Raw genomic sequence first — 112885 nt, 5'->3', positions numbered from 1 at the left:
AGGCGCTGCGCCGCCCGGCATTGTCATCCTCCTCCGGGAAGAAGCGCGAGGTGCGCAGGACGATGACCGGCAGCTTACCCCGGCGCCCGACCATCTCGCACAGATGCTCGGCGGCGAGCTTGGTCGATCCATAGATGTTGCGCGGGATCGGCATCACGTCTTCCGTCACCCAGGCGGCCGGCTCGCCGAACGCGGGCGTCATCGCGCTGCCGAAGGTGCTGGTCGTGCTGGTCTGGACGAAGGCGCGGACGCCGGCCGCGATCGCCGCTTCCAGCAGCGCCAGCGTGCCGGAGATGTTGGTGTCCACGAACATCTGGTGGCTGTGCGTAACGACATGCGGCTTGTGCAGCGTCGCGCTGTTGATCACGTCGCCGACGCCGATCATCGCCTCGGCCAACGCCGCGCGATCGGTGATCGAGGCGACGATGTCCGTATAAGGCGACGGCTTGATGTCCATACCCCGCGCCGGCACGCCCTCCGCGCGGAAGCTGCGCATCAGCGCTTCGCCGAGATGTCCGGCGCTGCCGGTGACCAGAATCATGGGTTGCTCCGAAAGCCAGCGAATCACGAACCCAGATAAACCGTTCGCTCTTCGGCAAGCTCAGGGCGAACGGAATTCTTGAGGGAGATCCCGGACTATTCCGCCGCTTTCGCCACGCCCACCAGTGCCGGCCGCAGCAGCCGGTCCTTGATCATGTAGCCGGCCTGCATCTCGTGGACGATCGTGCCCGGCGCCGTGTCGGCGACCGGCATCTCGACCATCGCCTGATGCTTGTTGGGATCGAGTGCCTCGCCGACGGAGACGAATTTCTCCACCCCGTTCTTGCGCAGCACGCTCTCCAGCTCCTTGCCGGTCGCTTCGAGGCCGATGATCAGGCTCTTCATCTTGTCGTCCTCGCGTAGTTCGGCGGGGATCGCATCCAGCGCGCGCGACAGATTGTCGGCGACCGACAGCACGTCCCTCGCGAAGTTGGTCGCCGCGTAAGCGCGCGCGTCGCCCAGCTCCTTCTCCATGCGGCGACGCACATTCTGCGTGTCAGCCATGGCATAGAGCGTTTCCTGCTTGGCGGCCGCCAGCTCTTGCTCGAGCGCGACGATGCGCTGCGCCAGCGTCTCGCCGTCGGCCGGAGCCGATTCCGCACCCTCCGCGATGTCGGCGGCCAGGGTCTCGTTCTCGTTCTTCGTCTCGTCAGTCATGATTACCTGTCATTGCATCAATTTGGTGAGCGTCTGCGCCGTGAAATCCACCATGGGGACGACGCGGGCATAGTTCAACCTCGTCGGGCCGATCACGCCAACCACGCCGACCACATGGCCGCCGGGCCCCCGGTAAGGCGCGGCTATGACCGAAGAGCCGCTCAGGGAAAAGAGCTTGTTCTCAGATCCGATGAAGATCTTGGTCGCCGCGCCCGCCCGCGCGCTGTCGAGCAGGCGGGCAATCTCGCTCTTGCCTTCCAGTTCCTCGAGCAACTGGCGCACGCGCTCCAGGTCGGCGGCGGCATGATCGTCGATGAGATTGGCCTGTCCGCGCACGATCAGCACCGGCCGGTCCGCCGGGTCTCGGCTCCAGGCCGCAAGACCGCGCGCGACGAGATCGCGCGAGGCCTCGTCCAGTTCATGCTCTCCCTCGGAGATCTGCCGCGCCAGCCATTGCTGCGCCTCGCTCAGCGTACGCCCCGTCGCGTGGGCGGACAGGAAATTGGCCGCCTCGATCAGCATCGAGGGCGTCGTGCCCGGCGGCAGATCGACGACGCGGTTCTCGACGCTGCCGTCGGCACCGACCAGCACGGCGAGCGCCTGCGAGGAGGAGAGCCAGGCAAAGCCGAACTGCCTGAGCACCGCCTCGCGGCGCGGGACCATAACCAGCCCGGCGCAGGCCGAGAGGCCCGAGAGCAAGGCCGAGGCGGCATTGAGCGCATCCTCGATCGGCCCCTCGCCGGTCAGTTGACGCTCGATCGCGCGCTTGTCCTCATCATGCGGCTCGGCCGCCTGCATCATCGCGTCGACGAAGAGGCGCAGCCCGCTGTCGGTCGGCATGCGGCCGGCCGAGGTGTGCGGCGCGGCGAGCAGCCCCGCTTCCTCCAGATCCTGCATCACGTTGCGGATCGAGGCCGGCGAGAGCGAGAGGCCGGGCAGCCGGCTGATCGTGCGCGAGCCGACCGGCGCGCCGTCGCCCAGATAGGATTCAACGACGAGACGGAAAATCTCGCGCGCGCGATCGCTGAGTAGATCTATGGCCGGGCCCTTCATTCCGCTAAGCTAGGTGCTCGCTGGACTTTCCTCAACCGCCAAGTAAAGCTTGCGCCGTGAGCGGCCGCGTGGGGGCATGATGACGAACGGGATCGGCACGGGGACGCAGCGCAGGATCAACCCGGCTCTCGTCCTGCTGTTCTGGCTCGCCAATCTCGCCTTTCTCCTACGCTTTGCCGATCGCGACGGCTATGAGGGCGACGATCTCAACAGCATCCTGCCCATGGCGCATCTCGACGCGGCCAAGCAGGGCCTGCTGCTCATCTATCGCTATGGCTGGCAGCCACTGTCCTACGAAACCGCAGCCGCGCTCTGGCGGACGTTCGGCACGCCGGACGCGGTATTCCTGAGCGCCCCATGCGCATCCAGGCGATGAGCACGGCCGAGATCCGCGACAAGGCGCACATGCCCGGCTGGGATCTGCGCATGAAGATCAGCGTCCTGTCGATCGCGCTGAGCCCGGCCGGCTGGCTGCTGCTCGCCGGCGGCGGCCTGGTCTTTATCGATGGGCTGCGCCGCCGCGACTGGCGCGCCTTTGCCTGGGTGATAGCCGCCCTGCCCGCCATCTATCCGGTGCTGAACATTCTCAGCCCCAAATATCTGCTGCCTGCCGTGCCCTTCCTCCTGCTCCTGTTCGTGCGCGCGCAGGAGCTCGCAATGGCGTGGTTCGCCGCGCGGTGGCAAGCGCTGTCGCGGGCCGGGCTGATCGCGGTCACGATCCTCCCCTGGCTGGCCTCGCTGTCGCTGGTCGGCCATGCGCCTTTCCTGTTGCCCGGCCTGTCACCGGTCCGCCCGGTCGGCACCCATGACGGCGCGCGCGGCTATGGCGGCTATGTCTGGCAGATGATCAGGACGGACGCCGCCCCGCTGGAAGCCGGCAATCGTCCGGGCGCGCAGGCGCTCGCCCGCGATCTGGCTTCCGGCGCGACGCCGCGCCTGCTGCTCCTCGGCGGCGAGAATCTCTTCGAGCCCGGCGGCATGGGCTGGCGCCATCTTCAGCTCATCCTCGAGCGGCAAGGCATTCACGGCGTCCTCGTCGCCCCGCATGTCCTGAACTTCGATCTCGGGAGAGGTCGCCGCCTCATTCTCGCACGCGACATGCCTGCGATGGCGACCAGCGGCTATCGGATCATCGACCTGCGCCGGCCCACGGACGAGCGCTGACCCGCTTCAGGCGCTGTTCGCGACAAAATAGACGCCCGCGCAAATCAGGACCAGCCCCACGACCCGCGCCAGCGTCACCGTCTCGCCGAGGAACAGGATCGCGACGCCCATCGCCACGACATAGCCGAGCGAGGCCATGGGATAAGCGATCGACACGGGGACGCGGGACAGCACCCCCAGCCACAGCAGGATGCTGCCGCCGAAACAGATGAACCCGGCCCAGAGCCAGGCATTGCCGAGGAGATGCAGACCGAGCGCGAACGGCTCGCTGAGCGGCGGCAAGGGCGCGGCGACCAGCATCGCCTTGCGCAGGATGATCTGCGCGAAGGCATTGAGCGTCACGCTCGCGACAATGAGAGCGAACAGGGCGAGCGTCATACGTCGGCGATCAGCTTGAGGGGCAGGTGAATGTAGGCGGCGGCGACCAGCACCAAAGCGGAGATGCCGACGAGCTTCAGCGTGATTTTGTCCTTGACGCAGAAGACGATGGGATCGTCGTCCATATGGCCGCGCCGGGCGAGGATGAGGATGCGGCTGAGCAGGTAGATCAGGATCGGGCAGAGCAGCCACAGGATTTCCGGGCTGGCATAGCGCGTCGCGACATAAGGCTGGGTCGTGTAGATGCAGAGCACCAGCGAGGCGCAGAAGGTGCTGGCGCTGCCCATGCCGGCCAGCACCTCGATATCCGCGCCATAATAGCCGCGCCCGGCGATCTTGTTGTCGAGGCTGACCTGCGTGCCGGTGAGCTCGGCACAGCGCTTGGCGATGGCGAGGGTGATGAAGCAGAACATCGCGAACGCCAGCAGCCAGCTCGAAATGGGAATGGCCGCGGCGATGGTCCCCGCGACGATGCGCAGCGTGTAGAGCCCGGCCAGCGTGATCACGTCGACCAGCGCCGCGCGCTTCAGGCGGAAGGAATAAGCGAGCGTCGTCGCGACATAGACGCCCAGCGAGACGACGAACGGTGCGCCGAGAACGACCGCAATGCCGATCGCGATGCCCGACAGGAGCGCGATCGCCACGATCCCGTCGGCAATGCCCACCGCGCCGCTCGCAAAGGGCCGCCGGCTCTTGCGCGGATGGGCGCGATCCGTGTCGAGATCGAGCATGTCGTTGATCATGTAGGTCGCCGAGGCCATCAGCGAGAAGCTGACGAAGGCCAGCACCACCCGGCCGAGTGCCGCGAAATCGAAGAGCTGGTGGGCCGCCGTGATCGAGACGAACAGCAGCAGGTTCTTGGACCATTGATGCGGCCGCGCCGCCTTGACGAGGCCGCGCAGCCTGGAGCGCTCGCCCACGTCGAAATGCTGGCCTACCGTCGCACCCTTCACCCGCGCCGAATGGATGCGCCCGCGCCGACCCGCGAAGTGGGCCGTGCGCGCCGTCAGCCAGATCGGGAAGTCGGCGGCATGATCGCCAATATAGTCATAGCCGCCCTCGCCATGGCGCTCGACCAGCAGGCTGGCCTTGCGCCTGCCCTTGTAATTCTCCGTGCCGCTGCCGGTCGCGCCGTCGAACAGGCCGAGATGGGCCGCGACCATGTCCGCCCAAGCCTGCGGCGAGGCGGTGACCAGATGAATCTCCCGCCCACGCGCGCGCTCGTCCCGCAGAAATTCGACGAGGTCGGCGCGGTATGGCAGCAGGTCGCCGCGCAACACGACGCGCTCGGCAAGGCGCTGCTTGAGATAGGCCTTGCCGTGCAGCAGCCAGATCAGCAGGTGGAAGAGCGCGAAGGGCGACTGCTTGATGTAGCGCACCGCCGCCTCGTGCAGCAGATCGGTGCGGGCGAGCGTGCCGTCAAGATCCACGCACAGCGGCACCTCGCCGGCCACCGTGCTCGCCTGGGGACGGATTGCCGGCGCGCCCTGCTCCGTATCGCCGGTCATGCTGCCTTGCTGCATTCAGGGGCCCTCAAATGCTCGCCAATCGCCGGCGTCGGAATCTCTGCCAGTGGGGCCGCTCTATGGCAAGTGCGAGTTAATCTGGCGTTTCCCGCGTCTTGAACGGCTCGTCGCATGGCGCAAGGCCATCCTCCTTGCGCCCTCGGTGCCGAGTGACCTAAAGGCCGCCCGACATCTTCTTCCCTCTTCCCCCGAAAGGCCGACTCATGCGCCCCTCTGGCCGTGCCCCCGACGAAATGCGTCTTATCACGATGGAGCCGGGCTTCACCGTCCATGCCGAGGGAAGCTGCCTCGTCTCCTTCGGCGACACCCGCGTGCTCTGCACCGCCAGCGTCGAGGAGCGCATCCCCCCCTTCCTGCGCGGCAAGGGCGAAGGCTGGGTGACGGCGGAATATGGCATGCTGCCCCGCGCCACCCACACGCGCGGCAGCCGCGAGGCAGCGAAGGGCAAGCAATCCGGCCGCACGCAGGAGATCCAGCGCCTGATCGGCCGCTCGCTGCGCTCGGTCGTCGACATGAAGCTGCTCGGCGAACGCCAGATCACACTCGATTGCGACGTCATCCAGGCGGACGGCGGCACCCGCACGGCCAGCATCTCCGGCGCCTGGGTTGCGCTGCGCATCGCGGTCGACAAGCTGATCGCCGCCGGCACGCTCACCACCGATCCGATCAAGGCCAAGGTCGCCGCCGTCTCCTGCGGCATCTATGAAGGCACGCCGGTGCTCGACCTCGACTATATCGAGGACAGCAATGCCCATGCCGACGCCAATTTCGTCCTGCTCTCCGACGGCAACATCGCCGAGGCGCAGGCGACCGCGGAAGGCGCCACCTATGACGAGGAAGCGCTGCTGCGCCTGCTCCGCCTCGCCCGCATCGGCTGCACGAACATCTTCGCGGCGCAGGACAAGGCCACGGGGCGGTAAGCTTTTCAATTCTCCGTTCGTGTCGAGCGGTTAGGGAGTGACCCAATCATGACCCGCAAGCTCACCCCCGGCCGCCTCGTCATCGCCAGCCACAATGCCGGCAAGGTGCGCGAGATCACGGCGCTGCTCGGTCCCTATGGCATGGCGCCGGTCTCCGCCGGCGACCTCGGCCTGCCCGAGCCGGACGAGACCGGCACCACCTTCGCGCAGAATGCCACGCTCAAGGCGCTGGCCTCGGCCACCGCCTCCGGCCTCCCTGCCCTCGCCGATGACAGCGGCCTCGACGTCGCCGCGCTCGGCGGACGCCCCGGCGTCTACACCGCCGACTGGGCGGAGCGGCAATGGTTCGAAGGCGAGAAGGGCCGCGACTGGTACATGGCGATGGGCAAGGTCGAGGGTCTGCTCGCGGAACAGGGCAGCGATGTCGACCGCAGCGCCGCCTTCGTCTGCACGCTCTGCCTGGCCTGGCCCGACGGCGGGACGGCGCTGTTCGAAGGCCGTGTCGGCGGCACCCTGGTCTGGCCGCCGCGCGGGTCGCGCGGTTTCGGCTATGATCCGGTCTTCCTGCCCCAAGGCCACAGCGAAACCTTCGGCGAGATGGAGCCAGCCGCCAAGCAGGCGATCAGTCACCGCGCCCGCGCCTTCGCGAAGCTGGTGGCGGACGCGTTCGGGTAAGCACCCGCCGCTTCAGGAGTGAGGCGCGATAGCGGCGATGCGTATGCTCGCGATGCAATCATCGCGGAACGTCCAGCAGCGGTCATCGGCCGGTCATCGCTCGGCGCCGCGTTAACCAGATTATGGTGATTGCGGGCGCTAATGGCTTGCGTCATTTTCAAAAAGGGGGGCCGGTCGCGAATGGCCGCAGACCTGTTCGAGGAACATCGCCAGCTCGTTGCAGCGGCGGAAGCATTGCTGATGATCGCCCGCCGGGAGCCGCCCGCACGTGCCGATCAGATCACGCAGCTTCGCATGCATCTTTCCAACCTCGCCAAGACGCATCTTCGCTCGGAGGACGAGCTGATCATTGCGCCGCTCATCACCAGCGGACGCGCGGGCGAGTTGCCGGAAGCGCAAAGGATCATGGAGGAAATCCGCAACGGCCAACGGATCTACTCCGACCATGTCCGCCGCTGGACATTGCCGGCGGTCGAGGCGGATCGCGCCGGCTATGCCACAGCGCTGGTCGACATGATCGACTATCTGCGCAAGATGATCGAGCGGGAGGAGGCCTATCTCTACTGGCCTGCGCTCAGGCTGCTCAGCGCAGACCGATGCACTGGCTGACATTTCGTCCCGTTTCGCTATAGCGGGGCGATGACCGCCCCGGCGCCGCTCGCCCTCTATATCCACTGGCCGTTCTGCGTCGCCAAGTGCCCCTATTGCGACTTCAACAGTCACGTGCGCGACAGCGTCGACCAGGCCGCGTGGCGGGCGGCGCTGCTCGCCGATCTCGCGCATGAAGCCGCCATGCTGCCCGGCCGCGCGCTCGGTTCGATCTTCTTCGGCGGCGGCACCCCGTCGCTGATGCCGCCCCAGACGATCGCCGCCCTGATCGCCGCGGCGGCAGGACACTGGTCGTTCGCGCCCGACATCGAGATCAGCATGGAGGCCAATCCCAACAGTGCCGAGGCGGCGCGCTTCGCGCAGGTCGCCGATGCCGGGGTCAACCGCCTGTCGCTCGGCCTGCAGGCGCTCGACGAGGCCGCGCTTCGCTTCCTCGGCCGGGCACACGATGTGACGGAGGGACTGGCCGCGCTCGATGCCGCGCAGCGCAGCGTCGAGCGGGTCAGCATCGACCTCATCTATGCCCGCCCCGGCCAGAGCCTTGCGGAATGGGAATCCGAGCTTCGCCGCGCCCTAGCCTTCGGCACCGATCATCTCTCGCTCTATCAGCTCACCATCGAGCCGGGCACGCGCTTCGAGACGGATGTGCGCAAGGGCGATTTCATCCCCGCCGATCCCGATCATGCCGCCGAGCTGTTCGAGATGACGCAGGCGATGACCGCCGCCGCGAACCGCCCGGCCTATGAAGTCTCGAACCATGCCGCGCCCGGTCAGGAGAGCCGGCACAATCTCGCTTATTGGCGCTATGGCGATTATGCCGGCATCGGCCCCGGCGCCCATGGCCGGCGCGGCGGCCTCGCCACGGTGCGCCACAGGAAACCGGAAAACTGGATGACGGCCTTGGCCCGCAACGGCCATGGCCTCTGCGAGGAACGCGCGCTCGAACCGGCCGAGCGCGCCGCCGAGGCGCTGATGATGGGCCTGCGACTAGGCGAGGGCGTGGATCTGCGAGTTCTCGCCGCACGGACCGGGCTCTCGCCGAATGCACTGGTCGACGACGCCGCCGTGACGCGCCTCACCGGTCACGGACTGCTCAGCCGCGCCGGCGATCGCCTGACGGTGACGCCACAAGGCATGCTCCTCCTCGACGGCATCCTCGCCGAGATCGTGGCGGCCTGAGCCATGTGCGTCCTTGCCTTCGCCTGGCAGGCCCATCCGCGCTGGCGGCTCGTCATGGCGGGCAATCGCGACGAACTGCATGATCGCCCGGCCGCACCGCTCGCCCGCTGGGACGATCCGGACCATGTCATTGCCGGCCGCGATCTGCAGGCGGGCGGGACATGGGCTGGCATCTCGACGGAGGGGCGCTTCGCCGTCATCACCAATCTGCGCGGCTATGGCCCGCCCCGGCCGGGCATGGCCTCGCGCGGGGAACTGGTCGCCAATCTGCTGTCGCGCCGGGGGCCATACGATAATCCGATGGCGCTGGACCCCGACGCGTTCAATCCGTTCAACCTGATCGTCGCCGATACAGTCCAGGCCCACTTCCTGACCGGCCATCCGCGCCATGGTCTGAGCCGCTTCTTCCGCCCGCGGCGGATCCTGCCTGCGCTGCTGACGCCCGGCATCTATGGCCTTTCCAACGGCGCCCTGGAGGCGCCCTGGCCCAAGACGCTCCAGCTCAAGGCGGCTCTGCAGGCCTGGCTGGCGGCGGACTCGGCGGATCCGACCGCGCTGTTCGCGCCGCTGCGCGACGAAGAGCTGGCCCCCATGGGCACGCCGCCCGACGAGCCGTCCGACATGCCGCAAGAGGCTCTGCAATCGCCGGTCTTCATCCGCAATCCCGTCTATGGCACGCGCTGCAGCACCATCGTCGCGGTCGAGAATGGCGGCGCCGGCCAGATCATCGAGCGACGCTTTGATGCTTCGGGAGACGTGGCGGGTGAGAAGACGGAAACGTTCCGCTGGCCCTCGCTGATCATGCTCGGATCGGCGCCGCGCCTGTGAGCGCCACCGTCAGCGGATCGCCATCTCGAACAGGTTGAGCAACAATTCGAAGGCGATCAGCGCGATGATCGCCGCCTCGGTGCGAAACGCGCGTTTGTCCTGCACGATGTTGAGCAGCACGTCCGCAAAGTCGCCGAGCGCGCCGAATTTCAACTCGAGGATTTCGGCACGATCCTTGAGCTCATATTCCGCTTCGAGGCGCGTGTAGAGCCGGTCGAGCCCGGGATGGTCCCACAGCAGGTCGGGCCGCTCGATGACCTGCACCATGCCCATCACGCGGTGACGCGCGGCAAGCACATTGCCCACCAGCTTCATGACCTGGCGGATCGGCAGCGGCGCGCGGCCGTTCTGACGCAGCTCGGAGACGACGGGCGCGGTCCGTTCGAACGCCTCCGAGACCAGGGTTTCGTCGCGCGCCAAAATCACGCTGCGCGACAGGACGGTCGCGACGAGCAACAGCCGTTCGGGGCTGTCATCGGCCAGCACGATCTGGCCGTCGGGGCCGACGCGATCCTCGCTGCCGGTCCGGATGACCAGATTGGCCGTCTCCGCCTCCCGGAAATCGGCGACGTCCGCGATATAGGGCGCCAGCGCGGCGTCGAAACGCTGGGTGGATTGCGCGCTGGCCTGCACCGAGACGACAACGCCATAACGAAAGACGAAGACCATGCCGCCGACCCCGGCGACGCGGATGAAGTCGGCATCCTCGACCAAGGGCCCGGTACGAACGCTTCCGCCCACCAGCCATGCCGTCGCGACCAGCGCGCCCTCGGTCTCCAATGTGCCGGCAATGACCACTTCGGGCGTGCCCGCCAGCCGGGACATCGGTGAAAGGATCGTGCTGATCGGCGGACTCATACCGCCGTCCATGCGCTCATCGGCCGGGAATGCCAACCGCTCCCGTTGCGGCAATGGCCGAGAAACCGGCGGGGACGGCAGCGCCGGCCGTCATCCCCGCCAGCGGGAGTCAGGCGAAGGCGACGGTCGCGGCGCGGCGGCGCATCAGCCCGCCCGTCAGCGCCAGACCCATGATCATCAGCGCCCAGCTCGCCGGCTCGGGCACACCCGGCGGGGGTGGCGGAGGCGGAGGGGTCGCCGTGAAGTCGACCGAAGCCCTGATCCCGCTCAGCGATCCGAACGACTGGCCGGCCGTCTTGGCGAAGCTGAACGAGAGCACGTCACCGGCATGGACCGCGAGGTCGATCGCGCTGATCGTCTGCGCGGTCGAGCGCACGTCGCCATTGTCGACGGTGAGGCTGTTCAGCAGACTGCCGTTGAGCGCCACCGCGATGTCCTGCGAGCGTGTCACGACCGAATGCGCGTACCAGAAGGCGCTGGTGAAGGAGATGGTGCCGTCGCCCGGCGCCGTCCAATCGATCGCTACCGGCGAGCCGTCATTCGGGCCATGGACGAGCACGTCACCGGTCAGGAAGTCGCCATCGGTATAGCCGATCGTGCTGCCGTCCGCCGTCGACTTGAGGATGAACGGCGCCGAAAAGAAATCGCTGCCGCTGCCCCAGTAACCGTTCGCCGCTGCCGCGTTGAGCGAATTGAACGGACTGGTCGGCTGTGCATAATGAGCGAGGCCCGAACCATAGGACCAGGTTCCGTTCGGATTGAGGCTGTCGCTGAAATCGCCGTTCAGGTCATAGACCGTGGCATGCACCGGCGCCGCCGAAACCAGGAGCGCGGCCAGCGCGACTTTGAATTGGACTGTCATAGAAAACTCCCACATGCGCCACCGCCACAGCGGCGTGACAAGGGTGAATGCGTGAGAGGGTGGAAATGCGGGCCACCAGGGCAGTCTCTCATTTCCCGAAATGGGGCGACTGCCGTTAGCGCGGCTAGAGCAGCAGCCCGTCCACCGTGTGAAGCGCCACGCCGACCAGCCCGCCGACCAGCGTACCGTTGATCCGGATATATTGCAGATCGCGCCCCACCGCATTTTCCAGCCGGTCGGTGATCGTCTGCGCGTCCCAGCCGCGCACCGTCTCGGAAACCAGGGTGACGATGCCATGGCCGTAACGCGCTGCCGTGCCTGCGGCGATCCGGCGCGCGAACCGGTTGACGACATGCTTGAGGGCCGGATCATCCCGCAGCGTCTCGCCGATCTGGCGCGTGATGTCGCCAAGCTTCCCGGCAAGCACGGCCTGCGGATCCCGCGCCGCCTTGAGCAGCCCTTCCCGCGCCGCCTGCCACAGGCCGTCCAGCCAGCGCTGCATCGCCGGATTGGCGATCATCTCGTCGCGGATCCGGTCGACCCGCGCCTGCATGTCGGGATCGTGCTGGAGATCGAAGGCGAGGGTCATCAACCCCTCCTCGACCTTCACGCGCAGGCTGTGCGCCGGATCGTCCGCCGCTTCCTGCAGCAGATTGTCCAGCCCCTCGATGATCTTGGTGGCCAGCGTCTCGTCGAGTCCGGTCCAGCGCATCAGCGAGCCGGATTTCTCGTGGACCATCTGGTGGATCAGCGCGCTGTTCGCTTCCAGCGTCCGCGCCGCCCAGCGGATGAACGCATCCATGACCGGTTGATGGCGACCGTCCTTCATCGCCGCCGACAGCGACTGCCCGAGCAAGGGTGCGAGCTTGAGCTGGCCGATGCGCTGGGTAAGCGCGGTCTTGATCATGCCGCCGAGCCGCTCGTCGCCCAGCGCGTCGATGCTGTCCGCGAGCAGCCGCGAGGCGCCGCGTCGCAGCCGGTCGTCGCCCGCCGCCGGCGCGGCCAGCAGCCGCCCCGCCGCGCCCGCGACATCGAGCCGCGCCATGCGCCGCGCGATCACGGCCGGCGTCAGGAAATTGTCGCGCAGGAAGGCCGCAAGCGTGTCGCCGATCCGGTCCTTGTTGCGCGGGATGATCGCCGTGTGCGGGATAGGCAGGCCGAGCGGGTGGCGGAACAAAGCCGTCACCGCGAACCAGTCCGCGAGCCCGCCGACCATGGCCGCTTCGGCAAAGGCGCGCACGAAGCCGATCGCGGGATGGACCGGCTCGAAGCTGCGTGCCGCAATATAGAGCGCGGCCATGACGACGAGCAGGCCGGTGGCGACGATGCGCATCCGCCTCGCGCCGTTGGCCGCTATCCGGATCATCACCCTCTCTCGCCTGGCATCGTCACCCGTTCATGCAGCGTCCGCCGCATGGAGACAAGCCTGTCGGCACGCTTTGGTTCCCGGTTTTACTCGGCGGGCTGCGGAACGGGCTGATCGTGCTTGCCATCGTAAGTGAGGATGCGGCGGCGCAACCAGGGGCCGATGCGCTTCTCGGCGCCGTCGGCCAGGCTGAAGCCGGCCGGCACGATGACCAGCGTCAGCATGGTCGAGAGGATCAGGCCGCCAATCACGGTGACGCCCATCGGCGAGCGCCAGGCGCCGTCACCCGAGAGCGAGAGCGCGGTCGGGATCATGCCCGCGACCATCGCGACGGTGGTCATGACGATCGGCTGCGCGCGCTTGTGGCCCGCTTCCATGATCGCCTCGAACTTGGGCACGCCGCGATGCATCTCCTCCAGGGCGAAGTCGATCAGCAGGATCGAGTTCTTGGAGACTATGCCGAGCAGCATCAGGATGCCGATATAGACCGAGATGCTGATCGGCTGGCCAAGCAGGACCAGGAACAGGAGGCCTCCCAACGGCGCCAGGGTGAGCGAGGACATGTTCACCATCGGCGAGAGGAAGCGCTTGTAGAGCAGCACCAGCACCGCGAACACCAGCGCCACGCCGGAGAAGACGGCGATGATGAAGTTGGTGATCAGCTCCTGCTGCCATTTGTCGTTGCCCACCGCCTCGTTGGAGACGCCCGAGGGGAGGTTCTTCATGATCGGCAGGGCCTTGATCTTGTTCATGACCGGACCCTTGACCGCGTCACGCGCAAGATCGGCGCCGACGAAGATGCGGCGCTGCTGGTTGTAGCGCTGGATCTGGGTGGGGCCGGAGCCGAAGCTGATGTCCGCCACGCGGCTGAGCGGCACCGACCCGCCCGAGACGGTCTGCACCGGGAGGTTCTCGATCGTCGAGAGATCGCGCCGCGAATTTTCGGGCAGCATCACGCGGATCGGGATCTGCCGGTCGGACAGCGAGAATTTGGCGCTGTTCTGGTCGATTTCGCCAAGCGTCGCGATGCGGATCGTCTGGCTGAGCGCCGATGTCGTGACGCCGAGTTGCGCGGCCAGATCGAAATGCGGCTTGATGACGAGCTCGGGCCGCTTGAGGTCCGCCTCGATGCGCGGCGCGACCGCCTCGGGCACGGCCTTGATCTGCTCGAGCAGGATGGACGCCGTCTTCTCCAGCTTGTCCGCATCGCTGCCTGTCAGCATGACGGAAATATCGCGGCCCGTGCCGCCGCCGCCATTTTGCGACGAGAAGCTGACGCGCGCGTCCGGCACCTGTGACAGGATCGGCGTGAGGTCCCGCTCGAACTCGATCGAGGTGCGCTTGCGATCCGGCTTCAGCGTGATGAACACGCGCGCGAAGCCCTCCGTGACGATCTCGACCGCCGAATTGACCTCGGGCTGCTTGTTGACGATCGCCGCGACGCGATCGGCAACAGCCTCGGTCTGCTTGATCGTGGTGCCCGGCACCAGGTTGATGCGCACCTGGCTGAAGTCGCGATCGGAGGTCGGCTGGAACTGCTGCGGCATCTTCATGAGCAGGATGACCGTGATGCTCAGGGCCAAGGCCGCGACGCCCATCATCCACACGCGATGATCGAGGAAGCGCGCCATGATGTAGCGCGTCCGGCGGGTGAAGTGATTGGTGTCATAGCCGACGACCCGGCCATAGATCATCCCGACAATGAAGTTGATGATGCCGCCCAGGATGTAGGCGCCCAGCAGCATGCCGAGCAGGGACATCACCATCATGGCCGGCGAGGTCGGATCCGCCTCCGCCGCCTGGGTCGCGGCTGCGCCCGCCTGCGCACCGCCCGTCAGCATTTTCAGGAGCGCCACGATGCCGAACATGACGAGGCCCGTCGCCAGTGCGGCGCCGTGGAACCAGACGCTCGTCGGCACGCGGCCGATGCGCTCGCGCATGGCCCGGAACCGGCTGGTGTCGATCGACCAGTGGAGCAGGCCCATGTAGCGATCCATCAGCCAGCCTTCGCCATGCTTCGCCTCGCCATGCGGCTCGAGGAAATAGGCCGCGATCATCGGCGTGATCATGCGCGCAACGGCAAGGCTGATGAGGACCGCGATGACCACGGTGATGCCGAAATTCTTGAAGAACTGACCCGAAATGCCGGGCATCAGGCCGACCGGCAAGAACACCGCGACGATCGACATGGTCGTGGCGACGACCGCAAGGCCGATCTCGTCGGCTGCGTCGATCGATGCCTGATAGGCGCTCTTGCCCATGCGCATGTGCCGGACGATATTCTCGATCTCCACGATCGCGTCGTCGACCAGCACGCCCGCGACCAGGCTGAGCGCGAGCAGCGAGAGCTGATTGAGGTTGAAGCCGATCAGATCGAGGAACCAGAAGGTCGGGATCGCCGAGAGCGGGATCGCGACGGCGCTGATCGCCGTGGCGCGCCAGTCCCGCAGGAAGATGAACACGACGATGACGGCGAGCACCGCGCCCTCGACCATCGCGTCGATCGAGCTGCTATACTGCCCCTTGGTATAGTCGACGCTGGTGAAGAGCTGCGTGAACTTGACCCCAGGATTTTCCTTTTCGAGCTGGGCGATGACTTTCATCGAGTCATCATAGACAGACACGTCCGACGCGCCCTTGGCGCGGAAGATGGAGAAGGTGACGACCTGCGTGCCCTTCACCTTGGAGATGCGCGTCAGCTCGCCATAGCCATCCGTGACCGAGGCGATGTCGGCGAGATGGATGGTGCGCCCGTTGCCAAGCGAAATTTCCGTCTGGCCGAGCGCGAAGGCATCCTGCGCGTTGCCGACGACGCGGACCGACTGGCGTGATCCGGCGATCTCCGTCTTGCCGCCGGCGGCATTGAGATTGATCTGGCGCAGCGCGGTGTTGACCTGCGCCGCCGTCACGCCGAGCGACTGCATCTTGTAGGGATCGAGAATGACGCGGATTTCGCGATCCACGCCGCCGTTGCGGCTGACCTGCGACATGCCGGGAACACTGAGCAGACGCTTGGCGATCGTATCGTCCACGAACCAGCTCAACTGCTCGATCGTCATGTCGGTGGCGCCGACCGCGAAGAAGGCCAGCTCGTTGTCGTTCACCTCGATCTTGGTGACCTGGGGCTCGAGAATGCCGTCCGGCAGATCGCTGCGGATCTGGTCGATGGCATTCTTGACTTCATTCACCGCGACGTCGGGATTCTTGCCGATCTGGAACTGGACCGTGGTCTGGCTGCTGCCTTCGCGCGCCTGGGAGTCGATTTCGTCGACACCGTTGAGCGCGCGCACCGCCGCTTCGACGCGCTGGGTGATCTGCTTCTCGATCTCGGTCGGTGCCGCGCCCGGCTGGCTGACCAGCACATTGACGGCCGGGAAATCGATGTCCGGATCGTTGACGACGGCCATCCGGCTGAACGAGATGAGACCGGCCAGGGTCAGGCCGATGAACAGGACGATGGGCACCACCGGATTGCGGATGCACCATGCGGAGATATTGCGAAAACTCATTGCCCTGCGTCCTGATCGACCGGCGGCGGAGGCGGCGGGGCCGCCTTCGCCTTACCGGCGTGGCTCGTTGCTGTTGACGACCTTGGTCTTGACGGTCTCGCCGACGTTCAAGAAGCCGCCGGCATACAGGACGACCTTCTCGTCGCCCGACAGGCCGCTGGAGATCGCAAGCCCCTTCGGCGTCACCGAGCCTGTCGTCACCCGGCGACGCTGCACCTTGTTGTTCTTGTCGACGATGTAGACATAACTGCCCTTCTCGTCGTTCTGCACCGCCGATTCCGGCAGCACCGCCGCGCTGACCTTCGCCATCGCGATCTGGGCATTGGCAAAGCCGCCCGGACGAAGCGCCGGATTGGGGGACAGCGCGATGCGCGCGAAACCCTGACGATTGGTCGCGTCGATGACGGGGGAGATCTGCCAGACACGGCCCTCGAAGCTCTGCGGAACGCCGACCGGCGTGACCTGAGCGACCGTGCCGACCTTCAGCGCGGCCAGCTCATTCTCCGAGAGCAGCGCCCGCATCTCCATCTCGCCGCCTTGCGCGATGCGGAACAGCGCCGTGGCGCCACCGCTGACGACCTGGCCCGGCTCGACAGAGCGGGTCAGCACGAGGCCGCGATCGGGCGCGCGAATGTCGAGCCGGCCGACCTGCGCGCGCATCTGATTGAGCTGCGCGATGGCGACGTTGACGCGCGCGACGGCGGCATCCCGCGTCGCGATCTTCTGGTCGATATCCGCCTTCGACACGAAGCCGTCGGCGACCAGCGCCTTGGCGCGATCGAGATTGTTCTGGGCAAGCTTGGCATCGGCGCGATTGACCTCGACCTGCGCGGCGAGCTGGGCGATCTGCTGCGACTGCACAGAGCGCTCGATCGTGGCGAGCACCTGGCCGGCGCCGACCCAGTCACCGGGCTGGACATGCACGGCGATGACGCGGCCGCCCTCGCCCACCACGCCGACCGGCATGTCGACCCGCGCCGCCAGCGATCCGGTCGCGTTGGCGATGCGCGTGACGGCCTCCTGACCGGGAACCGCCACGGTCACCAGCGGCACCTGGTTCGTGTCCTGATCCGTCGCGGACCCACCCTTCATGAAGCGAATGACCCCGAAGGCAATGATCGCGAGCAAGACGATGCCGCCGACGATCAGGAGCAGACGCCGCCGCTTCCGCCGGGTTTCCTCGTCGATCTGATCGGCCATCACGCTGTCGTATTTCATGTTCGTTTCGTAGTTCATGAGTTTCGCCGCCCCGGCGCCCGAGCGCCCTTCGTCGTTGGCGCTGTATTATCCGAATAAATCACCACCGGCAAGCCGGATTCGATCGAATTTCGCAGCCGCAACATTTCTCTCAAGCCCCCCGCTCGACCGCCGCGCCACGCAGGCTGCCAGTCATGTCACGTCATTCGCGATGAACGGAGCATGAAGCTCGCCGTCCGAACTTCCGCATTTGCGGCCGGTTACAGCCATTTTACGCGGAACTGACGGTGCGCGCTTGTAGACTTGGTCTACTTGCTGTCAACCGATTTCAGGCGCCGTTTCGGTGCGATCGATCAGCCGTTCAGGGGCTGTTGCGCACGCGCATCAAAGGCGTGACCGCGGCTCTGCGAACTTCCGAACGGGATTGTGAAACGCGCCGTCTGGCCGAGATCATGGCAAGATCATGCGCCATCATGCCGGCTGCCACCGCCAGCCACACACGCTCAGGCGGAGCGATCGACCAGTCCGCGGCTGAGATTATGCGATGCTGCGAGCAGGTGGACATTGGCCTGCGAGCTGATCTTGGCGATCAGTGCGCTGACCATCTCGTTGGTGAGATCGACCTGAGGCGCGCCCGACGCCTCGATACGCGTGCTCACGCCGCCGCTTGGCGTCTCACTTTGCACCGCGCGCACCGGCTGATAGCCAGGCGACGCCGCATTGGCGACATTGGAGGCGCTGGCGGCCATCTGCGCCATGCTTGCATGGATGCCGGAAAGGGAGGTGCCGATTGTGCTCATTGGGCCCTTCTAGCCGCCCATCCTTAAGCGAGGGCGCAAGGAGATGGTTGAGGCGCAATTAGGCGAAACGCGTCAGTTCCGTTCGGCCGGTTTGCGCAGCGCCGCGCAGCGCGGGCCGAATTTCTGGAGGATGTCGAGCGGGGGCGCCACGATCGCGCCATTGCCCGTCACCATGCCCGCATCCGCTGTTCCCGTCCGGAGGGCCGTATCGAGTGCCCCGTCGAAAGCGACGGTCGCCGAGCGCGATTTCATCTCCGGCGACAGCTCCAGCGAGGCTGGCGTCAGCGCAAAATTCTGCCCGCCGATCCGCAGCGCGCTCGCCTCACCCTCCTCGGGCGGCCAATAGACCTCCAGTGCCGTGCCGCCCTTCCGGCACCGCAGGATCGCGCCCTTCAGGCTCGCGCTGCCGATGAAGGCCGCCGTCTCGTCCGGCAGGTCGAGATATTTCCAATGGGTCTGCGCCGCCATCCGGTCTTTGCCGCTGCCGGTCATGTCGAGATAATAAGCCAGGTCCGCCGCCATCGCCTGCGCCGCGATATCCTCGCGCTGTACAGCCAGCGCCGCACGTTTGCGCTCGACCGCGGCGCGCAGCCCGGCCTTGCCGCTGCCGGCCTGCAGCGCGACATAGACCTCCACCGCCCGCACCCAGATCCCGTCCTCGCTCTCCACATCCTCGACGACACGCGCGAACGGATCGAAAATCTGCATCATGCTGCCCGGATAATCACGCTTCATCCTGGCCGGCGTCGGCACGAACATCGCCACCACCAGCCCGCCTTTGGGATAGAACATCCGCACGCAGGCGCCGATGCCGGTCGAAACGTGCGAGAGCGACAGCGGCGTCGGCATCGCGGCGATCGGGTCGCCATTCCATGCGAGCGCGCCCTCGACCCGCAGCGGATCGCCGGGCAGCACGCCCTTCAACACCCGCACCGGCTCCAGCTCGACGGCCGGCGCCATGTCCGTCACATCATCGGGCCCCGACCTGACCCGCGCCAGCACGATCAGCGAGGCCTTGCCCACCAGCTCGAAATTGGTGGGGACGCGATAGCCCTTGACCGGCGAGCAGGCGTAGGTGGGGTTGGGGATGAGACAGAGGAAGAGGACGAGCCAGCGCGTCATGTGGCCGCCACCTGGTTACGAGGTAAGAACGAGCGAACGATTATTTGCGCAGCCAGCGGGCATCGGCCTTGCCGAACCAGTGCTTGCCGTCCTTGGGGCCATCATAGGGATTGACGCCGTCCCAACGCTTGCCCGCGAACCGATCGCCGTCGAGCGTTGTTGCCAGCACCTGCCTGACGTTGTGACGCAGTTTGCGCGCCGCCTTCGCCTTCCAAGCGGCCTCGCTCGGCGCGCTGGCATTGCCAAAAATCGGTGTCTTGCGGCGGCTGCGGGACATGGGCGCGGCCTCAGGCAGCGGCGTAGATAGCCGGGCGATAGCGTGGCTCGGGCACAGCTATACCGTTCGCCTGCGCCGTCTCGATCCACAGTTCGATCGCGATCTCCGCCTCGGCAATGGCTTCCGAGGGTGTGTCGCCATGCGCCGAACAAGGGCGCAAATCAGGAACGTCGGCGATCCAGCAATCGTCGTCGGGATACCAGAAGACATTGATATGATAGCGGTGCTGCATCATTCTTCCAAAGTCAGGCCATACTCCTCGATCATATCAAGAAATTCGCGAACCTGATAGCGCTTTGCATCCCTGCCCTTGGGCTGAAGCACGAGCAACTTGGGGCACTTGGTATGGACATAGGAACGATGACTGCCCCTTGTGCGGGCATTGATGAAGCCAAAGGCCTCGACCATCGCGATGAAATCCCGGAAGTCGATTGAACGATTGGTCGTTTCGAGAAGTTGGGCATAGAGCTTGGAGGGCTTAACCATGGCTGACCTCCGACGCGGGAGTTGCTGTGGCGGCGACGGTTTCGAGGTCGGCGAAGGAGCGGATCATTCATATTACCTTTCCGTCTCCTTATCCAAGGCGTGCCGGAAGAAGCACAGCAACCACAACATTATATTTTTTGAACTTGTGGTTCCGATTTCGCTGGCCTCGGCCAGCCTTGAACTCGCGGTTCAAATTTATCCGAGAACTTTTGCCAAACTCGACGTGCGGTATCTCCCGTCAATGGCGCATCAGCATCAAGAGCGCAGTTCACAAATTCTGCGATAATGTCCCAGCAGGGCCTTCCGTCTGTCGGCACTGCATAGCCCGTCCCATGCGCACCGATGCCACGACCAGCGGTGAAGTCACGCATTCGAATCAAGAGGCGCGCAATCAAACCCAACTGAACCACGTTCATTTTTGCGGCCGCTCGCGGTTCAATGGCTTGCTGAAATCGCAGGGCACCAAATTCCATCCAGTTAGACGGCCAAGCTCGAAAAAGTTGATCGACCTCTCGCTCCCAAGCTTCGAGCAGGTCATCAAAATGGAAGAGTGAGAGCTTGGAAAGAAACTGAAACTCATGCTCTCGAACAGTCGGCCCGCTTATAGTGCACCATGTGAACCCATTTGCCGTATTTGGATCTCCTCGTTTGACCTTTTTAACACCCTCTTCCGACAAAAAATCTTGCATTGCGTACTCAAGTGATTGGCGAAGCAAATAAGCATGCCGGCCATCAATGCGTCGCAAAACATCGAGCGCTGCCTTGAACCTCCTCACGTCCGACTGCGATGTTCGTTGATAGGCGCGCATTTGCGCACGATAATCTTGAGGCCCTTCAGACCAAATTCGTGCCGATTCTGCCTCCCACACGAGCACGTAGCATAGGTCGCTCCTCAGCCGCATGATCGCTTCCGACTTAGTCGCTGCCGGAAGTGTTCGGCCGGACGCCTGGCAACGATCCCAATACAGATCAAAAACGGATTGCGTCGCTCGCCTCGAGAGCAATTCATTGAGCAACGTCAAAGCGTCTCGATATTTTCCGTCGATACTGAAAGCGTCGTTCGTTATGCGCGGCCACTGATATTCCCCATCTTCTGAAAGGCCGAGCGTGAGCCGAAAACTCATGCCTACCGCCCAAACTTCCGCGTCGTCTTCCCATACCGCCCCTTGCGCGTCCCCGGCTTGCCCTCGGTCGCGCGGCCCTGATAGCGGCCGGCCTGCCCGGTCACCTGCTGCTCGGCGGGCAGGCCCAGCTCCTCCGCCTCCAGCTTGCGGATCTCGTCCCGCAACCGCCCGGCCTCCTCGAACTCCAGGTCCGCCGCCGCCGCGCGCATCTTCTTCTCCAGTTCCTCGATGTACGCGCGCAGATTGTGGCCGACCATGTGCGGCCGGTTCTCGTCGCCGGTCTCGATCAACACGCTGTCCTTGTTGGAGACATGGGCGATGATGTCGCCGATGTTGCGCTTGATCGTCGTCGGCGTGATGCCGTGCTCGAGATTATAGGCTTCCTGCTTCTCGCGCCGCCGTCCGGTCTCGTTGAGCGCGCGCTCCATCGATCCGGTGATGCGGTCGGCATAGAGGATCACCCGCCCGTCGACATTGCGCGCGGCGCGGCCGATCGTCTGGATGAGCGAGGTTTCGGAGCGCAGGAAGCCCTCCTTGTCCGCATCGAGAATGCCGACCAGCCCGCATTCCGGAATGTCCAGCCCCTCGCGCAGCAGGTTGATGCCGACCAGCACGTCATAGACGCCCAGCCGAAGATCCCGGATCAATTCGATCCGTTCGAGAGTCTCCACGTCGCTGTGCATGTAGCGCACCTTGAGGCCCGCCTCGTGCATGAACTCGGTCAGATCCTCGGCCATGCGCTTGGTCAGCGTCGTCACCAGCGTGCGATAGCCCCTGGCCGCCGTGATCCGCGCCTCGTTGATGAGATCGTCGACCTGATCCTCGACCGGCTTGATCTCCACCGGCGGATCGATCAGCCCGGTCGGGCGGATCACCTGCTCGCTGAATACGCCGCCAGTCCGCTCCATCTCCCAGTGGCCGGGCGTGGCCGAGACACTCACCGTCTGTGGCCGCATCGCGTCCCACTCGTTGAAGCGCAGCGGGCGATTGTCGATGCAGCTCGGCAGGCGGAAGCCATACTCCGCCAGCGTCACCTTGCGGCGATGATCGCCGCGCGCCATCGCGCCGATCTGCGGCACGGTCTGGTGGCTCTCGTCGACGAAGAGGATGGCATTCTCGGGCAGATATTCGAACAGCGTCGGCGGCGGCTCGCCCGGCAGCCGCCCTGTCAAAAAGCGCGAATAATTCTCGATGCCCGCGCACGATCCCGTCGCCGCGATCATCTCCAGGTCGAAATTGGTGCGCTGCTCCAGCCGCTGCGCTTCCAGCAGCCGCCCTTCCTCCTGCAACTCCTTCAGCCGCTCGGTCAGTTCATGACGGATCGCCTCCATCGCCTGCTTGAGCGTCGGCCCCGGCGTGACGTGGTGGCTGTTGGGGAAGACCTTCACATAGTCGAGCGAAGCCGCCTTCTTGCCGGTCAGCGGATCGAACTCGACAATCTCCTCGATCTCGTCGCCGAAGAAGCTCACCCGCCAGGCATTATCCTCATAGTGGCTCGGGAAAATCTCCAGATTGTCCCCCCGCACCCTGAACGCCCCACGTGCGAACGCCGCATCGTTGCGCTTGTACTGCAGCGCGACCAGCTTGCGGATGATCTCGCGCTGGTCGACCGTCTGCCCCTTCTTCATCGAGAAGGTCATCGCCGAATAGGTCTCGACCGAGCCGATGCCATAGAGGCAGGAAACCGAGGCGACGATGATCACATCGTCCCGCTCCAGCAGCGATCGCGTCGCCGAGTGGCGCATCCGGTCAATCGCCTCGTTCACCGAGCTTTCCTTCTCGATGTAGGTGTCGGACCGGGCGACATAGGCCTCGGGCTGGTAATAGTCGTAATAGCTGACGAAATATTCGACCGCATTCTCCGGGAAGAAGCTCTTGAACTCGCCATAGAGCTGTGCGGCCAGGATCTTGTTGGGCGCCAGGATCAGCGCCGGCCGCTGCACCGCCTCGATCACCTTGGCCATGGTGAAGGTCTTGCCCGATCCCGTGACGCCGAGCAGCACCTGATCCCGCTCGCCCGCCATCGCGCTCTCGACCAGCTCCGCGATCGCGGTCGGTTGGTCTCCCGCCGGCTCATAGTCCGAGACGAGCTTGAACGCCCGGCCTCCCTCCGCCTTCTCCGGCCGCGCCGGCCGATGGGGGACGAAATTACCGTCGGTTTCGGGCTCTGCGAGAGTCGTTCGGATCTGGATCGCCATAAGCGGGAATATGGCGATGAAGGGTCAAGGGGGCAAGGAGGGATGAGAACAAAGAGGGGTCAGAGAGGTGGAATCAAGACAGGCCGGCGGCGCGCGGAATAGACCGCCATCTCAGGCGCTTCCTTGATCAGGGCGGGATCGGCAACGAGCCTCTTTCCCGCAAACCGCGCCGACAGGGCCGCCCCGATCCGCTGCGCCGCATCGGCTTTCTTGTCGATTTGATCCGCATACAGATAATGGACGTCGAACGCCCGTCCACGCACATCATATTCCATCGCGATCCAGCGCTTGCGCGGATCCGGATTTGCCAACGCCCAGGCTTCCTGGATCAGCATCTCCAGCTTCGAACTGTCGCGATACATGCGGATCGCTTTTCCCACATCCTTATGCAGCATGAGGAATGTGCGCCCATCGACCATCTCCGCATAGAGAAACACGCCGTCCGGATCGCCGCCCACGAGCGCCGCGACCTCCTGTCCGATCTCGGCCATAACGGGGCCGCCCTTGTCCATGTCCCCCGGCAGGCTCGTCGACGTCTGCGCCGTCTTCTCTTTCGTGTCGCCGGCCGACGGCTGCGCCGCGGCGCCATGCGCGAGCAGCGAAAGAACAATGCCGACGACGACAAGCCGCTTTCCCATAATCGACGACATCAGCATCGCCCCCGCTTCGCTTCCGTTACGGAAAATGATCTACCGCCATAACGGTCAAAAATCCATTGGCACGGCCTGCGGTTGAGTCCGATTTGGACCAGAATTGAGAGACGCCAAATGCGAGATCGACGACCTGACGCCGCTCACTTGCGCCGGGAAGCGCGAGAAGATCATCTCGTTACTTCAGTTCCTGGAAGTGATCCGGGATCGGCGGGTAGATGACCGGCTTGTCGCCATAGCGCTTGTCGAGCGCCGCCTGGCGGCGGTCCATCGAATCGCTCTTTGGATCGACCTGCTCGGGATAGAGGAGCGTCACCTCGAATTTCCGGCCGCGCACGTCATGTTCCATCACCAGCCAGCGCTTGCCTTCCGGTTCGACTTCCCACGCGTCGAGCACCAGCTCGTACAGGGCGTCGTCCATGTCAAAATACCGAACTTGCGCACCTTCATCCTTGAAAACCGCCCCATACACAGAATAATCCTGTATCTCGATGTAGATGAAGAGTCCGTCCGGATCACCGCCTACGATCGCAGCTCCTGCTGCCCCGATTTCACCGTAGAGAGGCCCAAGCTCTTTGAGTTTGTCATTGACCATGTCACTTGCTCCGTCGGTGATTCCCTACCATTTGTCGATACTTCTTGCCGTCGATATACCAGACGACGTCAAGCCTATCCGGCCTGAGTGACGCCCCGCTATAGTGCGGCGTGATGTCCACGGTAACTCGCTTCCCGGCCTTTCGCGCTTCGTCCCATTGATTTTCAATGACCCGATACTGACCCCGGTTAATACCGGAATCCTGCGGAAAATGGTTGATTGGAACCGGCGCACCGCCAAACCGCGAAGCGATGTAGTGCCCGCCATCATCTGTGCGAAGCCGGTCCTTGCCGCCTGCCTCCGCCTGGACCTTGCGCGATCTCTTTTCCTCGGCTTCCGAGGGAATTTCTCCGTGAACATTTTGCACCCGGCCGATCCTGTCGATCGAATAGCGATATCCATTCAGCTCGATCGTCTGGACTTTGGCGGAGAGCTGCTCGGAGATGCTTGGCGGATGCGCGGTATCGATGTCCCGGAAACTGGGGTCGTCGGGCGACCTTGGTATCGGGAGCTCGCCGTTATGGGTCCCCAAATACATGCCAAGCCCGCCGACACGCCCGAAGGTGTCCCGAGCCCTGACTCTGTTCGCATCGAGCCAGGCTTGTGTGGGCACCCGTAGTTTCTGGCCGACACGAAGCGTTCCGTTGACCGGAATTCCGTTGACCCAGGCGAGGCTGTCGGCTGACAGGCCCTTGCGATTTGCGGCGATCCGCGAAAGATTGTCGCCGGGCCGGACAGTATAAGTGGATGCATACCGGGAATCGGCCATCTCTTTTCTGATGTCATAGTTGGACTGGGGCAGCGCGAGACCGGTCTCCGATGACCGCGTCGCGGCGGGGCGCCCCTCCCTCGGCGTTCGGACGGCACGTGGATTGGAAGGAGATCCGGCCCCGAAGAATTGGCCGCGCCCGGAGAATGTGAACCGCCCGTCCTCGGGATCATGCCAGGGATTGAATTTCGTTTCGGTTGCCCTGGCTGGGCGACGCTCTGCAACCGTCGTCCCGTCCTCAAATAGAGAGAGAAAGCGGCGTTACGGACCTTTTGATGAGGCGAATCTGTCATTGACGGCTCTCCGCTAGAGAGATGACAAACCAATATTAAATCCTACATTACAATGAAATTTTACCAATTTGGTTATTTTGGCGCGGCATGGCTTGCCTGCAAGCGCAGGCGTCGATGGTCCAGCCCATCCAACCCCTTGCCCTCCCCCGCCAAACCCGGCATCCCCTCCCCCAGACCCGGCAACCGGGCAAAGGTCGCGTCGTTCGATCAACAGAGGATTGCCATCATGCGCCCAGTCCCGCTCACCGCCGCCCTCATCCTGCCCCTCGCGCTCGCCGCCTGCGACAAGGGCGGCCCGACTGTCTCGGCCACCAATGCGAGCACGGCCGAAGTGCAGGAAAAGGTCGCCGCGGCCTCCGGCGGGGGCGACGCGCTGATGGTCGAGCCCGGCCGCTGGGAAGGGACGATGACGATGCACGACATCCAGCTCGCCGGCATGGACAAGATGCCACCCGCCGCGAGGGCGCAGATGATCAGCCAGATGGGCAAGGCCAAGACCATCATCAGCTGCGTCACGCCCGAGGAAGTGAAGGCGAAGAACGGCTTCTTCAAAGGGCTGGACGACAAGAGCTGCAAATATGACCATTTCACCCTGGCCGGCGGCAAGCTGGATGCGGCGATGAGCTGCGCGCATGACGGCGGCGCGAAGGTGTCCATGACGATGAACGGCAGCTACTCGCCGCAGGCCTATCATATGGACATCGCCTCCCGGACCAGCGGCAACAGCCCGATGGGCATGTCCATGAAGATGACCATGGATGCCAAGCGCGTCGGCGCCTGCCGCGGCACACCCGACGAGAGCTGATCGCGACGGAACGAGCGGGGCGGGCTGTCCTACAGGCGCCGGGTCATGATAGGGGGGCCGGCATGATCCTCTCCCGCCTTTTCCGATCGCATTTCGGCGCGCGCGCTCGCGTGGCGGGGCAATTTTCGAATTTGCTTCACACCGTGACTTTCGTGACCTTCGGACATCGGAATAGCCATCCGGCGGCCTTTGATCTGCATCAAACGGGCGGACGGCCCGCCGTGGCATCGTCTCGTCTCACGGCGGACCGCCTGGGAACGGGTTTACCAAAGATGCGCTTTTGTGTGGTTATGGCGCCTCTGCTACTATGTGTGGGCGATTGAGCGAGGGACCGGGCGGGTAATGGCGATTCTCAACCCATTGGAAAGCGACGGCTACATCCATTTCGATGAAGCCGCGAGCAAGGCGGCCGGCGCGGCGCTGGCGAAGCGCTATCAGAGCGCCGAGCCCTTCCCGCACATCGTGATGGAAGAATTCCTGCCGCTCGATTTCCTGCGCGGCCTCCTGCCGGAATTCCCCGCGACCGACGGCAAGACCTTCTTCGACCGTGATCAGGAGCGCTTCAAGTTCCAGTTCCAGCCGGCCGAGATCCCCGGCCGGCGCCTGCGCAATCTGGTGACGGAGCTGAATAGTCCCGCCGTGCTGCGCTTCCTGGCCGCGATGACCGGCATCAAGGGGCTGATCGCCGATCCTTATTATATCGGCGGCGGCCTGCACGAGACCAAGAGCGGCGGCCATCTGGGCGTCCATGCCGATTTCAACATTCACAAGGGAATGAAGCTGGAGCGCCGGCTCAATCTGCTGGTCTATCTCAACGACGACTGGCCCGCCGACTATGGCGGCGACCTGGAGCTGTGGGACCGCAAGATGGAGCGCTGCTGCCACAAGGTGTTGCCGGTGCTCGGCCGCGCCGTCGTCTTCAACACGTCGCTCGACAGCTTCCATGGCCAGCCCGATCCGGTGCGCTGTCCGCCCGACCGCGCACGCCGCTCGATCGCGACTTATTATTATACGGCGGTCGAGGAGGGGATCACCAAGCTTCCCGAGCGCACCACCGTGTTCAAGGCGCGGCCGACCAGCGCGGACAAGGAGGATCGCCGCGTCCAGTTCGACCATTTCCTCAAGGATTGGGTGCCGCCCCGGCTCTATCGTTATGCGACCCGGCTAAATCGTTTCAAATAGGGACTCGCCGCCTCTTTATAATGTCGCAATGTCTGGTCTGTCCTATGACGTCTCGTGGAAGCCACTTATAAAATTTCCGTCCGGGCAAGATTTGAGTCGCGCGCCTCATGCCGGCCGGACGGGAGCTGTACCGATGATCGGCTACATCACGGTGGGGACCAATGACCTGCAGAGGGCCATGGCCTTCTACGACGCCCTGTTCGGGAGCGTCGGTCTGTCGCGCCTGATCGAGATGCCCAACATCGCCGGGTGGGGCTCCAATTGGGACAAGCCCATCTTCGGCGTCGCCAAGCCCTTCGACGGCTCTCCCGCCACGCCTGGCAACGGCACGATGATCGCCCTGGGCCAGCGCACCCGCGCCAAGGTCCGTACGCTCCATGCCAAGGCGCTGGAACTCGGCGGCAAGGATGAAGGACCGCCCGGCGTCCGCGGCGCCGAAAGCAGCCAGGCCTTCTATGCCGCCTATGTCCGCGACCTCGACGGCAACAAGCTGTGCTTCTACAGCGTCGGCCCGGGGGAAGACGGCTGAGCGACGCGGGCGGACCCGCGTGAACGCGGAGGGCTTCCCAGCTCGGTGCACACCCTCGTTCAGCTAACAAGGCCAGCTTCTAGCCGATGAGGTTGCACGCCGATTGAGCAAGCCGGCCGATCATGCGACAGCAAGGCCATGACCGGTTCCGATCGCCTCGCCGCCTATCTACGCCACCTCGGGCTCGACGCGCCACCCTCTCCTGATGCGGAGGGTCTGGCTGACCTGCAGGCCGCACATCGCCAGTCGATCGCCTTTGCCAATCTCGACCTTCGCCTCGGCAATCCCGTCCGCATCGACAGCGACGCCGCGTTCGACAAGCTGGTGACACGCCGGCGCGGCGGTTATTGCTTCGAGCAGAATCGCGTCTTCTCGGACATGCTGGCGGCACTCGGCATGCCCAACCGGCCGCTGCTCGCGCGGGTGCGGCTCGGCCTGCCACCTGATGCTCCGGCCCAGCCGCGCACGCATGTGCTGCTCCTCGTCGATCTCGACGGCGAACCGTGGATCGCGGACGCGGGCTTCGGCGCCAGCTATGTCCCGCCGCTGCCGCTCATCGACGGCGTCACGGTGACGAGCGACGACGGCGCCTCCCATCGCCTGCGCCGCATCGGCGCGCCGGGCGATCTCGGCGGCGAATGGCTGTTCGAGCGCGCCGGCCTGGTCAGCGACAATCGCGCCAAGCCCGATGCGGATTGGCAGCCCCAATATGCGTTCGATTTGCTCCCCGTCGCCGCGGACGATCTGGAGCAGTGCAACCACTGGACCTCGACCCGGCCCGGCACGCGCTTCCTGTCGATGCACCTGGTCAGCATCGCGCTGCCAGACGGCTTCGCCTCGATGACGGACAGCACGCTCACGGTCTATCGCGGTCAGGCGAAGGAGGTGCGCGTGATCGATGATCTGGGCGACTATCAGGCGGTCCTGAGCGATCTGTTCAGCCTCGCCCTCAGCCCGGAGGAAGTGGCCGCCTTGCCCCTCACCCAGCCCGAGCGGCTCTAGGGCGGATCGACATTCAGGTCAGATCGAGTCGAAAATGGTGCTTTTGCGTGACCCGGAGCGCAGCGTACTCATGGTACGTGAGCACCGGAAGCACGCAAAAGTGCCGTTTGCAGGCCGATATGGGCTGAATGTCGATCCGCCCTAGACGTCGAGGGTCTGCCCCAGGACCAAGGCAAAGGCGATCACCGCCGCCACGCCCAGCCCGATCAACACGGGCTGGCGCGCCAGTACCACCTCCCGCGCCGGTTCGGACGGCGGCTGGCGGAAAGCCACGTTGAACAGACCCGCCATCCCGCCGAAGGTCGAGGCTATCGCCGACGCCAGCAGGATGAAGAGGCCGACCGGATTGAACAGGCCGACGATGATCGCCACCGCGCCCGAGCCCAGATACAGCGTCATCGGGATCAGCCGGCGCAAGCGGACCGACGCCTCCGTGCCCCCAATCATTGCATCCAGCGTGCGGCTCGCAAGACGCATGACCCCCAAATAAGCGGCAAGGCCAAGCAGCGCCAACGCAACCCGCCAGACCCAGGGGTAGGGCAATGGCCCGAGCCCGCCCTGCATGCCGACGCCCCAGTCACCAATGCCAGTGACGCCGGAAAACAGGGGATAACCCGCCGCGACCAGCAGCTTGCAGGTGAAGACCATCCACAGGAAGATGCGCAGCGAAGCTGACTGCGCCCAGCGCCAGAGCAGGAACGCGACGGCGCCTACCATCAGGTCCGCGACCGTCCCGGCCAGCGCTACGATCCGGCCGGCGAGGGCCGTCGCGCTATGGCAGTCGACATAATAGGCCCCGATCGCCTCGATCGTGCCGCCGGTCAGCAGGCAGGCGCTGCCATGGCCGCCAATCTCGTGCGCCATGGTCAGCAGGGGCGCGAGCAGCAGCACCATCCCCGCCAGGGTCGGGCGATCAACCTCCTGCCGCGCCGTCATGTGTGTGCCGGCCGTCAGTTCAGGTGTCGCACGATGAAGATCACCAGCATCGCGCCCAGCACCGATCCGATGAGGCCCGCCGGCTGGAAGGGTGTCATGGCGCGGCTCTTGCTGAACACCCGCGGGATTGCCCCGCCGATCAGGGAGCCGACGATGCCGAGCACGATGCTGGCGATCCAGTTCATCGGCACGACGCCGGGATAGAACCAGCGCGCAAGAATGCCGACGATCAAACCAACGATGATCGTGCTGATAACCCGACCCATGACCGGCCTCCTCCCTTGTGCGCGATGCTGCGCGGACTCCCTTGTCATCCCTTTATCCATCCTTGCCGAATGGACGGCAAGCAATGGCTGCATGCCCTGCGCTTGCATGAGGTCCATGTGGCAGACATAGTCCGGTGATCAGGGGAAACGGGGACAGTTGCCATGCACAACAGGATCATCACGGCGGTCATGACATTGGCGCTCGCGACGGCGGCCGCCCCGCTCCTGGCGCAATCGCGCGGCGCCGCCGTCGAGGAAGTCTCCGCCACGGATCTGCTGACCCGCCTCGCCAATGGCTCGACCACCAGCGAGGCGCTGGTCCGCGCCTATCTCGACCGGATCGCCAAGCTCGATCGCGCCGGGCCGAAGCTGCGATCGATCATCGCGCTGAACCCCGATGCGGTCGCCGAAGCCAAAAAGCTCGACGCCGAGCGCAAGGCCGGCAAGCTGCGCGGCCCGCTCCATGGCCTGCCGATCCTGGTGAAGGACAATGTCGAGACGCTGGACAGGATGCCGACCACGGCGGGCAGCCTCGCCCTCAAGGACAATCTCACCGGCCGCGACGCGCCGATGATCGCGCGACTGCGCGCGGCGGGTGCCCTCATCCTGGGCAAGACCAATCTCTCCGAATGGGCGAACATCCGCTCGAACAATTCAAGCTCGGGCTGGAGCGGCATCGGCGGCCTTGTGCGCAATCCCTATGCGCTGGATCGCACCTCCTGCGGCTCATCGAGCGGCACCGGCGCGGCGATCGCGGCCAGCTTCGCCGCCGCCGGGATCGGCACGGAAACGGACGGTTCGGTCGTCTGCCCCTCCTCGATGAACGGCCTTGCCGGGCTCAAGCCGACCATCGGCCTGGTCAGCCGCACCCATATCGTGCCGATCAGCCACAGCCAGGACACGGCCGGCCCGATGGCGCGCACCGTGCGCGACGTCGCCTTGCTCTTCTCGTCGATGGTCGGCAGCGACCCCGCCGATGCCGCGACCAAGGGTGCCGACGCCTATGCGCGCGACTATGCCGCCACCCTCTCACCCGACGCGCTCAAGGGTGTGCGGCTGGGCGTGCTGCGCCCCGAGATGCCGGCCCTCCTCGCCACCCGCTATGACGCGGCGCTGGCCGTGCTCAAAAAGGCCGGCGCCGAGCTGGTCGAGATCAAGCAGCCCAAACTGGAAGGCCTCGGCGAGGCGGAGGGCGAGGTGCTGCACTATGAGCTCAAGGCTGATCTCAATGCCTATCTCGCCTCGACCGATCCGGCCAGGGTCAGGACCCGCTCGCTGGCCGACGTGATCGCCTTCAACAAGGCCCATGCCGACCGCGAGCTGGCCATCTTCGGCCAGGAGACGTTCGAGGAAGCGGAGAAACTCGGCGGCCTCGACAGCCCGGACTATGTCGCCGCCCGCGCCAAGTCGCTGGCGCTCGCCCGCGACGCGGGCATCGACGCGATGCTCGCCGGCAACAGGGTCGCCGCCATCGTCGAGCCGAGCTACGGCCTGCCCTGGCTCAGCGATCCGGTCGCCGGCGATCAGTTCTCCGGCCCCTCGGCCAGCGAGTTGCCTGCCGTCGCCGGCTATCCGCACCTCAGCGTCCCCATGGGGCTCGCCGGTGGGCTCCCGGTCGGTCTCAGCTTCATCGGCCATGCCAACAGCGACGGCGACCTGCTGCGCTACGGCTATGCCTTCGAGCAGGCGGGCAAGCTGCGCGTGGCGCCCGGCTATGCGCCGACCGCTCCGGTCGGCAATGCGCTGGAGCCGCTTGAACCCTGAGCCGCTCCGTCCTATTCGCGCCCCAAGTCGAAGGGGCAAGCCATGACCACGATCATCAAGACCGCCGATCTCATCGAGAGCGTCGCCGACGCGCTGCAGTTCATCAGCTACTATCATCCGATGGATTATATCCGCGCGCTGGGCGAGGCTTATGCCGCCGAGGAGTCGCCCGCCGCCAAGGACGCGATCGCGCAGATCCTGACCAACAGCCGCATGTGCGCGGAAGGCCACCGGCCGATCTGCCAGGATACCGGCATCGTCAATGTGTTCGTGAAGTGGGGCATGGACTGCCGCCTCGACGACACCAGCAAGTCGCTGCAGGAAGTCGTCGACGAGGGTGTGCGACGCGCCTATCTCAACCCTGAAAACAAGCTGCGCGCCTCGGTGCTTGCTGACCCCGCCTTCACTCGCCGTAACACCCGCGACAACACGCCCAGCGTCCTTCATGTCGAAATGGTGCCGGGCCATCATGTCCATGTCGATGTCGCGGCCAAGGGTGGCGGCAGCGAGAACAAGAGCAAGTTCAAGATGATGAACCCGAGCGACTCCATCGTCGACTGGGTGCTGGAGATGATCCCGCAGATGGGCGCGGGCTGGTGCCCGCCCGGCATGCTCGGCATCGGCGTTGGCGGTACGGCGGAGCATGCGGCGCTGCTCGCCAAGAAGTCGCTGATGGACCCGATCGACATGAGCCAGCTCAAAGCACGCGGGCCGGCGAATGACATCGAGGCCCTGCGCATCGAGATTTACGACAAGGTCAATGCGCTCGGCGTCGGCGCGCAGGGCCTCGGCGGCCTCTCGACCATCCTCGACGTCAAGATCTTCGACGCGCCCTGCCACGCCGCGGGCAAGCCGGTCGCGATGATCCCCAATTGCGCCGCCACCCGCCATGCGCATTTCTCGCTCGATGGGTCCGGTCCCGCCTATCTGGAAGCGCCGAAGCTGGACGAGTGGCCGGACGTCAACTGGGCGCCGGACAAGGCCGCGATCCGCGTCGATCTCGATATGCTGACGCCCGACGTCGTGCGGAGCTGGAAACAGGGCGACCGCCTGCTCCTCAACGGCAAGATGCTCACCGGCCGCGACGCCGCCCACAAGCGCATCCAGGACATGCTGGCGGCGGGCGAGGAACTCCCGGTCGAGTTCAAGGGCCGCGTCATCTATTATGTCGGCCCGGTCGATCCGGTCGGCGAGGAAGTGGTCGGCCCCGCCGGCCCCACGACCGCGACCCGCATGGACAAGTTCATGCGCATGATGCTGGACCAGGGCCTGCTCGCCTGCGTCGGCAAGGCCGAGCGCGGCCCCGCCGCGACCGAGGCGATCAAGGACGCGAGGAGCGCCTATCTCATGGCCGTCGGCGGCGCCGCCTATCTCGTCGCGCGCGCCATCAAGGGCAGCAAGGTCGTCGGCTTCGCGGATCTCGGCATGGAAGCCATCTACGAGTTCGAGGTGCAGGACTTCCCCGTCACCGTCGCGGTCGACAGCGAGGGCAACAACGTCCACCAGCTCGCCCCGCTCGTCTGGAAAGAGAAGATCGCGCGGGAGAAACTGCTGGCCTAATTTCTTTCCTCCCCATCACGATGGGGGGGGGGGACCGCCGGAGGCGGTGGAGGGGAAAATCCGATGCCGCCACCGAGGAAGACCGTCGCGAAGGCCCGCCACCTCCGTCGCACCCTCACGCCACCGGAAATTATTTGCGCACTCGGCCCGCCAGCCTCCGCTTCCGCCGTCAGCATCCGATCGGCCCCTATGTGCTCGACTTCTATTGCCCCTCCGCCAAGCTCGCGATCGAAATCGATGGTATGGCGCACGACATGGGCCACAATCCCGCGCGGGATGGAATGCGCGACGGCTGGCTCGCCCAACAAGGCGTCGAGACGCTACGCATTCCCGCCCGGCAGGTCATGGCGGATTTTGACGCGGTCGTCCGCCAAATCCTCCAGCGCTGCGCCATCTCCCCTCCACCGGCTTCGCCGGTCCCCCTCCCCATTTGCAATAGGGAGGATTAGTTGATCACCTCCCCCATCTGGCTCCCCGCCACGCTGATCGCCGGCGGGCTGCAGGCGTGGCGCACGGCCGTGCAGCGGCGGGTCGGCCAGTCGCTGTCGGTCAATGCCGCGGGCCTCGTGCGGTATCTTTACGGGCTGCCCTTCGCGCTGGCGCTGCTCGCAGGGTATCAACTGCTCTTCCTGCCCGCGCCCGCGCTGGTCCTCCACATCAGCGCTATCGGCTTCTGCGCCGCCGCCGGCCTTGCTCAGATTGTGGCCACCAATCTCATGCTGATGGCGTTCGCCGAGCGCAATTACATCGTAGGAACGGCCTATGCGAAGACCGAGGCGGCGCAGGGTGCGCTGCTCTCGCTCGTGCTGCTCGGCGACCAACTGAGCCCACTCGCCTGGATCGGTATCGGCGCCGGGGTCATCGGTGTGATGATCCTCTCGACTGGCGGCCGGCCGATGGGCCTGGGCGATTTCATCCGCGCGCTCGGCGCACCGTCCGCGCGATATGGGCTCGCCTCGGGCTTGTTCTTCGCGCTGACGGCCATCGGCGTCCGCCGCGCGTCGATGGGCGTCGTGACGGACGATCCCATATCGGCCGCACTCACCATCCTCGCCATCACCGTCGCGCTGCAGACGCTGATGCAGGGCGCCTGGCTGCTCTGCCGCGAGCCTGACCAGCTCCGCGCCGTGTTCGCCACCTGGCGCGTCTCCGGGCAGGTCGGCCTGCTCTCCTCGCTGGGCTCGGCCTGCTGGTTCACCGGCTTCGCCAGCGCGCCGATCGCGCTGGTGCGCATCGTCGGCCAGGTCGAGATCATCTTCACCCTCGGCCTTGCTCATTATTATCTGCGCGAGCCGCTCAGGCGCAGCGAAGTGACCGGCCTGCTGCTGGTCGCGAGCGGTGTGCTGCTGGCGCTGATCGGCGCCGGTCGGGGCGGCTAGCGCGTCGCTCCCGCCCGCGCCATCATGGCCTCTTCCGCCGCCGTGAAGGCCGAGCGGCCCGTCGGCGCGTCGTCCGGCATGGCGGTCACGTAGAAGGACACGCCCTTGCCGGTCTTCGGGTCCAGCCACAGGCCCGAGCGCAGCCCATAGGCTTCGCCCGAATGGCCGATGCGCATCACGCCGTCGCCGAAGGGATCGTCGCGGCAGCCGGCCGGCGCGCCGGGAAAGGCCGTGAACATCACCGCCAACCCATAAGCGCAATGATAGCCCTTGAGCGTGTCGCCATTGCTGCCGTCATAGCGCCATTGCGGGCGCGTCATCTCGGCTAGGCTGGCGGGCGAGAGGAAACCGGGCACTGCGCCCATCAGCACCTGCCCGAGCCGCGCCAGACCGGGCGGCGAGATGCGCATGCCGCCTTGTGGCCCAAAAAAGGCACCCTGATGCCCGAGCCGGTAGGTCGCGACGTCGCAGCTCCCGTCGCGCGCCGGCGTCGCCACGCAGACCGGCCGCTCGCCCCTGAGATCGTCGCGCGCGATGCTGCCGTCCGCCCGGTAGAGCACCACGGCACGCCGCACCGCGCGCATGCTGCAGGTCGTCCAATTGTAGCAGGCGTCCAGCTTCAGCGGCCCGAATACTTCGCTCGCCATCACGGCGTCGAACCGCTTGCCGGTCACCGACTCCAGCACTGCCGCAACGATCGGGAAGTTGAGATTGGCATAAGTGAAATAGCCGGCGGCCGGCCCGTGCGCCATGTCCCAGGCTTCGGGCCGTTTCATCTCGACCTCGAGATCGGCATCGAGCGGCAAGGTATATTCGATGCCGTCGCGCACGCCCGCCGTGTGCGAAAGCAGATGTCGCAAGCTGATCGGCTGATCGGGGAAGCCGGGATGCCGCAGGTGCCAGCCCAGATAGATCGAGACGTCACGATCCAGATCGAGCCTGCCCCGTTCGACCAGCCGCATGACCGCCATCGCGACCGCAAGCTTGGAAATGGAGGCCACCCGCACCGGGTTGCTAGCGCGCGCCTTGCGCCCGCTCGCTCGATCCGCGAGACCCTGCGCCCCCCGCGCGATGACATGGGTCTGGTCGAAGGCTGCCCAACCGCTGGCGGCATCTGTGTCCTGCGCGTCAGCCACCGTCGCCGTCAGGCCATCGAACAACAGGAACAGGGCGAGAGTCGAGGCGCGGAGGATCGGCATGCCCGCAGCCTGCCCGAGCGCCAAACAGCTCGCAATACGCTGTCCTACTGGTGCATTTCGGTGGCAGGCTCGGAAGGCGCGCTCCGGCTCGCTTGCTCTTTGACCTTGTCAAATCCTCGCACAATCCGCACCCCGCCTTACCCGCCAGGGACTTTTGCAAAATCTCCATGCGTCATACGCGCGATGTTCGTGAAGTTTCACAAATCAACCCACTGAAAACGCGTGGATAGTGGCAGATCAAATCTGCTGGAAGTTCAGCCTGTGCCCCGGCCTTGGCCAGCGACATTTGAACAGGCTGCCGCTGGCCGACCCCGTGATCCATGCCGTCTGCATGTCCGGCCCGCCGAAACAGATGTTGGTGGTGATCGGATCGGGCACCGGCACATGCTCATAAGTGCCAGTCGCCGGGTGGACCACGGTGATGCCGCCGTTAAAGAGCGTCGCGGCCGCGATTCGGCCCGAGGCCTCCAGCGCAATGCTGTCGAACCACTGCATGCCCGGCAGGTTGACCAATATCTCGCCCGCCGTGTGGCCCACTTCCGGCGCCACCACGCCCGGCGAGAGAATGTCGAGCTTCCAGGCGCGCTGGAGCATCGAGTCGACCCAATAGAGCGTCTTCTCGTCGGCCGAGAGCGCGATGCCGTTTGGAGAAATCTGCTCCGAGCGCCAGCGCGTGATCTGCGATCCGTCCGGCTTGGCATAATAGACACCGCCGAGCCGCCTGTTCTCGCCGTCCGAATAGCCGAAGCAGGTGAACCACATGCCGCCCTGCGCATCGAACACAATGTCGTTGGGCGCGTTGAGCGGCTTGCCGTCGCAATTGTCGTAAAGCGTGGTGGCGGCGCCGGTGGCCAGGTCGACGCGCTGGATCGAGCCGCCTTCATAGACTTTCGGCAGGCCGAGCTTGCCTTCCTCCTTCCAGTTTTCCGGGAAGTCGAAGGCGCCGCCATTATTGACCACATAGCAGGCACCGTCCGGGCCGATCGCCGCACCGTTCGGGCCGCCACCCAGTTCGGCAACGACCTCCAGAGACCCGTCAGGACGAACCCGCGTCAGCGTTTTGTGCGCGATTTCGACGACAAGCACCGAGCCATCTGCGCAAGCGATCGGCCCTTCCGGGAAGCCCAATTTGTCCGTTACTGTCTCGAATTCCATCGTTTCCCCTCCGTTTCATCATTTGCTTCCGGCATAGCTACCTGTGCATCCCGCACAAGCCCGGCCTTTAACTGCAGTTTATGCATGCTGATGTACAAGGGCCTGTTAACCGCTTTCCTCTAGCCAAGCAGGTCGAGAGAAGCCTGCTGGATTCCAAACACGTGCCACCGACCACCAAGCTCGAAACCACGATCGTCCGCGTCGCCGAGAATGTTGGCGATCTTGGCATCCGCACGCTCGATCTCCAGGCCGACATCGCCGAGCTGGCCGACCGCGTGACCGATCAGGCCGCCATGCTCGAAACGCTCGAGGATGCGGCCATCGGCCTCGCTCAGTCCAGCGATCAGGTCGAGAAGAAGGTCGACGCCGCCCGCGCCCAGGCCGCGACCGCCCGCTCGGTGGTCGACGACAGCAGCCAGCAGCTCTCCTCCGCATCCCACAATGTGCTCGAGCTGATCGAGCAGGTCACCCGCATCCACCGTGGCCTCGACGGTTTCAACGAGGCACTCGCCACCGTCGGCCATACCAGCAAGATGATCGGGGGCATTGCCAGCCAGACCAACCTGCTCGCGCTCAATGCCGCCATTGAGGCGGCGCGCGCCGGCGACAGCGGCCGCGGTTTCGCGGTCGTCGCCAGCGAGGTCAAGAAGCTGGCGCAGGAAACCGCGCTTGCCACCCAGCAGATCGAAGGCTCGATCCGCGAACTCACCAGCGAGGCGGAGGTCATGCTCTCGCGCATCGTAAGGGGCGCCGAAAAGGCCAATGACGCGCATCGCGCATCGGGCGAGATCGGCTCGCTGGTCGATCGGCTGCGCGAACTGATCCTTGGCCTGTCGGACAATAGCGAGGCCGTCTCGGGCAATGTCCACTCGATCCTCGGCGCGATCGGTGAGATCCGCTCGGGCCTCGGCGAACTGGCCGATACCTCCATCGACAATGCCATCGGCCTGCAGCGCCTCTCGACCCGCGTGACCTCGGTCAGCGACGACACCAATATGCTGCTCCAATATCTCGCGGAGAGCGGCGTCGATATTCCGGATTCGCCTTACATCAGCTTCGGCCTGCAGGCGGTGCAGGGCATCGTCGCCGAGCTTGAGAAGGCGCTCGACGACGGCGAGATCGGTCTCGCCGCCATGTTCTCGGACGACTATCAGCCGGTGCGCGGCAGCGAGCCGCCGCTCTTCTCGCACCCCGTCCAGTCCCTCATCACCAGGGCGGCCCGCCCCTGGCAGGAGCGCGCCCGCGCGCTCCCCGGCTTCTTCGGCATGACTTGCACGGATCGCAACGCCTTCGGCGCCGTCGCGATGCCCGAGCGCTCGCTGCCGCAGCGCCCCGGCGAGACCGACTGGAACCTCGAATATGCGCGCGCCGGCCAGATGTTCAATTATCAGGACACGCGCGAGCAGGCCAAGATGGTGCAGCCCTTCTGCCTCAAGGCCTATCGCCGCCCGATCGCCACCGGCGGCATCATGCTGCTCAAGCAGGTCATCGCGTCCATCCACATCCGCGGCAATCACTGGGGCGTGATGCAACTCGCCTATGAGGATCAGACAAGCAAGACGGGCGAGATCGTCCTCGCGCAGGCAAGCTGACGGTCAACGCCGTGCGTCGATGCTCCAGCGACCGGGCGCGATTTCGCTGGCCGTCACGCAAAGCCCGGCTTCCCGGCAGATGACCACGCCGGCAGCGATGTCCCAGAGGCCGCAGCCATGCTCGACATAGCCGTCCGTCCAGCCGAGCGCCGCACCGGCGAGCGAAAAGCTGGCGCATCCATAGCGTGCCACGGCGAAGTCGAGCGCGCGTAGGCCCTCCGCCCGCTCATCGCTGGCCGGGCCGGGTTCAAAGTCATTCTCGCCGAGCGCGATCAGCCGGATGGCGGGCAGGGCGGGCCGCACGAACGGCGTGCCGTTGCGCTGGACACCGCCCCGCGCACCGCGCTCAATACGATACCAAGCTCGGGCAGCGCGATGAGTCCCGCCGCTGCCTCGCCCCGTTCAATATAGCCGATCGAAATGCCCCAGAGCGGCAGCCCGCGCAGGAAATTGGTGGTGCCGTCGATCGGATCGATCGCCCAGCCCGACCCTCCCTCGTCAAGCGCCCCGCCGCCTTCTTCGCCAAGCAGCGCGACGGCGTCCAACTCAGCGCGCAGGCTCGCGCGGATGATGTCCTCCACCGCCCGATCCGCCTCGGAGGCGAATTGCCCGCGCGCTTTTTCTTCGACCGCCAGTGCTTCGCGCCGCCGCGCAAAGTCGCTGGCACAGGCGATCGCCGGCTCGGCCACTCGGAGGAGCAGCGCATGATCGATCGTCATGCCTCGCGCATCCGCCCGATGAAGACCCAGGCGCAGAGCAGTGCCATCCCCGCGCAGAACGCCATGCCGATCGCAAGGGACAGCGCCGAGCCGGTGGTCAGCCGCGCGAAGCCCGCCGCGATCACGCCCGCCACGGCGAGCTGGCCGAAGCCGAGCAGGGCCGACGCCTGACCGATCGCCCGGGGATGCAGCGACAGCGCGCCGGCCTGCATCTGCGGCTGCACCACGCCCCAGCCGAACGTGTAGAAAATCTCCGGCACCACCAGCGCTTCCCAGGCGCCGGGCCAGAGCGCGGTCGCGGCGATCATGACGATGCCGGCGCTCACCTGGATCACCGTGCCGAACCGCAAGGCCGCCTCCAGGGAATGGGTGCGGATCATCCGGTTCGAAAGCAGGCTGCCGAAGACGAAGCCCAGGGTCGAGATGGCGAGCATGATCGAATAGTGGCCCGCCGTCTCGCCCAGCCGCCCGACGATGACCTGCGGCGCGCCGGTCGAGAACATGAACAGGACGCTGTAGGCAAAGGCATTGCCGAACACGAAGGCCAGCAGCGCTTTCGACCGCGCCAGTCCGCCAAGCGACCGCAGCACGCCGCCCGGGTTCAGCGGCAGGCGCCGCTCCGGGCTCAGCGTCTCGGGCAGGATACGCAGGCTCGCGAGCGCGACGATCGCGCAGATCACGCCCATGCTGAGCAATGGCGCGCGCCAGCCGAACAGCATGACCAGCCCACCGCTCAGCAGCGGCGCCAGTGTCGGCACCGGTCCATAGATGGCGCCGACAAGCGCCAGCGTCCGCGCGGCATCCGCGCGGTCCAGCAGGTCACGCACGATCGTGCGGGCCAGAAGCGCCAGCGCGGCGCAGCCCAGCCCCTGCAGCACCCGCGCCGTGACCACGACGACGAAATCATGCGCGCTCGCGCCGATCAGGCTGGCGGCGATGTAGAGGATGAGCCCGGCATAGATGACCGGCCGGCGGCCAACTGCGTCGGCGAGCATGCCGCAGAAGAGCTGCGCGGCGGCGAAGGCGATGACGAACGCGCTCATCGCCGCCGCGACATCGGCGCGGGGCACGGCGAGATCGCTGGTGAGCGAGGGCAGCACCGGCGACATGCCCTCGATCGACAGCGGCAGGATCGCGGTCAGCGCGGCGACGAGCAGCAGCAGCGCGCGCGGCAGGTGTTGCGCGGGCACAGCCGGCGCATGCTGGGACAAAGCAGGATTGGGCAGCAGGGTCTTCCTTCTATCGGACGCGTTCGGCGCCAGAATCGGTTCAGCCGTCGAGCTTGCCGAACTTCGCCTCGAAGCCGGCAACGTCGCCCTTGGCGAGGAAATCCGCCTGCTCGATCCAGTTGTCACGCACGATGCGGCCCTTGAAGGTGCCCAGATGCGCGTCGACCTTGGCGACGTCGTCCGCGCTCCAGCCCGCGATCTGGTCGAAGCGGGTGATGCCGAGGGCATTCAACGTGCTGTTGAGCTTGGGGCCGAGTCCCTTGATCTGGCGCAGATTGTCGGGCGCGCCGCTCGCAGCCGGCACGCCGATATCGGTCAGCGCGACGCCGCCCGTCGCCGTGCCGCCGCTGGTCATCACCGCCGCCGCATTGCTCATCGTGGCCTGCACGTCATCGGGCTTGGCGCCGCTCGCCGCGACATCGGCCACCATCGACTGCTCGACCGCCTCGATCACTTCCTCGGCGACATTGCGCACCGCCTCGACGGCGGCACCGACCGCCGTCACCGACGTGTCGACATGATGCCCGGCCTGGCTCGGCCCGCCGCTCGCCCGCGAGCGCAGGATCAGGATGAGGACCACCGCGACAACCACCGCAGCGATGAAGAGAAACAGGGCATTCTGGGTCATGATCAAGCTATCCCGCCTCGGCTTTTCCGTGTCGTTGCACCACCATAAGGCGCGCCCGATTTCAATACCAGCGGGTCATGCCGACCTTTCATTTCACCGGATCGATCCTATATCGGAATGGTCGAGGGACGCTGTCCCCAGTCCGTCCACCGAAAAATATTTTTCGTTCGCGGATCGTTCCCTTGCAGAGCCGGAAAAGACCGGAAACGTCGCGCGTCGCTGCAATGCAGCATGGGAATTGGTGCCATGAAGCGAGTCTTTTCATCGACGAACCGAATCGCTACCAACTTCTTAACGCCCTTGCATCAGCTGGCCATTGTGGCACTATCACTGGTGGTTCGAAACGGGGGCCAACGCAATAACTTGTAGTTCCAGGTCGCGACCATAAGTCGCGGCGAGGGAGGTCTCGCCCCGAGGGAATTGCCGGTTCGCGGACTTGACCGAATCGAACGAAGAGAGAACATTGGGGGTCGAAGAATGGAGTTTCGTGATTTGCAGGCGGAAGGCATCAATGAAGCGACCCTGGCCGTCGAGGCGGCAAGCGAGAGCGCGCCGGCGAACGCCAAGGCCATGAGCGCCAAGGCCCCGCAGGAGGCCGTCAGCCACAAGGCGAAGCGCAAGCCGAGCGCGTCGAACACCGTCGACGCGCGCCGGTTCGACATCGTCACCGATCCGTCGCGTGATGCGCTCCTCACCGAGTTCGGCAAGGAGACGCTCAAGGACCGCTATCTGCTGCCCGGCGAATCCTATCAGGATCTCTTCGCCCGCGTCGCCTCGGCCTATGCTGACGATCAAGCGCATGCCCAGCGGCTCTACGATTATATCTCCAAGCTGTGGTTCATGCCCGCCACGCCCGTCCTCTCCAATGGCGGCACCGGCCGGGGCCTGCCGATCAGCTGCTACCTCAACAGCGTGGACGACAGCCTCGAAGGCATCGTCAACACCTGGAACGAGAATGTCTGGCTCGCCTCGCGCGGCGGCGGCATCGGCACTTACTGGGGCAGCGTGCGCGGCATTGGCGAGCCGGTCGGCCTCAACGGCAAGACCAGCGGCATCATCCCCTTCGTGCGCGTGATGGACAGCCTGACGCTCGCCATCTCGCAGGGCTCGCTGCGCCGCGGTTCGGCCGCCTGCTATCTCGACATCTCGCATCCCGAGATCGAGGAATTCCTCGAAATCCGTAAGCCCTCGGGCGACTTCAACCGCAAGGCGCTCAACCTGCACCATGGCGTGCTGATCACCGACGAGTTCATGCAGGCGGTGCGCGACGGCAAGGAGTTCCATCTTCGCTCGCCCAAGGATCAGAGCATCCGCGCCACGGTCGATGCACGCAGCCTCTTTCAGAAGCTGGTCGAGACCCGCCTCGCCACCGGCGAGCCTTATATCGTCTTCTCCGACACGGTGAACCGCATGATGCCCAAGCATCATCGCGATGTCGGCCTCAAGGTCTCGACCTCGAACCTCTGTTCGGAAATCACCCTGCCGACCGGTCGCGACCATCACGGCATGGATCGCACCGCCGTCTGCTGCCTCTCCTCGCTCAGCATGGAGACGTGGGACGAGTGGAACGGCGACAAGAATTTCATCGAGGACGTGATGCGCTTCCTCGACAATGTGCTGCAGGACTATATCGACCGCGCCCCGCCCGAGATGGCGCGCGCCAAGTATAGCGCCAGCCGCGAGCGCTCGGTCGGCCTCGGCATCATGGGCTTCCACAGCTTCCTGCAGTCGCGCGGCATCCCGTTCGAGGGGGCGATGGCCAAGAGCTGGAACCTCAAGATCTTCAAGCATATCAGCTCGAAGGCCAACGAGGCCTCGATGCAGCTCGCCGTCGAGCGCGGCCCCTGCCCGGATGCTGCCGACCAGGGCGTGATGGAGCGCTTCTCCTGCAAGATGGCGATCGCGCCGACCGCGTCGATCAGCATCATCTGCGGCGGCACGTCCGCGTGCATCGAGCCGATCCCGGCCAATATCTACACGCACAAGACGCTGTCCGGCAGCTTCATCGTGAAGAACCCCTATCTGGAGAAGATCCTCCAGGCGAAGTCCAAGGACTCGACCAACGTCTGGAACTCGATCCTCGAGAAGGGCGGCTCGGTCCAGCATCTCGATTTCCTGAGCCAGGAAGAGAAGGACGTCTACAAGACCAGCTTCGAGATCGACCAGCGCTGGCTGATCGAGCTCGCCGCCGATCGCGCGCCCTATATCGACCAGGCCCAGTCGCTGAACCTGTTCATTCCGGCCGATGTCGAGAAGTGGGATCTGCTGATGCTCCACTTCCGCGCCTGGGAGCTGGGCGTGAAGTCGCTCTATTATCTGCGCTCCAAGTCGATCCAGCGCGCCGGCTTCGCGGGCGGCGTCGAGGCGGATAACACCGCCGAGCTCAAGAAGATCGAGCTGCCCAACACCGACTATGACGAGTGTCTCGCCTGTCAGTAGGAAGACACTCAGCGAGAACGGAAACTTTTCAGCAAGAGTTGAAGGCTGGAGTCTGTCCCGTTTGGACTGAACGGCATGCGTTCCTGCGGAGCCGAAGGCGGGCGCAGGAACACATGCCGCTTACGCAGGACGAGCTCCAGGAATTCGCAGCATTCCTGGCCTCTTTTTTTGCAGACTGGCGCCCAAAATCTATGGCGCGATCCGCGGCACGGAGCCCAACAAGCGGATATGCTCGACCATCGGCAGGGTCTATTCGGCCGGCGCCCAGATGGTATGGGAGTCGATTTCCAGCTTGATGATCGCCTTCCCTGAATCCGCGCGCGCCGCGATCTCCGCCCGCCGCGTCTCATTGGCCTGCCGCTCGGCATAGAGCAGGTCGGACAGATCGATGGCGCCCAGCTGATAGCCCTTGCGCGTCCGCTCGCTCGTCGAATCCGCCCTGATCCGGGCTTCCGTCACCTGCTCCCAGACGATGAGGCGTGTCCGTGCATTGGAGAGGTCCGCATCCGCCATGACCTGGACGTCGCGCTCCACGACGCCGAGCTCCAGCTGCGCCGAGCTGGCCATGGCTTCCGCCTCGTCCGCCGCGCGTGACCGATGGCGGCCGCCCAACGGCATGGCCGCCACGAGGCCGACACCTTTTTCAATGCCGCCGCGCTCGCTGAACAGGCGGAAGCCGAAGCTGGGATCGGCGATCCTGTCCGCCTTGACGCGCCTCGCGGTGACGGACTGGCGCTCGGCCTCGGCCCGGGCCGCGCCGATTTCGTGGCTACGCTCGATGACCAGCGCGCGCAGTTCCTCGAAATTCTGCGGCAGGTCGTGGGGGCTGACCATTTCCGGCGCGTCGACGGGAAGCGGCAGGTCCGGAAACTGTGCGGCGAGCTTGACGCGCGCCTCGGCCGCCAGTGCCCTCGACTGGGCGAGTTGCCCCTGCGCAAGTGCGAGGGCGGCGGCTGCCTGATCGATGTCGAGATCCGACGCATCACGCATTTCCGCGCGCCGCTTGACCGCTGCAAGCGCTCGCTCAAGGTTGGCGACCATCGCCGCGTCATTCCGGGCCAAGGCGGATGCCGTCATCCAGTCATACCATAGGCCGGCGAGCAGCAAGGCCGTCTGATGCCTGACATCCTCCATCCTGTTCTGCGCTGCCTTCACACCCAGATCTCCCGCCTGGCGGTCAAGGCCGGCCTTTCCGGGCAGGCGGAAGGGCCGCATGATCGTGGCGTCGAACTCGTTGAAGCCGCCTTCATTGTTTACGGTACGGCGGATGTAGCTGCCCTGCACCGTCACTTCGTGCGTGCCCGCGGCCAGCATCCCGGCCTGTGCCCGCGCCGCCGCCAGGCGGGCTTCGGCGGCCTTGACGGCAGGATGATTGTCGAGCGCGCTCGCAACCAGCTCGACAGGCGGCAGGTCGGCATGCTGCCGGTCCTGCGCTGCGGCCGGCCATGCCGTGAGCGACGCCGCCCCGAGCAATGCGGCTGATATCAGGCGTTTCAAGAAAACCTCCCGGAGGCGATGATGGGAGCGAGGCGCCAACGCACCGGCCCCGAGCGCTTGAGCGCGCCGATCTGCGTGACGATTGCCGACGCGCCGGATTCCTCGACGCGCACATCCAGTGACACCCGGTCGAGGCGGCCCGTGACGCTTTCCGCCGCCGTGGCATCCGAGAAGTCGAGGCCATGGACGGTCTCGTCGCGCTGGTGAACCGGGTGACGGGTAACGTCGCGCAGGGTGGCGGCAATGGATGCAGCGTCGGCCCGGCTGCAATGGACCGTGAGCAGCAGTTCAGGCATCGGCGATCTCCGTGCCGCTCTCGCCAAAGCGCTCGAAGAGAATGGGGAGCAGGACCAGGGTCAGCAGCGTCGAGGTGATGAGGCCGCCGATGACCACGATCGCCAGCGGGCGCTGGATCTCCGAGCCGGGGCCGGTGGCGAAGAGCAGGGGCACGAGACCGAAGGCGGTGATGCTCGCGGTCATCATCACCGGCCGCAGCCGCCGCTCGGCGCCCAGCCGGACGGCCTGCGCCATTGCCATACCCTCGGCGCGCAGCTGACGGAAATAGGCCACCAGCACGAGGCCGTTGAGCACCGCAATGCCCAGCAGCGCGATGAAGCCGACCGACGCAGGCACGGACAGATACTCGCCCGAGACCCAGAGCGAGACGATCCCGCCGACCATGGCGAAGGGAATGTTGACCAGGATGAGCGTGGCGGCGCGCAGCGATCGCAACGTCGCCAGCAGCACGAAGAAGATGAGCAGGAGCGCGATGGGAATGACCAGCATGAGGCGGGCCGACGCGCGCTGCTGGTTCTCGAACTGCCCACCCCAGACGAGGCGATAGCCTGCGGGCAGGTTGATCTGCTTCGCCACCTGGGCCTTGGCCTCCTCGACATAGCCGACCAGATCGCGTCCGGAGACGAAGGCCTGCACGAGGGCGTAGCGCGAGCCATTTTCATGATCGAGCTTCACCGGGCCTTCCACTCGCTTGACGCTGGCGAGGTCGCTCACGCGCGCCAGCTCGCCGGAGGGCGTGCGCAGCATGAGGTCGGCGAACCGCTCGGGGCTGCTGCGCAGCGTGTCATCGCCCTTGATGAGGATGGGCGTGCGCTTCTGTCCCTCGGCGACGATGCCGGCATGAAGCCCTTCGAGCTGGGCCCGCATGGCGTCCTGCAGCGTGTCGACCGGCATGCCCGCGCGGCCGGCGGCGAGTCGGTCGATGTCGATCTGCAGATAGTCGACCTTGTCGTTGGCGACCGTCATGACTTCTGTGGCGCCCGGCACTTTCCGCAGGACGCCCTGGACTCGCCCGGCCAGCTCGGCGAGCGTGTCGAGATCGGGACCGAAGATCTTGACCGCCAGGTCACCGCGCGCGCCCGTCAGCATCTCGGAGACGCGCATTTCGATCGGCTGGGTGAAAGCATGCTGGATGCCGGGCAGCTTCTCGACCGACAGACGCAAGCTGTCGATGAGCTCATCCTTGGTGCCGCGCCACTCGGACTGCGGCTTGAGCATCAGGAACGTATCGGTCTCGTTGAGACTCATCGGATCGAGTCCAAGCTCGTCGGACCCCACGCGCGAGATGACGCTCTTCACTTCGGGCACATGTTTCAGGATCTCGCGCTGCGCCGCGAGGTCTCCTTCCACCGAATGGGCGAGGCCGATGCTGGGCAGCTTGGTGAGCTGGATGATGACGGAGCCCTCGTCCATCGATGGCATGAAGGTCTTGCCGACGCCGCCATAAGCGGCGACCGCCACCGCAAGCCCGGCACCGGCCAGTCCATAGACAAGCTGCTTGCGCGCGAAGGCGCCGGCGAGGAGCGCGCGGTAGCGCGGCGCCAGGACGCGCATGATCCAGGGCTCGCCGTGATGGCCGGTCCGCAGACCAAGCGAAGACAGCACCGGCACGAGCGTCAGAGCCAGCAAAAGCGAGGCGGCGAGCGCGAAGACGATGGTCAGCGCGACCGGACCGAACAGCTTGCCCTCAAGACCTTGCAGCGAAAGCAGCGGGAAGAAGACGAGCGCGATGATCACGATCCCCGCCGAAACAGGGACGATGACGTCGCTGGTCGCACGAAAGACATGATTGAGGCGGGGATGATGATCCTCGGTATCGACCATATTCAGACGCTCGACGATATTCTCGACGACGACGACGGCGGCATCGACCAGCATGCCGATTGCAATGGCAAGGCCGCCGAGGCTCATCAGATTGGCGGTCAGGCCCACCGCCCTCATGATGAGAAAGGTCACAAGCGCCGCCATCGGCAGGATGAGTGCGACAATGCCTGCTGCTCGCCAGTCGCCCAGGAACAGGATCAGCAGGATGACGACCAGCACCGTCGCCTCAAGCAGGGCTTCCTCGACCGTTCCGACAGCCCGCGCGATGAGATCCGAACGATCATAGAACACGTCGATCGAGGTGCCCCTGGGCAGGGTCTTCTCGACCTCCGCGAGGCGCTGCTTCACACCACTGACCACTTGCCGCGCATCCGCGCCACGCAGTGCGATGACGAGGCCTTCCACCGCCTCGCCCTTGCCGTCGCGGCTGACCGCGCCGTATCGGGTGAGACTGCCGATCCCGACCTGGGCGACGTCGCCCAGGCGCACGACATGGCTGCCCTGCGTGCGCACGACCAGCGCGCGCAAATCCTCTTCGGACCGGATCGCCCCGACCGCGCGCACGATCAGGGCGTCCTCGCCATCGGCGAGCCGGCCCGCGCCGTCGTTGCGGTTGCCGCTCTCTATCGCCTGGCGCAGATCGGCGATCGTCAGTCCCGCGGCGCTCAGCGCCACCGGATCGGGCCGAACCTCGAAAGCCTTCGCATGCCCTCCCAGCGAGTTCACATCCGCGACACCGGGTACGGTTCGCAGCGCCGGGCGGATTGTCCAGTCGAGCAGCGTGCGCTTTTCCTGCAGCGACAGCGGCCCCTCGATCGTGAACATGAACATTTCGGACAGCGGTGTGGAGATCGGCGCCATGCCGCCGCTGACCGACGGCGGCAGATCCCCCATCACGCCGGACAGGCGCTCGGCGACCTGCTGGCGCGCCCAGTAGATGTCGGTGCCGTCCTGGAAATCGATGGTGATGTCCGCGATGGCATATTTGGCCGTCGAGCGCAGGATCGCCTGGCCCGGAATGCCGAGCATCTCCATTTCGATCGGCGTGATGACCCGCGTCTCGACCTCTTCCGGCGTCATGCCAGGGGCCTTGAGGATGACCTTCACCTGCGCGGGCGCGATATTGGGATAGGCATCGACCGGCAGGCCGACAAATGCCCAGGCGCCGAGACCGGCGATCACCGCCGCGAGCGCGAGGACGAGCAGCCGATAGGAGAGCGCCTGTGCAACGAGGGTACGGAGCATGGGTCCGCCCTATTCCGCGGTGGCGAGCGCCTTGAGCTCGCTCACGGAGGTTATGACGACGTCTTCGCCGGGCTTGAGACCGGACAGGATGATGCGCTCGCCGTCCGACCGCTCGCCGCCTGCCGCGAGGGTCACCGGGCGCGGGATCACACCCCGGGCGCTGCGGACGAACACGATAGCGCCGCCCGGGAGCTGCGCCACGGCAGCGGCCGGCACGCGAACCGCGCCCTGCGGCGCGGGTCCCATGATCGCAAGCGAGAGCGCCTGCCCGGCCCGGACCGCGCCATCGCGATCGCCACCACCATCGAGGCTGGCAGTGAGGCTGGCCGATCGCGTTGCGGGATCGATCGCCGAACCGACGGCGAGCACCTTGCCCGAGGCACCCGCCGCGCGCACGGTCATGCCCGGTTGGACCTTGCCGATCAGGCGCTCGGGCAGTTGCCCCTGGGCCTGCATCGCCCCGCCGGCATCGATGACGAACGGCGCGGCACCCGGATCGAGCGCCTTGCCGGTTTCGATCGACATCGTGCTGATGCGCCCGCCGATCGGCGCGGTCAGGCTATAGCCCGTGCCGCTGGAGCCGTTGGCCATGCCGATCAGGCGCGCCTGCTCCGACACGTCGATCTGCGCCTGGCGAAACAGGGCGCCGGCCTCGTCCGCCCGTGCTGGCGCGACGATGCCCTCTTTGCTGAGCTGCGCGAGGCGCGCGGCGTTCGCCCGCGCCACGTCGAGCCGGGCCCGGGCCCGCGCCAACTCGGCGGCGAGGCTGACGACGTCGCGGCTGGAAACGGTCGCCAGCATCTGCCCGGCGTGAACATCCTGCCCCTCGACCACGAAGACGCGCATGACGACACCCGGCAGCTGCGCGGCGACCGCCACGCGGGCGTTGGGCGGGGGCGAGACCATGGCGGGCACCGTCGCGATCGGGACGAGGCTGGCCTGTTCAGCCCGTGCGAAATGCAGCGACAGCGCCTTGGCCTGCTCGGCGGAAAGGGACATTTCCCTGGGTGCGCCGGCAACGGATGCCTTCTCTTCCGGCGCCGGATCGCCGGGGTCGCCGGTTCCCCCGTGCGGCACGAGCCACCACACCAGCGCAAGCGCCACCAATCCCAGCGCACCGCCAATGAGCCATTTGTTCCTGTTCATGACGCCGACTATCCGGCGTTGCCTGACAGGTCCCTGACAAGAATCAGCAGAGGGGGAAAATAAGGCGCAGTTCGCGCCGGTCGGGATTGGTGACGAGCCTGCCGCCATGCGCCGCCATGATCCGCGCGACGATGGCGAGGCCGAGGCCGGCGCCGTTGCTGCTGGCATGATCGGCCCGGCGCAGGCGCTGAACGAGGATGTCCAGCCGCTCGGGAGAAAGCCCCTCGCCCCCGTCCCTGACGGCGAGTTCCCCTGGCCGGTCGGCCAGCACGACGACGGTATCGCCGGCCGGGGTGACGCGCAGCGCATTTTCGACGAGGTTGCGGAGTGCCGCCGCAATTGCCTCCCGCCGCCCCGGGACGACACCGCTGTTTTCGCCGTTCAATTCGATCTGCCTGCCGTCCGCCAGCGCAGCCGGCGCCATTTGCGCAACGACATCGCCGGCCAGCTCGACGAGGTCGACAGGCGTCGGCGACGTGTGCGCCGCGCGCTCCGCGTCGACCTGGGCAAGCAGCATCAACTGGTCGATCAGGCGGCGCATCGCCCCCACGTCGAGCCTGAGCTGCTCGGACTTCGCGCCGTCGAGCTGGTCGAGCTCCAGTGACAGCAGGGTGAGGGGCGTGCGCAGCTCATGGGCGATGTCGGCCGCGAACGCTTCGTGCATGGCGGCCGCGACATCGACCCGGTCGAGCAGGGCGTTGACCGAGCGAGCGAACGGCTTCGCCTCGAGCGGAAGGCTTTCCACCTCGACGCGCACGCCGCGCGATTGCCCCTGCGCGGCGTCGATCTTGCGCGCCGCTTCCTCAAGCGGCTTTAAAGCGCGGCGGATGGCCCACAGCCCGGTCAAGGTCATCGGGGTTGCCAGCAATAGCATGGGAATGACGACATGCTCTGTCAGCTCGTGAATGATGGCCGGCAACGCCGAAGCATCCGAAAGCTCGGCAAACGACATGCGATATTCAATGCCGATGAACAGAAGGAGCAGCAGCGCGCCGATGAGCGCGACCAGGGTCAGGCTCAGCGTCAGCCGGCCGACAATCGAGTCCGATCCCTTCATCGGGCTTGATCGGGTTCGCGCAGGAGATAACCGACGCCGCGGACCGTATGGAGCTGGCCGACGGCGCCGGCATCGTCGAGCTTGCGGCGAAGGCGCGAAACGATCGCTTCAAGCGCATTGGGCGTCACCGCCTCATCGAGGCGATAAAGGGCGTCCTCGATACTCCTGCGGCGAACCACCTGTCCGGCCCGCCGGAGGAGCAACTCGAGCAAATCCGCCTCGCGGCGCGCGAGATCGAGCGGACGATCGTCGACCGACGCGCTTCGGCTGGTCGAATCATATTTTATCGATCCGACCTTCAGGACAGGCTCGGCGCGTCGGCCCGGCCGGCGAAGCAAGGCGCGCAAACGCGCCGCCAGCTCTTCCACCGAAAAGGGCTTCACCAGATAATCGTCAGCCCCCGCGTCCAGTCCGTTGACCCGATCCTCGAGGCCCCCGCGCGCGGTCAGAATGAGCGCGGGGGGCTCTCCGGCGGGTTGGCGAGCACGGAGCCAGTCAAGCCCATCGCCATCCGGCAATCCAAGATCCAGCACGATGACATCGAAGGCGGCAACGGCAAGAGCAGCGTCGGCATCGGCAAGGCTATGGGCGATGTCGCTGCGATAGCCGAGCCCCGCGAGGCCCTCGGCTATCAAGGCCGCAAGCCGCTCATTGTCCTCAATCACCAGCAGTCGCGCCATTTGATCCCGTTCTTCGCTGGACGATATTAAAGTCGATCCGGACCAGTGGGTCCAGCTTCCAGTGGAACGCAGGTCATTGTGCCAGCGGCGGCTGACCAAAGCCTGACACACCTGAGCTGCACGAGCGGTCCATCTTCGGCGTCGCGATCGCCCCATCCGCGGCCGGTGTCCTTGCGCCTGAGGCGGAAGGGCGCACCATCAGCGACGATCGACACGTGCAGAATGCAAAATTTCGCTTGACGTTAATTTCTAAATCAGAACTAAACGGCGCGGGATTGGCCGTACCGATCCCGGCGGATGAAACCGGAGCGGGTCGCCCGAACCATGCTCCCAAGAAATGGTGAGAGAATGACAAGCGTCGAGGAGAGGCTCCAGATCCTGGAAGACAAGGAGGCCATTCGCGGTATCCTGCTCGAATATGGCCGCGCGCTCGATAGCCGCGATACCCAGGCCTATTCGGACCTGTTCGCCGCCGACGGCGAGTGGAGCGGCGGCATCGGCCAGGCCAGGACGCCTGCCGGCATCAAGAAGATGCTTGACGATCTCTTCGCCGGCGGCGCGCGCAACAATAGCACGCCCGCTGAAGAGAAGCCCCGGCCCCGGCCGCACCATCTCATGGGCAATATGGTCGTCGACGTGACCGGCGACACCGCCACCGCCCATTCCCGTTGGATGTGGGTGATGGCCGGCCCGGACGGCAGCCCGCATGCGTTGCGCTCCGGCTTCTACGAGGACCAGCTGGTCCGCGAGAATGGCGCCTGGAAGATCCGGAAGCGCCGCGCCGTGACCGAGTTCGACCAGGGGAAGGGCATCTGACGGCATGACACAGACAATCAGGCGGGTCGTCACCGGCCATGACGCGCAGGGCCGCTCGGTCGTGCTCAGCGATACCGACGCCCGCGTCCACCCGCTCGGCCGCCCGGGCATGTCGCTGGGCGACGTCTGGGCGACCAGCGACTATCCGCCGCTCGTCACCCCCGACGAGCCCGATCCGATACGCGAAGCGCTCGATTTCACGATCAAGGAGCGCGGCACGCGGTTACGGATTCTGGAGAGCACGCCGGGCGAGAATGATCCGGAACCGTGGATGCATCGCACGAAAACAATCGATTACGCCTATGTCATCGAAGGCGAGATGTGCCTGATCCTCGATGACGGCGTCGAGGTGGTTCTCAAGGAAGGTGACACCGTTGTTCAACGCGGCACCAACCACGCCTGGGTCAATCGCAGCGGCAAACGATGCCGGATGCTGTTCGTCATGATGGGGGCTGAATTCGCGCCAGAACTGGCCGATTTCGAGCTTTTTTCCCCGGACGAGCTACACGCCACGATTACCCCCACGGAGCGCTGAACCCGCCTCCCACAGGCGCCGGTGGGCGTTATGACCTGTGGCCGAAAAGCCACTTACTTCATACGTTCATTAATCCAATGTCAAAAAATGCCTTTGACAAAAATTTCAAAATACGAAATTAATTTCCAGCCAATCAGGCCGCTGGGCGATGTCCGCCCGCGGCCCGCGATCCCGAAGTTCGGGACGTGTCATTAGGGGAGTCCATCATGTCAATCCAAAGATCGAATGCTTCTGTTCGTCGTTTCGCCATCGGAACGTCGCTCCTCTCGCTCGCCATGCTGTGCGCATCGGCCGCGTCCGCCCAGGCGCAGGACGCACCCGCACAGGATACGGCGCAGAACGCCGATGACGGCTCCGGCCTCGGCGACATCGTCGTCACCGCCCAGTTCCGCTCCACCAACGTGCAGGACACGCCGGTCGCGATCACGGCCGTCAGCGCCGACATGCTGGCGCGCCGCAGCCAGACCAACATCTCGCAGATCGCGGCGCAGGCACCGAACGTCACGTTGAAGCCGCAGGCTGGCGTGTGGGGTCCCTCGATCGCCACCAGCATTCGCGGCATCGGCGGCCAGATCGATCCCCATCCCGCCTTCTCGCCGGGCGTCGGCATGTATATCGACGACGTGTTCTACACGAGCACTGTCGGCGCGGTGTTCGACCTGCTCGACCTGGATCGCGTCGAGATCCTGCGCGGCCCGCAGGGCACCAACGCCGGCGCCAACTCGATCGGCGGCGCGGTCAAGCTCTATACCCGCAAGCCCAATGGCGAGGGCGGCTTTGCCGAGGCGACCTATGGCAGCCGCAACCGCATCGACCTGCGCGCTTCGGGCGACTTGACGCTGGTTCCGGACGCGGTCTTCGTGCGCATCAGCGGCGTCTCCAAGAGCCAGCGCGGCTATGTGAAGCGCATCGATTATGCCTGCTCGCACCCCGGCAGCGGCCTGCCCACCTTCGTCACCGGCAATGACTGCCTGCTCGGCACGATGGGCGGCGTGGACTATAAGGCCGTGCGCGGCGCCGTCCGCATCCTCCCAACCTCGAACCTCGAAGTCAACGTTTCGGCCGACGTCATCCAGGACGATTCGGAGATGGGCGGCGTGGTGTGGAACAACACCAACAACATTCTCGACCGCGTCAAGCTGAACGGCGTACCCTACGACGCCCGCTTCTCGGCGCCGGATCCCTACACCAACTATTCCTCTTACTACATGCCGGGCGGCGTGATCGAGGGCGTGCCGAACCGCACGATCACGGCGACCCCACGCCAGCAATATAAGAGCTGGGGCACCGCCGGCACCATCGACTGGGAGCCGATCGCCGGCATCAAGATCAAGTCGATCACGGCCTATCGCAAGTCCCGCGCCCAGTGGGTCGGCGACGTCGACGGATCGCCGCTGGGCCTGGGTCTCGACTTCCAGGACATCGACAACCGTCAGTTCAGCCAGGAAACGCGCCTGAGCGGCAAGCTCGCCGATGGCGCGATCGAATATACGCTGGGTGGCTATTATCTGCACCGCTGGGCAGCCTATCGCCCACGCCAGTATTTCATCTATCAGTCGCCTAGCTACGACTTCACCAACAATGACCGGATCAAGAACGACTCCGTGGCGGGCTTCGCCAACGTCGCGTGGCACGTCACCGACAAGTTCAACCTGGTCGGCGGCCTGCGCTACACACATGAGACGAAGAGCTTCGCCCTGCGCCGTTACACGCAGACAGGTGCGGTCGCGCCAGGCTATGAAGTGCTCGACACGATCACCAGCCGCTACAAGAAGGGCACTTGGGACTGGTCGATCAGCGCCGACTACAAGCTGACGCCGGACATCATGGGCTATGCCTCCGTCGCCACGGGCTACCGCTCAGGCGGCAACACGCCGCGTCCCTTCGCGCCGGATCAGGCCCTGCCGTTCGGCCCGGAAAGCACGGTCAACTATGAGCTGGGCCTCAAGAACACCCTGTTCGACCGCAAGCTGCGCCTGAACCTGGCGGCCTTCTACAGCACGCTGAAGGACGTCCAGTTCACGCTGCTGACCTGCCCGCAGATCTCGACCTTCCCGACCTGCGGCGTCACCGCCAATGCGGGCGACGCGGAAGTGAAGGGCGTCGAGGCCGAGATGACTGCCGAGCCCGTGGATGGCCTGCTGATCGACGGCTCGGTCAGCTACCTCAAATTCCGCTATACCCGCGTCAATCCGAGCGCGGGCACACAGGTCGTCCGCGCTTATTCGCCGGACTGGAAATGGAGTGTCGGCGCGCAATATGAGTTCGACCTGGGCGCGATGGGCAGCCTGACCCCGCGCCTGGACGCGAGCTATACCTCGGAGGTCTTCTCGAGCGGCACGCCGCGGCCCACTGCCCGCATCGCGCCCTACACGCTGGCCAATGCGCGCCTGACCTGGCGCGACACGGACCGCGCCTGGGAGTTCGCGCTCGAGGTCACCAACCTCACCGACAAGGTCTATTATGTGTCGAACGCGGATCTGAGCTTCATCCCGGTCATCGGCTTCTCGTGGAATGCGCCGGGCCGCCCCCGCGAATGGGCGCTCACCGTGAAGCGGAACTTCTAAATCCCGTCTCTCTCCTACTCCGAAGACGGAACAACTGGCCGGCAGTCCCCCTCAGGACTGCCGGCTTTCTTTTTCAGGACTTGTCTCGCCTAGGCAAATCAATGCTCCTGCGGAGGAGGAGCACATGCTGGTTCAGTCTAAACAGGACAGATTTTGGAGCGCAGCGCAGGTGCGCAGATACGAAAAAGCCGGCCGTCCCCCAGGCACAGCCGGCTTCTTGATTCAGGTATGGTGGCGGTTAGCGGCGCGGCCCTTGTGCGATGCCCGGCACCTTCACCGGCACGCTGAACACCGCGTCGCAGCCGGCGATGAACAGCGTCTTGTTGTCCTTGCCGCCGAAGGCAAGATTGGTCGCGCAAAGCTGGCGCTTGGGCTCCGAGCCGTCGATTGGCATGCGCAGTAGGCCGAGCAGCTTGCCGTCCGGCGCGGAGATGCGCACCACGCCCGGGCCGGCGCCGCCGGTGGAATAGATATTGCCCTGCACGTCGACCTTCATGCCGTCGATGATGCCGTCGCCCTCGGCGAGCTGCTTGCGGTTGGCCAGCGTGCCGTCGGGCTGGATGTCATATTGCACCAGCTTGAACATGGCGCTCAGATACATGTGCTTCTCGTCCGGCGAGACGATGATGCCGTTGGGCGCCGCACCCAGATCCTTGGCGGAGAGCGCCATGCTGAGCTTGCCGTCCTTGAGGCGCCAGACGCCGGGCTCCGTGAAGCCGTCCGGCACCTTGCCGTTGCGGAAGCCGAACTGGTTGGTCGTGATATAGATGGTGTCGTCCTTGAGGACGGTAATGTCGTTGGGGCCCTGCATATGCTTGTCGCCATCGGCGTTCGGCCCCGCGATGACCGTGCGCGTGCCGTCCTTCTCCAGCCGCATCAGGTTGTTATCGTTAGGCGCGCACCAGAGGATGCGACCCTGGCTGTCGAGGCCGGTGCAGGACGGGCCGATGAGCAGCACATGGGCGCGGCCCGAGCGGGTCTGGAAGCCGGTGTTGCTGGCGTCGTCGCCCGAATAGCCGGCCTTCTCGATCAGCGCTGTCACCTTGCCGTCAAGCGTCATCTTGTAGACGACATTGTCGATCAGGCCGCTGACCAGCACATAGCCGTCCTTGCCGTCCGGCACCCAGGTCACGCCCTCGTTGATGCCGAAGCCGTGCGCGACCTCGACCAGCCTGGCGTCCGGCGCGATCAGAGCATCGAGGCCGGCATCCTTCTTCTCGATGCGGAACGGCGCGGCCTTGGCCGGCGGCCCGTCGCCGCGCATCATCGGCCTATTCTGCGGTCCGAACTGAGCGTGCGCGGCACTGGACAGAAACAGCGCGGCCCCCGTGGTCAGCGCGGTCGAAACAAGGTGCGAAATCGAGCGTCTCATTCCCTCTCCCCTTTCTCGGCGGATGATTGATTGTCTGGGTTCAACGGCGAGCGGGTCGACGCAGAATCGCCGATCACTGCCCCGCAGGCTTGTCCCGCTGGGGCGGCAGTAGCGCGGCCGGCAGCGGATGCGTGGCAAGCTGAACCGATGTCTTGTAGTTCACCCAGACATGCCAGCGAGACTGGATGCGCCAGCCCTTCGCCGTCTTGACGTAGCGGTCCTGATAGCCGCCCTGCCATTCGATGCTGCCTGGCGTGCCGTCGACACCCATGGTGACGAGCACCGAGCGCCCGACCGCGCCGCCGGGCGCCGCCTCGACCACCTCGCTGGTCACGATGTGGTGGAGGCCGTAGCCCGGTGAGCCGGGTTTGCTCTCGCGGCAGCCGCCGGGGCCGCCGCCACCCGCCCGCGCCAGCGCCTCGCGCCCTCGCGCCCAGATCGTGCCGTCCACGTCCCACTGATCGGTGACGCCGAAGGTGCCGTCATCGGTGAACAGATCGGCATAATCATAGCCACTGTTGACGCAGCGATCGACGAGATGCGCATATTTGGCCGTGAGCTGCTTGATCGCCGCGATGTCGTCCGCGCTAAGGCGCGCGGGCTTCTCCGCCGCCTGGGCCGATGCCGCAACCATCAGGCCGGCAAGGATAAAGTTGCGCCCGTGCCAGACCGATCGCGTCATCATCCACTCCCTGTTGAGGGCCGTTATCCGTCTATGGGAGCGGCAACCTCTTTCCTTTCGGAAGGATATTTGCGATCATGTATAATTACAAATCAAAAATAATGAAGCGAGACAGATATGATCGACTGACCCGCAGGGACGAGATCCTCGCTTCGCTTTGATCTAGGCGCGACGCAGAGGAATTATTCAGAAATTTGATAATTCAAATTATCGCGCTATGACCCCTGTGGAGCGGCGTTTTTTGTCAGCGCTCATTCATCGCACAGAGACGTTGCACGCCGCTGCGCGGACCGGCGGGCTGGAACGCCTGAGCCGGATCGATCTAACAATAGGCACGGATGGACTTGATGGTTGAACTGGACGTGGCAGACGGGGGAACGCTCGAGGATGTCGTCAGGGACTGGGGCGAGAAGATCCCCGCGCTGCAGGTCGACGCCTTCGCGGTGCAGATCAAGCTCTACCAGATCAACGTCATCACGAGCCGCATCTACAACCGCATCGCCGACGAATTCTCGCTGAGCGACATCGACGTCAGCGTCCTCATGATCATCCGGCGCGAGCGGCCCGACCGGCCGGTGCGCCCCTCCGATCTCTGGCGCTCGCTGCACATGCGGCCCAGCGCGATCACCTATCGGGTCGACCGGCTGCACGAGCTCGGCCTGGTCCAGCGCCTGCTCGACGAGAATGACCGGCGCGCCTGGCTGCTCAAGCTCACCGATGAGGGGCTGCGCGTCGTCAATGACATCGTGCTCAAGTTCAACAAGGTGACGGTCGAGCGGCTCGCCATCGCCGCCGATCATGGCTGCGACATCGCCGCGCTGGACCGGCAGCTCGACTGCCTGCTCAAGGCCTGGAACAGCGTCGCGAACTGAGCTGCCGGCCTCGGCTCAGGGCGCACCGTAGATCGTGCGGCCCAAGGCAACCAGGTCGATCTTCTCGCCCGTCCGCAAGGCCGGCAGCATCTGCGCGATGAACTGGTCGCGGCGCGCGGGCGACTGCGCCTTGTCGGCAAGATCGAGACCGCGCGTCACGCCCTCACGATCGAGATCGGTGCAATAGACCGGCGTGCCGGGCTGCTGACGCCAGGACTCCGCCAGCGCCCCCGCATCGACCCCGTCGAAGCCGATCTCGTCGAGCAACCGGACCACGACCGCCTTGGCCGCCGGATCATCGCCCGACACGGGCAGTGCGATGCGACCGGGCGCGCCCGATGCGCGGCCGCCATCGGCAAGGCTGGTGAAGCTGATGCTGTTCAAGGCCTTGACGACCGGCCGACCGAGCTGCCGCGAGACCCAAAGGCCCTCTGCCAGACCGGCCTCGATCTCCGCGATCGGCTGGTCGCGCAGGCCGGGATAATAATTGCCGGTGTCGATGATGACCACGTCATCCGGCACCTCGTGGAACAGCCCCGCCGACAGCGTCTCGACAGCGCCCTGCGGGATCGACACGACGATGATGTCGACGTCCGCGACGGCCTCAGCCACCGTGACGGCGCGCGTGCCCATACCTTCGACAAGGTCGCGGATGCTGTCCGGCCCGCGCGCGTTGGCGAGCTTGACCGCATGACCGGCCGCGGTGCACCGGCGCGCAAGAGTGGCGCCCAGCATGCCCGCGCCCACGATCCCGATCTTCATCCCGTCACCTTGTCAAGGCCGGCCGATCTCGTCGGCTGGGGCCGCTCTGGCTGCTCGCGCAGGCGCGCGTCAAGCGGCTTGTCGGGACGAAGCGCCCGCGCGGCCGACTAGTCGACCAATTCCTCGTATCGCCCATCCAGGCTGACGGCGCGCGCCTGATCCGCGCCGGCGCGCCGCTCGTCGCCGAGAGCACGCAGGGCAATGCTGCGGTGATAGAAACCGCGCGGGTCGCGGGGCGCATACCGCACGGCCTGGTCGAAATCCCGCACCGCCCGTTCGTCCTCGCCGAGATGATGATAAGCCATCCCGCGATTGAGATAGGCTGAAGCGGATTTGGGATCGATCGCGATCGCTGCGTCGAAGGCCGCGACCGCGCCGTCCATGTCGCGTGTCCAGGCATGGGTGAGGCCATCGGCCATATGCGCCGCCGCCTGACCCACATTGTCCTTGGCGCCCGGCTTCGTCACTCGCCGACACCGATCGAGACTGCGCGCCGGATCGTCCACGGTGCAGGCATTCCAGTCGCCACGCTGTGCCGCCTTGCTCTCGGCGCGCGAGATGCGCCCGCTGGTCACGACGATCTCGGTGGCACCGGCCTCGCTCTCCCCGGCGGCCGTGATGGCCACCGGCGTGTCGCTCACGCGCCCGGCCAGCCGGGTGCCGGTGACGACCACGTCCTGTTCCGCCGCAGGCGCCCGGGCACGCGGCGCGCTCGCCTTGGCGGAAGAAGCAACAGCGGCGGGCGGGGGCGGAGGTGGTGGCGCCGGAGGAGGAGGAGGAGGAGGAGGTGCGGCCGGCGCGAAAGCCGTCTCCGGCTGGGCATCCTGCGATGATGGCTCCTCGCTTGCCGTCATCCCGCGAAGCGCGCGTGGCGCCTCCTTCGCGGGTACCGCTGTCGCCGGCGCCGGCGCGGCCTGTGCCGGAGGAGGCTGATCGCGACCCGCCGGCGCGGCGCGGGTCGCGACAGGCGACGGGGAGGCTCGCTCGCTGGCATGATGGGGCTTCGGTGGCGAACGCAGGCCCAGCTCCTCCGTCTGCATCGTGCGCAGCGCCAGCGGTACGCCGATCGCCGCCAGCAGCGCCACCGACATGGCCGCGCCGAGCTGTGTGCGACCGAGCTTCGGCCAGGCAAAGCGCGGTCGCCGCGCGATGGACGTCGGCGCCTCGCCGTCGAATCGGCGCATCGCCTCGGCGATGGCCGCCTCGCGCCGGTCCGGTCGCGGCGGCGCCTCCGGCAGCAATTTCGCGAGATCGTCGTCAGGCCCCATCGGCATCAGCGTCCAACGGCCCCCGCCCCGTCGAGGCGAGAGGCACGGATCGTCGCGCGACAAGGCGGGAACAGCGGCATCGGCCAGCCTTATAGCCAATATTGCGCGCGGGTCTAAGCCAACCTCGCGACCGGCCGCCGCTGCTTCGCCGACAGCGGCGGCCCACCGTCCCTAGCGCTCCAGCTGCGCCAGCCCGCTCGCGGACTTGGCGGCGCGGACCAGCTGGACGAACTCCGCGCGATAGCCGAAGCTGTCGTCGCCGCGCGCGGCATTGGCCATCCTCAGCACATCGTCATAACCGACCGAGCCGCTATATTTGCCGCCGCGCAGCAGCTCGGCAAAGGCGGCGACGCTGGCGGCGAAACGGGCGTCGCGCGGTGCATCCTCGAACCGGGCATAGTCCACCGTCCGATCGATCGGCGTCGAGATGAGCGCGCTCTTGTCGGACTTGGGCAGCTTGTAGCGGATCTTGACGAAGCCCAGCTCTTTGCCGACCGTGGCGCCCGCCATCACCACCGGCTTGGCATAGCGCAGATCGCCGACCGCGCGCGGCCCGCCGACCGGCACGACCTCGTACAGCGCCGTCACCGTCTGGCCCGATCCGACATCGCCGGCATCGACCTTGTCATTGTCGAAATCCTCGCGGGCGAGCATGCGGGTCTCGTAGCCGATCAGCCGATATTCCGCGACGGTCGCCGGATTGAACTCGACCTGGATCTTCACGTCCTTGGCGATCGGGAAGAGGGTCGAGCTCGCCTCGTCCACCAGCGTCTTTCGCGCCTCGGTGAGCGTGTCGATATAGGCGGCCGCGCCATTGCCGTTCTGGGCCAGCGTCTGCATCAGCGCGTCATTGTAATTGCCCATGCCGAAGCCGAGCACCGAGAGGAACACGCCCTTGCCGCGCTCGCGCTCGACATAGCCCTTGAGCTCCTCCTGATTGGTGATGCCGATGTTGAAATCGCCATCGGTCGCCAGGATCACGCGATTGACGCCCTTTGGATCGAGATTCTGCTCGGCCAGCGCATAGGCCTGGCGGATGCCCTCGGCGCCGGCCGTGCCGCCGCCCGCGCCGAGCCGGTCGATCACCGCCCGGATCTTCGCCTTCTGGCTGGCCGGCGTCGGCGCCAGCGCGGTCCCGGCATAGCCGGCATAGGTGACGATCGCGACGCTGTCGTCGCCGCCGAGCTGATCGAGCAGCATGGCGAGCGATTGCTTGACCAGCGGCAGCTTGTTCGGCTCGTTCATCGATCCGGACGTGTCGATCAGAAAGACGAGATTGGCGCGCGGCCGCGTCGCGTGCTGCACCGCATAGCCCCTGATGCCGATCCGCACGAGCTTGCGCCCTGCCGTCCACGGGCTGGGGAACACCGCGACATTGGTGGTGAAAGGCTGTTCGGCGCTGCGCGGCGCGGCATAGTCATAGGGGAAATAGTTGATCATCTCCTCGGCCCGCACCGCCGCCGGCTGCGGCAGCACATTCTGCGCGAGGGATGCACGGGTGAAGGAATAGGAGGCGGTGTCGACATCGATCGAGAAGGTCGAGACAGGCTCTTCCTTGACGACCTTGAACGGGTTCTGCGCCACGCTGGTGAAGCGGTCGCGGCCGACATCATGATAGGGCAGGCGCGGCCGGGGCTCAGGGCTCGGCGCGAACCGCGTCGTCATTGCGGCCTGCGGCGCATAGAGTGGCGGTGGGGGCGGTGGGGGCGGCGGCGGCACCTCGCCGACGCGACCACGACCGACCACAGTCACAGGCGCGGCCGCCGCATAATCGCCTCGCTCCATCCGCGCGCCGGTCACGACGATCTCGCTGTCGCTCGCGTCGCCGCTCCCGGCGACTTTTTTCTCGTTCGACAGCGTATTGGCCGCCTGCTCGGTGCCGGACTGGGCGCAGGCTGTGAGGAGTGCGACGACGCTCGCCGTCGCGATCAGACTATTCAAACGGGGCATCAAACGCGACATGGGCATTCTCCCAGAAAACAGCGGCGCACATCGTCCGCATGTTCCTGCGACGCGCGTCCCGGGGAGATCCTTGGGTGGCCCTGCGATTTTTTTTCGAGACCTCAGTCGGTCGCGCCGGCTTGGGCTCCGAGCGTGCGGCGCACTTCGTGCAGCCGCCAGGAAATGGTGGATTCGGCGACGCCCAGGATTGCCGCCGCCTCGGCATGGCTGAGTTCCTGCCCCACCACCAGCGCCAGCGCCTCGCGATAGGCCGGCGGCAGGCGCGCGATGGCGCTCTTGAGCCACATCGCGTCGTACAGGTCACGGCCATCGGGACCGCGCGAGAGCCCGGCGAGGACGGCCAGCCGCTCCGTGAACGCGCCGAAGGAGCGCTTGCGGCGGCGCAGGTCTCGGCAGGCATTGTACACGATCCCACACAGCCAGGTCGTGAACTTGGCCTCACCCCGGAAGCTCCCGATCTTCTCGACCAACGTGCAACAGACGTCCTGGGTGACGTCGTCCGCGTCGGCGCGCGATCCGGTCAATTGCCAGGCGAGGCGGTGGACGCGATCATAATGCCGCTCGAGCAGAGCCCGAAACGCCGCACGGTCGCCGGAAACGGCGGCCGCGACCAACTCGGCGTCGGCAAGCGCGGTCCAGTCCGCCATCAAGAGCCATCACGATGGAACGGAAAGGTCCATAAGAACGGATGGCGGCCACCCGCCCGCATCGACCCGATCGTGAGCATGATTCCCCGCACGACAGGCTATGTGCAACAATCCGGCGCGCGATGCCACGAGCATCGGCGACGGGCTGACTGGCACTGACTCGACAGACATGTCCCGGATAACCAACATGTGTTCCTGCGAAGGTAGGAACCCAGGGCGCAACCGACGAACTCTACTGCCCTGGGCTCCTGCTTCCGCAGGAGCACTAAGTCAGCTCAGGCAGGGTAACGCCGGAGACACGGCGGACAAGTACCCGCCGCCAATCCCTCATTCCGCCGCGATCTGCTCGTTCTCGGCTTCCATCGCCGCGACATTCAGCCCGTAGAGCTTGGCGGCATTCTCGAAGGTCAGCTTGCGGATCGTCTCGTCCGGCAGATCGGCCATCTGGCGCGCGATCGTGGCGCGCGAGTTGGGCCAGATGCTGTCCGGGTGCGGATAGTCCGAGGCCCAGAGAAGATTGTCGGGGCCATAGAATTTGAGCAGCGACATCGCCGTCGGGCTTTCCTGGAAGGTCGCGTAGACCTGCCGCTTGAACAGCTCGCTCGGCTTGGTGATCATCGGGATGCCGCCGCGCGTCTCCCAGAACTCCCTGCCTTCCCAGATGCGCCAGTGGCGATAGTCGAGCTCCTCGACCAGCCAGGGCAGCCAGCCCACGCCGCTCTCGGCGATGACCACCTTCAGCTTGGGATGCCGCTCCAGGATCGCCCAGGCGAACAGGTCAACGAACGGATCGATGAATTGCGACACGAAGGACTTGGCGTGGGTCATGTGCCCCGCCACCTTGCCCGCGGCCGGATTGGGCTTGCTGCCCGGCATGATGAACACGACGACATGGAAGGAGAGGATGATGCCCGTCTCCTCCAGCGCGTTCCACAGCGGCTCCCAGCGCTCATCGTGCAGGCCGGTCTCGGCCGCCGCGATCTGCAGGTTGGCCTGCTTGAACACGCCCATCTTGGCGATGCGATACAGTTCCTGCACCGCCGATTCCGGATATTCCGGCAGCATCGGCACGCCGATCAGGCGGTTGGGATTGTAGGCGCAATAGTCGGCCAGCCAGTCGTTATAAACTCGGTAACAGGCGTCGCGAAACTCGGTGTCGGCAAGGTTGATCGAGGTGACCGGGCCATAGATGACATGGCCATAGACGCCGTCGCGATCCATGTCGGCGATGCGCAACTCGGGCACGGCGGGGCGCCGCTCGGTGAGATCGGTGATGCCGCCACGATCGAAGGCGGTGAAGATCGCCTTGGGGCCGGTGTCCGGCCCCGCCTGGCCGTTCCAGCCGCCCCAGCTCTTGCCCTCGCAGACCCATTGCGGCCGGCCGTCGATCACCTCGATATGCGGCGCGCGGTCGCGCAGATGCTCCGGCAGCCCCTTGGTCCATAGGTCCGCGGGCAGCATGTTGAGATCGAGATGATCGTCACAGGAAATGAGCGGATGATTGAGCTTCATGGCGTCTCTCCTAGTCGTCTGATTTGGCCTGGTCGTCCTGGGCGCGGGCGCGCCCGGCCGGGTCCCAGAGCGGCACGGGGCCGATCAGATTCTCCAGCGCCTGCGTCGCGCGGCCCGCAATCATGACGATGAAGAGCCGGCAATGCTTGTCGGTATGGTTGACCCAGGCATGGTCCGTGGCACGCTGCAGAATGGTATCGCCCTTGCGCAGGATCACCGGCTCGACCCCGTCGCTCAGCAGCATGGTGATCTCACCCTCCAGCACGTGCAGATAATCGACGCTGTTGGTGCGGTGCATATAGGGCTTCTCGCCCGGCCTGGTCGGCGGCACGTCCGAGATGCGCACGAACAGGCCATGCTCGACGACGCCCGTGTCGAGCGGGTTCGCGGTTGGATCGGCCTCGGTCGGGTCGATCGGCGCTGGCAGGATGCGGTGCGACCAGATGTCCTGGAAGCGCCAGCCGTCCGTGCCGGCGCCAAGGAAGTTGCACGGCCCGTCGATCATCGCGACCGAGCGGCCCTGCTCGTCATGGCCGGTGATGACGCGGCGCAGATTGGGATATTGCTCGCTGCTCTGCGCCATGACGGTCCTGTCCTCCTCGTCGCGCTCGCCGGCGCGATCGGAGAAAGTAAACACGTGAAGGAATTGGCTTGTCAAACGGGAAGCGGCCGCAACCCGCTATTTCCCTTCAAAAATGCTCCGCAGCCATACAGTTGCGCGCAGAATCCATACCGATCATGCCGAGCCAGGTGTGGTTGCTCCGCAGGCAGGCGTCGGAGGACATCACCAGGTCGGCGGGCGGACAAATGAGACGGTCGAGTCGCGCGCCCATTGGGCCGGATATGAGAAAGCCCGGCCTCCCGGGGGGATGGGAGACCGGACCCTTCAGGCGACCGGTCGGCGTGTGGGAGGTCGCCGCCGGCGACCTGTCCCCCTTTATGCGTGCAGCATTTTCTCTGACCTTGTGGCCTATAGATAAGAGCGCGCGCGACGCCGACAAGAGCCGGGGCCGGATTACCGCGCCGGGGCGTGTCGGTCCGGCGCCGATCAGGGCGCCGGAAAAGCCACGTCAGCTTGTGCCCGAACCGCCCATGCCCGTGCCATGGCCACTCGTGCCGAACAGCGGCGCATCCCCACCGGGATCGATATTGCTCTCCGCGCCGGCGATCTCCGTATCGGTCACGCGGCCGGTCGCCTGCTCGAACTGCTCGGGGCGCGTATCGGTCGCCTCGAAGCCCTGAGGCAGCGGCGTTCCGCTCTTCAGATAGACGCGATTATCCTCGATCTTATCGACCGCATCGAAGTCCAGCAGATGATGCTGCCCGTCCGTGGAATCGCTGCGCGTGAGCTTGATCGTGTCGCCGTCGACGCTGTCGATGGTGCCGACATGGCGCCCGGCTGCATCGGTGACTTCCATATGTTCCTTGATCCGCCATTTCTCGAACATCGTGTCTCTCCTTTGGGTAGCTGAGGACTGGGTGTGATGCCCGGACAACGGACCGCTCCCGCCATCCGTTCCGCCCCGCCGCGCCAAACACGACGAGCCGTGGCGCGGCGCACATGCACCGCTCGCCGCGGAGGACACGCACCTGTTTCCTTCGTTCCCGCGTGGTCATTCGCCTTCACCCGCATTGCGCCCATCCTCTCGCGCGCCTATCGTTCGCCGCATGACCCCCGCCCTCGTCATGGCCCTCGTCGCGGCCGCCGCAGCCATTTGCGGCGGCATCATCCTCGCCCGCCCGGCGCTCAGCGAGCAGGGCATCTATATCCAGCGCATCGCCGGCACGATGGCCCTCGCCCTGTCGGTCATTCTTGCGCTCTACGCCTGGGGCCTGCACCGCGTCGGGGGCTGATCCGCGGCCCGGCGCGCATGCTTGAAAGTCAAGCCCGAAAGCCCCAAATTTACCTGTGGACGACGCCTTAACGCGCTAGACTTTGTGGTGAATGCGCGTAGCATGACGCTTCATATTGCTATGTTCATGCTTAGTTCCGGAGCCGCCTAAAATGTCTCTTCTTCAAGCCTCCAAGGTCTACAAGCCCTTCGAATATCCCTGGGCCTATGACTTCTGGAAGCGCCAGCAGCAGGTGCACTGGATGCCCGAGGAAGTCCCCCTGGGCGAGGATTGCCGCGACTGGGCGCAAAAGCTGAGCGAGCATGAGCGCAACCTCCTGACCCAGATCTTCCGCTTCTTCACCCAGGCGGACGTCGAGGTGCAGGATTGCTACCACGACAAATATGGCCGCGTGTTCAAGCCGACCGAGATCAAGATGATGCTGACCGCGTTCAGCAACATGGAGACGATCCACATCGCGGCCTATTCGCACCTGCTCGACACGATCGGCATGCCCGAGAGCGAATATTCGATGTTCCTCGAATATGAGGAGATGCGCGCCAAGCATGACTATATGCAGCAGTTCGGCGTGGACAGCGACGAGGACATCGCCCGCACCCTCGCCATGTTCGGCGGCTTTACCGAGGGCATGCAGCTCTTCGCCAGCTTCGCCATGCTGATGAACTTCCCGCGTTTCAACAAGATGAAGGGCATGGGCCAGATCGTTACCTGGTCGGTGCGCGACGAGACGCTGCATTGCGAGGGCATCGTGCGCCTCTTCCACGAGTTCGTGAAGGAGCGCGGTTGTCTCACCAAGGCGGTGAAAGAAGACATTATCGACTGCTGCCAGAAGACCGTGCGGCTCGAGGATGCCTTCATCGACCTCGCCTTCGAGGCCGGTCCCGTCGCCGGCATGACCGCCAGCGAGATCAAGCGCTACATCCGCTACATCGCGGACTGGCGCCTCGGCCAGCTCGGCCTCAAGCCCGTCTATATGATCGAGGATCACCCGCTCCCCTGGCTCGCCCCGCTGCTCAACGGCGTCGAGCATGCCAACTTCTTCGAGACCCGCGCCACCGAATATTCCAAGGGCGCGACCCGCGGCCAGTGGAACGACGTCTGGGAAAGCTTCGACCGCCGCAAGCGCAGCAAGGCGAACGACACCCCCGGCGACGATGATCCGAGCGGCGGCGGGGATGATATGTTCAAGCAGGCGGGGATCGCGGCGGAGTAATTCTGAGGCACGATTGGGGAGAATTGATGCTATAAATCGGGACTAGCGCATCCCAGAAAGCCCGAAGCGACACGACTTGAGAGGCTCCTTGACCTCTGGATGGTGGCGAACGTTGGTTCAGACCCATTCATGTCACATAACTAATCATGATCAAGGATCTAATCGGGTAGATATAAACGCCATTTGAGGTATTGAACCATGCTAGAGCATCGTTTTGTTCAAAACCGGAATGGCGATTGGATTTGGGAAATCGAGGATAAAGATGGTGTGTTCTTTCGATCAGAACGAGCATTTTCTTCGGAATTTGCTGCTCTGAAAGATCTGAAAGCATCCTTCCATCTACTACTCGCACACCTCAATTCAGTCTGACATTTTCGGAAGGACAGGCAGGAAACTGTCTGCCCGACCGAAGTTAAAAATCACCCCATTCACATATGTGGGGATATTTCCGTTGCGCGCGGACAGTACTGGACGATCCCGTCACTCCCCCGTCGTCTCCCCCGGTTCCAGCCCCCGCATCAGCTTGTCATAATAAGGCCCCTTCTCGCTCGGCGGCGCGTCATGATCCTCGCCGTCGGCCGGGTCCGGATGGGCCACGTCGGTCAGCGGCACGTCCGGCACTTCAGGCGTCACCGCGAGAGTCGGGTCATCCTCGCTCTCCGCCGAATCGTCGCTCGCGCGCTCGTGCCACGCGTCGCCTGCCGCAGCCTCCCGATAGCGCCGTGCAAGCGCCTCCTGCTCGTCCCTGTCCTGCTGCGTCATGCTGCGCTCCTCCATTTTCATCATCATAACACTGGGGCGTCATTGGAGTTGCCGCCCGCCCGCCCTGTAAACACGTCCTGCTCGGCCGCATTGACACGGGTCAATCCCCTGTCCCGGACATGAACGCCGCGTAGTTCCCGGTTCATGCAACCCGCTCTATGATACACCCGTTCCCTCCTGCAGTGAACGTGCAGAACCATATGGAGTGAGACAGATGTTCAAGGGTCTGAACAAGGCAATCACCGCTTTCGCGCTGGGCGCGACCGCGCTCGGCGGCATTGCCGCGACGCCCGCTTTCGCCGATCCGCCCGAGGGGCGTGGCTGGAGGAAGCATGACGACGATCGCCGCGACTGGCGCGATGACCGGCGCGACCGCCGGGATGATCGGCGCGACTGGCGCGATGATCGCCGGGACGACCGTCGCGACTGGCGTGATGATCACCGCCGTGGCCCGGTCATCGTCTATAACTATGATTATAATCGCCCGGATCCGCGCTATCGCGGCGGCTATTATGCCAACCGCTATTATCGCCCTTACAACAGGTACGGCTATCGCCCGATCATCGTAACGCGGGAGACGCGCATCTATCGCGGCGATGACGATCGTTACTATTGCCGCCGCAGCGACGGCACGACCGGCCTCATCGTCGGCGCTGTGCTCGGCGGCGTGATCGGCAACTCGATCGATCGCGGCCGCTCGTCGGTCCTGGGCACCGTCCTTGGCGCCGGTGCTGGCGCGGCGCTCGGCCAGTCGATCGACCGGGGCAGCGTTCAGTGCCGCTGAGGCCCTGACGACCGGAAGAATATAGAAGGCGCGGCGCTTCGGCTCCGCGCCTTTTTCCTGAATCGCGGCGCGGGCCTATTTCTTGTGGATCGCGTCCGATCCGGCTTGGCCGACCGACTGGATGTCCTTGCCGACGCCCTTGACCGTGGCGCAGGCGGAGAGCGCGAGCGCCGCGCTGATCAGCGTGGCGAGCAGGAGCGAACCCTTCATTGGCATTCCTTTTTCGTGGCCGGTTTCGCGGCCCTTTGGTGATGTGTGCGATATTTTCCACAAAGGCCCGCGGCTTTCAATCGGAACCGGTTCGCCCGGTCATGCGTCTTGATCGCGCCGGGATCACTTCACATCAGGAGGACCGCCATGGAGCCCGTCACCATCGAAGACCGCAGGAAGGAGCTGCGCGCGCTGCTCGATCAGATTCAGGCCCGACCGTCGCAGGACTGGGTCAATGAGCGCGCGCGCATCGTCGTCCTGCAACAGATGATCGCCGCGCACGAACAGGCCCACGCCTGAGGCAGCGTGCGGCAAGACGACTGTCCCCAGACAGGGATCAGGTCACGGCCTGAGCCACGGCTATGGTTGCGCCACGTTTTTGCACGTGAAATCATGATATTACTGACTGAGCGATGCAATTATCCACAATTTAAAATAAGTTGGCTCCGCCATCGACTCGGTGCCGAACCGAGTCGCTCTCGGGTAGGAGGGTAACGTGGATGACTGGGCTCACGAGCAGAATATCGCGAAGTTCGAAAAACGGCTTGCGACGGAAACAGACCCTTATGAAAAGCAGATACTGAACATCCTGCTTCAACGGGAATATGATCGGCTTCGGGCGACAAAGGCTAAAGCCCGCCAGGCGTGAGCCGGCTGGGCAGGACAGCCGAGACGGCTGTTCGATCGAAGACCCTGTCCTACAGGGGGCGGACGATGCTATGCTCTGCTCATGTATCTTCGAGCCCTTTTCATCCCTTCACCGGACGCCCCGTGTGGAAAACCCGAAAATAAAATTGTTCCTCCCGTGACCTTTGTGAACTTCGGAAGAAAATTACGTACCTGCGTAACATTTGCGCCACGCCAGATCGCCAACGCGATGAAGCGAGTCCGGCGGACTCTTGCCAAGCGACTCCCGTGGGATGATAACGCCGCGCACAGGGGCAGAGTTGACGGGCGCCGGTGGGCGCCGAATATGATTGGGAGAACGATGATGGCCTTGCGCATACCCAAGGCGTCGAGCCTGGTGGCGCCAGCCGTTCCGCTTCTGGCCCTGCCGCTGCTCGCCGCGCTGGCCGGCTGCGGCCCCAACAAGCAGGTCGCGGCGCCGATCGTGAACATTCCAGCGCCGATCCCGGAAAACAAGCCGCTGGAGCCGCCGCCCCCGCCGCCGCCCGAGCTCATCAATCAGAGCAAGGGCGAGGATCTGTGGCACCTGCGCTCTGGCCTCAATGTGGCGGTGCTGATGTGCCAGGGGCCTGATAACAGAGCGCTGGTGGCGAGCTACAATCATGTGCTGACCATGCACAAGCCCTTGCTCTCGCAGGCAGCGCAACTCGAGGTGAACCACTTCCAGGCGCGTGGCGGCAAGAAGTGGCAGGACGCCTACGACGACCATATGACCAAGGTCTATAACAGCTATGCCGGCACGCTGACCCGTGACGCCTTCTGCGCCAAGTCCAAAACGATCCTGGCCGATGCGGAGGCCGGCGACGCCAATGCCTTCAATGACAAGGCGACCTTCATGCTCTGGGAGCTGAACAAGGCGGCAGGCCTGCCCGATCCCGACGGCAAGCTCGCCCGCGCCGCGCTGGCTCCGCCGCTCCCGATGCTGCCCACCGCCGCGACCAGGTCGGCCGCAGCCTCTCCCCTCGCCAGCGGAGGGGGTGGGACGACACGGTGACGGCTCAATCCGGGATCGAGCCGTCCTCGTCGTCCATATTGTCCTCCCCCTCGAAAGCCCCCATGTCGATCCGGCCGCTGCGCTCCATGTCGTTCATGTGGTCGACCACGTCCTGTTCATCGTCCGGCGTGAGCGCATAAGGGTCCGGCCGGCCGCCATGCTCGGTCTCGCCGTTGCCACCGCGATAGGGATTGCGCAGCGCATCGGTCGCGACGTCCTGCGCCTGCGTGCCGCTCTCGTCCTGCTCCGAATTCTCCTCGTCGGGATCGGGATCGTCGACCTCGGGTGGTCCCTTGCTGGCTTCATCGATCATGGTGCAATCCTTAGTGGTTGATCGCGTCTTCGCCGGCCTGGCCGACCGACTGGATGTCCTTGCCCGCGCCCTTCACGGTCGCGCAGGCATTGAGGGCAAACGCCGCGCCGAGCAACAGGGCGAGAATGGCATTGCGTTTCATGGTTCATACTCCATCTGGTCCGGTTTCGCTATGCAGAACGCCCGGGTTCCCGTTCGGTTGCTCGCTCGGATTGACGCGCGCCGCAACTCGCGGCAGGAGCAGGCATGACCGACAGGATATTGATTGCTCCGGGCGACGTGCTTGCCCAGCCCGCCGCGTTCAAACGCCGGGGACTGCTGTTCGTGCTATCCTCGCCCTCAGGCGCGGGCAAATCGACCATTTCACGCAAGCTGCTGGCGGACGATGACGGCCTCACCATGTCTGTCTCGGCGACGACGCGGCCGATGCGCCCCGGCGAGATCGACGGGAAGGACTATCATTTCGTCGACCTCCAGACCTTCAAGGACATGGTCGGCAACAATGAGTTCCTCGAATGGGCGCATGTCTTCGATCATCGCTACGGCACCCCGCGCGGACCGGTCGAGGGCATGCTGGAGGCTGGTCACGACATTCTCTTCGATATCGACTGGCAAGGCGCCCAGCAGCTTCACCAACTCGCCGGGGGTGACGTCGTGCGCGTGTTCATCCTGCCCCCATCGATGATCGAGCTCGAAAACCGCCTGCGCGGCCGCCGCACGGACAGCGACGAGGTGATCGATCGTCGCATGGCCCGCGCCCATAGCGAGATCGCGCACTGGGACGGTTACGACTATGTCCTGGTCAATGACGACGCCGAAGCCTGTTTCGCGAAGGTCCGGACGATCCTCCATGCCGAGCGACTGAAGCGCAGCCGCCAAACAGGACTGATCGGCTTCATCCGCAAGCTCGATACGCAGGATATCTGAGCGGCGTCAGGGCCAGTAGATCCTGCTCGCGATCGCGGCGCCTTCGCTCAATGCCGCCAGCTTCGCCCACACCACCTCCTGCGCGATGCCATCCGTGCCGACATGGACCGAGAAGCCGCAGTCGACACCAGCCATGACATTCTCGCGGCCGACGCGGTTGGCATAATGGCCGATGCGCTGCGCGATCAGCTCGGGATGCTCGACATAGGGCGACTGGGGCTCGACAACGCCGGGGATCAGCACCTTCCCCTCGGGCAGGCGCACCGTCTCGAACAGGGCATATTCATGTGCATGGCGGGGATTGGCCGCCTCGAACTGGATGGCATGGGGTCGGGCGCGCCAGACGAGATCGACGATGTCCGCCATCGGCACGTCATGCGTGTGCGGCCCCGGGTAGTTTCCCCAGCATAGGTGCATGCGCAGCTGCTCGGCCGGGATATTCGCGGTCGCGCGGTTCAGCGCCTCGATATTGAGCATCATCTTGTCGCGAAACTGCGAGAGGCTGAGCTCGCGGAACTGGGTGTGGCGGCCCATCGCGAGATCAGGACAATCGATCTGGAGGACGATGCCCGCCGCCGCAATTGCCTCATATTCGTGGCGCAGGCCTTCGGCGAGCGCGAAGACATAATCCTCGTCGCTGGCATAATGCTCGTTGCGGAAGAAGAGCGCGGTGACGCCGGGCGATGCCGCGCTCATGAAGGCCTGGCGCTCGGGATGCGCCGCCAGCGCCGACTTGAGCGTGGCCGCGTCTCGATGAACCGCATCCATGTCCTTGACGCCGATCGGCCCGGTGCAGGCGGGCGTACGGCGATGCTTGCGCCCCTCGTCGCCGGCCATGCGCGCCTTGGCGCCGGGGAAATCCTCCAGATCCTGGAAGACATAGCTCTGGCTCTCGCCGCCGAAGCCGGTGAGCCGGTCCTTGATATAGGTGGCGTAGCTCGGCTTGGACTGTTCGCCGTCATTGACGATGTCGATCCCCGCCGCTGCCTGTCGCGCGACGACCTCAGTTACCGCGGCGACGATGCGCGCATCCAGCACCGCTTCGTCGATCACCTCGCCATCTTCGCGCGCATACATCAGCGCCTTGAGCGCCTCGTCGCGCGGCAGGCTGCCGACGTGGGTGGTGAGGAAGCGCCCGCGCGTCATGCCAGCTCGGCGCGCACGATCCTGGCGCCCGCGACCATCGCTTCCATCTTCGCATAAGCGACCTCGCGCGGCAGATATTTGAAGCCGCAATCCGGTGCGATGACCAGCTTCTCGGCGGGCACATAGGGCAGGGCTCGGCGGATGCGCGTCGCCACCACCTCGGGCATCTCTATCTCCTGCGTCGAGAGGTCGAGCACGCCCAGAATCACGGTCTTGCCGGGCAGCTTGGCGAGCACCGAACAATCGAGTTCGGACTGCGCCGTCTCGACCGAAATCTCGTCGAGCGCGGTGTCTGCCAGCTCGGGCAGGAAATTATAGCCCTCGGGACGCTCGTGGATCAAAGCCGCATAGCCGAAGCAGATGTGCAGCGCGGTGCGGCCCCCGACGCCTTCCAGTGCTGTCTTGAGCGCCGCCAGCCCATAGTCGCGCGCCTTGGCGGGGCGTGCCTGCATGTAAGGCTCGTCGATTTGGACGATGTCGGCGCCGGCGGCGAACAAGTCCTTAATTTCGGCGTTCACGGCGACCGCATAGTCATGCGCCATCTCGGCTTCGTCGGTGTAGAAGTCATTCTGCGCCTGCTGGCTCATCGTGAACGGGCCGGGCACGGTGATCTTGATCATCCGGTCGGTATTGGCCCGCAGAAACTCGACATCGCGCGTCTCAACGGCATGCTTGCGACGGATCTTACCGCTGATCCGCGGAACCGGATTGGGTTCGCCCGAGCGATCGAGCGCGATACCGGGATTGTCGAGATCGACGCCCTCGAGCGCGGTCGCGAACCGGTTCGAATAGCTCTCGCGGCGCATCTCGCCGTCAGTAATGATGTCGATGCCGGCCCGTTCCTGATCGCGGATCGCGAGGACTGTGGCGTCGTCGAAGGCCTGCTCGCGAAATTCGGGATCGACGCGCCACAGCTCGGTCGCACGGACGCGGGGCGGGAAACGGCCGGCCAGCTTCACCTTGTCGATGAGCCAATCGGGCTGGGCATAAGACCCCACGAGCGTGGTTGGCAGCAGCACGGCAATCTCCTCTCTCGCAGCTTTGGCATCCGGCGCATGCCGGGGGGTGGCACGGCCGTCGCGCCCATCGCGGGCGCTGCTCAGCGTTGTGTCATTACGAACGGTATCCGACAAGGCCCAACGAAGGAGCCGGCGCCGTCAATGATTGGCTTCGGCGCGGAAGGGATTGTTGTTGTGATGCGCGCCCGCAAGCCAGCGCTTGAGCTCGCCATGGGCGGCAGCACGGCGCTCCGCGTCCAGCGCGGGATCGAGCGCCTTGGGATCATCGCAGGTGAACTCGACGGTCATGCCGTTGGGATCCTTCACATAGACCGAACGGCAATAGCCATGCTCCAGAATATAGGTGTCCGGCGGCTGGATGCCGGCGGCCGCGATGCGTCGTTCCAGCGCGGCCTGGCCATCCTTGTCGACATGCAGCGCGATGTGATGGAAGGGCGTGTCCGGCATGGCCGGGCCGAAGAGGGTCTGGTCCTCGTCATCGGCGAACTGGAAGAAGGCAAGCGCGCCGCCATCGGCCAGCTCGAAAAAGCAGTGGCAATAAGTGCGCTCCTTGCCGAACAGCTCGTCCTTCTCGCAATAGGTTGCGGCCAGCGGCAGGCCGATCACATCCTCGTAGAAAGCACGGGTCTTCTCCAGATCCTTCGTGACATAAGCAGTGTGGTGCAGGCGGTTTGCCACAATCTTCTCGGCCATAATCTCTCTCTCCTCGACTCGGGGAACCGGGCGCGCGCCTCCCCTTAGCTCGCTAACTTAAGCGCAATTTCGGCGACATGGCGACCCTGGAATCGTGCGCCGGCCAGTTCATTGTTGCTGGGCTGGCGGCTGCCGTCCGATTTGGCGAGCGTCGAGGCCCCGTAGGGCGTGCCGCCGCTGATCTCCTCCATCTCGCTATTGCCCGAAAAGCTGTAGGGCAGGCCGACGATGATCATGCCCTGATGCAGGAGCGTCGTGTGGAAGGAGAGGATCGTGCTTTCCTGCCCGCCATGCTGGGTAGCGGTCGAGACGAACACACTGCCGATCTTGCCGACGAGCGCGCCCCGCGCCCAGAGGCCGCCGGTCTGATCCAGGAAATTGCGCATCTGCGCCGCCATCATGCCGAAGCGCGTGGGGGTGCCGAAGATGATCGCGTCATAGCCGGGCAGCTCATCGACGGTGGCGATCGGCGCCTCTTGATCGAGCTTGTGGCCCGAGGCCCTCGCAATCTCCTCGGGCACCAGTTCGGGAACGCGCTTCACGTCCACCGTGCAGCCCTCGATGCTCGCCGCGCCTTCCGCGACGGCCCGCGCCATTTGCTCGACATGGCCGTAGCTCGAATAATAGAGAACCAGGATCTTCGCCATTTCTCTCTCCTCAGTTCCCGCCCCGCAGCGGGGCGACAATCGTGTCATTGTCGGCGCCGAGCACCGGGGGTGCCGTCACCTGCGTCATCCGCTCACCATCGAACGAGACGGGAGAACGAATGGTACGAAAACGGCCATGCGGTCCATCCGGATCCTCGATGACGAGGCCGAGCGCAGCCGCCTGGGGACTGGCCGCAACCTCCGCCGAACTGCGCACCGGCGAGTGCGGCACTTCCAGCGCCTGCAGATGCCCGCACCAGTCATCCCGATCCCGTGTGGCAAAGATGGGCGCGAGGAAGGCGACGACATCCTCATAATGGTCGATCCGTGCATCGCGCGTGGCGAATTGCGGCAGGCCCAGCATGTCTGGTCGGCCTACCGCTTCGGCGAGATTTTCCCAGAATTTCGGCGGCGAGGACATGTGCAGCGCCAGCCACTTGCCGTCCGCACACTGGAACACATAGCTCTGGCTGACATGCGGCCGGCTCGACGGGCCCATGATCAGGCCTTCCGAGAAATAGTGCGTGAAGTCGTCGAGGTTGAAATGGGCCATGGACTCGAACATCGAGGTCTCGACGAGGCGGCCCTTGCCGGTCACGTGGCGCTCGTTGAGGGCAGCGAGGATGCCATAAGCAGCATAGAAGCCGGTCAGGGCGTCGGCGATAGCCGGACCGACGACACGGGGATGGGCCGGGTTGACCAGCAGGCGCAAAAAGCCGCTCGCCGCCTGTGCGACCGTGTCGAAAGCCGGCCGGTCGCGATCCGGCCCTTCCGGGCCGAAGCCGGAGATCGACGCATAGATCAGCCGCGGATTGAGTCCCTGCAGCCGGGGGGCATCAACGCCGAGACGCGCGGCGACGCCGGGGCGGAAATTCTGGATGAAGACGTCCGCATCGGCGACGAGCTTGTCCAGCACCGCCAGATCCTCCGGCTTGCGCGTGTCCAGCTCGATGCTCTGCTTGCCCCGGTTGTAGGTCTGGAAATGCGGCGAGTACAGCCCGCCCTTGAAGGCGCGAAAGGGATCGCCCTGCCCGGTCTGCTCGATCTTGATGACACGCGCGCCCAGATCGGCCAGCAGCATCCCCGCGGCAGGGCCGGTGATGAACGTCCCCATCTCCAGCACCGTCACATCCTTGAGCGGTTGCGCCATCTTCTCTCCCTTTCCGGTCTCGACCATCGCCTTGACTCCGGGCTAGGGCCTTCGATGAGCCGGATCAATGCGGTTTTGCGGCCGTCTTCCATCGTTTCATTCCCACCGGCGTGGCGCCAAGCCTTTGAAAAGGCTCGATGCTTTTCCGAAACATCGCGAACATCGCACGTATCCCCGATATGAAAATATAAAACTTTTCTATTTCAATCACTTAAGAGTGGTTTTCTTATCACGCCGAACATGTGTAGGACAGTCGCCAAAATCGGCGGACGATCATCACGGGAGAGAGACATGCGCATCGGCAAGCAGGACAATGCGGTCACGGGCATCAGCACCTCGGACGCGCACAGCATCACCGTGCGCGGGCTCGACCTGTGCGACGAGGTGATCGGCCAGTGGGACTTCACCAGCTATTTCTGGCTGCTGGTGACGGGGCAGAGGCCGAGCGAGACGCAGCGCTCGCTCGCCGACGCGACGCTCTGCGCCATTGCCGAGCACGGGCTGGTGCCGAGCGTGGTCACCGCGCGCATGACGCTCGCGGCAGGGCCGGAAGCCTGGCAGGGCGCCGTGGCGGCGGGGCTGCTCGGCTGCGGATCGGTGATCCTCGGCAGCGCCGATCTCGCCGGGCAATTCCTTGCCCAGACCATCGCGCGCGCCGCGGATGAGGGCCTGTCCGATCAGGACGCTGCCGTCGCCGGGATCAAGGCACTGCGGGCCGAGAAGAAGGCGGTGCCCGGTTTCGGCCATCCGCAACATTCGGAAGGCGATCCACGCGCGCTCAAGCTGCTCGCGCTGGCGGCGGAGAAAGGCGTCGTCGGGCGCCACATCGAGATGCTCCATGCGGTGCGCGATGCCATGCCCGAGGCGATCGGCCGCCCGCTGCCGATCAACGTCAACGGCGCGATCCCGGCGGTGCTGCTCGATGCCGGCTTCCCGCTCGCGGCGCTCAAGGGCATCGCGCTGCTCGCACGCACGGCCAGCCTGATCGGCCATCTCAACGAGGAACAGGAGCGGCCGATCGGCTTCATCATGGGCGGCGCGGCGGCCGACCGGATCGACTTCGAGGGCTAGGACGCGCGTTCGCTGGGCCTCGGGGCGGGGAATGACGCTCCCCCTCCCGCAAGCGGGAGGGGGACATTGTCCTTACATCACCGCACGCCGCCCAGCGCCACATCCGTCCGCCGCACCGCATCCACGAAGGCGGCGAGCCTGGCCGGGTCGAGGTGATCGCCGGTGCGCACGCCGCTGCACAGATCGACTCCAAACGGCCGGACGCGCCGGATCGCCTGCCCGACATTGTCGGGAGCAAGGCCGCCGGCGAGATGGACGGGCAAGGGACTCACCTGAACGAACCGCGCGCTGACGGCCCAGTCATGCGGGAGGCCGGTTCCGCCATAGGAGGGCCTCGGCGCATTGGGCTTGCCGGAATCGAGCAGGAAGGCATGCACATGCGGCGCATAGACCGGGATGAGGTCCAACGCCTCGGGTCCTTCGACATGAATGACCTGCACGCGGCGTAGGCCGGGCGCGAGCGCGGCGAGCCGTGCGGATTCGGCGGGGTCGAGATATGAGAGGATCTGGATCGTGGTCGCGCCGGTGCGACGGGCCCGCGCGGCAAGGACCTCGGCGGTCGGCGCGGCGCTCAGCACGAAAGTCTCGATCGACGGCGGCACCGCCGCGATGATGCCGGCTATCTCCTGATCAGGGATGGTGCGCGCTGTCGGCGGCGTCAGGGCGACAAAGCCGATCGCATCCGCACCAGCCGCGATCGCCTGGCGCGCTTCCTCCGCCGATCGCAGGCAGCATATCTTGATCCGGGTTCGCATGGCGACATCTCGCACGCCGGCATGGACGCGGCAACGACCATGTCACGCTCCGCATCATTGATGCACGAAAGCTGGTGACGGCGCCGCGCGGGGCGTTATAGAAACGCCCCTATGAGGATATTGTCTCGCCTGCTGGGCAAGGTCATCAAGCAGGGCACGCTTGCGATCACATATGCCGACGGAGTGCAGGAGCGCCTCGGCGCACCCTCGCCCGGCTGGCCCGATGTCGCCATCCGGCTGACCGACAAGGCCGTGCCGCGCGCCATCGTCTCCAATCCTGAGCTGGGCGCCGGCGAGTGCTTCATGGATGGCCGGCTCGTCTTCGACGAGGGGACGATCTGGCATCTGATCATGCTGGTCACGTCGCAGACCGCGCTCGAGAGAGGGACCGCGCTCAGCGAGCCGAGCCTGATCGGCCGCGCCGGCGAACGGCTCAAGCACTGGTACGACAATTACAACAAGCGCGACCGCTCGAAGGCCAATGTCGCGCATCATTACGACCTGTCGGACACGCTCTACGACCTCTTCCTGGACAAGGACCGGCAATATAGCTGCGCCTATTTCACCGATCCGGAGACGGTGAGCCTGGAGCAGGCCCAGCTCGACAAGAAGGCGCATATCGCCGCCAAGCTGGCGCTGAAGCCCGGCCAGAGCGTGCTCGACATCGGCTGCGGCTGGGGCGGTATGGCGCTGTATCTCAATCGGGTGGCGGATGTCGACGTGCTCGGCGTCACACTCTCCGAGGAGCAGCTCAAGGTCGCCCGGCGCCGCGCGCAGGAGGCGGGCGTGGCCGACCGCGTCAAGTTCGAGCTGATCGACTATCGCGACGTCAAGGGCCCGTTCGACCGGATCGTCTCGGTCGGCATGTTCGAGCATGTCGGCGCGCGCCACTATCGCGAATTCTTCCGCGTCTGCCAGAATCTGCTCAAGCCCGATGGCGTGCTGCTGCTGCACACGATCGGGCGGCTCGACGGCCCCTCATCGACCGACGCCTTCACGCGCAAATATATCTTCCCGGGCGGCTATGCCCCCGCGCTCTCGGAAATTCTCCAGGGCAGCGAGCCCAACAAGCTGCTGCCCACCGACATCGAGGTGCTGCGGCTCCATTATTACCACACGCTGCGCCACTGGTATCAGCGCTGCGTGGACGCGAAGGCGCAGATCGTCGCTTTGTACGACGAGCGTTTCTATCGCATGTGGACCTATTATCTGGCGGCGGCGGCATCCGGCTTCCTCTATGGCAGCCAGACCATCTACCAGCTCCAATATGTCCGCAATCGCCAGACCCTGCCGATCACCCGCGACTATATGAGTGAAGCTGAGGCGCGCTACCGGGCGCTGGGCTGAGGCGTCGACGCGGGGAGACGTTTCCCCAAGCTCCTTACGCCGCCTTCCTTGCCCGCAGTTCCAGCGCCGCAGTGATGAGATCGCGCGTATAGTCGGTCTTCGGGTTGGTGAAGATCTGCTCGGACGTGCCCTGCTCGACGATCTTGCCGTCCTTCATCACCACCACCTCGTGGGCAAGCGCCTTCACCACCTTGAGATCGTGGCTGATGAACAGATAGGTCAGGCCATGGCTTGCCTGCAGGTCGCGCAGCAGGTCGACGATCTGGGCCTGCACCGACATGTCGAGCGCGGAGGTCGGCTCGTCGAGGATGACCAGATCGGGCTTGAGGATGATCGCGCGGGCGATGGCGATGCGCTGGCGCTGGCCCCCTGAAAATTCGTGCGGATAGCGATCCAACACGTCGGGCGGCAGGCCGACTTCCTGGATGATCCGGGCGACCGCTTCGCCGCGCTCGTCCGGCGAGAGATCGGGCCGGTGGATCGGCAAGCCCTCGCCGACGATCTGGCCGATCGTCATCTTGGGGCTCAATGAGGCGAAGGGGTCCTGGAAGACGATCTGCATGCGGCGGCGCAGGGGCCGCATCTGCTTCCAGTTGCGCTCGTGGAGCTTCTCGCCGTCGAAGATGATCGCGCCATCGCTGCGGCTGATGCGCAGCAGCGCGAGGCCGAGCGTCGACTTGCCCGAGCCGGACTCGCCCACCACGCCCAGCGTATGGCCGCGCGGGATCGCGATGCTGACCCCGTCGACCGCTTTCACGAAGGCGCGCGGGCGGCCGAACCAGCCCTTGATCGGGAAATGGACCTTGAGATCGTCGGTGCTGACCAGCGCGGCCGGCTCGCCCTCGATCTTCAGCGGATCGCCGCGCGGCGTCGCGTCGAGCAGCTTGCGGGTATAGGCATGCTGCGGATCGTCGAAGATCTGCGCGGTGTCGCCCGCCTCGACGATCCTGCCGTTGGTCATCACGCAGACACGCTTGGCCATTTTGCGTACGACGCCGAGGTCGTGAGTGATGAGCAGCATCGCCATGCCGAGCCGCTCCTGCAGGTCCTTCAGGAGATCGAGCACCTGTGCCTGCACGGTCACGTCGAGCGCCGTGGTCGGCTCGTCGGCGATCAGCAGGTCCGGCTCGTTGGCCAGCGCCATGGCGATCATGACGCGCTGGCGCTGGCCGCCCGAGAGCTGGTGCGGATAGGATCGGAGGCGGTTCTCCGCATCGCGCAGGCCGACCAGCTTGAGCAGGTCGATGGTCTTGGCGATCGCATTGGCGTGCGAGATGCCCGGATCGTGCAGCTTCATCGCCTCGACGATCTGCCGGTCGATCGTGTGCAGCGGATTGAGCGCGGTCAGGGGCTCCTGCGGGATCAGCGCGACGCGATTGCCGCGGATGGTCTGCATCACCTTCTCGCTCGCGCCGACGATGTCCTGCCCGTCCAGCCGGATCGCGCCGGAGGGGTGGAAGGCGATCGGATAGGGCAGCAGCTGGAGCACCGACATGGCGACGGTCGACTTGCCCGAGCCTGACTCGCCGACCAGCGCCAGCGTCTCGCCCTTGCCGAGGGTGAAGGAGACATCCTTCACCGCCTCGACGATCCGCCCTTCCGAGCGGAAGTTGCAGCACAGATCCTCGACGGAGAGCAGGGGCGGCGGCGTGTCGGTCATGTCGATTTCCTCGGATCGAAGGCATCGCGCGCCGCTTCGCCGATGAAGATCAGCAGCGAGAGCATGGTCGCCATCACCGCGAAGCCGGCAATGCCGAGCCACGGCGCGTAGAGATTGTTCTTGGCCTGGTTGAGCAGCTCACCGATCGACGGGGAGCCGCGTGGCATGCCGAAGCCGAGGAAATCGAGCGCGGTCAGGATCGTAATCGACGAACTCAAGATGAAGGGCAGGAAGGTGATCGTGGCGACCATCGCATTGGGGAGGATGTGCCGGAACATGATGGTGCGGTTGCCGAGGCCGAGCGCGCGGGCGGCGCGGACATAGTCGAGGTTGCGCGCGCGCAGGAACTCGGCACGCACGACGTGGACCAGTGTCATCCACGAGACCAGCATCAGTACGCCCAGCAAAGCGAAGAAGCCGGGCTGCAGGAAGCTCGACATGATGATGAGCAGGTAGAGCATCGGCAGGCTCTGGAGTATCTCGATGCCGCGCTGCATGATGAGGTCGATCCAGCCTCCGAAATAACCCTGGATGGCGCCGGCGGTGATGCCGATGATCGAGCTGCAGAGCGTCAGCAGCAGGCCGAATGTCACCGACAGGCGGAAGCCGTAGATGAGGCGGGCGAGCACGTCGCGCGCCTGATCGTCCGTGCCGAACCAGTGGCGCGCGGAGGGCGCCGCCGGCGCGGCGGTCGGGATGCCATAGTCGATCGTGCGATAGCTGTAGGGAATGATCGGCCAGATCGCCCAGCCGCCGCCCTTGGCGATCATCGCGCGGACGGCGGGATCCTGGAAATTGGCTTCGGTCTCAAGCACTCCGCCGAAGACTGTCTCCGGATAATCCTTGAAGACCGGGGCGTAGAGCGATCCCTTGTAGGTCATCAGAATCGGCTTGTCGTTGGCGATCAGCTCGGCGAACAGGCTGACGACGAAGAGCGTCAGGAAGATCCACAGGCTGTAATAGCCGCGCTTGTGGTTCCCGAAATTGGCCCAGCGGCGGCGGCTGAGCGGGCTCATCCAATGTCTGGAACGGCGCGCGGCCGTCGCGGGCGCGACCTGTGTCTCGGCGTTCATCAGACGTCCCGCCTTTCAAAGTCGATGCGCGGATCGACCAGCACATAGGTGATGTCGCCGAGCAGATTGGTGACGAGACCGAGCAGCGAGAAGATGAACAAGGAGCCCAGCATGACCGGGAAGTCGCGGTTGATCGTCGCCTCGAATCCCAGAAGCCCGAGCCCGTCCAGCGAGAAGATCACCTCGATCAGCAGCGAGGAGGTGAACAGCACGCCGACGAACGCCGCGGGGAAGCCGGCGATGACGATGAGCATCGCGTTGCGGAACACATGTCCGTAGAGGACGCCGTTCTCGCTGAGGCCCTTGGCTCTTGCGGTGGTCACATATTGCTTGGAGACCTCGTCGAGGATCGAGTTCTTGGTGAGCATGGTGAGATTGGCGAAGGCGCCGATCACCATGGCAAGCACCGGCAAGGTGATGTGCCAGAAATAGTCGCCGATCTTCTGCATCGTCCCGAGCTCGGCCCAATTCTCCGATACCAACCCCCGCGCCGGGAAGATGCTCCAGAAATTGCCGCCGGCGAACAGCACGACCAGCAGCACCGCGAACAGGAAGCCGGGGATGGCATAGCCGATCGTCACGAAGAAGCTGGTCCACGCATCGAACTGCGTGCCGGCGCGCACCGCCTTGCGGATGCCGAGCGGCAGCGCGACGAGATAGGTGATGGCGGTGGTCCACAGGCCGAGCGAGATCGAGACCGGCAGCTTGGAGACGATCAGATCGACGACTGGCTGGTCCTTGAAATAGCTGTTGCCGAACTTGAAGCGGGCGAAGTCGCCGAGCATCTTGAGGTACCGCGTGAGCACCGGCTTGTCGAAACCGTAGAGCTTCTCGAGATCCTTCACCATCTCGGGGTCCAGCTCGCCAGTCATGGTGAGGCCGCCGCCGCTGCCGCCGCCAGCCGTCGCGCTGGTATCGGTGCTGCCGCCGATCGTCGCGGTCGCGTCCATCGCCTGCCCGGCGAAGCGCGCCTGGATCTGGTCGATGGGCCCGCCGGGCACGAACTGGATGATGATGAAGCTCACCGTCACGATGCCGATCAGGGTCGGCACCATGAGCAGCAGGCGCCGCGCGATATAAGACCAGAGCGCTGTCATTGATATCGTCCCTGCGTGATCCGGGCATCCTTGACGGGGTCGAGCCACCAGGTGTCCAGCGATGTGAAGGAGAAATTGTAGGTCGGCTGCCTGGCGGGGTGGCCGAAGCGATCCCAGTATGTGACCGGCATCTGCCCGATCGGCGCCGGGTAAATGTGATGCATGGGAATGGCGTAGTAATTCCACAACAGGATGCGATCGAGCGCGCGCATCGCCGCCACGGTGGTCTCGCGATTCCGGGCGGTCAGCATCGCGGAGAGCATCGCGTCCGCCGCCGGATTCCTGACGCCAGGATAGTTGAATTGCTGCGGCGTGTCGGCCGCTTTCGACCCCCACATCAGGGTCATGCCGTAGCTCGGCGTCTCGTAGCCCGCGAACATCGGCGCGTTGAGCAGCAGGTCGTAATCATAATTACGCAGCCGCTGGCGGAACTGCGCGGTGTCGAAGGAGCGATAATTAACGGCGATGCCGAGCTGCCGGGCGTTCTCGATGAACAGGGATACCTGCCGGTCCATCAGTGGCGAGTAGCTGACGAGATTGAGCGTGACGGGCTGATCGCGCCGGTCGAGCAGTCGGCCATTCGCGATACGATAGCCGGCGCTGCGCAGGATCTCCGCGGCCGCGACGATGTTGGCCCGGCGATTTGTCCAGCTGCCGCCGATCGGGAAACTGGCCGCCCTGGTGAACAGCTCGGGCGGCACCTTGTCGCGGACCGTTTCCAGCAGTTTCAACTCCTCCCCGCTCGGCAGGCCGCGCGAGGCGAACTCGCTGTTGGTGAAGAAATTGGTGATGCGGCCATGATGGCCCTTCAGCAGCACACGCCGCGACCATTCGAAATCATAGGCCAGCATCAGCGCCCGGCGCACCTGCCGATCGGCGAGGAAGGCGCGCCGCGTGTTCATGACGATACCGACATAGAGCGAGGCGTTGCTGTAGGGGATCAGCTCGCGCTTGATCTGGCCCGAGCGGAAGACGGGCATCCGCGCCTCCGTGTCCCAGCGCTGGGCGCTGCTCTCGAACTTGAGATCGCTGTTGCCCGCCAGGAAGGCTTCGTTGGCGACGGTGCCGTCCCGATAATAATCCTGCCGGAGAATGTCGAAATTGTGCCGTCCCTTGTTGACCGGCAGATCGCGCGCCCAATAGTCCCTGACCCGCTCGAACTCGATCCAGCGCCCGGCGCTGAACTTGCCAATCTTGTAAGGTCCGCTCGCCAACGGACGGTCGAGACTGGCGGCCATGATATTGTGCGTGCGGTAATAATGGGCGGGCAGCAACCACATGTCCATGACCGTGGTCGGCAAGCTCGGACTGTTCTTCGCGGTGAAATAGATGCGCACGCTGCGCGGCCCGGTCTTCTGCGTCCGCGCCACGGCGGTCTGGACGCGTTTTAGGGCGGGCGTCACCAGCCCCTTAGCCTGATCGATCGTGAAGATCACGTCCTCCGGCGTGATCGGCCGCCCGTCGTGCCAGCGCGCCCGCGGATCGAGATGGAACTCCATCCAGGCCAGATCCCTGGGATAAGTGATCGACCGGGCGACCAGCGGATAGCGCGCGGCCGGCTCGTCGCCCGCGCGGCGCATGAGACTGTCATAGATCACCACCAAGCCGAGCGGCGCGGTGCCGAGCAGGTTCATGAGGTTCAGGCTGTCGAAACTGCCGGTATTGGCATAGCGATAGGTGCCGCCCTTGGGCGCATCGGGATTCACATAGTCGAAGTGGGTGAAGCCGGGGGCATATTTGGGCCTGCCGAAGGCGGCGTAGCTGGTGCTGCTGATCAACGGGCCGTCGTCCTGCGCGGCCACCGGCGCGACATCGACGGACAGGAGCAGCAGAAGGGTGCAGAGCAGGCGAACCGGGAAGCGAAGCGACACCAGGCGGCGCGCGGGGCGCATACAGGCAGGCCGCAGGGCCGCCGCAGCGGGGCTCAGCATCGTGGCTCTCTCCCATGAAGGGCGCCGCTGTTCGGCGTCCCGTGAATGCCGGCAGGCGCGCCGACATCCGTCAGACTAGCTTTGGTTGAGAGATTAAACAATTTGGTTCGAAGGCATGTCGGCGCGCCCACGTCCGGCCTCACAATCCGGCGCGGCGGCGCGCATAATCGCCGTAGCTGAGCTTCGCCTCCTTGGCCTTGTCGATCCACCAATGCTCCATGAGCATCATGGGGAAATAATAGGTCGGCTCGACCGGCGGACGGCCGAACTTGTTCCAGTAGGCGATCGGCATCTCACCCAACGGGGCGGGGAAGATGTGCTGCAGGGGCACGGAATAATAGCCCCACATCGCCACCCGATCGAGCGCGCGCATCGCCGCGATGATGGTGTGCCGCTCCCGCGCCGTCGCGATCGTCCTGACCAGAGCATCGACTGCCGGGCTGCGGATGCCGGCATAATTGGTCGAGGCGGGGGTCCCGGCGGCCTTGGATGACCAGGCCTGCATCATCTCCAGCCCCGGCGCGGCCAAAGGCGCGAACAGGGGGGCGGTGATCATCATATCATAATCATAATTGCGCACCCGGTTGCGAAACTGTGACGTGTCGAAGGCGCGATACTCTGCGGCGATGCCGAGGCTGCGCAGATTGGCGAGGAACAGCGACACCTGCCGGTCGTACAGCGCCGACGCGGCGCTCAGGGTCAGCACCATCTGGCGACCGGTGCGCGGATCGATCAGCTTGCCATCCTGGTAGCGATAGCCGGCTTGGCGCAGCAGCGCGGCTGCCTCGATCAGATTGCGCCTGCGCAAGTCCCACGTCCCGCCGACCGGCAAGCTCGGCGGGCGCGTGAACACCTCAGGGGGCAATTGCTTGCGATAGGGCGCGAGCAGCGCCAGTTCCTCCGCATTCGGCAGGCTGCCTTCCGCCGTGAAGGGCGTGTTGGCGAAGTAACTGCGCAGCCGGCCATAATAGCCGCCCAGCACCACGCGCTTCACCCATTCATAGTCATAGGCAAGCAGCACCGCCTTACGCACGCGCCGATCGGCCAGCTGCGGCACGCGCGAATTGAGGAAGATCGACTGATAATAGGCGCCGTTCGCGTAAGGGACCGTGGCACGCACGATATTCCGGTTGCGATAGACGGGCATCCTGTCCTGCGCGGCCCAGCGCGAGGGCGCCAGCTCGGTGCGCCAATCGGCCTGCCCGGTGAGGAAGGCCTGCTGCATCATGTTGACGTCGCGATAATAATCGTGCCGCACGATGTCGAAATTGAAGCGGCCCTTGTTGATCGGCAGGTTCGCTGCCCAATAATCCTTGACCCGCACCAGCTCGATCCAGCGCCCGGCACTGAACCGGCCGATCTTGTAGGGCCCGCTGACCAGCGGCGGGTCGAGCGTCGGTCGGGTGAAATCGCGGCTGCGATAATAGTGCGCCGGCAGGATCGGCATCTGCGCGACGATGCTCGGCATCGTCGGGTTGTTCTTGAGCTTGAAATAGACGCGCACGCTGCGCGGCCCGGTCTTGACGACCTTGTCGATCGACTGGCTGATGCGGCGATAGGCGGGCGCGACGAGGCCGCCGAACGCCTTGACCGTGAAGATCACATCCTCGGGCGTGATCGGCTGGCCGTCATGCCAGCGCGCCTGCGGGCGCATCCTGAACTCGGCCCAGGCGAAATCCCTGGGGTAGCTGATCGTCTCGGCGATCAGGCCGTAATAAGAGGCAGGCTCGTCCAGGCTGCGCTGCATCAGGGAATCATAGATGAAGGTGAGCGCGAAGGGCGCCGTGCCCATCACCGAGAAATAATTGAGGCTGTCGAACGTACCGCCATTGGCGAAGCGGTAGGTGCCGCCCTTCGGCGCGTTTGGATTGACATAGTCGAGATGGGTGAAGCCGGCGGGATATTTGAGCTTGCCGAACACGGCATAGCCATGGCTGGTGGTGATGCTCGCCGGGTCGTCGCGGGTCGGCGCGGTCGCGGAACTGGCGGGCATAGCCCGGTTGGCGACGTTGGCAGAAAGGAGCAGCGGCAGTCCCAGCAGCACCAGCGCATTTCGCCCGGTGCGCAGCACGCGTGACGCGCCGCGAAGCAGCATATCGTCTTCCTCTCCAAACGGGCTCCTCGGCCCCGAACAGTCTGAATCCGCCGGCCTTTTCTGCGACTCGGTCGAATGCAGCTTTAGTACACACATTAAGCAATTTGTCGGGGATAACGCAATGCGATCGATCGCGCTCAGCGTGAACCGCGAACTTGCCCAAGCGCACAGCTTAGATGACAAGGTCCACCACTGCCGGATGCAAAGAGCGGGCGATCAGTCCTGCAGCCGTGCGACGAGCATCCGAGCAGCCGCCGAGACATCGCGCCAGGTGATGTCGAAGCCGTCATCCAGACCGAAATAAGGATCGGCGACAGCCTCACCCTCGCGTCCCGGGACGAGATCGAGCAGCAGCGAGACGCGCGCCCTGCCGCCTGCCGGAGCGAAGAGGCGCAGCGCCGTGAGATTGTCGCCATCCAGCGCGAAGATCTGGTCGAACCGGTCGAAATCCGTGCGCTCGACCTGGCGGGCGCGATAGGCGGAAATGTCGATGCCGTGGCGCAGGGCGATCGCCTGCGCGCGCCGGTCGGGCGGATTGCCGACGTGCCAGTCGCCGGTGCCGGCCGAATCCGCGATCGCCGCCAGCCCGGCTTGCGCGGCGGCCTGCCGGAACGCGGCCTCGGCTAGGGGCGAGCGGCAGATATTGCCGAGGCAGACGAACAGGACGGACGGGATCGGCATCGATCGGCGGTAGCAGGACGATCCGGCACTGTCATGTGCGGGAACGCCCTCGCCGCCCGATGCGTTCACTTGCCGACTCAACGAAATGGGAGACCGCTCATTCTCGACAAGCCGCGCCTTGCCGTGCCGCCGCTCGTTCCGCCACGGGAAATGAGCCTGTTCCTCGACCTCGACGGGACGTTGCTTGATCTGGTCGACGATCCTGGATCGGTGGTCGCCGATGCGTCGCTGCGCGGACTCCTGACCCGCGTGACGGAGCGGCTCGACGGCCGGGTCGCGATCGTCAGCGGCCGGTCGATCGCGCAAATGGATGCGATACTGGGCCCGCTGGCGCACGAACTGGCAATTTCGGGCAGTCATGGCAGCGAGCATCGCTGGCAGGGAATCGCCGCGCATCCGGTGCGGCCGCCGGCGCTCGACGAAGCCCATGCCCGGTTGCGGGACTTCGCCGATGCCCATGCCGGCGTGCGGGTCGAGGACAAGAGCTACGGCGTCGCGTTGCATTATCGCACGGCGCCGACGATCGAACCGGAGGTGCGGACGCTCGCTGCGGAACTCGCCGAGGCGCTCAACCTCCAGTTCCAGCCGGGCAAGATGATGGCCGAGCTGCGGTTGCCCGGCGGCGACAAGGGCAAGGCCGTGCGCATGCTGATGGGCCGCGCGCCGATGGCGGGAACGCGGCCCTTCTTCCTGGGGGATGACGACACGGACGAGCCGGGCTTTGTCGCCGCGCGGGATCTGGGTGGCGCGGGTATCCTTGTCGGCTCGCGGACGGTCACCGCGGCGCTCTATGCCCTGCCCGACCCGGCCAGCGTGCACGATTGGCTCGCCCGGATCACTGCATGACCGCGACGCTCGATCTCTGGCCGATCGGCAATTGCCAGGTCTCGGCGCTCGTCGACCGCAATGGGCGCTTCGTGTGGGGCTGCGTGCCGCGCGTCGACGGTGATCCGGCCTTCTCCTCCCTGCTTGATCCCGCCGAGCGTGCGGCGCCCGGCGCGCGCGGCTTCTGGGAGATCGACCTGGAGGACTGCGTCACCACGACCCAGCATTATGTCCGCAACACGCCGGTGCTGGTGACGCGCCACACCGACAGCGCCGGAAACAGTGTCGAGATCACGGATTTCTGCCCGCGCTTCTTCCGCCGAGGGCGGATGTTCCGGCCGGTCGCCTTCGCCCGGATCGTGCGCCCAGTGGTGGGAAGCCCGCGGATCCGCATCCGCCTGCGCCCCTCGCGAGACTGGGGCGCGCGCGATCCGGCGCAGACGCGCGGCACAAACCACATCCGCTATCTGCTCGACGCCATGACCATGCGGCTCACCACGACCGCCCCGGTCGGCTGGATCCTCGACGAGCGGCTGTTCCGCGTCGAGCGGCCGTTGCATTTCTTCCTGGGGCCGGACGAGAGCTTCTCGGAGGATCTGCGCCCGGCGCTGGACACGATGCTCGACCGCACCGTGCGCGAATGGCAGGCCTGGGTGCGCGGCCTCGCCATCCCGGTCGAGTGGCAGGAGGCGGTGATCCGATCGGCGATCACCCTCAAACTTTGCCAGCATGAGGAGACCGGCGCGATCGTCGCGGCGCTCACCACCTCGATTCCCGAGCATGCCGACAGCGGCCGCAACTGGGACTATCGCTACTGCTGGATCCGCGACGCTTATTATACGGTGCAGGCGCTCAACCGGCTCGGCGCGCTCGACGTGTTGGAGAGCTATCTCGAATATCTGCGCAACATCGTCGACAATGCGCGTGGTGGGCACATCCAGCCGCTCTATGGCGTCGGCGGCGAGGCGACGCTGACCGAGTGGATCGCGGAAGGGCTCGCAGGCTATCGCGGCATGGGGCCGGTGCGTGTCGGCAACCAGGCGGCGGAGCAGATCCAGCACGACGCCTATGGCCAGATCGTACTCTCCAATACTCAGAGCTTCTTCGATCAACGTCTGTTCCGGATGAGCGGCATCGACGATTTCCATGCGCTGGAGACGGTCGGCGAACTCGCCTGGCAAGTGCATGACAAGCCTGACGCGGGCCTGTGGGAGCTGCGCACCAGGAGCCATGTCCACACATATTCGGCCGCGATGTGCTGGGCGGCCTGCGACCGGCTCGCCAACGCAGCAAGCGCGCTGGGCCTGCCGGAACGCGCCACCTTCTGGCAGGATCGCGCCGACACAATCCGCGCCGCGATCGAGAAAGCCGCCTGGCGCGACGAGACGGGGCGCATGTCCGCCACCTTCGGCGGGGACGATCTCGACGCCAGTATCATCCAGTTGCTCGACCTGCGCTTCCTCTCGCCGGGAGACCCGCGCTTCGGCAGCACGCTCACGGCGGTCGAGGAAGGCCTGCGGCGCGGCAGCAACATGCTGCGCTATGCGACGGAGGATGATTTCGGCCTCCCCAGCACGGCGTTCAATGTCTGCACCTTCTGGCTGATCGAAGCCCTGCATGCCACCGGTCGGAACAGGGAAGCGCGTGATTTATTTGAGGAAATGTTGAGCCGCCGAACTTCGGCTGGTCTCCTTTCCGAGGACATTGATCCCATAACGGGTGAACTTTGGGGCAACTATCCCCAGACCTACTCGTTAGTAGGCATGATCAACTGTGCCGTGCTATTGAGCAAACCCTGGAGCGCCCTGAGATGACGCGCCTCATCATCGTTTCCAACCGTGTCAGCCCGCCGACGGGTGACGGAAAAGCCAATCAGGGCGGCCTCGCGGTCGCCTTGGCATCGGCTCTGCGCGCGACGGGCGGGATCTGGTTCGGCTGGTCGGGCAACGAGACGGACGAGTTTACCGGCCAGATCAACATTTCCAAGACTCACGGCGTGACCACCGCGACGATCGATCTGGAAGCGCAGGACGTCGAGGAATATTATAACGGCTTCGCCAACCGCACGCTCTGGCCGCTCTTCCACGACCGCATCGACCTCGCCGAGTTCGAGCGCGGTTTTGCCGGCGGCTATGAACGGGTCAACGCTCGCTTCGCCGACACGCTGATGCCGCTGATCGCGCCAGACGATCTCGTCTGGGTGCATGATTATCACCTCATCCCGCTTGGCAGCGAGCTGCGCCAGCGTGGTGTCCGCAACCGCACCGGCTTCTTCCTGCATACGCCCTGGCCGGTGATGCGGCTGCTGCTCTCGCTGCCGAGCCATCGTCAGCTGGTGGAGGCCTTGTTTGATTATGACCTGATCGGCTTCCAGTGCCAGGCCTGGCTCGACAGCTTCATGGAATATGTCGTCAGCGAGTTCCAAGGCGTCGATGTCGACGAACTGGGCACGATCCGCATCGGCGACCGGGTGACGCGCGTTATCGCCTGCCCGATCGGCATCGACACACAGGATTTCATGGCAAGCGCCGCCAGCGAGGAAGCGGAAAGCGCGCGGCTGGAGATGCTCGCCAGCCTGCACGACCGCTGCCTGATCATCGGCGTCGACCGGCTCGATTACAGCAAGGGGCTGGAACAGCGCTTCCATGGCTATGAGCGCCTGCTGCTCGACCAACCGGAATTCCAGGAGGAGGTCTCGCTGCTGCAGATCGCCCCGCCCTCGCGCGCCGAGGTCGTGAGCTATCAGGACATTCGCAAACAGCTCGATGCGCTCTCCGGCCACATCAACGGCGAGTTCGCGACAGTGCACTGGGTGCCGCTGCGCTACGTCAATCGCGGCTATGACCGCACCTCGCTCGCCGGCATGTTCCGCGCCTCGCGCGTGGGGCTGGTGACACCCCTGCGCGACGGCATGAACCTTGTCGCCAAGGAATATGTGGCCGCGCAAGACCCGGAGGATCCGGGCGTGTTGATCCTCTCGAAATTCGCTGGCGCGGCGGAGCAGATGACAGAGGCGCTGCTGGTCAATCCCTATAGTCCCGAGGAGCTTTCAGACGCATTGGCACAAGCGCTGCGCATGCCGCTCGAAGAGCGCCGGCAGCGGCATCGCGCCTTGCTGAAATCGGTCGAGCGCGAGGATGTCCATTGGTGGCTGCGGACTTTCCTGGACGCGCTCGAGCAGGATCGAACGGAACCGGAACAGGACGGGGCGGACGTGATCTCACTGGAGGAAGCGCGCCATGGCGGCGGTGGTCATCACGAGGGCGGCGCTCATCCAGTGGAAGCGCGGAGCTTCGGGTAACCGCCGAAATCCACTCCGTTATGGGAGCGGCGTGGCGAGCAGTCGCAGCGTCGCCTCGTCGCGTACACCGCCATACCAGCGCACCAGCGCCTCGCCGAACGCCGCGCCACCATCAGCCGCCTCGAACAGCGTCAGGCAGGAACGCAACTTCGCCGCGTCCACATCGCCGAAGACGCGCACCGGATCAGGATCGGCCGGCTTCGCCAGGGCAGCGACGCATTCGCGCAGGCGCGGCGCGAGCAGCGGATGCGCCAGATAGGCGCGCGCTTCCTCGATCGAGGAGATGCCGTAGCGCACCGCCATCGGGCTGCGGCCGAGCGCGACATGCTGGGGGAAGATGAACCACATCCAGTGGCTGCGCTTGGCGCCCGCGCGGATCTCGGCAAGGGCGCGCGGGTAGATCTGGTCCTGCGCCTTGACGAAGCGCTGTAGGTCGAAGGGATCGTCGCTCATAGGGACACAACTCAACCGGCCAGCGCCTGTTCCGCGGGTGCCCCTTCAGCCAGTGCCTGTTCAGAAGGCCCGTTTGCGAGGCGCGCTGCGGCGAAGGCGAGAACGCAGAATGCGCAGAGCCCGACCGGCACCAGCAAAGCCAGGAAGAAACCGCCCGACGAGACATTGGCGCCGATCAGCGCCGCGCCCGCCATTGATCCCGCCACCGCGCCGAGCCGCGCGACCGTGACGGCGAGGCCGATGCCGGCCGACAGCATCGTCGCCGGATAGATGTTCGCCGCCACGGCGGGCAGCGCGATATGGGCGCCGCCGACACCCATGCCGATCAGCAGCAGGATGAGCCCCCAGCCGGCGAAGCCCGGCGCGACGAACGTGAGCGAGACGAGGGCGAGCGCAACCAGCCCATAGCCCGCGAGCAAGGCCGCGATCGTGCGATGCCGATCGATCTGCGTCGCCAGCAGCAGCCCGCCGAGCAGACCGCCGAGCTGCACGATCGCGGCTAGCAGCGAGGCGTTCTCGAAGGTGAAGCCGGCGCGTTTGAGCACGGTCGGGAGCCAGCTCGTGATGGCATACATGCTGAGCGCGTTGAAGCAGAACAGCCCGCAGAAGATCGCGGTGCGCAAGACGAGACCCCGGCGCAGCGGGGCGAAGATGGGGATGTCCGTCCACGCGCGCACTGGCTGGGGCGCTGTGGCGGGGAGCGGGATACGCGACAGATAGAGCGCGACGACGAGCGTCATGACCAGCATCAGCACGCCCGGCGCGAAGAAGGCCGCTTGCCAGCCATGCGCCCGGGTCAGCCAGGGCACGACTGCGCCCGCGCCGGCCGCGCCGATGGGGATGCCGCACGAAACGATCGTCATCGCGCTCGCCCGGCGCTCGGCGGGAATGATCTGCGCAAGGATCGCCAGCACATTGGGCAGGCAGGCGCCAAGGCCGATGCCGGTCAGCAGGCGCCACCAGAAGAGCGCGCCGGGCGTCGTCGCCAGTCCCGTGCCGATCGTCGCCAGACTGATGACGGCGAGCGAGGCGACGGTCGTGACCCGCCGCCCGAACCGGTCACCGAGCGGCGCGAGCAGGAAGGCGCCGAGGCCTAGCCCGATGACGACGGCGGACAGCGCCAGGCCAAACGTCGCGGGCTGGACGCCCCAGAGCGGCGCGAGATGCGGCACGACGATCGGCATCGCCCCCATGTCATACCCGTCGATGACCATGATCAGCATGCTGAGCAGGCCGACGATGACCGCCTGCGCGGCGGTGGCGGGGCGTGGTGGTGCGGTTGCCTCTGTGCTGGTCATGATCTCCCCTTCCCCCTTCTTCCGTCACCCAGCGCAAGCTGGGGTCTCGTGCGATGACGCGCCATGACGCGGCAGACCCCAGCTCGCGCTGGGGTGACGATCTTCATCGGACCTTCAATCGACGGTCGCCACCATCCGCTCCGCCGCCAGGGCCGGCTTGCCCAGGATCAAGTCGGCGGCTTTCTCCGCGATCATGATCACCGGCGCGTTCGTGTTGCCGCGAATGATGCTGGGCATGGACGAGGCATCGACGACGCGCAGCCGCTCGATGCCGCGCAGGCGCAGTTCGGCATCCAGCACGGCATTCGCCCCTGCCCCCATCGCACAGGTGCCGACCGGATGCCCGCCGCTCATCACCGTCGCATTCAGCCAGCCGTCGATCGCCTCGTCGCTCTCCACTCCCGCGCCGGGGGCCAGTTCGGCCGCGACGAGCATCTTCGCCGGCAATGTCCCCATGAAGCGGCGCATGAAGCGGACCGAACTGCGCAGGCGCGCTCGGTCCCCCTCAGCTGCCATGAAATTGAGCAGGATCTTCGGCAGTGCCGCCGCATCGGTCGAACCGAGCGTGATCGTGCCCCGGCTCTCGGGATTCAGCAGCAGGGAACCAGCCGAGAATTCATGCCCCGCGCCCTTGCGCCAGCCCGGGAACCAGGGCCGCGCCTGATAGCTGGAATGGACGATCTGGAACTGGACGTCCGGCCGGTCCTGCCCCGAGTCGGAGCGCAGGAAACCCTGCACCGACATGGGACTCTGCGCCATCGTGCCGGTGCCGAACAGTTGCCAGCGGATCGCATTCCAGGCCAGGCGATCGACGCGCAATTTGTCGTCGAAGGCGATCGGGCCGGCGGCCGCCCAGAAGCTGAGCGCGATCGGGTGATCCTGCAGATTCTGGCCAACGCCGGGAGACTCCAGGACAAGCTCGATGCCCATCTCGCGCAGATGCGCGGCCGGGCCAACACCCGAGAGCATCAGCAATTGCGGCGAGTTGATCGCGCCGCCGGAAAGGATGACCTCGCGGCGCGCCCGGATCTGGCGAAGCTGGCCGCCGCGCCGAAATTCGACGCCGACGGCACGGCCATGCTCGATCAGGATACGTGTCGCCAGCGCATCGGTCTCGATACGCAGATTGGCGCGCTTCTTCACCGGGTCGAGAAAGGCGCGCACGGTGCTGTGGCGACGGCCATTCCTGATCGTGCAGTCGGGAATGCCGAAGCCGTCCGGCTCGGGAACGTTGAAGTCGGGCGCCTGCGGATAGCCGAGCTGCTGGGCCGTCTCGATGAAGGCCGGGAACAGCACCGGGTCGGGCTTCATCGGCGAGACGTGCATCTCGCCGGAGCCGCCATGGACGGCATCGGCCCCGCGCCAATGGGTTTCCGAGCGCTTGAAGTAAGGCAGCACCTCGTTATAGCCCCAGCCCGGCAGGCCGCTGTCGCGCCAGCCGTCATAATCGGCGCGGTGGCCCCGAATATACATGGTGCCGTTGATCGAGGAGCAGCCGCCCAGCACCCGGCCGCGCGGGATGGGCTGGACGCGGCCGCCCATGTGCGGATCGGGCTCGCTCTGGTTTCCCCAGATGAAGCGATCCATGGCGGATGCCTGCATCCAGGTAAGCGGCATGTCGATCATCGGGTGGCGGCATTCTCCGCCCGCTTCCAGCAGCACGACCTGCGCGCCCAGCTCGGCGCTCAGGCGATTGGCCAGCACGCAGCCGGCGCTGCCCGCGCCCACGATGATGAAATCCGCCTCGTCCACCGACACGTCCACTGCCTCGCCCTCTCCTGCGAGCCTTGCGCGGCCCGTCCGAAACTGGTCTGAAGGAGCGCACCGACAAGCGCAAGAGGAGAGGCATGCGGTACACGTCTGCGGAGGAAGTCAATCTCGCGCTGGTGCGCGGGCTGTTCGACAAGGTGCTGAACCCGATGGACTCGTCAGCGGTCGATCGCTTCATCGCCCCGGACTACATCCAGCATAATCCCAATGTGGAGACAGGGCGGGAGCCGCTGAAGGCGTTCCTCGATTTCATCCGCAAGGAGAGCCCGGAGGCGGTTCACGACGTCAAACGCATGTTCGCGGATGCGGACCATGTCATCGTGCATTATCACGTTCGCCGCTGGTCGGGGGATCAGGGTTTCGCGGTGATCGACATCTTCCGGATCGAGAATGGGCTGATCGCGGAGCATTGGGACGTGTCGCAGGACGTCCCCGTCGGTGGGCCGAATGTGAACGGGATGTTTTAATTCTTCCTAGCCCCTCCCCTTTAGGGGAGGGGTTGGGGTGGGGCTGAGCATCGCAGATCGCTGTGCGACACCCACCCCCTACCCCTCCCTTGAAAGGGAGGGGCTAAGTAATATTCAACTCTGGTGATGCTCGCCCTCGGGCTCCGCCGCAACCGGCGCCGGGTCGAGGCCATGCTCCAGTGCGTCCTCGACCTTTTCGAGCCAGACAAACTTGAGCTTGTCGCGGGTGCTCGCCGGAATGTCGTCATAGTCGCGCTTGTTGCGGGCGGGCAGCATCACCTGCGTGATGCCGGCGCTGGCGGCCGCCACCACCTTCTCCTTGATGCCGCCGACCGGCAACACCAGCCCGCGCAGGGAGATCTCGCCGGTCATCGAGGTGTCGCTGCGGATCGTGCGCCCCAGGAACAGTGAGGACAGGGCCATGAACATCGCCACGCCCGCGCTCGGGCCGTCCTTAGGTGTGGCGCCGGCCGGAACATGAATGTGGATGTCGTGATTCTCGAAATCCTTCGGATCGATGCCCATCCGCTCGGCGCGGCTGCGCAGCAGGCTGAGCGCGGCTTGCGCGCTTTCCTTCATCACGTCGCCAAGCTGGCCGGTGAGGGTCAGGCGGCCATTGCCGGGCATGCGCGTCGCCTCAATGAAGAGGATGTCGCCGCCGACCGAAGTCCAGGCCATGCCGGTCGCGACGCCGGGCACGCTGGTGCGCTGCGCCACCTCATTCTCGAAGATGCGCCCGCCGAGCACGTCCGCCAGATCCGTCTCGGTGATCGAAACGTGGGTCTGCGTGCCGTCCGCGATCGAGACAGCGGCATGGCGGATGGTCTTGCCGATCTCGCGCTCCAGATTCCGCACACCCGCCTCGCGGGTATAATATTCGATGATCGCCGTCAGCGAGGCATCGTCGATCTCGACCTGCTCAGGCGTCACGCCATTCGCTTCGAGCTGGCGCTTCACCAGATATTTGCGCGCGATGTTCAGCTTCTCCTCGGCGGTGTAGCCGGCGAGGGTGATGATCTCCATGCGGTCGCGCAGCGGCCCCGGGATGGTGTCCAGCATGTTCGCCGTGGCGATGAACACGATGCGCGAGAGATCGAACGGCACGCCGAGATAATTGTCGCGGAAGGTGCCGTTCTGCTCGGGATCGAGCACTTCGAGCATCGCTGCGGAAGGATCGCCCTGCACGCCGCGGCCCATCTTGTCGATCTCGTCGAGCATCATCACGCAATCGCGCGTACCCGCCTTGCGGATCGCCGAAATGATGTTGCCCGGCAGCGCACCGATATAGGTGCGACGGTGGCCGCGTATCTCCGCCTCGTCATGCACGCCGCCCAGGCTCACCCGCACGAACGGGCGGCCCATGGCGCGGGCGATCGACTGGCCGAGCGAGGTCTTGCCGACGCCGGGAGGTCCAGCGAAGCACAGGATCGGCGCCTTGCCCTCGGGCGCGAGCTTGCGCACGGCCAGATATTCCACGATCCGCCGCTTGATCTTGTCGAGGCCGTAATGATCGTCGTCCAGCACCTGGCGGGCGGCGGCGATGTCGATCTCCGGCTCCTTCTCGGGCAGCGCCCAAGGCAGCTCGGTCAGCCAGTCGAGATAAGTACGGATGATGCCATGCTCGGCCGCGCCCTCGGGCATGCGTTCCAGCCGGCGCAGCTCCTTGGTGGCTTCCTTCTCGACCTCGGGCGGCATCTTGGCGTTGGCGATCTTCTCGGCCAGCTCGGCAATCTCTTCCGACTTGCCATCGTCCTCTCCGAGCTGCCGCTGGATCGCCGCCATCTGCTCGCGCAGAATATGCTCGCGCTGACGGCCGGTCAGCGTCTCCTGCACATCCTTGCCGATCTCGGCGGAGAGGCGCAGCACCTGCAGGCGCTGCTCCAGCAGGCGGGAGACCTTGTCGAGCCGCGCGCCGAGCGCGACCGTCTCGAGAATCTCCTGCTTCTGCGCGGGTTCGATGTCGATATAAGCGGCGACGGTGTCGGCCAGCGTCGACGCGGAAGGGATATTCTGGATCGCGTCGGCGAGGCCCTGCGGCGCCTGCGGCAGCAGCGCGACCGTCTCCAGCGCCTGCTTGCGCAGGTTGATCGTCCGTGCCTCGATCTCCGGGCTCTTATCGTCGACCGTGGCGATCTGCTCGACGCGCGCGACCAGGAAAGGCCAGCCTTCGAGGAACTCGATGACACGGAAGCGGCTCTCGCCCTGCACGATCAGATGATGCGTGTCGTCCTGCGCGGTCAGATAGCGCAGCACATTGGCGAGCGTGCCCATGCGGTGCATGTCGTTGCCGGTCGGCTTGTCGAGCGCGGGATCGCGCTGGGCGAGCACGCCAATCGGGCGGCTGCCCTGCACGGCCGCCTGCGCGGCGGCGATCGACATCGGCCGATTGACGCTGAGCGGCAGGACGACGTCCGGGAACATCACGAAGTTGCGCACCGGGACCAGGATGATCGCATCCTCGGGCAGCTCCGGGTATTCCGGGGCGTCCGTGACGGGTTTGTCTGCGAGCGTGGCCATCAGCGCTGCCCTCCATTCACTTTGTGGAGCGTGACGAGCAGGCACCCGTGGGCGCTCGATCGACGCACATTGTCATAATGGCCGCGCGGCAACGGCAGGCGACGCTCGAAACGGCCCTGCGGCAGTTCGAGGCGATGGATGCGCGCGTGGCGCAACTCCGGCGGCAGGATGCGCTGACCCTGCACGACGAGCACGCCTTCTTCGATGTAGGCATCGGTCTGGTCGAGATCGACGCCGGGCAACGCAACCAGCACAAGCAGCTCGCTCGCCGTCTCGATCATGTCGCACGGCGGCTCCCAGTTGGGCATACCGCCGGCCGGTCGCGAGGGCGCGAAGCTTTGCTGGTGGAGCCGTTCCATCTTGTCGATGAGATCGACGGCGTCCGCCCACATCCAGTGCCGTGATCGACCAGAATTCATCACTGCTCCCCCTTCCGAGCGGGTCGCCCTCGCGAAGATGCGCGGCGTGCATCCTATAAGGAAATTGCGCGACGGTTTTTCAAGGAGGCATTCTTCTCCCCTCCCGCAGGCGGGAGGGGCCGGGGGTGGGCGTGCACCCTCGCGAGGCCGATCCATCTTGCGGAACGTCGCTTGCCCACCCCTAACCCCTCCCGCCTGCGGGAGGGGGACAGGTTGTTCTACTCCGCCGGCTCGGCGACCTTCTCTGCGGCCGGCTGATAGACCGGCGTCGCCAGGCCCTCCATCCGCGCCTTGATCTGGAGCGCGAGGTGCAGCGAATGGAAGCGTGACTGCATGAGATTGCCGCCCTGGAACCAGAGGCCCTCCTGCGCCGTGGGCTTCCACATGTTGCGCAACTCTCCGACCCATGGGCCGGGATCGCCTTCGGCGCCGGAGCCCAGGCCCCAGCAACGGCCGACCTTGTGCTCCACCTCGGGCGAGATGAGCTTGCCGACGAACTCGTTCATCGGGCGATAGCCGGTCGCGCAGACGATGATGTCGGCCGGGAGATAGTCGCCGCTCTCCATGATGAGGCCGCCCTCGGTGATCTCGGTGATCTCGCCCTGCGCCAGCTTGACCTCGCCGTTGATGATCAGCTCCGATCCGCCGACGTCGATATAATAGCCCGAGGCGCGGCGGCGATAGGCGGCGAGGAAGCCGGTGCCGTCCTCGCCGTGGCTGAGCATGAAGCCGCTCTTTTCCAGCGCCGCATAGAAATCGGCATCGAGCTGCTTGAGCAGATCGGTGAGCCCGACATCGCCGACATCCTGCAGCCGGAACGGCGTGACGGCCATGATCAGATCGGCGAAGTCGGTCGGGATCCTGGGATCGGCATACGGCAGTCGATCGGCCATGCCCCGCATCGTCTCGGCGCGCACGATGATGGTCGGCGAGCGCTGGACCATCGTCACGTCGGCATCGGCCTCCCACATATCCGTGCAGATGTCGTGCGCGCTGTTGTTGGCGCCGATCACGACGACCTTCTTGCCCGCCATGTTGCCCCGCGCCTTGTGATCGGCGCTGTGGCAAAGCGTGCCCTGGAAGCGCTCCATGCCCTTGATCTTCGGCATGTTCTTGGCGCCGGACAGGCCGGTGGCGAGGACGAATTGCTTCGGCTTGAGCGTGATTTCATGGCCGTCGCGCATCACGGTCACGGTCCATTCGCCCGCCGCCTCGTCATAGCGCGCGCCGGTGCACACGGTGCTGCTCCAGATGTTGAGCTCCATCGCCTTGGCATAAAGCTCCAGCCAGTCGCCCATCTTGGCGGCGGGCGTGTAGAGCGGCCAATGATCCGGGAAGGGCAGATAGGGGAAATGATCCATGAAGATGCTATCATGGAGGTGCAACGACTTGTAGCGTACCCGCCAGCAGTCACCGGGGCGGGGCAGTGCGTCGACGACCAGGGTCGGCACGCCGAGCCGCTTGAGGCGCGCGGCGAGTTGCAGGCCGTTCTGGCCTCCGCCGATGATCAGACAGTATGGCTGGACGGTGTGGCCGAGCGTCTGCTCCTCCTCGGCGCGATGATCGGGCCAGAAGGTGCGCCCCTTGGCGGCCTTGTGCTCCAGTCCCAGCGGACGGCGCGGGCCGCCCGGCTCCTCGAAGCCGATCAGCTCGACGATCGCGGTGAGCAGGAGCCTGGCCTTGCCGCCCTCGAGCTGGACATGGCCGCGGGCTCGCGCGGTGGCGGTCTCGAAGGTGAACCAGCCCTGATTCTCGTCGGTGAGTTGCAGGGACGGATCGTCGAGCGTGAAGCCGCCGGCCTTGATGGCCGGCTGTTGCGCGCGGATCATCGCTATGATCGCGTCCAGGCCTTCGAGGGTCTCGATCGACCAGCTCATCGTGACCAGATCGCGCCAGTAGCTGTCTTCCACGAACAAAGCCGACCAGTCGGCCGCCGCTGGCGCCGCCAATGCCTGCTCGAAATCCGCCAGCCAGTCGCCAACACTGCGCGTCATCTTCGACTCCTTTGCCCGGTCACGGGTGTTTCAAGCATGTTTTGCGTCATCGTGGCGCTGCTGCTGCACGGGCACAAGCATTGGTGCCGTCCCTTCCGCCACGGTTTACAATGGCTTCCGGCGCAATCTTCGCTAACTTCTTGCATATGAGCATATTGAAAAATTAAAAAGTCTGTCTTTCAATAACTTATATCGGTTGTTCTGATCACGTAGCGCGACTGTAGGACAGAGTTTCAGGCGATCTCCCTGCCCGCCGTCTCCCTGGTGAGAAAGATCCATATCAGGGCAGCCAGGACCGATGCCGCGCCGAAGGTCAGGAAGATGTAGGTCACCGATCCGGTCGCCTGCAGGATGCCGCCGACGAGCAAAGGCGTCAGCATCGAGGCGGCGCGCGCGGTGCTGCTCATCGTGCCCAGCGCGAGGCTGCGGATGCGCGTTTCGAAAATCTCGGCGGAATAGGGCCAGAGCACCATCGCGCCGAAGGCGATGCCGACGGCGCCGGTGATGGCCAGGGTGGCGACCATCGGCACGGCCGAGATCGGCAGGAAGGGAATGCCGAACAGGGCGATGCCGCCCAGCGCCGTGCCGATCAGCGCGGGAGGCCGGCGGCCGACCCGGTCGATCGTCTGGCGCAGCAGCAGCGGCACCAGGATCATGATGGTCGAGGTGATGAAGCCGAACGACAAGGCTTCCTTCAGCGGCACCTTGAACACGCCGACATAGAGGGACGGCATCCAGGTGGTGAGGCCGAACGAAACGAGATAGGTCAGGAACCAGAGCAGCAGCATCGTGACAAACTCGCCGCGCACGCCCGGCGCGAGGAGCAGCGCGAAGGGGACGCGCGCCTCGGCCGGCTGGTTGGCGGCATCAACGCCGGGTCGTGCCTGACCCTCGCCGCAGCCGAGCCGGGCCAGCGCCTTCACCGCATCGGCGATGCGCCCGCGCGCGGCGAGCCAGCGCGGCGATTCGGGCAGCATGAAGGTGAAGGGCAAGATGAGCAACGGGATGAGGCCGACCGCGAAGACCGGCCGCCAGCCATAGTCCGGCACGACGAGCGCGCTGACCACCGAGGCGAGGCCGAAGCCCGCGATCATCAGAAACTGGAAATTACCAAAGAAGCGGCCCCGCGTCGCGTTGGGCGCGACCTCGTTCACATAGGTGATGGCGATCGGCAGCGCGCCGCCGATCGCGAAGCCCTGGACGAGGCGAATGACGAGCAGGTGATTATAGCTGTCTGCGATCGCGCAGAAGCCGGCCAGCACGCTCATGATCGCGACCAGCCAGCGCAGGATCGGCAGGCGGCCGTAGCGCTCCGCAACCGACCCGAAGAAGATCGCGCCGACCAGCTGGCCGCCATAGCCCGCCGAGATCAGCGAGCCGGCGGCAAGCGGCGAGAGCGTCCAGTCCGCTATGATCACAGGGAGCGCATAGGCGATGACGATGCTATCCCAACTGTCGAACAGCATGAGCAGGCCGAGCAGGAACGGCGCGCGGGTGCGGACTTTCCAGTCGCCCGTGCCGTCGAGCGCCTGGCCGACCCAACTCGGGCCCGTGCCTATGTCTGCCGCGCGGCCCTCAGCCATTGCCCTCTATCCTCTCGCGGGCCCTGTTTTTGCGTGCCCATATGTTTCGTGTCACAAAACGGCATTCCGCTTGTCAACACGTAGTTGGGGATCGAGGATCAGCTTTGGTGATGCTTGGATGGAAGAATATACTTGCGCTTCATCCCTCGTCATTCCCGCGAACGCGGGAATCCAATTTGGCCTTGCGCCTGATAGGCGACGGAGCGGCTGGATTGCCGCGTTCGCGGGAATGACGAAGATGAAAGGTCAGCGCCCGCCCGACACGTTGATCACCGTGCCCGTGATGAATGAGGCGGCTGGCGAGGCGAGGAACAGCGCGGCCTCGGCCACTTCCTCCGGCTTGCCGAAGCGGCGCAAGGGGATCGTATTGACCCGCTCGGGCCAGCGGGTGGGATCGTTGCTGTCGGTGTGGATCGGGCCGGGCGAGACGGTGTTCACGCGGATGCCGTCCTCAGCCACCTCCTTGCTGAGCGCGGTCGAGAGAATGTGCAGCCCGTTCTTGTAGGCGGCATACCAGACGCCGAAGCCGGGGCTGCCATTCTCGGCAGCGCGCGAGCCGATGAAGACGATGTTGCCGCCCTGCCCGCCGCTCCTGGTCGACATGCGGCGGATTGCTTCGGCAGCGGCGAAATGGGCGCAGAGCAGGTTGAGGTTCATCGAATGGCGCAGGGTCTGCGTCGAGACGTCGATGAAGTTGGAGGGCGGACCACCGAACCCGCCGGCATTATAGACGAACGCGTCGAGCCGACCGAACGCGGCATCGCACTGCGCGAACATGCGGGGCACATCCTCCTCCTTCGACATGTCGGCCTGGATGACGGCGGCCTTGCGGCCCTGCGCGCGGACATGCTCGGCGACGCTCTCGGCGGCGTCGCGATTGGTCACATAATTGACGGCGACGTCATAGCCGCGCTCGCCGGCCATGCGGGCAATGGCGCCGCCGATGCTGCGGCTGCCGCCGGCGATGAGGAGGACGGGTGCGGACATTGGGTTTTCTCCCGGTTTCTCAGCGCGCGCCGCTGACCATGAGGCTGGCGGACGAGGTGAAGGAGGCTTCGTCGGAGGCGAGGAACAGCACCGCCTTGGCGACTTCATCGGCGCGGCCATAGCGGCCCATCGGGATCTCCTGGATGCGGTCCGGCTGGCTCACCTCATTGTTCATGTCGGTCGAGATGGGGCCGGGCGAGACGATATTGACGCGAATGCCTTCGGCCGCGACTTCCTTACCGAGCCCGTAAGTGAAGGCATCCAGCGCACCCTTGCTGGTCGCATAGGCGATCGCCCGCCCCGGCGCGCCATAGAAACCCGCGCGCGAGCCCATGAGCACGATGCTGCCGCCCGTGCCGCCGCGCTTGGTGGACATGCGCTTGATCGCTTCCAGACAGGCGATCTCGGCACCGAGCAGGTTGATCTCCATCACGCGGCGCAGATCGGCCCAGTCGGCATCGGCGAGGCGGGACGGCCGAGGCAGGATGCCGGCATTATTGACGAGGCAGGTCAGCCTGCCCAGGCCCGTATCCACTTCCTCGAACATGCGCACGATGTCGGCCTCGACGCCGAGATCGGCCTTCACCACCAGCGCCCGCCGCCCCTTGCCGCGGATCTCGGTGGCGACCTGCTCGGCCTCGTCCGGCTTGCTGGTATAGGTCAATGCGACGTCATAGCCGCGCTCCGCCGCGAGCCGGGCGATAGCGGCGCCGATGCCCCGGCTGCCGCCGGTCACGAGCATGATGGGTGATGCCATGGCGCCTGTTTCCTGTTCTGGCGCTGCCCGGATGTGGCGCGCGCCGTTTCCGTCGCACGCCCGCCGATGGCGCGCTTGCTCCCGGGGGAACTAGCTCATGTCGGGGGCGGAAAGCCCCCGACCTCACATATCAGTAAAAGGCGCCGTAGATGATGTCGGCAATGCGGCCGGTGCGGACGTTGACCAGCAGCAGGTCGGGCCCGTAGCGCACCCAGCGATAGCCGACCGGCGGCGGCCCCACACCCAGATCGTAATAGCCATCATAGAAATAGCTCTGCGACAGGAACAGGCGCGGCAGAATGAGGCCGATTACCCAGCGCCGATAGCGATAGCCGTGCGGATACCGGAACACCGGACCATGGATCGGGCGGAACTGCGGCGGCCGCCCCGCGCCGGGCCGATGCGGCGGCAGGGGCTTCACGGGCCTGGGCGGTTGCGGCCTAGGCGGCTGGGGCCGGGGCGGTTGCGGCCGCGAGGGCCTGGCCGGCTGGATCTGCGGCCCACCGGGGCCGGGACGTGGCGGCTGGATCTGGGAACCGCCCGTGCCCGGGCGCGGCGGCGGATTCGTCACTGGCGGGCGTGGCGACTGAGGTCGCTGGCCGCCCTGATGCCCGGGACCGGGCCGCGCAGGCCCATCGCGACCGGGAGCCGGCTGCGGCCCCTGCGCCAGCGCGAGTTCAGGAAGAACGAGCAGGGCTGTCAGCAAGACCAGACGTTTCATGGCGATCGTCTCCCGCGCAATTTCGCACAGGTTATACTTGAGCCCGTCTGGTCACAAGCCGCAAAGATTTCAAGGATATCGCCGCGCGGAAAAGCCGGACAGTCCGCCTCGTCTCACAGCCGCAGCGCCCGCGAAATGTCCGCCGCTGCCTGCTTGACCGCCTCGATCTGCTTGCGGGCCGGCTGGTGGGGAATGAACTGGATCGAGCTCATGATCGAGACCATCGCGACCAGCTCGTTGCGGTGATCGCGGATCGGGGCGCTCAGCGCATTGATGCCGAGCACGATTTCCTCGGGCGCATCGGCCCAGCCCTGCTGATGGACGCGCAGCAACTCGGCGCGCAGCGCATCAAGATCGACGATCGTATTCTCGGTATAGCGGTTGAGCGGGGGCGTCGGCAGCCGGCCATGGCGGATGAAATCCTCGGCGAGCAGCAGCTTGCCGGCCGCGGTCGCATGGCGCGGCATGGCCTCGTTGGAACTCATCACCACGCCGATCAACGCATTGCCCTGGATCGATTCCACGATCGAGACGCTGTCGCCATAGGCCAGGCTGAGATTGACGGTGTGCCCGAATGTGTCACGCAGGCGGCTGAGCGTCGGCCGGGCAATGCGCACGATGCTGTCATGCGGCGTCAGTGAGGCCGCGCGCGACAGAGCGAGCAGGCGCGGTCCGGCCGCATAGCGCTCGCTGCCCTCGTTCTGCACGGCATAGCCCTGATCGACCAATGTGCGCAGGTGGCGGAACACACGCGCCTTGGTGGTGTCGAGCGCCTTGGAGAGCTCGGTCACGCCGACCGTATCGCGCGTCGCCAAAGCTTCGAGAATCTCCAGCACGAGGCGGATCGCCATCACGCCGCCCGTGGTGCCCGTTTCCAGCTCTGCGCCGCCTATCACCCTGCTTGCCATCCACACCCTCTGCCATGATCGCGCCGGCCATGAAACAGCCGATTGGGCCGCATGTCATAAAAGCGTCCCTGCGCGACCGGCCATCCCTCGTTTCCGAGCCTTCCCCGCGGGACCGATGCAGATCAGAGCGGCGATGTCTGGCATCCTGCGGCCCGATCCTATATGCGGCGGGCCAAAGCGTGCCGAGGACAGCTCGGCCGAGAGCGAAATCCTGTTTCCTTCCACGAAACGATAACGGAGAGGCTGATGCCGCGAATTCCCTACCCGGATGTGTCCAAGCTCGAGCCGCAGGTGCAGAAGATGCTGGCCGGCACGCCGCTCAATATCGTGCGCATGGCGGCGCTGGCCTCGCCCGCCGCGTTCAAGGCGGCCGGGGAGCTCGGCTATGCCCTCTCCACGCCAGAGAATCTCGATCCGCACCTGCGCGAGACCGCCATCCTGCGCGTCGGCTATCTCACCAACAGCAAATATGAGCTGCACCAGCATCTCAGCATCGCCAAGGCCGTCGGCCTCACCGACGCGCAGATCGAGGCGATCGGCTCGATGCATTATGACCGGCTCGACCCGACCATGGCCGCCGTCGCCCGCTTCACCGACGATGTCGTGCGCAACGTGGCGCCAAGCGACGAGAATCTGGCCGCGCTGCGCGCGCTTGTGTCCGACCGGGTGGTCATAAATCTCGTCATGTGCATCGGCCATTACGGCACGGTCGCGCGGATCATCGGCGTGACCGGGATCGAGCCGGATGAGGAAGCGCTGAAGCATCTGCCAACCAACGAGGACGAGCAGGCGCAATAGGGTTCTAAAAGCCCCTCCCCCCTTCAGGGGAGGGGGAGGGGTGGGGGCGATGCGCAGCATCGTACGCAAAGCGAACAATCGGAAAGGTGGGGCCCCACCCCAACCCCTCCCCTGAAGGGGAGGGACTAAGTCAGGATCATTCGCTCGTGACATCGTAACCCGAAGCTCCTAAACGCCCGCGCCATGTACCGGCTGATCAGGCAATCGGACCTCGCGCGCGGCTTCCTCGCCGTGGCGATGGTGCTTGCGCTGCTGATGCGGATCGCGGTGCCAGCCGGCTTCATGCCGACCAGCATCGACGGCAAGCTCGTCGTCCAGCTCTGCACGGGCACCGGCCCGGCGACGATGACGCTCGACATCGGCAAGGACGCGCCGGCGCCGGACAAGCACAAGATGGCCGACAGCCCCTGCGCCTTCTCCGGCGGCTTCGCGGGTGGGCTGATCGACGCCGTGGCGCCGGTCGTGCTGGCGCCTGCCCTTGCCCTGCTGCAACTGGTGAACGGCGCGGCCATCGCGGACCTCACCGTCCATCGCCTTGCCGCGCCACCTCCCCCCGCCATCGGACCGCCCCTCCCCGCCTGACCGCCATGCGCGCCGCCTTCGCTGCGCGCTTTCTTGCGTTCAGTCTTGGGGGATGACCCGTGCATATTTCTTGTCTCGCGCTCGCTGCCGCTTTGGTCGCGGCACCCGCTATGGCCCAGCAGGCCGACACCACACCGACCGACGATGAAAGCCATGACACCATCCTGGTCGTCGGCCAGCAGGACGCCCCGATCACGGTCGTGCCGCGCGGCCTCTCCGTCTCGCTCGGCAAGGCCGAATTCGGCGCGATCAATGCGATCAACGTCGAGGATCTGATGAAATACGCGCCCAATTTCTACGTGCGCAAGCGCTTCGCGGGCGACGACAATGCCGTGGTCGCGCTGCGCGGCGCCAACACGGTGCAGAGCGCGCGGACCATCGTGTTGGTCGACGGCTTCGTCGTCTCCAATTTCCTCGGCAATCGCTACGATTATCCGCCCAAATGGAATGTCGTCGGCCCCTCCGAAGTGCGGCAGTTCGACATCGTCTATGGCCCTTATTCGGCGCGCTATGGCGGCAACAGCATGGGCGGCGTCATCTCCGTGACGACGCAGCAGCCCGAGGGCACATCGGCCTACGCGACCGCGCAGCGTTTCGTCATGCCGTTCCGGGAATATGGCGTTGACGAGACCTTCACCGGCTACAGCCTCGAGGGCGGGATCAGCTGGAAGCAGACCGACGGCCCCTGGAGCATCCGCGCAAGCGGGCGCCATTTCGACAATGTCGGCCAGTCGATGACCTATAATCTGCTCACCGCGACGACCGGCGCGGGCACGCCGGTCAGCGGCGCCTTCGCCGATCCGCGCCTCGCAACGCCGGTGTTCGGCGGCGCGTCCCCGGTCGATGTGACGCAGGATCAGGCGCGGCTGCGTATCGGCTATGAGACGGGCGGCGGCTGGACGATCGAGGCACTTGGCTTCGCCTGGAAGACGAAGCAGGATCTGACCGATCCGCGCAGTTTCCTGACCGATGCAGGCGGCAACCCTGTCTATCAGGGCAAGGTCAGCTTTGGCGGTAAGACCTGGAACGCGACCGGGCTCACCTTCTCCGTCACCCAGCGCACCGAATATCTGGCAGGCCTCAAGCTTGGCGGGCCGATCGGCGACTGGGACGTCTCGGCCAATCTCTCGCACTACTGGATTCCTCAGCAGGACAGCCGCACATCGACCAGTTATGCGACCGGCGCGGCCTCTGGCGCGGGGACGCAGACGATCCAGAACAGCCCCGGGTGGTGGACGGGCGACCTCACTGTGGAGCGCGCGCTGGGGGCGCACAAGCTCGCCTTCGGCGCCAATGCCAATCTGTACGAAACCGATCAGGACATATTCGCCACGACCAACTGGCGCACGGCGGCCGCGCCGGTCTTTTCCGCCGCGACCTATGGCAAGACCAGCCTCTGGGGCCTGTGGATCGAGGATGCGCTGGCGATCGGCCGGGATTTCACCCTGACCGCCGGCCTGCGCTACGACCGCTGGCGGGCCTTCAACGGCGGCATCGGCGCGCGCTCGGCCGGGCGGCGCGTGGACGTCGCTTATGCGGATCGCGCTGATGACTCGATCAGCCCCAAGCTCAGCCTGCAGGGCAAGCTGCCGGGGGAGATCGACCTGCAGCTGAGCTTTGGCACCGCGACCCGTTTCCCGACCGTGGGCGAGCTGTTCCAGGGGCGGTTCGACGAGATCAGCCAGAGCATCGATCCGCAGAGCTTCGACCCCAATCTACGGCCGGAAAAATCGAAGGACGCCAATCTCATCCTCGTCCGCCGCTTCGGCAGGCTGCGCGCGACCACGAGCCTCTTCTGGCAGGATATCGACGACGCGATCTTCAGCTTCTCCGGTCTCAACCAGTTCGGTACGGTCGTCACCAGCTACAAGAATGTCGACCGCGTGCGACAGATCGGCGCCGAGTTCATCGTCGAGCTGAAGGACATCGCGCCGGGCCTCGACATCGACGCCAACCTCGCCTGGACCGATGCGCAGACGCTGCGCAACAAGGCCAATCCGGCAGCGGAGGGTGTCCAGTTTCCGCGCATCCCGCGCTGGCGGGCCAATGGCAATATTCGCTGGCACGTCGCGCAACCGGTAAAGCTCTCGCTCGGCTGGCGCTTCGCCACACGGCCCAACAGCGACCTGTTCGGCCTTGTGCGCGGCGATGCCTATGGCTTCCAGAGCGAATATGCCTTTGTCGACACCCGCGCGTCCTTCGCGCTCAACAAGACGATCGAACTCAGCCTCGGCGTCGACAATCTCTTCAACGACCAGGCCTATGTCTCGCATCCGCTACCACAGCGGACCTTCGTGGCCGACATCAAGGCGAGGTTCTGACCATGGCCATTTCGATCAATCGCGCCGCCGTCTATCGCACCATCTGGCGCTGGCATTTCTATGCCGGGCTGTTCGTCATCCCCTTCATCCTGCTGCTCGCGCTCACCGGCGCGGCCTATCTGTTCAAGCCACAGGTCGAGCGCTGGGAGGAGGCGCCGTTCCGCAGCGCTCGGGTGGATCGCGTGGTGGTGCCGAGTGCACAGGTGACTGCCGCGCTCGCCGCCTTCCCGGGATCGAGCTTGGTCAGCTACCGGCTACCCGAGCGGCCGGGCGACGCCGCGATGATCCATGTCGCGCTCGCCGACGCAAGGCGATGCGCGACATATTCGTCGCGCCGGACGGGGCAGTGCGCGGCAGTCTCGATCCCGAGGAGCGGCTGATGGAGGTCGACAAACGCATCCACGGCCAGCTCCTCCTTGGCAAGCGCGGGAGCTGGCTCGTCGAGCTGGTCGCGAGTTGGGCGCTTGTGATGATCCTCTCCGGGCTTTACCTCTGGTGGCCTAACAACCAGGGACTGACCGGTGTGCTCTGGCCCCGGCTGACCCGCGGCAAGCGCCTCTTCTGGCGCGACCTGCACGCAGTGACGGGCTTCTGGATCTCCGGCCTCGTGCTGGTGCTGCTGGTGACAGGCCTGCCATGGGCGGGCCTGTGGGGCAGCGCCTTCAAGGCAGTGCGTACCGAGCTCGGCTGGGTGAAGGCAGAGCAGGACTGGACGCTGGGCGGCGAACCGGCCGGCGGCGATCTCCATGCCGGGCACGACCACGAGGCGATGATGGCGGGGCAGCATCACGCCGGCCATCATCCCGTGTCGCTGGCCGGGCTGGACGAGATTGTCGTCGCCGCGCAGGGCGAGGCGATGGCCTATCCGGTGCTGGTGACCCCGCCTGGCGCGCGCGGCCCCTTCGGCAAGCCGGGCGTGATGGCCTGGACCGTCCGCTCCGACGCGCAGGACCGGCCGCTGCGGACGACGATCACCTACGATGCCGCAACCCGCCGCGAGACTGGCCGCGAGGGCTTCGCCGACGGCCACGTCGTCGACCGCGTCGTCGGCTATGGCATTGCCTGGCACGAGGGGCAGCTTTTCGGCTGGATCAACCAGCTGATCGGCGTGCTGACCGCCATCGGGTTGATCACATTGGCGGTGAGCGGCTTCGTGCTCTGGCGGCGCAGGAAACCGGCCGATGCACTCGGCGCGCCGCCACCCGCCTCCGTCCCGGCGCGGATGGGCGGCGCGGTGGCGATCCTGCTGGTGCTGGCGGCGCTGCTACCGCTGCTGGCGCTGTCGCTGATCGGGCTGTGGCTGTTCGAGCGGCTGGCCTTGCCGAGGATGCCGGGGCTGGCACGGTGGCTGGGGATTCCGGCTACCGGGACCGCGATTAACCCCCCCGTTGGGTGTGGCGCCACGGCGCCAAAATTGGCCACTGCGCAATCCGTGTCTCGACTTCGCTCGACACGAACGGAAGATGAGTGAGTCAATCCGCCTCGCAAGGACCATCCGGGTAAGCGAGCTTCGGATCGGTGAGAAAGCTCTTGTCGGTCAGCGCTTCCAGATACGCCACTAGCACCGCTTCCTCGTCGGATCGCAGGGTCATGCCTTTGTGCCGCCGGATCGCCTCCGTCAGCGTCTCCGTCGCGCCGTCGTGGAAATAGGGCGCGGCGACGGCGACATTGCGCAGGCTCGGCGTGCGAAACCGGTCCTGATCACGCGTCTTCGCCGTCACGTCGCCCAGCCCGCGATCGCGCGGATCGGGTGCGCCGGTCGCGACAGCATGGAAGCGATCGTCGGTGAAGTCAGGGCCGGCATGGCAGGATGCGCAATGCCCCCTGAACAAAGCGGCCCCGCGCTGCGCTTCCGCCGGAATGGCGCTCGCATCGCCCCGCGCGAACCGGTCCGCCGGCGCATCGCGCGAGACCAGACTGCGCTCGAAGGCCGCCAGCGCCCGCGTCACCGTCGGCAGGCCGATCGCACCCTGCTCCTGCGGAAAGGCGGCGCGGAAGAGCCTCGCATAGCAGGCATTGCGCCCAAGCCGCCGCGCCAGCTCGGCTTCCTGCCCCTTCATCCCCATCTCGACCGGATGCGTGCCCAGCATCGGCACCAGCGCCTGCGCCTCCAGCGTGCGGATCGAGCCATCGCCCCAGGTCAGGCTCCTGCGCTCGCCGACGTTGGCGAGGCCCGGCACGTTGCGGCGGCCAGCCTCGCCGGTGACGCCGGGATGGCTGCGCTGGCCTTCCGCGAAACCATGATGCTGAAGATGGCAGGTCGAGCAGGCCATGCTGCCGTCGATCGAGAGGTCGCCGTCATAGAAGAGCCGCCG

The 112885-nt window shown here is 65.5% G+C and carries 108 protein-coding genes and 1 pseudogene (2 of these 109 only partly in view); 38 read left to right on the top strand and 71 right to left on the bottom strand.

Annotation, left to right across the window (positions count from 1 at the left end; all coding sequences use genetic code 11):
- From KK488_RS13360 to hrcA, 3 genes are all read right to left on the bottom strand, one after another.
- Window positions 1-541, bottom strand: the 5' portion of a protein-coding gene (locus KK488_RS13360) for an NAD-dependent epimerase/dehydratase family protein (protein ID WP_214624178.1). 440 nt of this gene lie to the left of the window's left edge; only the first 541 of its 981 coding nucleotides appear in the window; the start codon lies at window positions 539-541; the stop codon falls past the left edge of the window.
- Between the two features lie 95 nt (window positions 542-636).
- Window positions 637-1197, bottom strand: a complete 561-nt coding sequence (grpE, locus tag KK488_RS13355) for a nucleotide exchange factor GrpE (RefSeq protein WP_214624177.1) — start codon at window positions 1195-1197, stop codon at window positions 637-639.
- 9 nt (window positions 1198-1206) lie between these two features.
- On the bottom strand, window positions 1207-2250 hold the full coding sequence (gene hrcA / locus KK488_RS13350) for a heat-inducible transcriptional repressor HrcA (protein ID WP_214624176.1): 1044 nt from the start codon (window positions 2248-2250) through the stop codon (window positions 1207-1209).
- Window positions 2251-2329: 79 nt separating this feature from the next.
- On the opposite strand from hrcA, the gene KK488_RS13345 reads away from it, so the two are divergent.
- Both KK488_RS13345 and KK488_RS13340 read left to right on the top strand, forming a co-directional pair.
- Entirely contained in the window at window positions 2330-2626 is a 297-nt protein-coding gene (locus tag KK488_RS13345; protein ID WP_214624175.1) for a hypothetical protein, read from the top strand.
- A complete protein-coding gene (locus tag KK488_RS13340) occupies window positions 2608-3414 on the top strand; it encodes a hypothetical protein (RefSeq protein WP_214624174.1) in 807 nt (268 codons plus the stop codon). The genes KK488_RS13345 and KK488_RS13340 overlap by 19 nt, the downstream gene beginning before the upstream one ends.
- Window positions 3415-3420: 6 nt before the next feature.
- On the opposite strand, the gene KK488_RS13335 is transcribed toward KK488_RS13340, so the two are convergent.
- Window positions 3421-3792: an EamA family transporter gene (locus KK488_RS13335; protein ID WP_214624173.1), complete on the bottom strand. Its 372-nt coding sequence runs from the start codon at window positions 3790-3792 to the stop codon at window positions 3421-3423.
- Window positions 3789-5315 (bottom strand): UbiA family prenyltransferase, encoded by a 1527-nt coding sequence (locus tag KK488_RS13330; RefSeq protein ID WP_214624172.1) that lies wholly within the window; start codon window positions 5313-5315, stop codon window positions 3789-3791. The genes KK488_RS13335 and KK488_RS13330 overlap by 4 nt, the downstream gene beginning before the upstream one ends.
- Before the next feature lie 206 nt (window positions 5316-5521).
- On the opposite strand from KK488_RS13330, the gene rph reads away from it, so the two are divergent.
- The 5 genes from rph to KK488_RS13305 all read left to right on the top strand — a co-directional run bounded on the left by rph (window position 5522) and on the right by KK488_RS13305 (window position 9529).
- The gene (gene rph / locus KK488_RS13325; RefSeq protein WP_214624171.1) at window positions 5522-6238 is read left to right on the top strand and encodes a ribonuclease PH; all 717 of its coding nucleotides are present in this window, start codon (window positions 5522-5524) and stop codon (window positions 6236-6238) included.
- 48 nt (window positions 6239-6286) lie between these two features.
- Window positions 6287-6913, top strand: a complete 627-nt coding sequence (rdgB, locus tag KK488_RS13320; RefSeq protein ID WP_214624170.1) for an RdgB/HAM1 family non-canonical purine NTP pyrophosphatase — start codon at window positions 6287-6289, stop codon at window positions 6911-6913.
- A gap of 180 nt (window positions 6914-7093) precedes the next feature.
- On the top strand, window positions 7094-7522 hold the full coding sequence (locus tag KK488_RS13315; RefSeq protein ID WP_214624169.1) for a hemerythrin domain-containing protein: 429 nt from the start codon (window positions 7094-7096) through the stop codon (window positions 7520-7522).
- A 30-nt stretch (window positions 7523-7552) separates the two neighbouring features.
- On the top strand, window positions 7553-8701 hold the full coding sequence (gene hemW, locus KK488_RS13310; RefSeq protein WP_214624168.1) for a radical SAM family heme chaperone HemW: 1149 nt from the start codon (window positions 7553-7555) through the stop codon (window positions 8699-8701).
- Window positions 8702-8704: 3 nt separating this feature from the next.
- A complete protein-coding gene (locus tag KK488_RS13305) occupies window positions 8705-9529 on the top strand; it encodes an NRDE family protein (protein WP_214624167.1) in 825 nt (274 codons plus the stop codon).
- A 9-nt stretch (window positions 9530-9538) separates the two neighbouring features.
- On the opposite strand, the gene KK488_RS13300 is transcribed toward KK488_RS13305, so the two are convergent.
- The 15 genes from KK488_RS13300 to KK488_RS13230 all read right to left on the bottom strand — a co-directional run bounded on the left by KK488_RS13300 (window position 9539) and on the right by KK488_RS13230 (window position 25342).
- A complete protein-coding gene (locus KK488_RS13300) occupies window positions 9539-10423 on the bottom strand; it encodes an RMD1 family protein (protein WP_214624166.1) in 885 nt (294 codons plus the stop codon).
- 73 nt (window positions 10424-10496) lie between these two features.
- On the bottom strand, window positions 10497-11249 hold the full coding sequence (locus tag KK488_RS13295; RefSeq protein ID WP_214624165.1) for a PEPxxWA-CTERM sorting domain-containing protein: 753 nt from the start codon (window positions 11247-11249) through the stop codon (window positions 10497-10499).
- Between the two features lie 124 nt (window positions 11250-11373).
- Complete coding sequence (locus KK488_RS13290) at window positions 11374-12615, bottom strand: DUF445 domain-containing protein (RefSeq protein ID WP_250890399.1); 1242 nt, start codon at window positions 12613-12615, stop codon at window positions 11374-11376.
- Between the two features lie 86 nt (window positions 12616-12701).
- Entirely contained in the window at window positions 12702-16124 is a 3423-nt protein-coding gene (locus KK488_RS13285) for an efflux RND transporter permease subunit (RefSeq protein ID WP_214624164.1), read from the bottom strand.
- A gap of 51 nt (window positions 16125-16175) precedes the next feature.
- A complete protein-coding gene (locus KK488_RS13280) occupies window positions 16176-17360 on the bottom strand; it encodes an efflux RND transporter periplasmic adaptor subunit (protein WP_214624163.1) in 1185 nt (394 codons plus the stop codon).
- 464 nt (window positions 17361-17824) lie between these two features.
- Window positions 17825-18121: a hypothetical protein gene (locus KK488_RS13275; protein WP_214624162.1), complete on the bottom strand. Its 297-nt coding sequence runs from the start codon at window positions 18119-18121 to the stop codon at window positions 17825-17827.
- A 72-nt stretch (window positions 18122-18193) separates the two neighbouring features.
- Window positions 18194-19243, bottom strand: a complete 1050-nt coding sequence (locus tag KK488_RS13270) for a hypothetical protein (protein ID WP_214624161.1) — start codon at window positions 19241-19243, stop codon at window positions 18194-18196.
- A gap of 40 nt (window positions 19244-19283) precedes the next feature.
- Window positions 19284-19520 carry a hypothetical protein gene (locus KK488_RS13265; protein ID WP_214624160.1) on the bottom strand — a complete coding sequence of 79 codons (237 nt, stop codon included), beginning with the start codon at window positions 19518-19520 and terminating at the stop codon, window positions 19284-19286.
- A gap of 10 nt (window positions 19521-19530) precedes the next feature.
- Window positions 19531-19755 carry a type II toxin-antitoxin system HicB family antitoxin gene (locus tag KK488_RS13260; protein WP_349356897.1) on the bottom strand — a complete coding sequence of 75 codons (225 nt, stop codon included), beginning with the start codon at window positions 19753-19755 and terminating at the stop codon, window positions 19531-19533.
- On the bottom strand, window positions 19752-20006 hold the full coding sequence (locus KK488_RS13255; RefSeq protein ID WP_214624159.1) for a type II toxin-antitoxin system HicA family toxin: 255 nt from the start codon (window positions 20004-20006) through the stop codon (window positions 19752-19754). Before KK488_RS13255 ends, KK488_RS13260 begins: the two co-directional genes overlap by 4 nt.
- Window positions 20007-20134: 128 nt before the next feature.
- Window positions 20135-21130, bottom strand: a complete 996-nt coding sequence (locus tag KK488_RS13250; RefSeq protein ID WP_214624158.1) for a hypothetical protein — start codon at window positions 21128-21130, stop codon at window positions 20135-20137.
- Window positions 21131-21132: 2 nt separating this feature from the next.
- Window positions 21133-23328 carry an excinuclease ABC subunit UvrB gene (gene uvrB, locus KK488_RS13245; protein ID WP_214624157.1) on the bottom strand — a complete coding sequence of 732 codons (2196 nt, stop codon included), beginning with the start codon at window positions 23326-23328 and terminating at the stop codon, window positions 21133-21135.
- A 59-nt stretch (window positions 23329-23387) separates the two neighbouring features.
- On the bottom strand, window positions 23388-23978 hold the full coding sequence (locus KK488_RS13240) for a hypothetical protein (protein WP_214624156.1): 591 nt from the start codon (window positions 23976-23978) through the stop codon (window positions 23388-23390).
- Between the two features lie 178 nt (window positions 23979-24156).
- Entirely contained in the window at window positions 24157-24573 is a 417-nt protein-coding gene (locus KK488_RS13235) for a hypothetical protein (RefSeq protein ID WP_214624155.1), read from the bottom strand.
- Between the two features lies 1 nt (window position 24574).
- On the bottom strand, window positions 24575-25342 hold the full coding sequence (locus KK488_RS13230; RefSeq protein ID WP_214624154.1) for a LysM peptidoglycan-binding domain-containing protein: 768 nt from the start codon (window positions 25340-25342) through the stop codon (window positions 24575-24577).
- A 519-nt stretch (window positions 25343-25861) separates the two neighbouring features.
- Here KK488_RS13230 and KK488_RS13225 point away from each other — a divergent pair.
- The 4 genes from KK488_RS13225 (at window position 25862) to KK488_RS13210 (ending at window position 29153) form a co-directional block, all read left to right on the top strand.
- Window positions 25862-26440 (top strand): DUF3617 domain-containing protein, encoded by a 579-nt coding sequence (locus KK488_RS13225; RefSeq protein WP_214624153.1) that lies wholly within the window; start codon window positions 25862-25864, stop codon window positions 26438-26440.
- A gap of 342 nt (window positions 26441-26782) precedes the next feature.
- Entirely contained in the window at window positions 26783-27622 is an 840-nt protein-coding gene (locus tag KK488_RS13220) for a 2OG-Fe(II) oxygenase (protein ID WP_214624152.1), read from the top strand.
- 133 nt (window positions 27623-27755) lie between these two features.
- Window positions 27756-28151, top strand: coding sequence for a VOC family protein (locus tag KK488_RS13215; RefSeq protein WP_214624151.1), 396 nt, complete (start codon window positions 27756-27758; stop codon window positions 28149-28151).
- Between the two features lie 138 nt (window positions 28152-28289).
- The gene (locus KK488_RS13210; protein ID WP_214624150.1) at window positions 28290-29153 is read left to right on the top strand and encodes an arylamine N-acetyltransferase family protein; all 864 of its coding nucleotides are present in this window, start codon (window positions 28290-28292) and stop codon (window positions 29151-29153) included.
- A gap of 141 nt (window positions 29154-29294) precedes the next feature.
- Here the strand turns inward: KK488_RS13210 and KK488_RS13205 are convergent, their stop codons facing one another.
- Window positions 29295-30089 (bottom strand): hypothetical protein, encoded by a 795-nt coding sequence (locus KK488_RS13205; RefSeq protein WP_214624149.1) that lies wholly within the window; start codon window positions 30087-30089, stop codon window positions 29295-29297.
- Between the two features lie 14 nt (window positions 30090-30103).
- Window positions 30104-30355, bottom strand: coding sequence for a GlsB/YeaQ/YmgE family stress response membrane protein (locus tag KK488_RS13200; RefSeq protein ID WP_214624148.1), 252 nt, complete (start codon window positions 30353-30355; stop codon window positions 30104-30106).
- Window positions 30356-30517: 162 nt separating this feature from the next.
- On the opposite strand from KK488_RS13200, the gene KK488_RS13195 reads away from it, so the two are divergent.
- From KK488_RS13195 to KK488_RS13180, 4 genes are all read left to right on the top strand, one after another.
- Window positions 30518-32119 (top strand): amidase, encoded by a 1602-nt coding sequence (locus KK488_RS13195; protein ID WP_250890397.1) that lies wholly within the window; start codon window positions 30518-30520, stop codon window positions 32117-32119.
- 42 nt (window positions 32120-32161) lie between these two features.
- Window positions 32162-33679 (top strand): fumarate hydratase, encoded by a 1518-nt coding sequence (locus KK488_RS13190; RefSeq protein WP_214624147.1) that lies wholly within the window; start codon window positions 32162-32164, stop codon window positions 33677-33679.
- 191 nt (window positions 33680-33870) lie between these two features.
- Window positions 33871-34128, top strand: coding sequence for an endonuclease domain-containing protein (locus tag KK488_RS21715; protein ID WP_349356896.1), 258 nt, complete (start codon window positions 33871-33873; stop codon window positions 34126-34128).
- The gene (locus KK488_RS13180) at window positions 34129-35058 is read left to right on the top strand and encodes a DMT family transporter (protein WP_214624146.1); all 930 of its coding nucleotides are present in this window, start codon (window positions 34129-34131) and stop codon (window positions 35056-35058) included.
- Here KK488_RS13180 and KK488_RS13175 read toward each other — a convergent pair.
- The gene (locus KK488_RS13175) at window positions 35055-36257 is read right to left on the bottom strand and encodes a serine hydrolase domain-containing protein (protein WP_214624145.1); all 1203 of its coding nucleotides are present in this window, start codon (window positions 36255-36257) and stop codon (window positions 35055-35057) included. The genes KK488_RS13180 and KK488_RS13175 overlap by 4 nt on opposite strands.
- 237 nt (window positions 36258-36494) lie before the next feature.
- On the bottom strand, window positions 36495-37412 hold the full coding sequence (locus tag KK488_RS13170) for an SMP-30/gluconolactonase/LRE family protein (protein WP_214624144.1): 918 nt from the start codon (window positions 37410-37412) through the stop codon (window positions 36495-36497).
- Between the two features lie 161 nt (window positions 37413-37573).
- On the opposite strand from KK488_RS13170, the gene KK488_RS13165 reads away from it, so the two are divergent.
- On the top strand, window positions 37574-39004 hold the full coding sequence (locus tag KK488_RS13165; RefSeq protein ID WP_349356895.1) for a methyl-accepting chemotaxis protein: 1431 nt from the start codon (window positions 37574-37576) through the stop codon (window positions 39002-39004).
- Between the two features lie 3 nt (window positions 39005-39007).
- Here KK488_RS13165 and KK488_RS13160 read toward each other — a convergent pair whose 3' ends face one another.
- The 4 genes from KK488_RS13160 to KK488_RS13145 all read right to left on the bottom strand — a co-directional run bounded on the left by KK488_RS13160 (window position 39008) and on the right by KK488_RS13145 (window position 41580).
- Window positions 39008-39307, bottom strand: coding sequence for an inositol monophosphatase family protein (locus KK488_RS13160; protein WP_214624142.1), 300 nt, complete (start codon window positions 39305-39307; stop codon window positions 39008-39010).
- Window positions 39277-39723 (bottom strand): inositol monophosphatase family protein, encoded by a 447-nt coding sequence (locus KK488_RS13155; protein WP_214624141.1) that lies wholly within the window; start codon window positions 39721-39723, stop codon window positions 39277-39279. The genes KK488_RS13160 and KK488_RS13155 overlap by 31 nt, the downstream gene beginning before the upstream one ends.
- A complete protein-coding gene (locus tag KK488_RS13150; RefSeq protein WP_214624140.1) occupies window positions 39720-40913 on the bottom strand; it encodes an MFS transporter in 1194 nt (397 codons plus the stop codon). The genes KK488_RS13155 and KK488_RS13150 overlap by 4 nt, the downstream gene beginning before the upstream one ends.
- 79 nt (window positions 40914-40992) lie before the next feature.
- Entirely contained in the window at window positions 40993-41580 is a 588-nt protein-coding gene (locus KK488_RS13145; protein ID WP_214624139.1) for a helix-hairpin-helix domain-containing protein, read from the bottom strand.
- 570 nt (window positions 41581-42150) lie between these two features.
- Between KK488_RS13145 and KK488_RS13140 the strand changes: the two genes are divergently transcribed.
- Window positions 42151-44019 (top strand): ribonucleoside-diphosphate reductase subunit alpha, encoded by a 1869-nt coding sequence (locus KK488_RS13140; RefSeq protein WP_214624285.1) that lies wholly within the window; start codon window positions 42151-42153, stop codon window positions 44017-44019.
- 249 nt (window positions 44020-44268) lie between these two features.
- Here KK488_RS13140 and KK488_RS13135 read toward each other — a convergent pair whose 3' ends face one another.
- From KK488_RS13135 to KK488_RS13110, 6 genes are read right to left on the bottom strand one after another with little or no spacing between them, the layout of a single operon-like run.
- Window positions 44269-45507: a TolC family protein gene (locus KK488_RS13135; RefSeq protein ID WP_432653853.1), complete on the bottom strand. Its 1239-nt coding sequence runs from the start codon at window positions 45505-45507 to the stop codon at window positions 44269-44271.
- A 5-nt stretch (window positions 45508-45512) separates the two neighbouring features.
- Window positions 45513-45812, bottom strand: a complete 300-nt coding sequence (locus KK488_RS13130; RefSeq protein WP_214624138.1) for a DUF3240 family protein — start codon at window positions 45810-45812, stop codon at window positions 45513-45515.
- Entirely contained in the window at window positions 45805-48882 is a 3078-nt protein-coding gene (locus KK488_RS13125; protein WP_214624137.1) for an efflux RND transporter permease subunit, read from the bottom strand. Before KK488_RS13125 ends, KK488_RS13130 begins: the two co-directional genes overlap by 8 nt.
- A 9-nt stretch (window positions 48883-48891) precedes the next feature.
- Window positions 48892-50028 carry an efflux RND transporter periplasmic adaptor subunit gene (locus KK488_RS13120; RefSeq protein ID WP_214624136.1) on the bottom strand — a complete coding sequence of 379 codons (1137 nt, stop codon included), beginning with the start codon at window positions 50026-50028 and terminating at the stop codon, window positions 48892-48894.
- Between the two features lie 43 nt (window positions 50029-50071).
- Window positions 50072-51085, bottom strand: coding sequence for a sensor histidine kinase (locus KK488_RS13115; protein ID WP_214624135.1), 1014 nt, complete (start codon window positions 51083-51085; stop codon window positions 50072-50074).
- Window positions 51082-51765 carry a winged helix-turn-helix domain-containing protein gene (locus tag KK488_RS13110; RefSeq protein ID WP_214624134.1) on the bottom strand — a complete coding sequence of 228 codons (684 nt, stop codon included), beginning with the start codon at window positions 51763-51765 and terminating at the stop codon, window positions 51082-51084. The genes KK488_RS13115 and KK488_RS13110 overlap by 4 nt, the downstream gene beginning before the upstream one ends.
- 348 nt (window positions 51766-52113) lie before the next feature.
- Here KK488_RS13110 and KK488_RS13105 point away from each other — a divergent pair, with 348 nt between their 5' ends.
- From KK488_RS13105 to KK488_RS13095, 3 genes are all read left to right on the top strand, one after another.
- Complete coding sequence (locus tag KK488_RS13105; RefSeq protein WP_214624133.1) at window positions 52114-52581, top strand: nuclear transport factor 2 family protein; 468 nt, start codon at window positions 52114-52116, stop codon at window positions 52579-52581.
- A gap of 4 nt (window positions 52582-52585) precedes the next feature.
- Window positions 52586-53116 carry a cupin domain-containing protein gene (locus tag KK488_RS13100; RefSeq protein ID WP_214624132.1) on the top strand — a complete coding sequence of 177 codons (531 nt, stop codon included), beginning with the start codon at window positions 52586-52588 and terminating at the stop codon, window positions 53114-53116.
- A 206-nt stretch (window positions 53117-53322) separates the two neighbouring features.
- Window positions 53323-55683 carry a TonB-dependent receptor gene (locus KK488_RS13095; RefSeq protein WP_214624131.1) on the top strand — a complete coding sequence of 787 codons (2361 nt, stop codon included), beginning with the start codon at window positions 53323-53325 and terminating at the stop codon, window positions 55681-55683.
- Between the two features lie 238 nt (window positions 55684-55921).
- Here the strand turns inward: KK488_RS13095 and KK488_RS13090 are convergent, their stop codons facing one another.
- Window positions 55922-57055 (bottom strand): SMP-30/gluconolactonase/LRE family protein, encoded by a 1134-nt coding sequence (locus KK488_RS13090; protein WP_214624130.1) that lies wholly within the window; start codon window positions 57053-57055, stop codon window positions 55922-55924.
- Window positions 57056-57128: 73 nt separating this feature from the next.
- On the bottom strand, window positions 57129-57737 hold the full coding sequence (locus KK488_RS13085) for a nuclear transport factor 2 family protein (protein ID WP_214624129.1): 609 nt from the start codon (window positions 57735-57737) through the stop codon (window positions 57129-57131).
- Window positions 57738-58084: 347 nt separating this feature from the next.
- On the opposite strand from KK488_RS13085, the gene KK488_RS13080 reads away from it, so the two are divergent.
- Window positions 58085-58609, top strand: a complete 525-nt coding sequence (locus KK488_RS13080; RefSeq protein WP_214624128.1) for a MarR family winged helix-turn-helix transcriptional regulator — start codon at window positions 58085-58087, stop codon at window positions 58607-58609.
- A 15-nt stretch (window positions 58610-58624) separates the two neighbouring features.
- Here KK488_RS13080 and KK488_RS13075 read toward each other — a convergent pair whose 3' ends face one another.
- The 7 genes from KK488_RS13075 to KK488_RS21710 form a co-directional block, all read right to left on the bottom strand.
- On the bottom strand, window positions 58625-59371 hold the full coding sequence (locus KK488_RS13075) for an NADPH-dependent F420 reductase (RefSeq protein ID WP_214624127.1): 747 nt from the start codon (window positions 59369-59371) through the stop codon (window positions 58625-58627).
- A gap of 107 nt (window positions 59372-59478) precedes the next feature.
- Window positions 59479-60645 (bottom strand): tetratricopeptide repeat protein, encoded by a 1167-nt coding sequence (locus tag KK488_RS13070; protein ID WP_214624126.1) that lies wholly within the window; start codon window positions 60643-60645, stop codon window positions 59479-59481.
- Window positions 60646-60810: 165 nt separating this feature from the next.
- A complete protein-coding gene (locus KK488_RS13065) occupies window positions 60811-62589 on the bottom strand; it encodes a vWA domain-containing protein (protein ID WP_250890391.1) in 1779 nt (592 codons plus the stop codon).
- A 113-nt stretch (window positions 62590-62702) separates the two neighbouring features.
- Entirely contained in the window at window positions 62703-63248 is a 546-nt protein-coding gene (locus KK488_RS13060) for an RNA polymerase sigma factor (RefSeq protein WP_214624125.1), read from the bottom strand.
- A gap of 327 nt (window positions 63249-63575) precedes the next feature.
- Window positions 63576-64760: an amidohydrolase family protein gene (locus KK488_RS13055; RefSeq protein WP_214624124.1), complete on the bottom strand. Its 1185-nt coding sequence runs from the start codon at window positions 64758-64760 to the stop codon at window positions 63576-63578.
- A gap of 10 nt (window positions 64761-64770) precedes the next feature.
- Window positions 64771-65397, bottom strand: a complete 627-nt coding sequence (locus KK488_RS21605; RefSeq protein ID WP_214624123.1) for a cupin domain-containing protein — start codon at window positions 65395-65397, stop codon at window positions 64771-64773.
- Window positions 65398-65830: 433 nt separating this feature from the next.
- A complete protein-coding gene (locus tag KK488_RS21710; RefSeq protein ID WP_214624122.1) occupies window positions 65831-66208 on the bottom strand; it encodes a DUF2171 domain-containing protein in 378 nt (125 codons plus the stop codon).
- A 220-nt stretch (window positions 66209-66428) separates the two neighbouring features.
- Here KK488_RS21710 and KK488_RS13040 point away from each other — a divergent pair, with 220 nt between their 5' ends.
- Both KK488_RS13040 and KK488_RS13035 read left to right on the top strand, forming a co-directional pair.
- On the top strand, window positions 66429-66614 hold the full coding sequence (locus KK488_RS13040; protein ID WP_214624121.1) for a hypothetical protein: 186 nt from the start codon (window positions 66429-66431) through the stop codon (window positions 66612-66614).
- Between the two features lie 151 nt (window positions 66615-66765).
- Window positions 66766-67827, top strand: coding sequence for a ribonucleotide-diphosphate reductase subunit beta (locus KK488_RS13035; RefSeq protein ID WP_214624120.1), 1062 nt, complete (start codon window positions 66766-66768; stop codon window positions 67825-67827).
- A 480-nt stretch (window positions 67828-68307) separates the two neighbouring features.
- Here KK488_RS13035 and KK488_RS13030 read toward each other — a convergent pair whose 3' ends face one another.
- Window positions 68308-68589, bottom strand: coding sequence for a hypothetical protein (locus KK488_RS13030; RefSeq protein ID WP_214624119.1), 282 nt, complete (start codon window positions 68587-68589; stop codon window positions 68308-68310).
- 214 nt (window positions 68590-68803) lie between these two features.
- Here KK488_RS13030 and KK488_RS13025 point away from each other — a divergent pair, with 214 nt between their 5' ends.
- On the top strand, window positions 68804-69373 hold the full coding sequence (locus KK488_RS13025) for a glycine zipper 2TM domain-containing protein (protein ID WP_214624118.1): 570 nt from the start codon (window positions 68804-68806) through the stop codon (window positions 69371-69373).
- A gap of 75 nt (window positions 69374-69448) precedes the next feature.
- On the opposite strand, the gene KK488_RS13020 is transcribed toward KK488_RS13025, so the two are convergent.
- Window positions 69449-69583 carry an entericidin A/B family lipoprotein gene (locus KK488_RS13020; RefSeq protein WP_214624117.1) on the bottom strand — a complete coding sequence of 45 codons (135 nt, stop codon included), beginning with the start codon at window positions 69581-69583 and terminating at the stop codon, window positions 69449-69451.
- A 147-nt stretch (window positions 69584-69730) separates the two neighbouring features.
- Between KK488_RS13020 and KK488_RS13015 the strand changes: the two genes are divergently transcribed.
- From KK488_RS13015 to KK488_RS13005, 3 genes are all read left to right on the top strand, one after another.
- Window positions 69731-69883, top strand: a complete 153-nt coding sequence (locus KK488_RS13015; RefSeq protein ID WP_214624116.1) for a hypothetical protein — start codon at window positions 69731-69733, stop codon at window positions 69881-69883.
- Between the two features lie 196 nt (window positions 69884-70079).
- A complete protein-coding gene (locus KK488_RS13010; RefSeq protein ID WP_214624115.1) occupies window positions 70080-70232 on the top strand; it encodes a hypothetical protein in 153 nt (50 codons plus the stop codon).
- Window positions 70233-70574: 342 nt separating this feature from the next.
- The gene (locus tag KK488_RS13005; protein WP_214624114.1) at window positions 70575-71264 is read left to right on the top strand and encodes a hypothetical protein; all 690 of its coding nucleotides are present in this window, start codon (window positions 70575-70577) and stop codon (window positions 71262-71264) included.
- Window positions 71265-71268: 4 nt separating this feature from the next.
- Here KK488_RS13005 and KK488_RS13000 read toward each other — a convergent pair whose 3' ends face one another.
- Together KK488_RS13000 and KK488_RS12995 are read right to left on the bottom strand one after the other, a co-directional pair.
- Window positions 71269-71577, bottom strand: coding sequence for a hypothetical protein (locus KK488_RS13000; protein WP_214624113.1), 309 nt, complete (start codon window positions 71575-71577; stop codon window positions 71269-71271).
- A gap of 10 nt (window positions 71578-71587) precedes the next feature.
- Window positions 71588-71719, bottom strand: a complete 132-nt coding sequence (locus KK488_RS12995; protein WP_214624112.1) for an entericidin A/B family lipoprotein — start codon at window positions 71717-71719, stop codon at window positions 71588-71590.
- Window positions 71720-71823: 104 nt separating this feature from the next.
- On the opposite strand from KK488_RS12995, the gene gmk reads away from it, so the two are divergent.
- Window positions 71824-72504 carry a guanylate kinase gene (gmk, locus tag KK488_RS12990; RefSeq protein WP_214624111.1) on the top strand — a complete coding sequence of 227 codons (681 nt, stop codon included), beginning with the start codon at window positions 71824-71826 and terminating at the stop codon, window positions 72502-72504.
- 6 nt (window positions 72505-72510) lie between these two features.
- Here gmk and KK488_RS12985 read toward each other — a convergent pair whose 3' ends face one another.
- From KK488_RS12985 to KK488_RS12965, 5 genes are all read right to left on the bottom strand, one after another.
- The gene (locus tag KK488_RS12985; protein ID WP_214624110.1) at window positions 72511-73650 is read right to left on the bottom strand and encodes a cobalamin-independent methionine synthase II family protein; all 1140 of its coding nucleotides are present in this window, start codon (window positions 73648-73650) and stop codon (window positions 72511-72513) included.
- Complete coding sequence (locus KK488_RS12980) at window positions 73647-74669, bottom strand: 5-methyltetrahydropteroyltriglutamate--homocysteine methyltransferase (protein ID WP_349356894.1); 1023 nt, start codon at window positions 74667-74669, stop codon at window positions 73647-73649. Before KK488_RS12980 ends, KK488_RS12985 begins: the two co-directional genes overlap by 4 nt.
- Window positions 74670-74807: 138 nt before the next feature.
- Complete coding sequence (locus KK488_RS12975; RefSeq protein WP_214624109.1) at window positions 74808-75362, bottom strand: VOC family protein; 555 nt, start codon at window positions 75360-75362, stop codon at window positions 74808-74810.
- Window positions 75363-75406: 44 nt separating this feature from the next.
- The gene (gene wrbA / locus KK488_RS12970; protein ID WP_214624108.1) at window positions 75407-76009 is read right to left on the bottom strand and encodes an NAD(P)H:quinone oxidoreductase; all 603 of its coding nucleotides are present in this window, start codon (window positions 76007-76009) and stop codon (window positions 75407-75409) included.
- Between the two features lie 10 nt (window positions 76010-76019).
- Window positions 76020-77159, bottom strand: a complete 1140-nt coding sequence (locus KK488_RS12965) for a CaiB/BaiF CoA transferase family protein (protein WP_214624107.1) — start codon at window positions 77157-77159, stop codon at window positions 76020-76022.
- Window positions 77160-77450: 291 nt separating this feature from the next.
- Here KK488_RS12965 and KK488_RS12960 point away from each other — a divergent pair, with 291 nt between their 5' ends.
- Window positions 77451-78230 carry a citryl-CoA lyase gene (locus tag KK488_RS12960; protein ID WP_214624106.1) on the top strand — a complete coding sequence of 260 codons (780 nt, stop codon included), beginning with the start codon at window positions 77451-77453 and terminating at the stop codon, window positions 78228-78230.
- A gap of 77 nt (window positions 78231-78307) precedes the next feature.
- On the opposite strand, the gene KK488_RS12955 is transcribed toward KK488_RS12960, so the two are convergent.
- Window positions 78308-78985, bottom strand: coding sequence for a phosphoribosylanthranilate isomerase (locus tag KK488_RS12955; protein WP_214624105.1), 678 nt, complete (start codon window positions 78983-78985; stop codon window positions 78308-78310).
- A 111-nt stretch (window positions 78986-79096) separates the two neighbouring features.
- Between KK488_RS12955 and KK488_RS12950 the strand changes: the two genes are divergently transcribed.
- Complete coding sequence (locus KK488_RS12950; protein WP_214624104.1) at window positions 79097-80332, top strand: SAM-dependent methyltransferase; 1236 nt, start codon at window positions 79097-79099, stop codon at window positions 80330-80332.
- A 34-nt stretch (window positions 80333-80366) separates the two neighbouring features.
- Here the strand turns inward: KK488_RS12950 and KK488_RS12945 are convergent, their stop codons facing one another.
- The 6 genes from KK488_RS12945 to KK488_RS12920 form a co-directional block, all read right to left on the bottom strand.
- Complete coding sequence (locus KK488_RS12945) at window positions 80367-81992, bottom strand: ABC transporter ATP-binding protein (RefSeq protein WP_214624103.1); 1626 nt, start codon at window positions 81990-81992, stop codon at window positions 80367-80369.
- The gene (locus KK488_RS12940; RefSeq protein WP_214624102.1) at window positions 81989-83065 is read right to left on the bottom strand and encodes an ABC transporter permease; all 1077 of its coding nucleotides are present in this window, start codon (window positions 83063-83065) and stop codon (window positions 81989-81991) included. Before KK488_RS12940 ends, KK488_RS12945 begins: the two co-directional genes overlap by 4 nt.
- Window positions 83065-84162: a microcin C ABC transporter permease YejB gene (locus KK488_RS12935; RefSeq protein ID WP_214624101.1), complete on the bottom strand. Its 1098-nt coding sequence runs from the start codon at window positions 84160-84162 to the stop codon at window positions 83065-83067. Before KK488_RS12935 ends, KK488_RS12940 begins: the two co-directional genes overlap by 1 nt.
- Entirely contained in the window at window positions 84159-86093 is a 1935-nt protein-coding gene (locus KK488_RS12930) for an extracellular solute-binding protein (protein WP_250890389.1), read from the bottom strand. Before KK488_RS12930 ends, KK488_RS12935 begins: the two co-directional genes overlap by 4 nt.
- Window positions 86094-86232: 139 nt before the next feature.
- Window positions 86233-88188 (bottom strand): extracellular solute-binding protein, encoded by a 1956-nt coding sequence (locus tag KK488_RS12925; RefSeq protein ID WP_214624100.1) that lies wholly within the window; start codon window positions 88186-88188, stop codon window positions 86233-86235.
- A gap of 216 nt (window positions 88189-88404) precedes the next feature.
- Window positions 88405-88869 carry a low molecular weight protein-tyrosine-phosphatase gene (locus KK488_RS12920; protein WP_214624099.1) on the bottom strand — a complete coding sequence of 155 codons (465 nt, stop codon included), beginning with the start codon at window positions 88867-88869 and terminating at the stop codon, window positions 88405-88407.
- Between the two features lie 150 nt (window positions 88870-89019).
- On the opposite strand from KK488_RS12920, the gene otsB reads away from it, so the two are divergent.
- From otsB to KK488_RS12905, 3 genes are read left to right on the top strand one after another with little or no spacing between them, the layout of a single operon-like run.
- Window positions 89020-89715, top strand: a complete 696-nt coding sequence (gene otsB / locus KK488_RS12915; RefSeq protein WP_250890387.1) for a trehalose-phosphatase — start codon at window positions 89020-89022, stop codon at window positions 89713-89715.
- Window positions 89712-91508 (top strand): glycoside hydrolase family 15 protein, encoded by a 1797-nt coding sequence (locus KK488_RS12910; protein ID WP_214624097.1) that lies wholly within the window; start codon window positions 89712-89714, stop codon window positions 91506-91508. Before otsB ends, KK488_RS12910 begins: the two co-directional genes overlap by 4 nt.
- The gene (locus KK488_RS12905; RefSeq protein ID WP_214624096.1) at window positions 91505-92995 is read left to right on the top strand and encodes an alpha,alpha-trehalose-phosphate synthase (UDP-forming); all 1491 of its coding nucleotides are present in this window, start codon (window positions 91505-91507) and stop codon (window positions 92993-92995) included. Before KK488_RS12910 ends, KK488_RS12905 begins: the two co-directional genes overlap by 4 nt.
- A gap of 18 nt (window positions 92996-93013) precedes the next feature.
- Here KK488_RS12905 and KK488_RS12900 read toward each other — a convergent pair whose 3' ends face one another.
- The 3 genes from KK488_RS12900 to KK488_RS21705 all read right to left on the bottom strand — a co-directional run bounded on the left by KK488_RS12900 (window position 93014) and on the right by KK488_RS21705 (window position 96510).
- A complete protein-coding gene (locus tag KK488_RS12900; protein ID WP_214624095.1) occupies window positions 93014-93448 on the bottom strand; it encodes a DUF1810 domain-containing protein in 435 nt (144 codons plus the stop codon).
- A gap of 11 nt (window positions 93449-93459) precedes the next feature.
- A complete protein-coding gene (locus KK488_RS12895; protein WP_214624094.1) occupies window positions 93460-94746 on the bottom strand; it encodes an MFS transporter in 1287 nt (428 codons plus the stop codon).
- Between the two features lie 114 nt (window positions 94747-94860).
- Window positions 94861-96510 (bottom strand): GMC family oxidoreductase, encoded by a 1650-nt coding sequence (locus KK488_RS21705; RefSeq protein WP_214624093.1) that lies wholly within the window; start codon window positions 96508-96510, stop codon window positions 94861-94863.
- Between the two features lie 83 nt (window positions 96511-96593).
- On the opposite strand from KK488_RS21705, the gene KK488_RS12885 reads away from it, so the two are divergent.
- A complete protein-coding gene (locus KK488_RS12885) occupies window positions 96594-96983 on the top strand; it encodes a nuclear transport factor 2 family protein (RefSeq protein WP_214624092.1) in 390 nt (129 codons plus the stop codon).
- 114 nt (window positions 96984-97097) lie between these two features.
- Here the strand turns inward: KK488_RS12885 and lon are convergent, their stop codons facing one another.
- The 8 genes from lon to KK488_RS12845 all read right to left on the bottom strand — a co-directional run bounded on the left by lon (window position 97098) and on the right by KK488_RS12845 (window position 106869).
- Entirely contained in the window at window positions 97098-99500 is a 2403-nt protein-coding gene (gene lon / locus KK488_RS12880) for an endopeptidase La (RefSeq protein ID WP_214624091.1), read from the bottom strand.
- Entirely contained in the window at window positions 99500-99919 is a 420-nt protein-coding gene (locus KK488_RS12875) for an Hsp20/alpha crystallin family protein (protein WP_250890385.1), read from the bottom strand. Before KK488_RS12875 ends, lon begins: the two co-directional genes overlap by 1 nt.
- A gap of 218 nt (window positions 99920-100137) precedes the next feature.
- Complete coding sequence (locus KK488_RS12870) at window positions 100138-101913, bottom strand: flavin-containing monooxygenase (protein WP_214624090.1); 1776 nt, start codon at window positions 101911-101913, stop codon at window positions 100138-100140.
- Window positions 101914-102146: 233 nt separating this feature from the next.
- On the bottom strand, window positions 102147-103496 hold the full coding sequence (locus tag KK488_RS12865; RefSeq protein WP_214624089.1) for an MFS transporter: 1350 nt from the start codon (window positions 103494-103496) through the stop codon (window positions 102147-102149).
- Window positions 103497-103742: 246 nt separating this feature from the next.
- Entirely contained in the window at window positions 103743-104483 is a 741-nt protein-coding gene (locus KK488_RS12860; protein ID WP_214624088.1) for an SDR family NAD(P)-dependent oxidoreductase, read from the bottom strand.
- 19 nt (window positions 104484-104502) lie between these two features.
- The gene (locus KK488_RS12855) at window positions 104503-105240 is read right to left on the bottom strand and encodes an SDR family oxidoreductase (protein ID WP_214624087.1); all 738 of its coding nucleotides are present in this window, start codon (window positions 105238-105240) and stop codon (window positions 104503-104505) included.
- A 130-nt stretch (window positions 105241-105370) separates the two neighbouring features.
- Window positions 105371-105961: an RcnB family protein gene (locus KK488_RS12850; RefSeq protein WP_214624086.1), complete on the bottom strand. Its 591-nt coding sequence runs from the start codon at window positions 105959-105961 to the stop codon at window positions 105371-105373.
- Between the two features lie 113 nt (window positions 105962-106074).
- On the bottom strand, window positions 106075-106869 hold the full coding sequence (locus tag KK488_RS12845) for an IclR family transcriptional regulator (protein ID WP_214624085.1): 795 nt from the start codon (window positions 106867-106869) through the stop codon (window positions 106075-106077).
- 246 nt (window positions 106870-107115) lie between these two features.
- Here KK488_RS12845 and KK488_RS12840 point away from each other — a divergent pair, with 246 nt between their 5' ends.
- From KK488_RS12840 to KK488_RS12825, 4 genes and pseudogenes are all read left to right on the top strand, one after another.
- Window positions 107116-107667 carry a carboxymuconolactone decarboxylase family protein gene (locus tag KK488_RS12840; protein ID WP_214624084.1) on the top strand — a complete coding sequence of 184 codons (552 nt, stop codon included), beginning with the start codon at window positions 107116-107118 and terminating at the stop codon, window positions 107665-107667.
- A gap of 183 nt (window positions 107668-107850) precedes the next feature.
- The gene (locus KK488_RS12835) at window positions 107851-108249 is read left to right on the top strand and encodes a hypothetical protein (protein WP_214624083.1); all 399 of its coding nucleotides are present in this window, start codon (window positions 107851-107853) and stop codon (window positions 108247-108249) included.
- Window positions 108250-108308: 59 nt separating this feature from the next.
- Window positions 108309-110570, top strand: coding sequence for a TonB-dependent receptor (locus KK488_RS12830; protein WP_349356893.1), 2262 nt, complete (start codon window positions 108309-108311; stop codon window positions 110568-110570).
- 2 nt (window positions 110571-110572) lie between these two features.
- Window positions 110573-112041 (top strand): annotated as a pseudogene (locus KK488_RS12825) (PepSY-associated TM helix domain-containing protein).
- A 1-nt stretch (window position 112042) separates the two neighbouring features.
- Here the strand turns inward: KK488_RS12825 and KK488_RS12820 are convergent.
- On the bottom strand, window positions 112043-112885 hold the 3' portion of the coding sequence (locus tag KK488_RS12820; RefSeq protein ID WP_250890381.1) for a cytochrome-c peroxidase. 132 nt of this gene lie beyond the right edge of the window; only the last 843 of its 975 coding nucleotides appear in the window; its start codon lies beyond the right edge, outside the window; its stop codon occupies window positions 112043-112045.

Source organism: Sphingobium nicotianae (assembly GCF_018603885.1).
Taxonomy (GTDB): Bacteria; Pseudomonadota; Alphaproteobacteria; order Sphingomonadales; family Sphingomonadaceae; genus Sphingobium; species Sphingobium nicotianae.
This window is presented reverse-complemented; position numbering and strand designations above follow the sequence as displayed.

What these genes read in the sequence shown, in the direction of transcription:
- KK488_RS13020 (WP_214624117.1), bottom strand. Translation starts at nt 69,583, where the DNA reads ATGAAGGGTTCGCTCCTGCTCGCCACGCTGATCAGCGCGGCGCTCGCG.
- grpE (WP_214624177.1), bottom strand. Translation starts at nt 1,197, where the DNA reads ATGACTGACGAGACGAAGAACGAGAACGAGACCCTGGCCGCCGACATC.
- KK488_RS12965 (WP_214624107.1), bottom strand. Translation starts at nt 77,159, where the DNA reads ATGGCGCAACCGCTCAAGGATGTGACGGTGCTGGAGATGGGGACGTTC.
- KK488_RS21710 (WP_214624122.1), bottom strand. Translation starts at nt 66,208, where the DNA reads ATGTTCGAGAAATGGCGGATCAAGGAACATATGGAAGTCACCGATGCA.
- KK488_RS13120 (WP_214624136.1), bottom strand. Translation starts at nt 50,028, where the DNA reads ATGAACAGGAACAAATGGCTCATTGGCGGTGCGCTGGGATTGGTGGCG.
- KK488_RS13225 (WP_214624153.1), top strand. Translation starts at nt 25,862, where the DNA reads ATGCGCCCAGTCCCGCTCACCGCCGCCCTCATCCTGCCCCTCGCGCTC.
- KK488_RS13235 (WP_214624155.1), bottom strand. Translation starts at nt 24,573, where the DNA reads ATGGTCAATGACAAACTCAAAGAGCTTGGGCCTCTCTACGGTGAAATC.
- KK488_RS13255 (WP_214624159.1), bottom strand. Translation starts at nt 20,006, where the DNA reads ATGGTTAAGCCCTCCAAGCTCTATGCCCAACTTCTCGAAACGACCAAT.
- KK488_RS12930 (WP_250890389.1), bottom strand. Translation starts at nt 86,093, where the DNA reads ATGCTGAGCCCCGCTGCGGCGGCCCTGCGGCCTGCCTGTATGCGCCCC.
- KK488_RS13240 (WP_214624156.1), bottom strand. Translation starts at nt 23,978, where the DNA reads ATGTCGTCGATTATGGGAAAGCGGCTTGTCGTCGTCGGCATTGTTCTT.
- KK488_RS13285 (WP_214624164.1), bottom strand. Translation starts at nt 16,124, where the DNA reads ATGAGTTTTCGCAATATCTCCGCATGGTGCATCCGCAATCCGGTGGTG.
- KK488_RS13200 (WP_214624148.1), bottom strand. Translation starts at nt 30,355, where the DNA reads ATGGGTCGGGTTATCAGCACGATCATCGTTGGTTTGATCGTCGGCATT.
- KK488_RS13170 (WP_214624144.1), bottom strand. Translation starts at nt 37,412, where the DNA reads ATGGAATTCGAGACAGTAACGGACAAATTGGGCTTCCCGGAAGGGCCG.
- KK488_RS13090 (WP_214624130.1), bottom strand. Translation starts at nt 57,055, where the DNA reads ATGAGACGCTCGATTTCGCACCTTGTTTCGACCGCGCTGACCACGGGG.
- lon (WP_214624091.1), bottom strand. Translation starts at nt 99,500, where the DNA reads ATGGCCACGCTCGCAGACAAACCCGTCACGGACGCCCCGGAATACCCG.
- KK488_RS12995 (WP_214624112.1), bottom strand. Translation starts at nt 71,719, where the DNA reads ATGAAACGCAATGCCATTCTCGCCCTGTTGCTCGGCGCGGCGTTTGCC.
- KK488_RS13095 (WP_214624131.1), top strand. Translation starts at nt 53,323, where the DNA reads ATGTCAATCCAAAGATCGAATGCTTCTGTTCGTCGTTTCGCCATCGGA.
- gmk (WP_214624111.1), top strand. Translation starts at nt 71,824, where the DNA reads ATGACCGACAGGATATTGATTGCTCCGGGCGACGTGCTTGCCCAGCCC.
- KK488_RS12895 (WP_214624094.1), bottom strand. Translation starts at nt 94,746, where the DNA reads ATGACCAGCACAGAGGCAACCGCACCACCACGCCCCGCCACCGCCGCG.
- KK488_RS12940 (WP_214624102.1), bottom strand. Translation starts at nt 83,065, where the DNA reads ATGAACGCCGAGACACAGGTCGCGCCCGCGACGGCCGCGCGCCGTTCC.
- KK488_RS13055 (WP_214624124.1), bottom strand. Translation starts at nt 64,760, where the DNA reads ATGAAGCTCAATCATCCGCTCATTTCCTGTGACGATCATCTCGATCTC.
- KK488_RS13265 (WP_214624160.1), bottom strand. Translation starts at nt 19,520, where the DNA reads ATGTCCCGCAGCCGCCGCAAGACACCGATTTTTGGCAATGCCAGCGCG.
- KK488_RS13260 (WP_349356897.1), bottom strand. Translation starts at nt 19,755, where the DNA reads ATGATGCAGCACCGCTATCATATCAATGTCTTCTGGTATCCCGACGAC.
- KK488_RS13295 (WP_214624165.1), bottom strand. Translation starts at nt 11,249, where the DNA reads ATGACAGTCCAATTCAAAGTCGCGCTGGCCGCGCTCCTGGTTTCGGCG.
- KK488_RS12855 (WP_214624087.1), bottom strand. Translation starts at nt 105,240, where the DNA reads ATGGCATCACCCATCATGCTCGTGACCGGCGGCAGCCGGGGCATCGGC.
- KK488_RS13145 (WP_214624139.1), bottom strand. Translation starts at nt 41,580, where the DNA reads ATGACCCAGAATGCCCTGTTTCTCTTCATCGCTGCGGTGGTTGTCGCG.
- KK488_RS13085 (WP_214624129.1), bottom strand. Translation starts at nt 57,737, where the DNA reads ATGACGCGATCGGTCTGGCACGGGCGCAACTTTATCCTTGCCGGCCTG.
- uvrB (WP_214624157.1), bottom strand. Translation starts at nt 23,328, where the DNA reads ATGGCGATCCAGATCCGAACGACTCTCGCAGAGCCCGAAACCGACGGT.
- KK488_RS12845 (WP_214624085.1), bottom strand. Translation starts at nt 106,869, where the DNA reads ATGGCAAGCAGGGTGATAGGCGGCGCAGAGCTGGAAACGGGCACCACG.
- KK488_RS13205 (WP_214624149.1), bottom strand. Translation starts at nt 30,089, where the DNA reads ATGACGGCGCGGCAGGAGGTTGATCGCCCGACCCTGGCGGGGATGGTG.
- KK488_RS13250 (WP_214624158.1), bottom strand. Translation starts at nt 21,130, where the DNA reads ATGAGTTTTCGGCTCACGCTCGGCCTTTCAGAAGATGGGGAATATCAG.
- KK488_RS12985 (WP_214624110.1), bottom strand. Translation starts at nt 73,650, where the DNA reads ATGACGCGCGGGCGCTTCCTCACCACCCACGTCGGCAGCCTGCCGCGC.
- KK488_RS13070 (WP_214624126.1), bottom strand. Translation starts at nt 60,645, where the DNA reads ATGCCGATGGGGCCTGACGACGATCTCGCGAAATTGCTGCCGGAGGCG.
- KK488_RS12975 (WP_214624109.1), bottom strand. Translation starts at nt 75,362, where the DNA reads ATGGCCGAGAAGATTGTGGCAAACCGCCTGCACCACACTGCTTATGTC.
- KK488_RS13060 (WP_214624125.1), bottom strand. Translation starts at nt 63,248, where the DNA reads ATGGCGGACTGGACCGCGCTTGCCGACGCCGAGTTGGTCGCGGCCGCC.
- KK488_RS13105 (WP_214624133.1), top strand. Translation starts at nt 52,114, where the DNA reads ATGACAAGCGTCGAGGAGAGGCTCCAGATCCTGGAAGACAAGGAGGCC.
- KK488_RS13340 (WP_214624174.1), top strand. Translation starts at nt 2,608, where the DNA reads ATGCGCATCCAGGCGATGAGCACGGCCGAGATCCGCGACAAGGCGCAC.
- otsB (WP_250890387.1), top strand. Translation starts at nt 89,020, where the DNA reads ATGAGCCTGTTCCTCGACCTCGACGGGACGTTGCTTGATCTGGTCGAC.
- KK488_RS13305 (WP_214624167.1), top strand. Translation starts at nt 8,705, where the DNA reads ATGTGCGTCCTTGCCTTCGCCTGGCAGGCCCATCCGCGCTGGCGGCTC.
- KK488_RS13005 (WP_214624114.1), top strand. Translation starts at nt 70,575, where the DNA reads ATGGCCTTGCGCATACCCAAGGCGTCGAGCCTGGTGGCGCCAGCCGTT.
- KK488_RS12840 (WP_214624084.1), top strand. Translation starts at nt 107,116, where the DNA reads ATGCCGCGAATTCCCTACCCGGATGTGTCCAAGCTCGAGCCGCAGGTG.
- KK488_RS12865 (WP_214624089.1), bottom strand. Translation starts at nt 103,496, where the DNA reads ATGGCTGAGGGCCGCGCGGCAGACATAGGCACGGGCCCGAGTTGGGTC.
- KK488_RS12935 (WP_214624101.1), bottom strand. Translation starts at nt 84,162, where the DNA reads ATGACAGCGCTCTGGTCTTATATCGCGCGGCGCCTGCTGCTCATGGTG.
- rph (WP_214624171.1), top strand. Translation starts at nt 5,522, where the DNA reads ATGCGCCCCTCTGGCCGTGCCCCCGACGAAATGCGTCTTATCACGATG.
- KK488_RS13195 (WP_250890397.1), top strand. Translation starts at nt 30,518, where the DNA reads ATGCACAACAGGATCATCACGGCGGTCATGACATTGGCGCTCGCGACG.
- KK488_RS13065 (WP_250890391.1), bottom strand. Translation starts at nt 62,589, where the DNA reads ATGCCCCGTTTGAATAGTCTGATCGCGACGGCGAGCGTCGTCGCACTC.
- KK488_RS13175 (WP_214624145.1), bottom strand. Translation starts at nt 36,257, where the DNA reads ATGCCGATCCTCCGCGCCTCGACTCTCGCCCTGTTCCTGTTGTTCGAT.
- KK488_RS13315 (WP_214624169.1), top strand. Translation starts at nt 7,094, where the DNA reads ATGGCCGCAGACCTGTTCGAGGAACATCGCCAGCTCGTTGCAGCGGCG.
- hrcA (WP_214624176.1), bottom strand. Translation starts at nt 2,250, where the DNA reads ATGAAGGGCCCGGCCATAGATCTACTCAGCGATCGCGCGCGCGAGATT.
- KK488_RS12910 (WP_214624097.1), top strand. Translation starts at nt 89,712, where the DNA reads ATGACCGCGACGCTCGATCTCTGGCCGATCGGCAATTGCCAGGTCTCG.
- KK488_RS13275 (WP_214624162.1), bottom strand. Translation starts at nt 18,121, where the DNA reads ATGAGCACAATCGGCACCTCCCTTTCCGGCATCCATGCAAGCATGGCG.
- KK488_RS12955 (WP_214624105.1), bottom strand. Translation starts at nt 78,985, where the DNA reads ATGCGAACCCGGATCAAGATATGCTGCCTGCGATCGGCGGAGGAAGCG.
- KK488_RS13080 (WP_214624128.1), top strand. Translation starts at nt 58,085, where the DNA reads ATGGTTGAACTGGACGTGGCAGACGGGGGAACGCTCGAGGATGTCGTC.
- KK488_RS13015 (WP_214624116.1), top strand. Translation starts at nt 69,731, where the DNA reads ATGGAGCCCGTCACCATCGAAGACCGCAGGAAGGAGCTGCGCGCGCTG.
- KK488_RS13035 (WP_214624120.1), top strand. Translation starts at nt 66,766, where the DNA reads ATGTCTCTTCTTCAAGCCTCCAAGGTCTACAAGCCCTTCGAATATCCC.
- KK488_RS12835 (WP_214624083.1), top strand. Translation starts at nt 107,851, where the DNA reads ATGTACCGGCTGATCAGGCAATCGGACCTCGCGCGCGGCTTCCTCGCC.
- KK488_RS12960 (WP_214624106.1), top strand. Translation starts at nt 77,451, where the DNA reads ATGCGCATCGGCAAGCAGGACAATGCGGTCACGGGCATCAGCACCTCG.
- KK488_RS12900 (WP_214624095.1), bottom strand. Translation starts at nt 93,448, where the DNA reads ATGAGCGACGATCCCTTCGACCTACAGCGCTTCGTCAAGGCGCAGGAC.
- KK488_RS13220 (WP_214624152.1), top strand. Translation starts at nt 26,783, where the DNA reads ATGGCGATTCTCAACCCATTGGAAAGCGACGGCTACATCCATTTCGAT.
- KK488_RS13190 (WP_214624147.1), top strand. Translation starts at nt 32,162, where the DNA reads ATGACCACGATCATCAAGACCGCCGATCTCATCGAGAGCGTCGCCGAC.
- hemW (WP_214624168.1), top strand. Translation starts at nt 7,553, where the DNA reads ATGACCGCCCCGGCGCCGCTCGCCCTCTATATCCACTGGCCGTTCTGC.
- KK488_RS13130 (WP_214624138.1), bottom strand. Translation starts at nt 45,812, where the DNA reads ATGCCTGAACTGCTGCTCACGGTCCATTGCAGCCGGGCCGACGCTGCA.
- KK488_RS12875 (WP_250890385.1), bottom strand. Translation starts at nt 99,919, where the DNA reads ATGAATTCTGGTCGATCACGGCACTGGATGTGGGCGGACGCCGTCGAT.
- KK488_RS13330 (WP_214624172.1), bottom strand. Translation starts at nt 5,315, where the DNA reads ATGCAGCAAGGCAGCATGACCGGCGATACGGAGCAGGGCGCGCCGGCA.
- KK488_RS12945 (WP_214624103.1), bottom strand. Translation starts at nt 81,992, where the DNA reads ATGACCGACACGCCGCCGCCCCTGCTCTCCGTCGAGGATCTGTGCTGC.
- KK488_RS13280 (WP_214624163.1), bottom strand. Translation starts at nt 17,360, where the DNA reads ATGAACTACGAAACGAACATGAAATACGACAGCGTGATGGCCGATCAG.
- KK488_RS12920 (WP_214624099.1), bottom strand. Translation starts at nt 88,869, where the DNA reads ATGCCGATCCCGTCCGTCCTGTTCGTCTGCCTCGGCAATATCTGCCGC.
- KK488_RS13030 (WP_214624119.1), bottom strand. Translation starts at nt 68,589, where the DNA reads ATGACGCAGCAGGACAGGGACGAGCAGGAGGCGCTTGCACGGCGCTAT.
- KK488_RS12885 (WP_214624092.1), top strand. Translation starts at nt 96,594, where the DNA reads ATGCGGTACACGTCTGCGGAGGAAGTCAATCTCGCGCTGGTGCGCGGG.
- KK488_RS13000 (WP_214624113.1), bottom strand. Translation starts at nt 71,577, where the DNA reads ATGATCGATGAAGCCAGCAAGGGACCACCCGAGGTCGACGATCCCGAT.
- KK488_RS12850 (WP_214624086.1), bottom strand. Translation starts at nt 105,961, where the DNA reads ATGAAACGTCTGGTCTTGCTGACAGCCCTGCTCGTTCTTCCTGAACTC.
- KK488_RS13110 (WP_214624134.1), bottom strand. Translation starts at nt 51,765, where the DNA reads ATGGCGCGACTGCTGGTGATTGAGGACAATGAGCGGCTTGCGGCCTTG.
- KK488_RS12925 (WP_214624100.1), bottom strand. Translation starts at nt 88,188, where the DNA reads ATGCTGCTTCGCGGCGCGTCACGCGTGCTGCGCACCGGGCGAAATGCG.
- KK488_RS13230 (WP_214624154.1), bottom strand. Translation starts at nt 25,342, where the DNA reads ATGGCCGATTCCCGGTATGCATCCACTTATACTGTCCGGCCCGGCGAC.
- KK488_RS13155 (WP_214624141.1), bottom strand. Translation starts at nt 39,723, where the DNA reads ATGACGATCGATCATGCGCTGCTCCTCCGAGTGGCCGAGCCGGCGATC.
- rdgB (WP_214624170.1), top strand. Translation starts at nt 6,287, where the DNA reads ATGACCCGCAAGCTCACCCCCGGCCGCCTCGTCATCGCCAGCCACAAT.
- KK488_RS12950 (WP_214624104.1), top strand. Translation starts at nt 79,097, where the DNA reads ATGAGGATATTGTCTCGCCTGCTGGGCAAGGTCATCAAGCAGGGCACG.
- KK488_RS13210 (WP_214624150.1), top strand. Translation starts at nt 28,290, where the DNA reads ATGACCGGTTCCGATCGCCTCGCCGCCTATCTACGCCACCTCGGGCTC.
- KK488_RS12860 (WP_214624088.1), bottom strand. Translation starts at nt 104,483, where the DNA reads ATGTCCGCACCCGTCCTCCTCATCGCCGGCGGCAGCCGCAGCATCGGC.
- KK488_RS13215 (WP_214624151.1), top strand. Translation starts at nt 27,756, where the DNA reads ATGATCGGCTACATCACGGTGGGGACCAATGACCTGCAGAGGGCCATG.
- KK488_RS13335 (WP_214624173.1), bottom strand. Translation starts at nt 3,792, where the DNA reads ATGACGCTCGCCCTGTTCGCTCTCATTGTCGCGAGCGTGACGCTCAAT.
- KK488_RS13140 (WP_214624285.1), top strand. Translation starts at nt 42,151, where the DNA reads ATGAGCGCCAAGGCCCCGCAGGAGGCCGTCAGCCACAAGGCGAAGCGC.
- KK488_RS13290 (WP_250890399.1), bottom strand. Translation starts at nt 12,615, where the DNA reads ATGATCCGGATAGCGGCCAACGGCGCGAGGCGGATGCGCATCGTCGCC.
- KK488_RS13345 (WP_214624175.1), top strand. Translation starts at nt 2,330, where the DNA reads ATGACGAACGGGATCGGCACGGGGACGCAGCGCAGGATCAACCCGGCT.
- KK488_RS13270 (WP_214624161.1), bottom strand. Translation starts at nt 19,243, where the DNA reads ATGACGCGCTGGCTCGTCCTCTTCCTCTGTCTCATCCCCAACCCCACC.
- KK488_RS12905 (WP_214624096.1), top strand. Translation starts at nt 91,505, where the DNA reads ATGACGCGCCTCATCATCGTTTCCAACCGTGTCAGCCCGCCGACGGGT.
- KK488_RS12870 (WP_214624090.1), bottom strand. Translation starts at nt 101,913, where the DNA reads ATGACGCGCAGTGTTGGCGACTGGCTGGCGGATTTCGAGCAGGCATTG.
- KK488_RS13040 (WP_214624121.1), top strand. Translation starts at nt 66,429, where the DNA reads ATGACCCCCGCCCTCGTCATGGCCCTCGTCGCGGCCGCCGCAGCCATT.
- KK488_RS13075 (WP_214624127.1), bottom strand. Translation starts at nt 59,371, where the DNA reads ATGAAGATCGGGATCGTGGGCGCGGGCATGCTGGGCGCCACTCTTGCG.
- KK488_RS13125 (WP_214624137.1), bottom strand. Translation starts at nt 48,882, where the DNA reads ATGCTCCGTACCCTCGTTGCACAGGCGCTCTCCTATCGGCTGCTCGTC.
- KK488_RS13025 (WP_214624118.1), top strand. Translation starts at nt 68,804, where the DNA reads ATGTTCAAGGGTCTGAACAAGGCAATCACCGCTTTCGCGCTGGGCGCG.
- wrbA (WP_214624108.1), bottom strand. Translation starts at nt 76,009, where the DNA reads ATGGCGAAGATCCTGGTTCTCTATTATTCGAGCTACGGCCATGTCGAG.
- KK488_RS13115 (WP_214624135.1), bottom strand. Translation starts at nt 51,085, where the DNA reads ATGAAGGGATCGGACTCGATTGTCGGCCGGCTGACGCTGAGCCTGACC.
- KK488_RS13100 (WP_214624132.1), top strand. Translation starts at nt 52,586, where the DNA reads ATGACACAGACAATCAGGCGGGTCGTCACCGGCCATGACGCGCAGGGC.